This is a genomic window from Micromonospora sp. DT43 (genome assembly GCF_049841645.1).
GTDB lineage: Bacteria > Actinomycetota > Actinomycetes > Mycobacteriales > Micromonosporaceae > Micromonospora.
Map to the genome: position 1 here is coordinate 1 of NZ_JBNCKR010000019.1, position 107,943 is coordinate 107,943.

A 107,943-nucleotide genomic window follows, 5' to 3' on the forward strand; every position below is an offset into this window, starting at 1 on the left:
CACCTGCCGATGCCCGAACGTCACCACACCAGGCCTCGCCACCAGCACCTCCACCACAACCAAGATCAGTTGCACTGCAGCCTAGAAACCACCCCGATGCGAGTGGCAATAACTTCATGATCAACGGGGCGGGATCGGGCCGGCCGGGCCGGGCCGGGCGGGTCGGGGGCGGGGGTGGGGTTTAGGTCAGGGTGGTTAGGGCCTTTGCGTAGGTTTCGGGGATGTGGTTGGGGCCGCCGGGGGTGAAGACGTCCGATGTCGCCACCGCGGACCAGGCCGTTTCCGGTACGGCTTCGACAAGTGCCTTGATCACCGGGGCGTCGCGCCACTGGTCCTGTTCGGCGAGCAGGCCGAGAGCCACCACCGACTCCTCGACCTCGCCCACGCACTCGAACGGCTTGTGCCCGTCCACGCCCAGCAGTTCCCGGTAGCCGGGGATCTGCTCCGGGTCGGCCAGCAGGTCGCCGCCGAAGATGTGGGTGACCCGCTCGCGGGGCATGAACGGCGCCATCGCGAGGAAGACGAACCGGCACTTCGGGCAGTCCCGGCACCAGCGCTCGGACGCGTCGCGCAGCTTGAACGCCTGGTTGCAGCTCGTCACCACGTCGTCGTACCGGGTGAACTCGGCGAACAGCCGGGCGATGTGCAGCTCGGACAGCGACCGCAGCAGCGAGAAGTACGGTTCGGTCAGGCCGGCGTGCTCGGCCAACGCCCCCCGCAACAGGCCCTCGGCCTCGACGCCCTTGGACCACTGGTGGTTGATCTCGTGGCCGTTCCAGACCAGGTTCGGGTCGGACGCGGAGCGCTCGTTGGACATCACCACCGGGCCGAGCCCGTGCAGCACCGCCGTCGCCACCGCGATCAGCGAGTTGATGGCGGTGACCGGGATGTGCCCGTTCAGCGCGCCCGCCGCGTTCAGGTCGAACAGCACCGGGTCGATGCGCCGCCGGGCCGCGAGTGGGGTGAGCCCGGACGCCTCGTTTACCGAGACGATCACGTGGTTCGGGTTGACCGAGAACGGCACCGGGTCCAGCTCGGCGCGGCGCAGCGCCTCCAGGCTGACGATCGAGTCCTTGCCGCCGCCGACAGCGGAGAGGGGGCGACGGTCCGAGTCGTCGTACACCCGCGGCGGCTCCGGTGCGCCGACCGGCACCTCCGGGCGCAACTCGAGCACGTGCGGCAACTGGTTGCGGTACGCGTACTCCGCGAGGCCCCTGGTGTAGACGGCCGTGACGTAGTCGACGGTGGCCGCGCCCAGCGGCGCCGGCAGCACGAGCCGGGGCGGCGCGGCGACCTTGTAGTAGCTGACCCCGGCGACGAGGTGCAGCACCTCCAGCACCCGGCTCAGGGTGGCCACGGTTTCGTCCGACGGCGGCTGCGCCGGCAGCGGAAGGGTGATCACCTCGGTGAACCGTTGCTCACCGGCCGGACCGGTGAGCGCGTAGTCGAACAACACCTCGCCCGTGGCGAAGTCGATCGAGTAGGACGGGAAGGTGAAGGCGTCCATCCGCCGGAGCTGCTCGTTGGGCACACGCCATACTAGGCCCTGGTTCGTCCGGCCGTGTCCGGACCGGGCCCCCGCCCTGCCGCCGCCGCGACCCCGAGGAGAGCCCAGTGCGCCTGTCTGACCTGCGCGGACGTACCGTCGCCGTCTGGGGGACCGGCCGGGAGGGCCGGGCCGCTGTGACGGCGATCGCCGCGCACGGCCCCGCCGAGCTGGTCGCCGTCGACGACAGCGCCAACTTCCTGTCCCTGCCCTGGGACGGCCCGCTGGCCGAGGCGGCCCCGCTGGTCACCGGCGAGGCCGGCTTCGCCCGGCTGGCCGCCGCCGACGTGGTGGTCCGCTCGCCCGGCGTGCCGCAGACCCACCCCTGGCTGGTCGAGCTGCGCCGACGCGGCGTGCCCGTCACCCAGGGCACCGCGCTGTGGATGGCCGACCACGCCGCGCGCACCGTCGGGGTCACCGGCAGCAAGGGCAAGAGCACCACCTCCAGCCTGATCAGCCACCTGCTCACCGCGATGGGCCGCCCGAACGTCTTCGGCGGCAACATCGGCGTGCCGACCCTCGACCTGCCGGACGCGGAGCTGTACGTGCTGGAGCTGTCCAGCTACCAGTGCAGCGACCTCACCGACTCACCCCGGGTGGCAGTGGTCACCGCCCTCTTCCCCGAGCACCTGGACGCGCACGGCGGGGAACGGGAGTACTACCGCGACAAGCTCAACCTGCTCGCCCACGATCCGCAGACGATAGTGGTCAACGGCGCCGACCCCCGGCTCGCCGCCGAACTGGGGGAGCTGCCGGCCGTCCGCGCCGGCCGCCCCGACACCACCCACGTCGCCACCGGCGCGGACGGCACGCAGTGGTTCCACCTCGGTGACCAGCCGCTCTTCCCGCGTGCCGTGCTCCCGCTTGTCGGCCGGCACAACGAGGGCAACCTGTGCGTGGCCCTCGCCGTGCTCGACGCGCTCGGCGTGGACGTGGTGGCCGGCAAGGACCACCTCGCCGTCGCGGTCGCCGAGTTCCAGGGGCTGGCCCACCGGCTCACCGAGATCACCGACCCGTCCGGGTTGACCTTCGTCGACGACACCCTGGCCACCAGCCCGTACGCGGCCATGCACGCCATCGACGCGTACGAGGGGCGGCCGTTGACGGTGATCGTCGGCGGGACCGACCGGGGACTGGACTACACGCCCCTGGCCGAGCACCTCGCCGAGCGGGAGCTGACCGTGATCGGCATCCCGGACAGCGGCGCCCGCATCGTCGCGGCCCTCGACGGCCTGCCCAAGGTGCGGACCGAACTGGTCGACGACCTGGTGGAGGCGGTCCGACTGTCCCGGGAGGTGACCCCTGCCGGTGGGGTGGTGCTGCTGTCCCCGGCCGCGCCCAGCTACGGTCGGTTCCGCAACTTCGAGCACCGCTCCGAGGTCTTCGCCCAGGCCGTCGCCGACACCGCCACGCCCTAGCGTCCTTCGACCCGCCGGCCGTCTCCGTCGACGCACGCCGGGAGACCGCAAAGCGCGAAGAGGCTCCGGTCGTGGAAGGAGACGATCCGGGAGACGCCCGCTCGGGTGAGGGTGAGCACCTGGAGGCTGTGGGGGTGGTAGAGCCCGTCGGCGCCGCGGGTGTAGGTGGCGAGCGCCGGCTGGCCGTTGGCCGTCGCCGAAATGGCGCGGATCGCCTCGGCGCGGCCGAACACGGTGGTGGTGAGGAAGCGGAGGACGGCGTCGCGTCCGGCGAACCACGTCAGGTGTGGAGGCATCTCCATCGTGACGTCCTCGCGCAGCACCTGTAGCAGCGCTGCCGTGTCCGCGTTCTGGAAGGCCCGCGCGTACCGGTCGAGCAGCATCCGGTCGGCCGGATCGGCCGGTTCGGCGAACATGTCCTCGGTGAGGCCGGTGCGAGCCAGGTGCGCGCGGGCCCGGGCGAGCGCGCTGTTTACCGCGTCGGTGGTGGTGTCGAGCAGGTCGGCGACCTCGGAGGCGTGCCAGGCGAGCACGTCGCGCAGGATCAGCACGGCCCGCTGTCGGGCCGGAAGGTATTGCAGGGCTGCCACCAGGGCGAGCCGGACGCTGCTGCGGGTGCTGACGATCGTGGCCGGGTCGGTGCCGGGCATCTCCGCGTCCGGCAGCGGGTGGACCCAGGCGACGTCGGGGCCGGCGACCGTCAGTGGCTGGTCCGGGTCGCCGGACGGGCCCAGCCCAGAGGGCAGGACCCGTCGACTGCGGTGCTTGAGTGTGGTGAGGCAGGCGCTGGTGGCGATGCGGTACAGCCACACCCGCAGCGACGATCGGCCCTCGAAACCGGAGAAGCCGCGCCAGGCCCGCAGGTAGGTCTCCTGGACGACGTCCTGGGCGTCGTGCGTCGAGCCCAGCATGCGGTAGCAGTGCGCCAGGAGTTCGCGGCGGAACGGCTCGGTGAGCCGGGAGAACTCCTCGTCGTCCGTCCCCCGCACCGGAGCCTGCGCTGCCTGGGTCATGTCGTCACTCCACCCGTCCGCGGCCTGACCTGTCCTGGTACAGACCTTCGGTCCGTCGGAAAGTGATCGGTCCGGGCTTCGGTGTGGCGAAGGCCACGTCGCTGTCGGTGGCCGACCAGTCCGATCCATCCGGTGAGTCTGCACTCGTGACCGGTGAGCTGCCGGGTCGCCTGATCCCCAGGCCACCCAGGGCACCTCCCAGATCGAGAAGAGGCGACCATGAGTTCCACGAGCCAGGACACCGCCGAGCGGGCGGTGCAAGCGGTGATCGACAGCGTCTCGGCCGCATGGGTGGACAACGACGTGGACGCGTTCGTCGCGCATTACGCCGACGACGCGACCGCGGTACTGCCCGGGGTCGCCCTGTTGAGCAGGGCGGTGATCCGTACCGCGATGGCGGCCGCGTTCGCCGACCAGCTCAGGGGCACCAGGCGCGTCCACCGCGTGCAGGGCGTGCGGTTCCTCGACGACGTCACCGCGATCGTGATCAGCCGCAGCGTGACAGTCGACGCCGGCGAGGACGAGCCGGGCGCCGATGGCTGGTCGATCGCCACGTGGATCCTGTCCAACCGCTCCGGGCGCTGGCTCGTCGAGGCCTACCACGACTGCCCCGCCGCCTGACCGTTCCGCCTCGTCCACCCCTGGAGAAGAACGTGAAAACGACAGGAACAACAACGCCGGCACAGCGGTGGGTTCTGGCCCTCAGCTCCCTGGCATCGTTCGTCGTGGTGCTGGACATGCTGGTGGTGGCGACAGCGCTGCCCGCCGTCCAGCGGGACCTTGCCGCGTCGCTCGAAGACCTTGAGTGGACCGTCAACGCCTACACGCTCAGCTTCGCGGTCCTGCTGATGACCGGGTCGGCGCTGGGCGACCGCTACGGGCGGCGTCGCCTGTTCGCGATCGGGCTGGGCCTGTTCGCCGTGGCATCGGCCGCCTGCGCGCTGTCCACCCAGGCGGGCTCGCTGATCGCGGCGCGGGTCGCGCAGGGCGCCGGCGCGGCGATGATCATGCCGGTCGCGCTGGGCCTGCTCAACGGCGCGTTCCCGCCCGAGCGGCGTGGCTGGGCGACAGGCATCTACGGCAGCGTGACCGGGCTCGCCGCGGTCGCCGGGCCGGTGCTGGGTGGCGTCGTCACCCAGCACCTCGCCTGGCAGTGGATCTTCTGGCTGAACGTTCCGATCACGCTTGTCGCGATTCCGCTGGTGCTCGGCCGGGTAGCCGAGACCCGCGGGCCCGGTGGCACGCTCGACCTTCCGGGCCTGGCCCTGGCCGCCGGGTCGGCGCTGGGCGTCACGTGGGCCCTGGTACGCGGCAACGCGGCCGGGTGGAGCAGCGCCGAGACCGTGTCGACACTTGTCGGCGGGATCCTGCTCGGCGGCCTGTTCATCGTCCGCGAGCTGAGGACCCCCGCTCCGATGCTGCCGATGCGGCTGTTCCGCGCACCGGCCTTCTCCGCCGGCAACGCTGCGGTGTTCTTCATCAACGCGTCGCTGACCAGCGCGATCTTCTTCACCGCCCAGTTCCAGCAGGTCGCACTCGGCCACGGTGCGGTACAGGCCGGCTTGCGGCTCCTGCCGTGGGGAATCGCACCGTTCCTCATCGCGCCACGGGCGGGCGCGCTCACCGATCGGATCGGCGAACGGGCGTTGGTCATCGTCGGTACGCTCCTGCTCGGCGTGGGCATGGGATGGATCGCGCTGATCTCCGAGCCCGGCATCGGCTACGCCACGACCGCCGTGGCGATGACCGTCGGCGGCCTCGGGTTCTCGCTGGCCCTTCCCGCCGTCACCAGATCGGTGGTCAGCCGCGTCGCGCCGCAGGACATCGGCCGGGCATCGGGCACGTTCAGCACCCTCCGGCAGTTCGGTGGCGCGTTCGGGGTCGCCCTCACCGGCGCCGTCTTCGCCACGGCCGGCGGTTACGCCACCGCTGGTCTGTTCAGCGACGGCTACGTTCCGGCGATGGGCGTCTCGGCCGTGCTCGCCTTCGCGGCGACCGCTGCCGGCCTCGTGCTACCGCGACACCACCGCCTCGCGTCGGTCACGACCACCGGGCGTGCCGCTCCCGCCGAGTCCACGGCAGGATGACCAGCCGTCCGGGTCACCGCCGGGTGACCTGGTCGTGCAGGGCGCGCATCGAGCGGATGGCCGAGCGGATCTCCTGGAGGTAGCGCCCCGGCGTGAGCGTCTGCTCGGGCAGCACCGCGAGGTCGGCAAGCGTCGGATCCACCCCGACGGTCTCGATGCCGCACCCGTACGGCACGGCCAGCGTGCGCAGCGCGTCGCAGTGCTGGAACGGCACGTAGATCGGCGCGGTGACCATCAGCACCTCGTCGTCCGGCGCGAGCCGGACGTGCTCGGCCCAGAACCGTTGCGTGTCCGCCGTGTGGGCGCGCCGCCGGTGCGGTTCGCTGGACGGCGCGGCCAGTACCCGTACCGCGGGCAGGCCCCGCGGCCGGTAGGTCCGCGACGACCAGGAGTGGTGGGGGTGACCGGCGTCGACGCCTGCCTGCTCGGTCGGGGCGGTCACCCCGAACACCCGGCGGACCGCCGTGTCCAGCACGTCCACCTCGGTCTCGTCCGGTGGCAGGCCCGCGTCGGCAAGGGTGGCCCGTTCCCACTCGGACAGCGGTCGGAAGCTGCCCAGCACGGCGACCTCGCCGGCCACCCGCAGGCCGGTCCGCAGCAGATGCGCGGCGTACGCGACGCGACGCACGCAGGCGTGCGCCAGGCCGCCCAGCACGACCAGGTGGGCGTACGCCGGGCGGGCCGGCGGTGTCGCACGCACCATGCCGAGCGTGGCGGCCGCGTCGAGGACCAGCCTCGACGTGGGCGCGTCGAAGGTCGGCTCCCGAGCGTCCGGGCGTTCCCGCCCCTGCCGGAAGTCCCAGTGCCGGGCGGAGAAGTCGTCGAGGAACCGGAGTACGTCGACGAGGTCGCCGGCCGGCCAGTCTCCGCCGAAGTGCCGGACCAGGCCGCGGAGCGGGGTGGAGTCGACCCAGGCCCGGACGTCCGCCGTGATCTGCTCGGCGACCGTCCCGGTGGACGGGCCCGCGTCCGCGCTCTGCACCTGCCGGATGCTACCGCCCCGGCTCGGCGGGGCCGGCGATTGTGGCAGGCGTCTACCCTGACGGCACCGGCGGAGGGGAGACGTGCGTTGGCCCGTGACATGCCCCGGAACGTGCCCCGTCGTCAGTGGCGGGGGCGCGGCGGCGCCTCCGACGGCTTCGCGCGCCTGGTGGCGCACACCGACCCGGTGGCGCTTGTCGGCATCACGCTGTCGATCAGCCTCAGCGTCATTCTCGACCTCACCAACGCCGCCTCCGGGGTGGAGTCGCTGCTGGCCGGCCTGATGGGCATCACCATCTCGCTGCTGGTGGACTCGCTGGCCCGCGCGGAACGCCGATTCCACCTGCGGACGTTGCTGGACGGCCCGCCGTGGCTCGTGCACACCACCACGGAGTTGGCCGGCGCCATGCGGGAGGCGGCCGAGCAGCACGCGGGTACGCGGGTCGCGGCGGAGGCGCAGCGGCGCTACGAGCAGTTCCGACTGGAGGCCGAGCAGCTCGCGCAGGGGCGGATCATCCGGCGCGGCGACGAGGACGAGGACCTGGTCGGCGCGACCCGCGGCTGCGTGCACCGGCTGGACGCGTTGACAAACGTGATGCCCCGGGTGAGCGGGGAGCTGAGCTGGTGGCGCAGCGAGATCGGCCGGCGTTACTGGGAGGCGAACATCGCCGCCCTGCAACGGGGTGTCCGGATCACCCGGGTCTTCGTCTACGCCACGCTCACCGACGAGCTGTCCGCTCTGGTGCAGCGACAGCGCGCGGCCGGGGCGCGGGTGGGTCTGCTGCCCTTCGGTGTGGTCAGTCCACAGCTCCTGGTCAATCTGACACTCTGGGACGGGTCGAGCTGTTGGGAGGCCCGGATGACAGCACACGGCGAGATCGGCGAGAACCAGTTCTCGGTCAACCGGGCGGACGTCGAGCGTCTCGGTCGCGTGTTCGACGTCTGCGTGAACGCCGCTACCTTCCAGGACTGACGGCGGAGACGGGGACGCCATGACGTGGAGCGCGGTCCTGCTGGTGACGGTAGTGGTCTGGGCGGTAAGTGTGATCCGCTCGGTCCGGCTCCGGGCGCTTGTCTACAGCCTGCCGTTGCCGATGACGCTCGCCCTGGTCAGCACCCCGTACGGGGTGGGCGGCGCGCAGGTGCTCGGCGTGCTCGGGCTCAACCTCTTCTTCGTCACCGTGGCGGTCACCCACCAGCGGCTGCGCTGGCCGATCCTGCTGGCCGACGGCGCGGGGATCGGTGTGTACGTGGCGCTGAGCGCCGGTCTGCTGGCCGTCGACATCCCGTTCGAGGTCGCCCTCGCCGGCACTCTCGTGCTCTGGCTTGCGGCCATGCTGCTGCTGCGCCGTCGCGCCCGCCGGAGCGCCAACCTGCGCACCGCAGCCGCTGACGACCAGGTCGCCGTCGCCGAGACGCGTACGGACGGCCTGCCCGCGCTGCTCAAGCTGGTAGTGATCTTCGTCGGAGCGATCCTCACCGCGTTGCTCGGCACGGTGCTGCGCGGCATGGTGGTGACGTTCCCGTACTCGGGAGTCCTGGTCGCCGTCGAGGCTCGCCGTCAGTTGTTCGAGTTCAGCGGGCACTTCGTCCGCAACAGCCTCGCGCTTGTCGGTTTCCTCACCGCGTACCACTACGTTCAGGACGTCTCGCCGGCCGTCGCGCTGGGTGCCGGCTGGGTGGCCTTCGCGGTGGTCGCCGCCGCCCTGCACCTGCCGCTGCGCCCCCGCGCAGTCGCCGGGGCCAGCCCGCCGAGACGCGTGTCGAGACCTCTGCGGCCGGCGGCCGAGCCACCCACCCCTACCGGCCGGCCCTGACGAGGTCGGCGATCTCGGTGAGTGGTGCGGCGTACGCCTGCCAGTCGAGGCCGTCGACGCTGAGCGTGGGGCGGCGGCGTACCCCGTCCACCGCGCCCGCGCGCACGATCGCGGTCAGCAGGTCGTACGACCACGGGGGCTCCAGGAGCGTCCGGAGCTCGGGCACGTCGGGGCGCAGCAACGACAGCGCGCCGACGAGGGCGGCGGCGGCCCAGTTGGAGGTGCCGCCGACGAGCAGCGCGTCCGCGCCCACCACGCAGCGGATCCGCTCGCCCGAGGCGACCACCCGTCCGATCAGGTCCGCCGGCAGGAGGCCCATGCCGAGTTCGTTGCCGCCGTCGCCGATGCCGATCCGAAAGGCCGACCCGGCGCGGTAGAGCCGGTCCAGGGGCGCGGTGTGCGCGCCGATGTCCTCGCCACGCATGTTGCGGGGTCGCCCGTCGACTCCGGGTCCGGCCCGTTCGCAGGCGATGAGGTGCGTCAGCCGGCCGTAGCGGGGCAGGAGGGCCGCGGCCCACTCCTCGTACCCCCGCAGTGGCGCGACGTCGACGGGCAGGCCCGGCGCGGCGGCGGCGACGGCGGCCTCGACCACCGGCGCGCAGGGCTCGTCGGTGACGAGCCGGCACCGGCCGCCGAGCAGGCGCAGCGCGGCGGCGATCTGCACCGCGCCGAGCGGGCCGTCGGTCTCCGCCGCCGGCGGTTCGGCGCCAGGGATGAAGAACCCGGTGAACACCGCGGCGTCCGGCGCTCCGTCGGCGGCGAGCGACCGGGCGGCGGCCAACAGGCCGCCGGCCGCAGGCGCGGCCAGTGCCTCGCTGCCTCGGCCCACCTCGCGGGCGGCAACGCGTTCCAGCGCGGCGATGGTCTCGTCGATACGCATCGCGTGCCTCCCCGGCGAGAGTGGACGGACCCAGGGTAGGAGGCCCCGGCCAGCGAGGTTCCCCACCCCGACCTGAGCGGTCGCGGCAGGCGGTGGTGATAACGGTTCGACAGTCAGGACTTGAAGTCGGAGCCCCGCTGTCGTAGAAATTCTTCAGCAACAACGCGTTAACTGAAGAGAATCGACGTGCCTCGCGCGGCGGACACCTTCCCCCACTACCGGCGATCCGCCCGACCCGACCCGAGGAGACCTGATGAACAGGCGTGACATCCTGCGGCGCAGTGCCGCTGCCGGCCTGCTGGCCACCCCCGCCGCCGGCCTGCTGACCGGTTGCGCGACCGGCGGCGGTGACAAGGGCGATGCCGAGACCTACCAGGGCACCAAGAGCGCCGAGAACCCGCTCGGCGTGAAGGAGGACGCCCCGCTCGAGGTGGTGATCTTCGGCGGCGGCTTCGGTGAGGAGTACGCCAAGGCCCACGAGGCCATGTACACCGAGAAGTACCCGAAGGCGAAGATCAAGCACTCCGCCACCCAGGAGATCAGCAAGACCCTCCAGCCGCGCTTCGTCGACGGCACCCCGCCGGACGTGGTCAACAACTCCGGCGCCGGCCAGATCGACTTCAACGGCCTGGTCAGCCAGAACGCCATCGCCGATCTGGGCGACCTGCTCGCCGCGCCGAGCCTCGACGTGCCCGGCAAGACGGTCCGCGACACCCTGCTGCCCGGCGCGGTCGAGGTCGGCTCGTACGACGGCAAGTTCCTGGTGCTCAACTACACCTACACGGCGTACGGCATCTGGTATTCCAGCAAGCTCTTCGCCGACCGCGGCTGGTCGTACGCCAAGAACTGGGACGAGCACATCGCGCTCTGCCGGCAGATCAAGGCCGCCGGCATCGCCCCCTGGACGTACGCGGGGCTGCACCCGCGCTACATGAGCTGGCCGCTGATCGCCACCGCGATCAAGCTGGGTGGGCCGTCGGTGGCGACAGCCATCGACAACCTGGAGCCGAACGCCTGGAAGTCCGACTCGATGCGGACGGCCGCCGACGCGTGGCACCAGATCGTCAAGGACAAGTTCATCCTGGAGGGCTCGCCCGGCCTGGACCACAAGCAGTCGCAGACCGCCTGGTGCCAGGGCAAGGCCGCCTTCATCTCCTGCGGCTCCTGGCTGGAGAGTGAGCAGAAGGACGTCACGCCGGCCGGGTTCAACATGACCATTGCGCCCACCCCGAGCCTGGGCAGCGGCGACAAGCTGCCGTTCGAGGCGATCCGGGGCACCGCCGGTGAGCCGTTCATGGTGCCCGCGAAGGCCCGCAACCTCGCCGGTGGCCTGGAGTACTTCCGGACGATGCTGTCGCGCAAGGGCGCCCAGGACTTCACGAAGAAGGTCGCCAGCCTCACAGTGGTCGCCGGCGCGAGCGAGGGCGTCGAGCTGCCGTACGGGCTCAACACCGTGGTCAAGGCGCTCGACGCGTCCGGCGCCAACGGCTTCAACTGGGTCTACAACAACTACTACCGCAAGCTGGAGCGCAACCTCGTCGACGCGGCGTGCGGCGAGTTCTTCAGCGGCCGGATCGGCCCGGCGGAGTTCCTTGAGCAGTGCCAGAAGGGCGCCGACTCGATCGCCCAGGACAGCTCGATCAAGAAGTACAAGCGAGCGGCCTGACCGCCCGGCCGGTGGGGGAGAGATCCACCCCCACCGGCCGTACCCAACGGAAGGGGTCCTCTCGTGAGACATGGCAAGTGGCCGCTGATCGTCACGTTCCTGGTGCCGCCGGTGCTGCTGTACGTCTTCTTCGTCGTCTCGCCGTACCTGCAGGCGTTCCAGATCTCCACCACCGACTGGCTCGGCTACTCCGCCGACGCCAATCCGGTCGGCCTGGCGAACTTCAAGGCCCTGTGGCACGACGACTACGTCTGGAACGCGCTGACGAACAACGCGATCCTGCTGGTGCTGGTGCCCGTGCTGACCATCGGGGTCGGGCTCTTCTTCGCCACCATGCTCGCCCTGGGCGGGCGCCGGGGCCGCGCCGGAGTCACGGGCGTACGCGGCGGCGCGTTCTACCGCACCGTGTACTTCTTTCCCCAGGTGCTCTCCGTGGTGATCATCGCGCTGCTGTTCAAGGAGGTCTACCACCCCAACAAGGGGCTGCTGACAAGCGCGCTGCACGCCGTCGGCCTGCCCGCTCCGACCTGGCTCGGCGACCCCGCGACCGCCTTCTGGTGTGTGTTGGCGGTGATGGTGTGGAGCAACGTCGGCTTCTACGTCGTCCTGTTCGGCGCCGCGATGTCAGCCGTGCCGAAGGAGATCTACGAGGCGGTGCTGCTCGACGGCGCGTCCCGGTTCACCACACTGCGGCGGATCACCCTGCCGCTGCTCTGGGACACCGTGCAGGTCGCCTGGGTCTACCTGGCGATCTTCGCCCTGGACGGCTTCATCCTCGTCCAGTTGATGACCAACGGCGGGCCGAACTTCTCCACCGACGTGATCGGCGTCCGCATGTACGACACCGCCTTCGGCAGCGAGACCAAGTTCGGCTACGCCTCGGCGATCGGCGTGGTGATGTTCTTCCTGACCCTCTCGGTGGCGGTGCTGTCGCTGCGGGTCGGCCGGCGCGATCGGATCGAGTACTCGTGACCACACTGGACCAGCCCACAGTCACCGCGCCGACGCCGGCCGCCGGCCGGGACCGCCCGGTCCGCCGGGAACTCGGCGTCGCCAACGCTCTCTCGCACGGCTTCCTGCTGCTCTGGGGCCTGCTCACCGTCCTGCCGCTGCTGTGGATGTTCCTCAGCTCGTTCAAGACCAACGGCGAGATCCTGGCCGACCCCTGGGGGCTGCCCGAGGCCCTGCGCTGGGACAACTGGGCGCGGGCGTGGACCGGGGCGCACATCGGCAGGTACTTCCTCAACAGCCTCGTGGTGGTCACCGGCTCGGTGAGCCTCACCATGCTGATGGGCGCCGCCGCCGCGTACGTCTTCGCCCGCTACGAGTTCCGTGGCCGGCAGATCTTCTACTACCTGTTCGTGGGCGGCCTGATGTTCCCGGTGTTCCTCGCACTGGTGCCGCTGTTCTTCGTGGTCCGCAACGCCGGCCTCTTCGGCACCTGGACCGGCCTGATCCTGGTGTACGCGGCGTACTCGCTGCCGTTCACGGTGTTCTTCCTGACCGCGTTCTTCCGGACCCTGCCGACCTCGGTGGCCGAGGCGGCAATGGTCGACGGCTGCGGCCACTTCCGGCTGTTCTTCCGGGTGATGCTTCCGATGGCACGTCCGGGACTGATCAGTGTGGGGATCTTCAACTTCCTCAGCCACTGGAACCAGTTCCTGCTGCCGCAGGTGCTGATGCAGGGCGACGAGTCCAAGTGGATGCTCGCCCAGGGGCTGTTCGCGTTGTCGGTCAGCCAGGGATATGCGGGCGACTACGCCCGACTCTTCGCCGGGCTGAGCATCGCGGTGCTGCCGGTGCTGGCGATCTACGTCGCCTTCCAGCGGCAGGTCCAGGCCGGCCTCACCGCCGGCCAACTGAAGTAGGACGCGCTCGCTGCTGACCGATCCCGATCACCGTTCCAGCCGCCCGACCGAGCCTTCGGCGGGTGGGTGGGTCAGGGGTTGGGGAAGAGTCGGGCGTGTAGGGCCGCCGGGTCGGTGACCTCGGGTAGGTCGCGGGCGGCGAGCCAGGCCGCGGCGGCGGCCCCGTCGCCGGCGGTGCGCAGGGGCGCGGACGGCCAGCGTCGGCCGACCTCGGCGCGGACGGCTGTGGCCAGCGGGGTGTCCGCGGTGAGCAGCCCGCCACCGAGGACCACAGGTGTCGTCGCCCCCGCGGGGCGGATCCGGCCGACGCTCTCGGCGAGGTGGGTGGCGGCCTCCGCGATCAGGGCGGTGGCGACCGGTTCGCCGTCGGTCGCGGCGGTGACGACGAGTGGCGTCAGCCGGGCCAGCTCGATCGGCGGCCGGCGGGTGACCGCCTGGATCGTGGCGTCCACCGTGTCGCGGGGGCGGGGAGCGACGTCGGCGCTGCCCAGCAGGTCGGTGAGTACCGCCGCGCCCAGCGTGCCGGGCGCGTGGCCGGCGTCCAGGTCGGCGAGGAGCCGGCGGACCGCCTCGCGGCCGAGCCAGAAGCCCGACCCGGTGTCGCCGAGCAGCCAGCCGTGGCCGTCGGCGATCCGGTCGAGTCGCAGGTCGGTGACCTGCGCGGTGATCGCGCCCGTGCCGGCGATGAGCACCGTTCCGTCGGGCTCGGCGGTGCCGGAGGCGTAGGCCACCAGGGCGTCGCCGTGCACGGCGTACGGGCAGCGCAGGCCGGCGTCGTGCCAGGCCCGGTCGAAGGCGGCCCGTCCGTCGGGGTCGGCGAGCAGCCGGGGGGCGCCGGCCAGCCCGATGGTGCCGGCGGCCACCCGGGTCGGGTCGACGTCGGCGAGCGCGGCGCGCAGCGCGGTCAGCAGCTCGGCGGCGGCTCGTTCGGCGCCGTGGCTGGTGGGGTTGCCACCGCCGGCCCGACCGGTGCCGAGGCGTTCGCCGGTGAGGGTCAGGGCTGTCGCCCGGGTGGACGTACCCCCGACGTCGAGACCGACCACGACGGTGTCGGACATCGGCACGGGCCTCCTTGCGCTGCGCGGTGCTGGGCCTGTTCATGCTGGTCGGCGCGGCCGCGTAGGGCAACTTCGGGCGGCCGCGAGGGCCTGTGCGCCAGGTAACAGTTTGAAAACTTCGCCCACAGTCTTGACACGGAGGGCCGTTCAGTAAGAACTTTTACCACTAACAGTTAACAGTCTTTTCGGAAAGGTGAGGCGTCCCATGGTTGATCACGAGGTGGACACCGTCGCGGGGACCGCGATGGTCGACGCCCACGTGACCGACCGACGAAACTCGCCCTCCAGCGGCGTGCTGGCCCGGGTGCGCAACGGTCTCGGCGAGCTGACCGGCGCGCTGCGCCGGGTCGCCGAGCACGTGCTCAGCGACCCGGAGGCCGCCGCGCGCTCGACGATCGTGGAGCTGGCCGAGCGCAGCGGCACCTCGCCGGCCACCATCACCCGCTTCTGCCGGGCGATGGGCTTCGAGGGGTACGCCGACCTGCGGCTGGGCATCGCCGCCGAGACCGGTCGGGCCCGCTTGGCCGGCTGGACCGTCGACATCGGCCGCGAGATCCAGCCGAACGACCCCCTCGCGCGGGTCCTCGACCAGATCATGGCCGCCGACACCCGGGCCATGCACGACACCGCGGCGCTGCTCGACCTCGGTGAGGTGGAACGCGCAGCCGTGGCGATCGCCGGCGCCAACCGGGTGAACATCTTCGGCGCCAGCGGCAGCGCCCTCGTCGGCGAGGAGATGCAGTTCAGCCTGCACCGCATCGGCGTGGCGGCCTGGGCCTGGAGCGACGTGCACGAGGGGCTGGCCAGCGCCGCGCTGCTCGGTGTCGGCGACGTGGCGCTCGGCATCTCGCACACCGGTCAGACCCGGGAGACCATCGAGATGCTCGCCGAGGCGGGCAGCCGGGGCGCCACCACTCTCGCCCTCACCGGCTTTCCCCGCTCACCGCTGGCCGAGCTGGCCGACATCGTGCTGCTCACCGCGAGCCAGGCCACCACCTTCCGGCCGGACGCGCTCTCCGCCCGCCACCCGCAACTGGTGGTGCTCGATCTGCTCTACATCGCCGTCGCCCAGCGCACCCACGACCGCGCCCACGCGGCCTTCCGCCGTACCGCGCAGGCCGTCGACGGGCACAAGGCCGCGAAGGGAACCCTCTCATGATCAGTGCCCAGGGGTACGCGGACGCCGTCCGCCCGGTGCTCGACCGGCTGCTCGACTCGGAGGCCGACGGGATCACCCGGGCCGCCGACCTGATCGCCGACAGCCTGCGCGCCGGCGGGGTGCTCCAGGCGTTCGGCGCGGGGCACTCCGAGGCGTTCGCCGCCGAGCTTGTCGCCCGCGCCGGTGGGCTGGTCCCCACCAACCGGCTCTCGGTACGGGATCTGGTGGTGCACGGTGACGCTCCGCGCGACGTGCTCGCCGATCCCAAGCTGGAACGCGATCCCTCCATCGCCCACCAGATCTACGCGCTCGCGGCGCCCCAGCCGCGCGACGTGTTCGTGGTGGCGTCCCAGTCCGGCATCAACGGCTCGGTGGTCGAGCTGGCGGCGCTGGTCACCGAGCGCGGTCACCCGTTGATCGCGGTCACCTCGGTCGAGCACACCGCACGGGTGGCGCCACGGCACCCGTCCGGTCAACGGCTCGCCGACCTCGCCGACGTCGTGCTGGACAACGGCGCGCCGTACGGTGACGCACTGCTGCCGCTCGAGGGCGGCGGCGCGGTCTGTGCGGTCTCCTCGGTCACCACCGCGCTGCTGGCGCAGTTGCTGACCGCCGAGGTCGTACGACGGTTCCACCAGGCCGGGGAGGTACCCCCTATCTACCTCTCCGCCAACGTCCCCGGCGGGGACGAGCACAACAACGCCCTCGAGTCGCGGTACGCCGGGCGTCTCCGGCGCACCGCCTGACCCGAATTCCACAAGGAGAGACGACGATGTCGATTACCCCCGAGCACCCGGCCGCACTCGACCGTCGCACGGTGCTGCGTCGCGCCGCCGCCGTGGGCATGCTCGCCACCCCGGCCATCGGCCTGCTCAGCGCCTGCGCCACGAGCAGCGGTGACAAGGAGAACGAGCAGGTCGCCGGCGGCACCAAGAGCGAGAAGAACCCGCTGGGTGTCAAGGAGGACGCCCCCATCGAGGTGATCATCTTCAACGGCGGCTACGGCGAGAAGTACGCCACCGACGTGCACGAGCCGCTGTACAAGACCGCGTTCCCCAAGGCGGAGATCAAGCACCAGTCCACGCAGGCGGTCTCCACCGTCCTGCAGCCGCGGTTCGCGTCCGGCAACCCGCCGGAGTTCGTGAACAACTCGGGCGAGAAGCTGATGGACTTCGGCGCGCTTGTCGCCGACGGTCAGCTCCAGGACCTCACCGAGCTGTGGGACGCCCCGTCGGTCGACGACCCGGCCAAGAAGGTCCGCGACACCGTCGTGCCGGGCACCGTCGAGGCGGGCTCGTTCAACGGCAAGCCGTACGTGCTGTACTACGTCTCCACGGTCTTCGGCATCTGGTACTCGGCCAAGCTGTTCAAGGACAACGGCTGGGCGCCGGCGAAGACCTGGGACGAGTTCATCGCCCTGCTCACCAAGATCAAGGCCAAGGGCATCACCCCGTACGGCTACGCCGGGGCGAACGCGGCCTACTACCAGTGGAACGTGATCCTCACCCAGGCCGCCAAGATCGGTGGCGTGGAGGTGCTGAAGAACATCGACAACCTGGAGGACGGCGCCTGGAAGCAGGACGCGGTCAAGCAGGCGGCCACGGCGTGGGCCGAGGTCGGGGCGAAGTTCAGCGACAAGAGCTTCGAAGGGCTCAAGCACACCGACGTGCAGCTGCGGCAGAACCAGTACAAGGTGGCCCTGTACCCGAGCGGTGACTGGCTGGAGGGCGAGCAGAAGAAGGACACCCCGGCCGGCTTCGACTACCAGCTCATGCCGGTGCCGAGCCTCACCGCGTCGGACAAGCTGCCGGCGACGGCTCTGCGGGCCACCGCGGGCGAGGGGTACTTCGTCTCGGCGAAGAGCAAGAACCCCAAGGGCGGCCTGGAGTACATGCGCCAGATGCTGTCCAAGGCGGGCGCGAAGGGCTTCACCGAGGTGGTCAAGGCCCCGACCGTGGTCACCGCCGGCTCGGAGGGCTTCGCCTTCCCGCCCGGTGTGGCCAGCTCGCAGGCCGCGCTCAAGGCGGCCGGGCAGGACGTGTTCAACCTGTACTTCGACGGCTGGTACAAGGAGCTCGACACGGAGGCGCGCAGCGCCACCAACGAGCTGATGTTCGGCCGGATCAACGCGGACGCCTTCGTGGAGCGGATCCAGAAGCGCGCCGACGCGATCAAGAAGGACAGCTCGGTCGCCAAGTTCAAGCGCTGATCGATCGGAGCTAGGGTCATGCGGCACGGCAAGTATCCATTCGTGGTCGGGTTCCTGTTCGCCCCGGTCGCGCTGTACGTGACATTCGTGATCTGGCCGTACGCGCAGGCGTTCCAGATCTCGATGACCAACTGGCGAGGGCTCTCCGCCCCGCAGTGGGTGGGCTTCGACAACTACCGGAGGCTGCTCGACGACGGCGCCTTCTGGAAGGCGGTCCAGCACCACGGCGTACTGCTGCTTGCCCTGCCGCTGATCACGATCGCCATCGCGTTGTTCTTCGCCTTCCTGCTCAACGTGGGCGGCAAGAGCAGCGGCGGTCAACGCCAGGGGGTCTGGGGGGCGAAGTTCTACCGGGTGGTGTTCTTCTTCCCCCAGGTCCTGGCGGTGGCGATCATCGCGGTGCTGTTCCAGATGGTCTACCGGCCGAACGAGTCGGGTCTGATCAACGGCGTGTTGATGAAGCTCGGCCTGGATCCGATCCTCTTCCTGGTCAAGCCGAACCTGGCCCTCTGGTCGATCCTCGCGGTGCTGGTCTGGCAGGCCGTCGGCTTCTACGTGGTGCTCTTCTCGGCCGGGATGGCCTCCATCCCGGGCGAGATCTACGAGGCCGCGGAGATGGACGGGGCGAGCAGGGTGACGCTGTTCTTCCGGGTCACCCTGCCGCTGCTCTGGGACACCCTCCAGGTCGCGTGGGTGTATCTGGGCATCGCGGCGTTCGACGCGTTCGCCATCGTGGCGGTGCTCTCGGTGGACGGGGGTGGCCCGGACGGCGCCACCACAGTCCTGGCCATGGAGATCTACCGCAACGCGTTCGTCTACTCGAAGTACGGCTACGCCTCGGCGATGGGCGTGGCGCTGTTCTTCCTCACCCTCACGTTCGCGGCGCTGACGCTGCGGCTCACCAAGCGGGAAAGCGTGGAGTACTGATGAACCCGCAGTCGACGCTGCCGCCGACGCCGGCGGCCCTACCGCCGAAGACCGGCGGCCCGTCCGCGCCCGGCGGCCGGCGCGGCAAGGACCCCCGCTCGGAGGTACGGCTCTTCGCCGGCCTGGGGCACGTCGCGCTCGCCGTGTGGGCGGTGATCGTGATCGTGCCGATCCTCTGGACCTTCCTCGCCGCGTTCAAGAACACCAGCGAGATCTTCAGCAGCCCGTGGACGCTCCCGGCGGAGCTGCGGTGGGAGAACTTCGGCCGGGCGTGGACCAAGGCGCACGTCGGCCGGTACTTCCTCAACAGCGTCCTCGTGGTCTCGTGCAGCACGTTCCTCACCATGCTGCTCGGCTCGATGGCGGCGTACGTGCTGGCGCGGTACCGGTTCTGGGGCAACCGGGCGGTCTACTACCTGTTCGTCTCGGGGCTGGCGTTCCCGGTCTTCCTGGCCCTGGTGCCGCTCTTCTTCGTGGTGAAGCAGTTGGGCATGCTGGACACCTACCAGGGCGTGATCCTGGTCTACACCGCGTACTCGCTGCCGTTCACGATCTTCTTCCTGGCCGCGTTCTTCAAGACGCTGCCGACGTCGGTGGCCGAGGCCGGGATGATCGACGGGTGTGGGCACAGCCGGCTGTTCTTCCAGGTCATGATGCCGATGGCGAAGCCGGGTCTGATCAGCGTGGCGATCTTCAACATCATCGGGCAGTGGGCGCAGTACCAGCTCCCGTTGGTGCTGCTCTCGAACGCCAAGGACAAGTGGGTGCTCACCCAGGGCATCGCCGACATCTCGGTGAACGCCGGCTACGAGGCGGACTGGTCCGGGCTGTTCGCCGCGCTGACGATCGCCATCCTCCCGATGATCATCGTGTACGCGGTCTTCCAGCGTCAGATCCAGGCGGGCCTCACGTCCGGCGCGGTGAAGTAGGCGCTCACCTCGGGCGCTCGTCGGCGTGGGCGTGCCACGAGCGCCAGAGCGCGGCGTACGCCCCGCCGGCCGCCACCAGGTCGTCGTGGCTGCCGATCTCGGTGATCCGGCCGTCGGCCAGGACCGCCACCCGGTCGGCGTCGTGCGCGGTGTTGAGCCGGTGCGCGATGGCGATGACGGTCCGCCCGACGAGCACGGCCGCCAGGGCCCGCTCGGTCCGCCGGGCGGTGCTCGGGTCGAGCGCCGCGGTCGCCTCGTCCAGGATCAGCGTGTGCGGGTCGGCGAGCACCAACCGGGCCAGCGCCAGTTGCTGGGCCTCGGCCGCGCCGAGCTGCCGGGCGCCGTCGCCGAGCGCCGTGTCCAGACCCTCGGGCAGCCCGTCGTACCAGTCGGCGCCCACGGTGGCCAGCGCGGCGCGCATCTGCTCGTCCGAGGCATCCGGCGCGGCGAACGCGAGATTGTCGCGTACCGAGCCGATGAAGACGTGGTGCTCCTGGGTGACCAGGGCGATCCGCCGTCGACGTTCGGCCGGGTCCAGGTCGGTGACCGGGCAGCCGCCGATGCTGACGACGCCACGGCGGGGCGCGTCGATGCCGGCCAGCAGCCGGGCCAGGGTCGACTTGCCGGCGCCCGACGGGCCGACGACTGCCAGCCGTTCGCCGGGCTGCACCTCCAGGTCGATGCCGTGCAGCACGTCGTGCCCGTCGGCGTAGGAGAACCGCGCCTCGCGGACGACGAGCCGCTCGCCCCGCGACGGGGCAGTGGTGCCGGGCGGCTCCGGTGGGACCAGCCCGACGCCGAGCACCCGGGCGAACGACGCGAAGCCGCGCTGCGCCTGCTCCGTCCAGAGCAACAGCCGGTCCAGCGGGTCGATGGCCTGCTGGAGGTAGAGAGCGGCGGCGACCACCGCGCCGAGCGAGACCCGGTCGGCGGCGAACAGGTAGCCCCCGACGAGCAGGACCATGGCGACGGGAAGCGGGTAGCTGGCCTCCACGACCGAGAAGAACACCGTACGCAGCGCGAGGGTCGCCCGCCGGGCCTGCCACAGCCGGGTGACGCGGATGGTCCCGTGCCGGATCCGGTCGTCGGCCAGCCGCAGCGCCTCCACCGTGCGGGCGCCCTCGGCGGTGGTGGTCAACGCCTCGGTCACCTCGGCCGCCGCGGCGCCCTCGGCGAGGTACGCGGAGCTGGCCCGACGCAGATACCACCGCGTCACCGCCACGATCGACGGCAGCCCGGCCAGCCCCGCGAGCCCGAGCAGCGGATGCAGCACGAACACCGCCCCGAACAGCAACGTCAACTGCACCGAGGCGATGACGATGACTGGCGCCACGTCCCGGACCGTGGTGCCGACCGTCGCCACGTCGACCGAGCTGCGGGTCGCCAGGTCACCGGAGCCCGCGCGCTCGACAACCGAGACGGGCAACCCGAGCGTGCGGCTGACGAACTGCTCGCGCAGCTCGGCGACGGCCCGTTCACCGAAGCGGTGGCCGGCGTACTGGGCGTAGCGGGAGAGCAGGGCGCTGACCAGAACACAGCCGGCGATCGCCAGTGCCAGCCGGTCCACGGTGGCCACGCCGGCGCCGGCGGTGACCCGGTCGATGATGACGCCCAGCAGCCAGGGCGGGGCCAGTCCGGCGAGGGCGGCGGCGCTGTGCAACGCCAGTACGACGCCGACCGCCCGGCGGTGCCGGCTCATCATGTCCCGCAGGGCACGGCGTACGGTGCGGCGGTCGGCCACCGGCAGCCGGGTCACCGGTAGACCTCCTCGGTGTCGGCGTCGGCCGCCTGGTCGAGGTCCGCGCTGCCCCGGGCCACCAGGTGCCGGTAGGCCGGCACGTATTCGAGCAGGCCATCGTGGGTGCCGGTGGCGGTGATTCCACCCTTGCTCAGGAGCGCGACCGTGTCGGCGTGCCCGAGCAGCAGCGGCGACGTGGCGAGCACCACTGTGGTCCGTCCGGCCCGAGCGGTCGACAGCCGCTCGGCGATCCGTGCCTCGGTGTGCGCGTCCACGGCCGACGTCGGGTCCACGAGGATCAGCACCTCCGGCTCGGCCAGCAGCGCCCGCGCCAGGCGTATCCGTTGGCGTTGACCGCCGGAGAGCGTCCGGGCCCGCGCGTCCAGCTGTGTGTCCAGCCCGGCCGGGAGGGCGTCGACGATGTCGTCGGCCGAGGCGGTCCGCAGGGCGTCGCCGAGCCGTTCGTCGTCGGCCCCGGGGCGCAGGACGTCGCGCAGCGTCCCGGCGAAGAGGTACGAGTCGTGGTCGGCGACCAGGATCCGGGCACGCACCTCGTCCAGGGCGACCTGGGCCAGCGGTACGCCGCCCCAGGTGGTGTCGCTGACGACGTACCGGCCCAGCCGGTCGGCAAGCGCCACGGCCGCCGCCGGGTCGTCGGCCGCCACAGCGGTCAGCTGGCCGGCGCGTACGGTCAGCCCGGTCACCGGGTCGTGCAGGTTGGCGGGGCCGGTCGGCGCGGCCGCGGCGTGCGGGTGACGCGCCTCGGGGACGGCGGACGGCCACCGGCGACCCGGGCCACCGACGTCGTCCGGGGTCACGTTGAGCAGGTCGGCGATGCGTCGGGCGGCGACCCGACCCCGGATCAACTGGTGGCTGCCCTCCAGCAGGAACCAGACCGGCACGATCAGGGTCGCCACATAGCCGTAGACGGCGACCAGCTCGCCGATGGTGACGGCGCCGGTCACCGCCATCCGCGCCGTCAGCCAGACCACCGCGGCCAGGAACAACCCGGGGATGGCGACAGTCGCCGCGTCGATCCAGCTGTTGACCGCGCCGACCCGGTAGCCCTCGGCGCGCAGCTCCTGGGAGCGGGCCGCGTACCGTCGGGCGAACAGATCCCGGCCACCCACCCCGGCGAGCACGCGCAGCCCCGCCACGATGTCACCGGACCGGGCGGTGAGCGCGCCCTGCTGCCGGCGGTAGACGGACTCGGCGCGTTCCAGCCGGCGCAGCAGCGGCCCCACGACCAGACCGACCGCCGGCATCCCCACCAGCACGCAGAGCGCGAGCGGCGGGGAGATCGACCAGAGCACCACGGCGATGACCCCGTACGCGACTATCGCGCCGACGCCCGGCCCGGTCAGTGTCAGCACCTGGGCCGACCAGTCGATGTCGGAACCGCCCACGGTGGCCACCTCACCGGCTGCGCTACGGCGCGGCAGCGCCGCGCCGACGCGGGACAGCTGACGCAGCAGCACCTCCGCGGAGCGGGCCTTGGCGTCCTCCCGGATGAAGGTCATCGTGCGGTGTCGCATGATGCCCAGGTACGACAACGCCACTCCCGCCACGATGATCGTCACGACCCACAGGGCCAGGGCACGGCTGTCGCGGGCGCGCAGGCCGTCGTCGACGGCACGGTAGATCAGGTAGGGCCGGGCCGAGAGCCCGACCATCCAGGCCGTGCCGATCAGGCTGGCGCGCAGCACTCGCCACGGCTGGCAGCGGACCAGCCACCACAGGTACCGCATCGGACCGCGCGTGTCGGGGGTGCCGGGGTCGGCGTGCGGGATCTGGGGAGGCACCCGACCACGCTATCGAGCACCGGGCCGACCTACCGACCCGTTTTCCTGTCGGAGGGGGAGGGCAGAATCATATTCGTGCTGGTGGCGGTGGTGGCGGGCGAACGCGGTGGGGGAGAGCTGCGTCCGCTCGACGCCGCCGGCCGACCCGTCGGCCCGACCGAGACCGTCAGCGACCTCGCGGCCGCGATGGCCGCCCGGGAGGCGGCCGAGCACCCGCGGTGGGTCTGGGCCGCCGCGGGTGCGATCTACCCGGCGCTGCTGCGCGCCGGCGTCCGTGTCGAGCGTTGCCACGACGTGGAGCTGACCGAGGCCCTGTTGCTCGGGCACGCCGGCCGCTGGGGCGAGCCCCGCTCGCTGGCCGCCGCCTGGGCCCGCCTGACCGGCGGACCGGTGCCGGCAGACCCACCGCCGCGCGCCGCCGCGCCACCCGGGCACGGCCAGGGCGCGCTCTTCGACACGCTGCCCGGCCCGCCGGGGCCGGGCATCGAGGCACTGACCCGGGTGTACGCCGACCAGGTCGCCCGGGTCGCCACCACCGAGCACCCGGGTCGGTTCCGGCTGCTGGTGGCCGCCGAGTCCGCTGGCGCGTTGATCGCGGTGGAGATGGGCGTCGCCGGGCTGCCCTGGCGGGCGGAGGTGCACGACGCGATCCTCGCCGAGCTGCTGGGGGAGCCGTCCCCGGTCGGCGGGCCGCCGCGCCGGTTGGCCGAGTTGGCGGCCCGGATCGCCGACGCGTTCGGCGTCCGCCAGCTGCACGCCGACTCCCCGGCCGAGCTGTTGCGGGCGTTCGCCCGGGCCGGGGTGGAGCTGCCCAACACCCGGGCCTGGGTGTTGCGCGGGGTGGATCATCCGGCGGTGCCCCTGGTGCTGGAATACAAGGAGCTGTACCGGATCTGGACGGCGCACGGCTGGTCCTGGCGTGAGCAGTGGGTGCGCGACGGACGGTTCCAGCCGGAGTACGTGCCGGGCGGGGTGGTCTCCGGCCGCTGGGCGACCCGGGGCGGTGGCGCGTTGCAGATCCCCAAGGTGATCCGCCGGGCGGTGGTGGCCGACCCGGGCTGGCGGCTGGTGGTAGCCGACGCCGGCCAGTTGGAGCCCCGCGTCCTGGCGGCGGTCTCCGGGGACGAGCGGCTGGCGGCGGCGGGTGGCGCCGGCGACCTGTACGCGGCGCTCGCCCGGGACTCGTTCGGTGGTGACCGTCCCCGGGCCAAGGTGGCCCTGCTCGGCGCCATGTACGGGCAGACCGGGGGCGCGGCGGTGCCGGCGCTGGCGGTGCTGAAGCGCAGCTACCCGACGGCGTTCGGCTACGTCGAGGCGGCCGCGCGCACCGGCGAGGCGGGCGGGTTGGTCCGTTCGTGGCTGGGGCGCACCTGCCCACCCGGCTCGGTCGGGCTCGGTGATCCCGACGAGGGGCCGACCGATCCGGACGCCGCGGCCGATCGGCAGAGCCCCCGGGCTCGGGCCGCCCGCTCGCGGGGGCGCTTCACCCGCAACTTCGTCATCCAGGCCACCGCCGCGGAGTGGGCCTCGACGCTGCTGGCCACGCTGCGCACCGAGCTGGCCGACAGCGACGCCGAGCTGGTCTTCTTTCAGCACGACGAGGTGCTGGCGCACTGTCCGGCGGAGCAGGCCGAGACCGTGGCGGCGGCGGTGCGCCGGGCGGGTGAGCGGGCCACCGCCCTGCTGTTCGGCGACACCCCGGTGCGCTTTCCTCTGGATCTGTCCATCGTCGACTGCTACGCCGACGCGGCCTGACCCGGTCCGGTGCGTAACGATTGCACTATTTCCCCTTTTCGCCCCGCCACCCGTGAACGGCCGTCCTCGTTGCAGTGTCCGTAGGAAGGGGCGGATCGGTCACGGTCGGTCCCACGCTTGAGGGGGCGCAGCTGAACCGGATCGCAGGAATGATCATCGCCGCAGGTGGGGGACGCCGCATCGGAGGTCCCGAGGCGTTGCTGCACCAGGGTGAGAAGCCCCTGGTCAACCAGATGATCGACACGATGACCGAGGCGGGCTGCGAGCAGATCGTGGTCGTGCTGGGGGCCGCCGCCGACCAGGTCCGGGAAACCGCCGACCTGGGCAGGGCGACCGTTGTGATCAACAAGGCGTGGGGCACCGGCGTCGGCTCGTCCATCCGAGCCGGTCTGGCCGCCATGGACGACGAGGGGATCGAGGCGGTGGTGGTGGTCCCGGTCGACATGCCGGGCCTGACCGCCGTCGCGGTCCGCCGGGTGGCGGCGCTGCCGTACCCGGATGTGCTGGTCTGCGCCACCTACGACGGGCTGCGCGGTTACCCGATGCTGTTCGGCCGGCGCCACTGGCCCGGCATCGCGACGCTGGCCAGCGCCGACGTGGGCGCCCGGCCGTACCTGCTGGCACACAAGGACCAGATCGTCGACATCGCCTGCGACACGGTGGCCGACGGCAGCCGGGTCGACACCCCGGAGTTGATGGCGCTCTACGGGCTCACCGTCCCGCCCCAGCGGGTGGGCGTCTAGGTGCCGCCGCGGCGCGGGACAACCGCGCAGACCAGATTCCACTAGCCTGTGGCTGCGCGGTATCGCTTCCACGGGGGTTGATGTGGCATCGCCGTTGTCGCTTGCCTATGCGCGCCCGACTGCCCACTCGGGGAGCCGGACATTGATCGTGCCAGCGGGCATAGCGGAGGTCATGCATGAGATTAGTCAGAGTCGGTTGGCGGGCGGGCTTGGCGCTCGTCCTGGTGGCGGCGGGGTTGACGTCGTCCGGGCTGCCGGCGCAGTCAGCTGTCGGCGTCTCAGCCGCTGACGGCACCTACCGGTTCGTTACCAAACTGGCAATCGGGGATCCAGGTCAGGCTGGAAGCACCTCCTGTTCGGGCGCTCTCGTCGCACCGCAATGGGTGATCACCGCCAAGAGTTGTTTCGGGTCGTCTGACCTGGCTTCAGGTCCGCCGCCGCGTCCGACGACGGCAACCGTCGGGCGCACGAGCCTGAGCTCCTCCACGGGTTCGGTCGTCGCGGTCGACAGACTGGTGCCGCATCCAGGGCGGAACGTGGTCCTTGCCCGGCTGGTCAGTCCGGTCAGCGACGACATCATGCCGATCAGAATCGCCTCCACCCCTCCGCGATACGGGCAGGTGCTCCGGGCCGCGGGCTATGGTCGCACCGCAACCGAGTGGGTGCCCGACCGAATGCACACCGCACAGTTCACGGTGGGCTGGTGGGACAACCAGACCGCGACGACCTTCGAGGTCAAGGGTCGTGTTCCCGCTAACGCGACTATCTGCAAGGGCGACGCTGGTGGGCCGGCCTTCCGGGAGCATGGTGGCGGCCTCGAGCTGGTGGCGATCAACAGTTCGTCATGGCAGGCCGGATGCATTGGCGAGACCGAGACCCGGCCGGGTGCCATCCAGCACCGTGTCGACGACCTCGCGGCCTGGGTACGTGACACCATCATCGACTTCCCTCTCGCCGAAGGTTCGGTGTACCGCGAGCCGTGGGGGACGATCTCGGTCGTGGCAGGTGGAGCGCCCATCTGGTTCGACAGTGTTGACGAGATCGGCGCCACGGGATATCCGACCTCCTGGACTGCCGTTCCGAATGGCACGTTCGGGCTGCTGCCGACTGCCCCGCGTGACGGCACTGTGGTAGCGAGTCCGCAGGGCGGCGTCTTTGTGTTCGCCGGTGGTGCGAAGGTGTGGTTCGCCTATCCGCAGGAGGTCACCGAAACCGGGTACGGCCCGCAGCGTGTTGTTCTGCCCGCCCGGTACCTCGACGGTGTTTCCGACGTTCCCCGCGACGGCACCGTGGTGGCGAACCCGCAGGGTGGTGTCTGGGTGTTCGCCGGTGGTGCGAAGGTCTGGTTCGCCTATCCGCAGGAGATCACCGACACCGGGTACGGCCCGCAGCGTGTTGTTCTGCCCGCCCGGTACCTCGACGGTGTTTCCGACGTTCCCCGCGACGGCACGATGGTGATGAACCCGCAGGGTGGCGTCTACCTGATCATCGGTGGCGCCAAGAAACCCTTCCACACGTGGGATGAAATCATCGCGAGTGGATACGCGGACGCGTCGCTCACGGTTCTGCCGGCCCGCTACATCGACAGTCTGCCGACGGTGGCCTCTGACTGATGACCGGGCGCTGCCCCGTTCGGCTGGATGGGCAGTGCTGGACGACCACTGAGCGAGTGGCCGACCACCGCCTGGATGCGCTCGGCCGTGGCCGAGCGCATCCAGGCACGCCGGTGCTGATCAGGTTCAGCGATGCCACCAGCCTCACCGGGGTGAAGGCGGCCCCGCTTGCGCCACCCTGGCTGCGCTGTCGTACGCGGCCACTCGGGCGAGCACCTCGGGGGTCGCGCGGGATGGGTGGCCGCTGTCGAATGGCGGTTGGGGGTCGTACTCCATCCACAGCTGGATGGACTCCGCGGTCGTCCGGTCGGTGAGGAGTTCGACAAGCCTCAGTCCCATGTCGATACCGCTCGACACACCGGCTGCCGTGATGACGCGGGCGTCCGTTTCTTCGACGACCCGCTGGTCCGTCGGCTCGGCGCCGAAGCGGACCAACTCCTGCGCTGCGAGGTAGTGGCTGGTGCCCCGTCGACCCCGAAGCAGCCCGGCGGCCCCCAGCAGGATCGAACCGGAGCACACGGAGGTCGTGAACGTCGTCGTCGCGTGGATCCGTCTGATCCAGCCCGGCAGCGGCCCGGTGAGAGCCTGAACGGTTCCTGGTCCTCCCGGGACGACGAGAACGTCTGTCGCTTCCACGTCTTCGAGCGCGGCCTCGGCTACCAGGGAGACCATCCCGCAGTCGTCCCGAACGGGACCGGGGCGTTCGGCGACCAGGACCACGTCGATGCCCGGAGTGAGGGCCAGTGGCTGGTATACGCCAATGACGTCCAGAGCGGTGAATCGCTCGTACAGAGGTATGACGACGTGGGTCATCAGGCATCCCTTCAGTTCAGCGCGATGGGGGTCGAATAGGGTCAGAGCATCGAGAAGCGTTCGCGAAACGCGCCCGGGGTCGTGCCGAGTCGTTCGCCGAAGACACGTCGAAGTGACTCGGCGGACCCGAATCCCGACCTGGCCGCCACCGCGTCGAGGGCGAGGTCGGACTGCACCAGCAGGCGTTTCGCGGTCTCCAGGCGGAGTTCGGCGAGGTAGCGCCCGACGGTGAGTCCCGTCTCGCGTGCGAAGAGACGCTGGAAGTGTCGAGGCGACAAAGCGAACTGCGCGGCAAGGTCGTCGACGCGGTGGGTCGCCGTCGGGTCGGCCTCGATGGCGCGCTGAACGGCGGCTACCCGCTTCTCGGTGGCGCGTTCCAACCACACCGGGCCGGAGAACTGGGTCTGCTGTCCGGGCCGATGCAGGAACATCACGAGCCAGCGGGCGATCTCCTGGGCGACTCGGGCTCCGTGGTCGGCCGCCACGACAGCCAGCGCCAGGTCGATTCCTGCCGTGACACCACCCGACGTCCAGACCGGTCCGTCGTGCACGTAGAGAGCGTCGTGGTCGACGGTGAGATCGGAGAATCGCCGACCGAGGTCCCTGGACACGGACCAGTGGGTGGCAACCCGGCGACCGCTGAGCAACCCAGCGCGTGCGCAGAGGAACGCTCCGGAGCAGATCGACAACAACCGCGTGGGACGGCACTCCCGCAACCAGGCGACGAGGTCGGCGTGCTCGTCCCCGGCGACCGCCGTACGGCCGCCGGGGACGACGAGGGTACCGGCCCGGACCGGCTCTCCGAGCGCTTCGGCCACCATGATGAGGCCGCTCTCGGACGCCACCTCGGGTTCCGCGCCTGCCAGCGTCAGGTCATACGCGGGTTGCTCACCACGTGTTGCCCGGTGCCGGTTCGCCCCGGTCAGGACCTCCCACGGCCCGGCGATGTCGAGGGACTGCACGCCCGGGAAGGCGACAACGGTGACGCGCTCAACCATGACCTGAGTCTGCGGGCCGAGCAGTCATGGCGCAATGACGCCGAACCCACGGAAAATGACACGGCAGGGGGACCCTCGGTCGAGACGGCTTGGTGGTGGCGGGCCAACGCAACGCCATGCCAGGCACCTGAGGCCGGTCAGCCCCGCGCCTGGTCCAGTTCGCCGGTGGCGGCGAGCCGCCGGTACCAGTGCGCGCTGTCCTTCCAGGTGCGTACCTGGGTGTCGTAGTCGACGCGGATGATCCCGAACCGGCGCTCGTAGCCGTAGCCCCACTCGAAGTTGTCGAGCAGCGACCAGACGAAGTAGCCCCGGACGTCCACGCCCTGCTCGCGGGCGTCGGCCACGGCGGCGATGTGCCGACGCAGGTAGTCGATCCGCCGGTCGTCGTGGATCCGGCCGTCGGCCGACACGGCGTCGTCGAAGGCCGCGCCGTTCTCGGTGATCATCAACGGCTGGCCCGGGTACTCCCGGCCCAGCCGCAGCAGCAGCTCGGTCAGGGCCGGCGGGTCGATGTTCCACCCCATCGCCGTGTAGGGGCCGGGCTGCGGCAGGAAGTCGACGTCGTCGGCGCCGACCCACGGCGAGTGCGCCGACGCGCCGTGCCCGTCGGCGTCCGAACGGGCCGAGTGCCCGTCCCAGGCGCGTACCAGCGTGCTCGAGTAGTAGTTGACGCCGAGCACGTCCAGCGGAACGGCCGCCACCTTCTCGTCGCCCTGGCGCACGAACGACCAGTCGGTGACCCCTGCCGTGTCGGCCAGCAGGTCGGCCGGGTACGCCCCGGTGAGCATCGGGCCGAGGAACGCCCGGTTCGCCAGCGCGTCGATGCGGCGGGCCGCGTCGACGTCCGCCGCCGAGTCCGACGCCGGGCGGATCACGTGCAGGTTCAGCGTCACCGACAGCTCGGCGGTCGGGGCCAGCTCCCGGACCACCCGGCCGGCCAGGCCGTGCGCCAGGTTCAGGTGGTGCACCGCCGCCAGCGCCGCCGCCGGCTCGGTCCGCCCCGGCGCGTGCACGCCGGAGCCGTAGCCCAGGTACGCCGAGCACCACGGCTCGTTGAGCGTCGTCCAGGTGTGCACCCGGTCACCGAGTGCGCCGACGATCCCCGACGCGTACTCCTCGAAGCGCAGCGCCGTGTCCCGCACCGGCCACCCGCCGGCGTCCTCCAGCTCCTGCGGCAGGTCCCAGTGGTACATGGTGGCCACCGGGCGGACGCCACGCTCCAGCAGCCCGTCGACCAGCCGCGAGTAGAAGTCCAGGCCGGCCTGGTTGAACCGGCCGGACCCGCCCGGCTGCACCCGCGGCCAGGAGATCGAGAAGCGGTACGCCCCCAGGCCCAGCTCCGCGATGTGGTCGAGGTCCTGCGGCCAGCGGTGGTAGTGGTCGGCGGCCACGTCACCGGTGTCGCCGTTCAGCGTCCGCCCCGGGGTGTGGCTGTAGGTGTCCCAGATGGACGGCCCCCGCCCATCCTCGCTGGCCGCGCCCTCGATCTGGTACGCCGCCGTGGCCGAACCCCAGAGGAAACTCTCCGGGAAGGTACGTGCCGTCATCGTCCTGCCACCTCCGTGCCGGCGACCACGCAGTGGTACGCCGACGAGTCGCCCGTCACCAGCTCCGCGGTGGCCACGCCACCGCGGAAACTCACCTCGAACTCCGCGCCCGGCCCGTCACCGGGCGACGGGATCCGTACCCGTTGCCGCTGTCCCTCCGCCGGGGCGTAGAGACGCAGTTGCACGCCGTCCGCCCAGTCGTAGTCGGGCCGGTCGGAGCGCGCCCCGAACGGGATGACCGCGCCCGGCCGGGCGAGCACCGGAAGGCTGTCGAACTCGTGCTTCTCGGTCACCCAGGCCGGGCCGGTGAGCTGAGCGCCGGTCACCAGGTGTGTCCACGTGCCGGCGGGCACATAGTAGGTGACCTGGCCGTCGGCGCTGAGCACCGGTGCGACAAGTACGTCGGAGCCGAGCATGTACTGACGGTCCAGGTGCGCCGCGGCCGGGTCGTCCGGGAACTCGACGATCATCGGGCGCATCATCGGGATGCCGTCGCGGTGCGCCTCCTGCGCGGCGGCGGCCAGGTACGGCATCAGGCTGAGCTTGAGCCGGGTGAAGTGCCGCAGCACGTCGACGGCCTCCTCGTCGTACGCCCACGGCACCCGGTACGAGCCGGAGCCGTGCAGCCGGGAGTGCGAGGAGAGCAGGCCGAACGCGATCCACCGCTTGAAGACGGCCGGGTCCGGGGTGCCCTCGAAGCCGCCGATGTCGTGGCTCCAGTAGCCGAAACCGGACGACGCCAGGGACAGCCCGCCGCGCAGCGACTCGGCCATCGCGACGAACGTCGACTCGCAGTCACCGCCCCAGTGCACCGGAAACTGCTGCCCGCCGGTGGTGGCCGAGCGGGCGAACAGCACCGCCTCGCCCTCGCCCCGCTCGGCCTCCAGCAGCTCGAAGACGGCCTTGTTGTAGAGGTACGAGTAGTAGTTGTGCATCCGCTTCGGGTCCGAGCCGTCGTGCCACACCACGTCGGTGGGGATGCGCTCGCCGAAATCGGTCTTGAAGCAGTCGACGCCCATGTCCAGCAGAACCTTGAGCTTGCCGGTGAACCAGCGGACGGCGTCCGGGTTGGTGAAGTCGACGAGCGCCATGCCGGCCTGCCACATGTCCCACTGCCAGACCGACCCGTCCGGGTTGCGGACCAGGTATCCGGCCTGGCGGCCCTCCTCGAACAGGTACGAGCGCTGCGCGATGTACGGGTTGATCCAGACGCACACCTTCAGGTCGCGCTCGTGCAGTCGGCGCAGCATCCCCTCGGGGTCGGGGAAGGTCGCCGGGTCCCAGACGAAGTCGACCCAGTGGAACTGGCGCATCCAGAAGCAGTCGAAGTGGAACACCGACAGCGGCAGGTCCCGCTCTGCCATCCCGTCGACGAACTCGGTGACCGTCTTCTCGTCGTACGACGTGGTGAACGACGTGGACAGCCACAGCCCGTACGACCAGGCGGGCACCCGGGCCGGACGGCCGGTCAGCGCCGTGTAGCGGCGCAGCACGTCCTTCGGAGTGGGCCCGTCGATGACGTGGTAGGTCAGGGACTGACCCTCGACGCTGAACTGGTTCTGCGTCACGACCTCCGAGCCGACCTCGAACGAGACGTGCTCCGGATGGTCCACGAAGACCCCGTAGCCGGCGCTGCTCAGATAGAACGGCACGTTCTTGTACGCCTGCTCGCTGGCGGTGCCGCCGTCGGCGTTCCAGATGTCGACGGTCTGGCCGTTCTTCACGAACGGGCCGAATCGCTCGCCCAGCCCGTACACCGTCTCGCCGACGCCGAGGGCGAGCCGCTCGTGCACGTGCCGGCGGCCCTCGCCGTCGGTGACGATGCCGACGCTGCGCGCGGTGGACGCGGTGATCAGCCGGTCGCCGTGCAGGAACTCCACCCGCCAGCCGTCGATGAGCGCGACCCGGACGGTCAGCTCACCGGTGGTGAGCGACGCGGTGATGCCTGTGATGTCGACGGTGACCTGGTGCTCCTCGTCGGTGCTCAGCCCGAAGTGCGGCTCGCGGGGCAGCCCGCCGCTGTGGTGACCGATGGTCACCCCGACGACGCCGGGGGCGGGGGAGAAGAACCGGGCGGTGACGACGGGCCGGTTCAGGGTGTCGCGCCGCCCGGTGATCTGACCGGCCGGCGCGAAGACGGTGAAGCCGCGGTCGTCCGGCTCGACCGATTCCACCGTGCCGGGGCGCAGCACGCTGACCCCCGGGCGCAGTTGCCAGTACCCGTCGGTGAACTTCACTTCTCGGCTCCTGCCGTGATGCCGCGCGCCAGAGTGCGCTGGAAGATGAGGAAGAAGAGGATGGCCGGCACCAGGCTGATCAACGCGCCGGCGTTCGTCGTCGGGGCGTCCATCAGTCGGTCGCCCTGCAGGGACGCCAGCGCTACCGGGATCGTCTGCGTCTGGTTGTCGATGAGCATGACCAGCGGGATGAGGAACTCGTTCCAGGTCCAGATGAAGAAGAAGATGAGCAGCACGGCGAGGGTGGGCCGCAGGTTGGGAAAGACGACCCGCCACAGCACCGTCCACTTGCCGGCGCCGTCGAGCGCGGCGGCCTCCAGCAGCGAGCGGGGGAACGTGCCCAGCACGGAGGCCAGCAGGTACGTGCCGAACGCGCTCTGGATCACCGTGAAGATGATGATCACCGCGAGTCGGGTGTTGTAGAGGCCGACCTCCTTGGCCACGTAGTAGAGCGGGTAGATCAGCGCCTCCTGCGGCAGCATGTTGGCCAGCAGGAACAATCCGACGATCCACAGCCGGCCGCGGACCCGGCCGATGCCCAGGGCGTACGCGTTGAGCAGGGACACGACGACGCCGAGCACCGCCACCGAGCCGGCGATGAGCGCCGAGTTCCACAGCTTGAGGGGGAAGTTGACAGCGGTCCAGTACGTCCGCAGACCCTTGCTGTAGAACTCCGTCGGCCAGCTCAGCGGCCCGCCCGACGAGTAGTCGCCTGGCGACTTGAACGCGTTGAGCAGCATGAACGCGAACGGCACCAGCATGACGAGCGCACCGAGGGTGACCAGGACGAGCACGACCCAGCGGCTGACGCCGCGGTGGTGCCTGTCGGGTACCGGCCGGTGCACCGGCGCCGGCACCGGCGCCGGCGTGAGCGTGACGGCCATGTCAGAACCCCCGGTCCCGGCGCTCGCTGCGCGCCTGCATCCAGATGAAGACCCCGGCCACCACGACGATGATCAGCGTGAGCACCGTGGAGATCGCCGAGCCGTAGCCGACCTGGAGTTTCTTGAAGAACGTGTAGTACGCGAAGTACGACGGCACGTTCGTGGCGTTCTCCGGGCCGCCCCGGGTGAGCGCGAAGATCGGGCCGAACACCTTCAGCGCCGCGATGGTGCAGGTCAGGGCCACCACGAACGTCTCCGGCCGGATCTGCGGGAGGGTGATCGCCCGGAACCGGTGCAACCAGTTCGCGCCGTCGACCTCGGCCGCCTCGTACAGTTCCGGGTCGACGCGCTGCAACGCCGCCATGAACACCACCACCGGGTAGCCGATCTGCACCCAGATCATCACCGCCATGACGGCCGGCAGGGCCGTGCCCGGGTCGCCGAGCCAGTCGTGACGCAGCGCGCCGAGGCCTACCGCGTCGAGCAGGCTGTTGAACGCGCCGTCGGGGCGCAGGATCCAACCCCAGACGATGCCGGCCACCACCACGGGCAGCACCTGCGGAAGGTAGAACGCGGCCCGCAGCGCGGCGGCGGTACGCGGCTTGAACCGACGCCCGATGACGTCGAACAGGACCGAGGCGAGCAGCAGCCCGAGCACTGTGGGCACCACCACCATCGCGACGATCATCGCCACGGTGTTGCGGAACGACGCCCAGAACACGTCGTCGTCCAGCAGGCGCTGGTAGTTGTCGAACCCCACGAAGGTGGGGTCGCCGATCCCGGACCACTTCGTCAGCGACAGGTAGACGGTGCCGACCAGCGGAGCGCCGATGACCAGGACGAACAGCACCGCTCCGGGGAGCAGGTAGAGCCAGTACGCCGCGCTGCGGCCGCGAGGTGCGCGGCGGGTGTCGCGCGGGGTGGGTGTCGTCGCCGTCGGGGATGTGGCGGCGACGGTCTCGGAGACAGCCATGGAGGATCCTTCCCGGTGGAGCGGGCGGGCACGCCCGTCGTTCCTGTCGTGCCCGCCGCTCGCCGTGTCACTTGCCGGTGATCTCCTTGACGCCGTCGGCGTACGGCTTGGCGATCGTGTCGAGCACCTGGTCGGGGGACTTCGACCCGTTGATCAGGCCCTGGAAGCCGCCGACCAGCACGTCGTAGTAGCCGGGCACCGGCCAGTCCGGGTAGAAGGCCAGGCCGTCGGACTTGCTGACCGTGTTGAAGTCCTCGATCAGCTTGCGGTCCTTCGGATCGCTGATCTTCGACGCGTCGGCGGCGACCGGGACGCCACCGTTGTTGCCGATCAGGTCCTGGATCTCCGGACGCAGGGTGATGTCGATGAAGTCGTACGCCAGGCTCTTGGCCTTGCTGTTCTCCGGGACCACCCAGATGTTGCCCGACGAGCCGGCGTTGAGGGTGTTGCCGGGGAAGAGGAAGGTGTCCCAGTTGGCCTTCATCTCGGTCTTGAACCGGCCGTACCACCAGCTGCCCGAGACGATCATCGGGGTCTTGCCGGCGATGAACGCCGTCCCCATGTCCTCGGCCTTGAGGCTCGCCGAGTTCTTGGCCACGTAGCCCTTGCGCACCCACTCGGCGAAGGTGTCCGCGCCGTACTTCAGCGGGTCCGCCTTGAAGTCGACAGGGTTCTTGTAGAGCTGGTAGTTGTCGACGAACTGCCGATCGGCCTTGGACAGCGCCAACTGGTAGAAGAGCTGCCCGGCCGGGTACTCGGCGCCGGCCATGCCCAGCGGCGTGACACCCTTGCCGACGAACGTGTCCATCGCGGCTGTCATCTCGGCCATGCTTGTCGGCACCTTGACGCCGTTGCGCTCGAAGAGGTCCTTGTTGTAGTAGACCGTGACGTACTCGCCGTAGTTCGGCACGCCGAACCACTTGCCCGACCCCATCACGCCCTTGTCGCTGTACCGGGCGGTGGTCTGCAGGCTGGGGCTGAGCTTGCCGGCCCAGCCGCGCTTGTCGGCCTCGGCGCTCAGGTCGCTGAGCAGACCCTGCGACGACAGCAGGCCGGCCGTCGCATTGCCCTTGTTGTACTCCATGATGTCCGGGCCCTCGGCCGAGTTGATGATCATGCCGGCGTTCTGTTGGATCTGCTCGAACGCCTTGCGCTCGAAGCGCACCTCGACGCCCGGGTGTTCGGCCTTGAAGATCTCGATCGCCCGGTTCCAGCCGACCCCCATCGCGCTGTTCTCGCTCTCGTAGTGCCAGAGCTTGAGGGTCTTGGCCCCGCTGTCGTCCTCGCTCTCGCCGCCGCCGCAAGCGGCCACGGTGGTCGTCGCGGTCGCCGCCAGGGCGATCGCCGCGACGATCCGGCGGAATCGCTGCATTGCTATCCTCCTCGTGAGTATCGAGCCCGGTACTTCACTGGGTCCGTCGTCGCGTTGCCGCGCGGCGGCGGGCCGTTTTGGCTGGTCAGCCCCCGCTCGTCGGAGACGGTTCGGCGCTGACCAGGGCCGGCCGTCGTGGCTCGGCGGTCGATCCCCGGATCTCCAGCGCGCACGGCAGCAGTTGCTGGTGGCGCTCGTTACCGGGCCCGTTCAGGTGGCGCACCAGCGCCTCGATCGCGATCCGGCCCAGGGCCGACCCGGGCGACGTCATCGCGGTCAGCGCCGGGGTGGCCAGCTCGGCGACCTGTGGTGAGGTGACCATCGAGACGACCGAGACGTCGTCGGGCACCGACAGCCCTCGGCCGGTCAGCTCGCCGAGGATGCCGAAGATCGCGGTCTCGTTCATCGCCAGCACGGCGGTCAGCTCCGGCGTCCGCGCGAACGCGGCGGCCAGGGCGGCCCGCCCGCCGGCGGCGCTGTCCTCGGCCGGGATCATGACCGGCTCCAGGCCGTGCCCGCTCATCGCCGTGACGAACGCGTCCCGGGTGCGCAGCGCGGGGCCGTAGCCGCTGGCAAGTGTGGCGGCCGAGTGGTTGACGTAGACGATCCGACGGTGCCCCAGCCCGACCAGGTGCGCGACGGCCTCCCGCACGGTCTGCTCGAAGTCGATGTCGACGTAGGAGAGCCCGGTGGTGTCGCCGGTGCGCCCGATCAGCACCAGCGGCACGCCCGCCTCCTGGAGCACGGTGACCCGCTCGTCGGCGAGCTGCACCTCCATCAGCACGACGCCGTCGAGCATCCGCTGGCTGGCCAGCCGCCGCAGGTCGCCGAGGTTGCCGCCGCCGACCGGCGAGAGCACCAGGTGGTAGCCGACGGCGCTGGCCGCCGCGGCGGCGCCGGTGACGAACGCGGTCTCGGTCGCGCCCAGGCCGCGCTCGTCCATCGGCATCAGCAGGCCCAGGATGCGGCTGCGGCGGCTGGCCAGCCCACGGGCCATCGCGTTGGGCTGGTAGTCGAGCTGTTTCATCGCGGCGAGCACCTTGTCCCGGGTGCCCTGGGAGATCGGCCGGGTGCCGGTGAGCACGTACGACACCGTGCTGACCGAGACCCCCGCGAGGCGGGCGACGTCGTGCATGGTGGCCACCGCGCACCTCCTCCGGCCGGGGAGCACGGGATCGCCCCCGAATGATCGTCGAAGCGTTTCGACGAAGCGGTTCGACAGACGCTAGGACACCTGTTACGGAGACGTCAATAGCCGATGTCGAGAACGAGTCCAACCGCGACCCCACGCCAAGATCGGCGCAACATCAGCGATGGTGCTGTCTCCCGCGCCTCGGAGGCAGCAACATCCGGGATGTTGCGACGATCCGGGGTGCGGGGCGCGGCGCGTCAGGGCAGGTCGAACAGGGTGGCTGCGTTGTTCCAGCACACCGCGCGGAGCCAGCGGATCGGCCACTCGGTGCCCACCAGCGGCCCGGCGGCGTCGAAGTACTCCCAGACGCGGCGCAGCAGTCTCGGCGGCAGGAAGTGCACGTGCACGTCCGCCAGCCCGGGGAGCCCGAGCGCCCCCCAGAACTCCGGCACCCGCGCGTCCTCGACCGGAGGTGACGGCTGCGCGGGGTCGGTCATATGTCGATGTTGAACCGTTGCAGCACCGACGGGGCGATCAGGCCGGCGGTGGCGAGTGCCGACACGACGGTCAGGACGGCACGCAGGACGACCACCTCGGTCTTGCTGCCGGTACGCAGCGCGATGCTGTTGGGCAGGCCGATCATCGTCCACATCCGGCGGCGGATCGGGATCGGCCAGAGGATCGGCACCCCCGCTCTGGTGATCATGTCACCGAGAATGTGCACGAAGCAGCCCACCCCGACGGCCGTGCCGATCAGCGGATAGCCCCGCCCGCCCGGCAGGTTGGCGAAGGTGAACCAGGCCGCCCCGGCTGACGCGAGCGTCACGATCACCCAGCCGGCCCGCTCGGCCCACTCGTCGAAGAGCCCGCGCAGGGCCAGACCGAACATGAAGAACAGGATCGTGATCACCGCCCACTTGCCGTACGCGGCGCAGAGCGCGGTGGTGCCCCAGCCGACCAGCAGCGTGAACGGAAGCGTGTGGGTGAGCGTGCGGTGCCCGTTGTTGCGGCGCGGATCCTTGCTGAGCTTCGTCGCGTAGTAGACACCGAGGGAGATCTTCTCCATCACCTCGGCGACGAAGAGCGAGAAGACCCCGAACGTGCGGGCGACGGTCGCGCCACCCTGGTTGCGGGTCACCTTGCCGGACAGGTCCAGGTCGGGAAAGAGCGCCCCACCCGCGCACACAGCCGTGCCCACCGCCAGCGCCAGAGGCGACTGGTGATAGTCGGCGAACTGGTCCAGCGCCCAGGACCCGGCCAGCCATACCGCCGCGCCGGACAGCGCGTGCGACGGTCCCATCATCTCGGCTCACCCTCCCCAGGGATCTTGAGCGCCAAAACTACGCCACTGTAGCCAGCGCCGGTGTCACAGGGGCGTCAGTAGCGTCATCCACAGTGGACAGCATCAGAGGGTGGGCGTGAAGCTCTGCCGGATCATCACGAAGTATGCCGCGTTGACCTGCCAGTCGAACTCTTTTGTCAACCACGAGACGGTGTAGGCGCGCCCGGCCGAGGTGTTGGCGAGCAGCCGGATGCTGTGCACCTGCTCACCGGCGGCGTTCTCCCAACTGCACTCCCAGAGGGCCCCGCCGTCGAAGATGTCCAGTGCCGAGATGTCCACCTTGCGGTAGCCCGGCAGCGCGTCACCGCCGACGAGCCGCTTCTCCTCGGCCTTCCAGTGCGCCACCGGATCGACCTGCGGCGGCCCCGCCTCGACGCTGAGCACCCGGGTCCCGTTCGGCTCCCGGAAGCAGGTCACCGCGCCCTCGGTCCAGCGTGCCCAGGCCACCGGCGCCGCGATACGGAAGCCGGTCGGATCCACGTGCCAGGTCCAACCCTCCAGCAGCCCGTACCGCGCGTCGCCGGGCGGTGACACCGACGGCACCGGGGTGGCGGTCGACGGTGGAGGCGCCGCGCAGGCGAACGCGGCCGGTCGGGAGGCGGTCGCGCCACCTCCGGCGCCGGACGGCGGCGTCCGTTCGTCGTGACGGGTGAGCAGCACCGCCGTGACACCCCCGGCGACGAGCAGGGCGGCGGCGGTCGCCGCGCCACCCAGCGCGATCAGCCGGCCGCGTCGGCCGGCCGGGCGGGCGACCTGTGCACGGGCCGTTGGCGGCGCGCCGGCCGGTGGGCGGGTCACCGGCGGGCGCGCCGCCGGTGGGCGGGCCGGTGGCGGCGCGTCGTCCGGCGAACCGCCCTGGGCCGCCAGCGCGGAACGGCCCGCGCTGCGGACCGCCGCCACCGCCGAGGAGGGAGCCGGGCCGGCCGGCCGGTCGTGGTCGGCGGCCGCGGCGCGCAGCAGCGGCTCGGCCTCGATGGCTGTCAACCGGCGCCGGGGATCGCGCTGCAACAAACCGGTGATCACCGGCCGCATCGGGCCGGCCCGGCGCATCGGATCCGGCGGCTCCGTGGCCAGCGCGCTGAGCGTCGCCATCGCGCTGGACCGGGCGTACGGGGACTGCCCCTCGACAGTCGCGTAGAGCGTCGCGCCCAGCGACCACAGGTCGGTACGCGGATCCGACACGCCGTCGCGGGCACGCTCCGGCGCGACGAACTGCGGCGAGCCGAGCACCAGGCCCGGGCCGGTCATCGTCCCGTCGCCGCCGTCGAAGGTCGCCAGCCCGAAGTCGGTGAGCACCACCCGCCCGTCATCGGCGACCAGCACGTTGTGCGGCTTCACGTCGCGGTGCAGCACGCCTGCGGAATGTGCCGCCCGCAACGCGGCGAGCACCGCCAGCCCGATCCGGGCCGTACGTTGTGGACTCACCGGGCCCTCGGCGCTGATGATCTGCTGCACCGACCGGGACGCCACGTACTCCATCACGATCCACGGGTTCTCCCGGTCGTGCACCACGTCGTAGAGGCGTACGACATTGGGGTGGTTGAGCCGCGCGGCCGTGCGCGCCTCGCGCAGCGTCCGCAGTCGTAGCTCGGCGCGGTCGGCCTCGGCCAGCCAGGCCGGTGGCACGACCTCCTTCACCGCCACGTCCCGGTGCAGCATCTCGTCACGGGCCAGCCACACCCGGCCCATCCCGCCGGTGCCGACCAGGTCGAGCAGCCGGTACCGACCCGCGATCAGCAACTGCTGCACGGTCGCTTCCCCCTCGGTCACCCCGAGTTACACGATAACCACCAACGCTGTATTTCTCATCCGCTGAGCGGCCTCGATCCACGCCGGACGGAGGGCCGATCAGGGCCATACGGCGCAGGTCAGCGGGTTGGTCGGAAACTGTCTCGCACTGCCGTCCAGTCCGCGCCGGCAGCCGTCCAGTCCCTGTCGTCGGTGATCCAGCCCAGTGTCCAGCGCTGGTCCGCGAGGATCTGCTGCCGGGCGCGCAGCACGGGGCCGTACGGGGCCGTCCACCGGCACTCCCACTCCGCGCCGCCGCCGCCCGCGGCGAGCCGGATCTCGTCGTAGCCCGGCAGCGCCCCGGCACCGGTCGCCTCGTCGCGGGCCGACCGCAGTCGGGTCAGCGGGTCGGCCGCGCCACCCTGCGCGACGCTCAACGCCCGTCCGGTGGCCGGGTCCTGGAAGCACACCACCGCGCCCTCGCGCGAGTAGTGCCAGGTCGCCGGCACGGAAACGCGGAAGCCGGTGCTGTCGGCGTGCCAGACCCAACCCGTGGGTGGCCGGAACCGCTCGCCCGGCGCGGGTGATCCGGCCGAGACCGGCGGGCCCGCGACGTCCGGATGGACGCAGGGGAACGGTGGCGGAGGCACGTCGCGGCCATTCGGCGGCGGGCCGGGCCGGCCGGGACCGCCACCGCCGTACGGGCCGCCCCGGTCATCGCCGTAGCCCCCGTTCGGGCCGCCGCCGTCGTTCGGACGGCCCGCCGATGGCGTGGTGGACCGCCCGGCGGTGTCGGTCGGGGCGTCACCCGCGACGGCCAGCGCGGTGCCCACGCCGGCCGCGGCGGCCACGAGCAGCGCGGTGACGACAAGCGCCGCCCGCCGCGCCCTGGGCCGCCGACCCAGTAGTCCGCCCGGTCGCTCGGGTGCCGCTGGGGCGACAGCTGTCGCATCTCCCGAGGCCGGGGCACCCGGTTCGGCGCTCGGGCGAGCGCCGGTCGGAGCGTTCCCAGGTGGAACGGCCTCGCTGCCGTCGGCGGCGGTGAGCAGCCGGCGGGCCCCGTCGTGGTCGAGGCGGTCACCCGGGTCGCGGCGCAGCAGCCCGGCGAGCACCGGCGCGAGCGGTCCCGCGTGCGGGGCCGGGTCCGGTGGGCCCGCGGCCAGCGCGCTGAGCGTGGCCATCGCGTTGCTGCGGGCGTACGGGGAGCGGCCCTCGACGGCGGCGTGCAGGGTGGCCCCGAGCGACCACAGGTCGGCCGCGACAGTGGACACCCCCTCGGCAGCCCGCTCCGGTGCGACGTACTGCGGGGAGCCGAGCACCATCCCGGGGCGGGTCATCGCGCCGTCCCCGCCGTCGAAGGTGGCCAGCCCGAAGTCGGCGAGCATCACCCGGCCGTCGTGGGCGACGAGCACGTTCTGCGGTTTGACGTCGCGGTGCAGCACTCCCGCCGTGTGCGCGGCCTCCAGCGCGCCGAGCAGGGCCAGGCCGATCCGCGCGGCGCGGACCGGCGCCAGCGGCCCCTCGGCGTCGATGACGTCCTGCAGGGTGCGCGACGGGACGTACTCCATCACGATCCACGGGCTGCCCTCGACCGGGACGACGTCGTAGAGCCGGACCACGGCGGGATGGTTGAGCCGGGCCGCGGCGCGCGCCTCGCGCAGCGTGCGCGAGCGCAGCTCGGCCCGCTCGTGGTCGGCCAACCAACTCGGCGGTACGACCTCCTTGACCGCGACCTCGCGATGAAGCATCTCGTCGCGGGCTCGCCACACCCGACCCATGCCCCCCCGACCCACCAGGTCGAGCAGCCGGTACCGACCGGCGATCAGCACCTGCGCACGCTCCTCCTCAGCCGCTGTCCGGGGTACACCCTAACCAGCGGATCGGAAGTCACCTATCGGTCGTCCGATCTGGCTCAGCAGGCGGCGTGGTCGGCGGCGGCGAGCAGGTTGCCCTCGGGGATGGCGATCCGGTCGCGTCCGCCGGCCAGTCGGGCGGCGGCCCGGCGGGCCTGGAGCGGGCCGTACTCACGACGGGCGGTGGCGTAGCTGGCGGCGGTGCGGGCCGCGATGGTGGCCCAGCCGTACCGCTCGCCGACCATGGTGCGGGCGCGTCGGGCCACCCGTCGGGCGAAGACCTCGTCGCCGAGCAGTTGGTCGACCGCGCCCGCGAGGGCCGCCGGATCGCTGTGCGGGAACGTCACGCCTGTCACGCCGGGTTCGACGATCTCGGCGAGGCCGCCGGTGCGAGCCACGGCCAGCGGCGCCCCGGCCGCGGCCGCTTCCAGAGCCACCATGCCGAACGGCTCGTAGAGACTGGGGACCACTGTCGCGTCGGTGGCGCCGAGCACCGCCGGCAGTTGGGTGGCGTCGAGGAAGCCTGTGAAGCGGACTGTCGAGCCGAGCGCCAGGCGGCGGGCCTGCGCCTCCAACTCGGGGCGGTACGGGCCGTCGCCGGCGATCACCACGCGCAGCCCGGGGTGCCGCTCGCGCAGCCGGGGCACCGCGTGCACGAGGTGCTGCACACCCTTCTCGTAGACCAGGCGTCCCGCGTACCCGACGAGGGGGCCGTCCGCGGCGAACCGCGCGCGGGCCGAGGCGACCGCGCGCGGGCGGGCCCGCCAGGCGCGGTCGTCGACCCCGTTGGGGACCACGTCGACAAGCCCTGGCGGTACGTCGAACAGTGCGCTGACCTGGTCGCGCATGTAACCCGAACAGGTGATCACCCGGGTGGAGGAGCCGCTGAGCCAGTGCTCGACGCCGTGGATGGTGCGGTTCATCTCCTCGGGCAGCCAGCCCTGGTGCCGGCCCGCCTCGGTCGCGTGGATGGTGGTGACCAGCGGCAGGTCGAGGTGTTCGGCGACTGTGGTCGCGGTGTGGGCGACGAGCCAGTCGTGGGCGTGGATGACGTCGTAGCTGCCGGCCTGGGTGGCGCGCAGGGCGGTGCGGGTGAGGGTGTGGTTGAAGGCCATCGTCCACGCGAGGAGGGAGCCGGTGGCGAGGGGGAAGGCGACCGGGTCCTCGGGTGCGCGCAGGATGCGGACGCCGTCGGCGTACTCCTCCAGGGGTGCGCCCTCGGCGTGGCGGGTGACGACCGTGACGTCGTGGCCGGCGGCGGCGAGGGCGACGGAGAGGGCGTGCACGTGTCGACCGAGGCCGCCGACGAGCACCGGCGGATATTCCCAGGACAGCATCAGCACCCGCAGCTGACGAGCGGGGTGGATGTCGATCACGTGGGCGTCGGGTGACATGCGGCCCCCTTTGAGTTGTCCCCGGGCGCGCGCCGACCGGCACCGGAGTCGATGTCGCCGTCGCGTCTGGATCGGGGCCAATCCTGCCGGGGCCGAGATAACCAGCGGAGACACCGCCGTTGCGGTCGTGTAAAGCGCTACTGGCCTTTTCGGCGCACCCGCAGCAACTCGGCCACCGACCACGCCTGGAACGGGCAGCCGGTCGCGGAGTGCGGCGCGACGCCGTCGGCCGTCTCACTTACCGATCCTAGCCCATATTCGGTCAGATGGGACTCTATGCCGATCAATGCGTCATCGACCGACATCTTGCCCCGCCGGGCGGCGTCCACGTACGGCCCGAGCAGCCACGGCCACACCGTGCCCTGGTGGTAGCCGCCATCCCGCTCGGCCGGGCCACCCCGATGCCGGGCCACGAACTCGGGAGAATCCGGCGCGAGACTGCGCGGCCCGAGCGGGGTGAGCAGCCCGGTCGCGATGCGGCGCAGCGTCGGCTCGTCCGGCTCCAGCGGCGCGAACGGCAGCGACCAGGCCACCAGCTGGTTGGGGCGCAGCGCGTCGTCGTCGTGCAGGGCCGCCCCACCCAGCGGGTACGCCGGCGCGGGAGCGTCCAGCACGTCGTGCAGCCAGCCGGTCGGGGACGGGTAGCGGTCCCGGAACGACGCGGTCGCCTGTGCGTGCCGTCGCCACAGCTCGGCCGCGTCCTGCCCGGCCAGCTCGGTCAGCTCGGCCAGACCGGCCAGCCCGTTGATCCACAGCGCGTTGACCTCGACCGGCTTGCCCGTGCGCGGGGTGACCGGCACCCCGTACACGCGGGCGTCCATCCAGGTGAGCGCGCTGCCGGGGGCGCCCTGGGTGAGCAGGCCGTCGGCCGGGTCGACGACGATCCCGTACCGGGTGCCGGCGACGTGCGCGTCCACGACAGCGCGCAGCGCGGGCAGCAGCTCGTCACCGAGGTCGGTGTCGCCGGTGACCGTCACGTGCCGGCTCACCGCGTGCAGGAACCACAGCGTGCCGTCGACGGTGTTGTACTCCACCCGGCCCGTGTCGGCCGTGTTGGCGAGCATCCCCTCGGACAGCGTCGCCGCGTACGCCCGCAGCAGCTCGCGCCCCTCGGCGGCCCGACCGGTGCAGAGGAACAACCCCTCGTACGAGATCATCGTGTCCCGCGACCAGGCGCCGAACCACGGGTACCCGGCCACCACGTCGACGGCCGCGCCGCCACCACCGGGACGGACCACGAACGCGTCGGCGGCCAGCGCCAGCGTCGCGTCCACCCCATCGGCCGGCTTCGCCGCGGCCACCACCTGCCGGTTGCGTCGCCGGGCCGTCGCCACGATCTCGGCGGCCGGCGGCGGCTCCTCGTCCAGCCGACCCGCCCAGGCCCGCACCGACACCGTGTCGCCGGGGCGTTCCAGCTCGCCGGCGAAACGGCCCGCGTACCAGACGTCCTCGTTCGGTTGCAGACCCCGGACGGCCTCCTCACGGTGGTGCACGCCCAGCCACCACTGCCCCTCCGGCGTCCAGCCGGGCCCGGCGAGCCGGTACGCGCCCTCGACCACCGCGCCGTCGGCGACCGCCTCGACCTGCGGCGTCGGGCCGTCGGCCCGGCGCTCGCCGTGCGCGTCGCGCCAGGTGCACGCGGCGGAGAGCTCCAGCCGGACCGGACCGCCGGCGACCAGCCGGTGGACGACCGCCACGCAGGAGCGGCCGGGCAGCATTGCCAGCTCCCGCTCGATCACTACCGCGCCGATCCGCCACCGCCACCGGGGCAGCCCGTCGACCAGGTCGAAGCGCTCCAGCAGCTCGAAGCCGCGCGGGTCGACGTCGCCGGAGGACCACTCGTGGGCGCCGAGCCGGATCCGCGCGCCGGACGGCAGGGTGACAGTCGGGTCGAGGCTCACGAGTCCCACCTGGCGGGACGCGGGAGTTTCGCCCGGCACCACCAGCAGACCGTGGTAGCGGCGGGTCCGCAGCCCACCGACGGTGCCCATCGCGTACCCGCCGAGGCCATCGGGCACCAGCCACTCCCGGCTGGACGCGCTGGTCAGATCGCCGCAGACCTGCGGACCGAAGTTAATGTCGATCAACTTTCCTCCACCGCCGCCGAGGTGTAACACACCACGACGAGAATGGCCGCTGTGGTCAAGCACCGCGGCGGCGTCAAAGATGTGCACGTGATCAATGACCGCTCGTCCTCCGACGCCTCGCCACCCGACGCTGAGCGGCTCCGGCTCGCCCAGGCCGACTCGGGGGAGCAGGACTGGCGCGCATGGGGTCCCTATCTGTCCGAGCGGGCGTGGGGGACGGTACGGGAGGACTACAGCGAGCACGGTACGGCGTGGGACTACTTCCCGCACGACCATGCGCGGTCCAGAGCCTACCGTTGGAACGAAGACGGGATGGCGGGCGTCTGCGACGACCGTCAGACCTTCGCCTTCGCCCTGGCGCTGTGGAACGGCAGGGACCCGATCCTCAAGGAGCGGATGTTCGGCCTCGGCGGCGACAGCGGCAACCACGGGGAGGACGCCAAGGAGTACTGGTGGTACGAGGACTCCACGCCCACCCACTCCTGGATGCGCTGGCGCTACCACTATCCGCAGGCCGCCTTCCCGTACGACGAACTCGTCGCGGTCAACGCGCTGCGCGGCCGGGACGACACCGAGTACGAGCTGGTCGACACCGGGATCTTCGACGACGACAGGTACTGGGCGGTGACCGTCGACTACGCCAAGGCGTCACCGACCGACCTGTGCATCGTGGTGACAGTGGCCAACCGGGGCGATCGGGCGGCGACCCTGCACGTGCTGCCCACCCTGTGGTTCCGCAACACGTGGGCCTGGGGGCTGCCCGGCGGCGACCGGATTCCCCGGCTGACCGGGGAGGGCACCCGGCTGGTGGGTGAGCACCGGGTGCTCGGCCAACTGCTGTTGGAGGGCGACGGCGGCCCGGTGCCGCTGCTCTGCGACAACGACACGAACGCCGAACGGCTGTGGGGGCTGCCCGGCCGATCCCCGTACCCGAAGGACGGCATCAACGACCACGTGGTCAACGGCGCCCCCACTGTCAACCCGGCCCGCGAGGGCACCAAGGGCGCGCTGCACTACGTGCTCGACGTGCCGGCCGGCGGGCAGCGTCAGATCCGGTTGCGGCTGACCCGTACCGCCTCCCCGCCGGCCGCCGCCCCGCCACCCCCGGCCGACCTCCGCGACGGCTTCGAGGCCGTGGTGTGGGCCCGGCGGGCCGAGGCGAACCGCTTCTTCGCCGGCGTGATCCCGGAGGCCGCGACAGCCGACGAGGCGCTTGTCGCGCGGCAGGCCATCGCCGGGCTGATGTGGGGCAAGCAGTTCTACCACTTCGACGTCAAGCGCTGGCTGGACGGCGATCCGGGCTCGTCGCCCCCGCCGGCCGGGCGTCGGCACGGGCGCAACAGCGCCTGGTGGCACATGACAAGCTTCGACGTCATCTCCATGCCCGACCCCTGGGAGTACCCCTGGTACGCGGCCTGGGACCTGGCCTTCCACTGCGTGAGCATCGCCCGGGTCGACCCGGGCTTCGCCAAGGAGCAGATCCTGCTCCTGCTGCGCGAGTGGTACCTGCACCCCAACGGGCAGATCCCGGCGTACGAGTGGGCGTTCGGCGACGTGAACCCGCCGGTGCACGCCTGGGCGGCGCTCAAGGTGTTCGAGATCGACGGCGGCCGGGACTTCGAGTTCCTGGGCCGGGTGATGCACAAGCTGCTGCTCAACTTCACCTGGTGGGTCAACCGCAAGGACACCGGCGGCAACAACGTCTTCGAGGGCGGCTTCCTCGGGCTGGACAACGTCGGGCCGTTCGACCGCTCGGCGGCGCTGCCCGTGGCCGGTGTGCTGGAGCAGTCCGACGGCACCGGCTGGATGGCCATGTACGCCCTCAACCTGCTCGACATGGCCATCGTGCTGGCCGAGCACGACCGGACGTGGGTGGACACGGCCACCAAGTTCTTCGAGCACTTCCTCTACATCGCGGCAGCCGCGTACGAGCAGGGGCTGTGGGACGACGAGGACGCCTTCTTCTACGACGTGCTGCGCCTCGCCGACGGCACGAAGGTGCCGCTGAAGGTCCGCTCGGTGGTCGGGCTGCTGCCGCTGGCCGCCACCACCCGCCTCACCGCCAAGACCCTGCACCGGCTGCCGGAGTTGGGCGCCCGGCTGCGCTGGTTCCTCACCAACCGCCCCGAGTACGCCCAGGTGATCGGCACCCGCCGACTCGGCCCGGACGGCCGCCAGCAGCGGCTGCTGTCCATGGTCGGCCAGGAGCAGGTGGTCCGGCTGCTCGCCCGGATGCTCGACCCCGACGAGTTCCTCTCCGACTTCGGCCTGCGGACGCTGTCCCGCGCGCACCTGGACAAGCCGTTCTCGGTGACGCTCGGCGGGCAGGAGTTCTCCGTCGGCTACGAACCGGCCGAGTCGACGAGCGGCCTGTTCGGTGGCAACTCGAACTGGCGCGGGCCGATCTGGATGCCGACGAACTTCCTGCTGATCAGCGCGCTGCGCGACTACGCGGCGTTCTTCGGCGACGACCTGCAGGTGGAGTATCCGACCCGGTCCGGGGTGAAACTGTCGTTGGACGAGATCGCCGACGACCTGTCCGCCCGGCTGATCTCGCTGTTCACCCAGGACGACTGGGGTCGTCGACCGATCTACGGGGCTGCGCAGTTGTTCCAGACCCACCCGGACTGGCGCGACCTGATCTCGTTCCCGGAGTACTTCCACGGCGACAACGGCGCCGGCCTGGGCGCCTGGCACCAGACCGGCTGGACCGCCCTGATCGCCGACCTGATCCTCACCCTGCGCCGCTGACGGTCAGGCGGTGATCAGGCCGAGTTTGATCAGGCTGTCGGCGGTGTCGGTGATGGTCGTCCGCACCGGACGTGGCTGCCAGCCGAGGACGCTGCGCGCCTTGTCGTTGCTGATCACCGGCACCTGACCCCGCAGGGCGGCCGCGTCGCGTAGCGCCGGCTCGGTCTTCGCAGCCTCGCGGACCTCGTCGTCGGTGAGTTCCCGAGCCGGCACCCTGTCCGCCAGGCTGGGCAGGTGCCGGGCCAGCATTCCCGCCATGTCGAGGAAGCTGATCGTGGGTCCGCCGACGCCGATGAACCGTCCGCCGGCGGCGGCCGGGTGCAGCATCGCGCGTAGGTGCAGGTCGACGACGTCCCGGACGTCGACGACCCCGAAGTACATCCGGGGTACGACAGGCATCGAGCCCTGGAGGAACGCCTGCACCAGCCCGATCGACGCGGACATCCGGGTGCCCAGCAGCGGCCCGAAGATGCCTGTCGGGTTGACCACGCTCAGCTCGACACCGACGTTGTCCCGGACGTAGTCCCAGGCGGCCCGCTCGGCGAGCGTCTTCGACCGGTGGTACGCCGGGATGTCGTCGTCCACGTTCGTCCAGTCCGCCTCGCTGTACCGGCCGTCGGGCTTCACCGTGTAGCCCACCGCGGCGTACGACGAGGTGAGCACGACACGCCGTACCCCCGCCTCGCGGGCGGCCCGCAGGACCCGCAGCGCTCCGTCGCGGGCTGGGCGGATCACCTCGTCGTCGTTCGCGGGCGGGGTGAACGGGAAGGGCGATGCGTGGTGCAGCACGTACCGCGCCCCCTCGGCCGCCTCGGCCCAGCCCTCGTCGGCGGCGAGGGCCGCGGTCCGGAACTCGACCCGGTCGTCCGGGTTGGTGCCGGTCTGCCGGACCCGGTCGAGCACCTCGTCCTGCTGGCCCGGCGCGCGGACTGTCACCCGTACCCGGTAGCCCTCGTCGAGCAGTCTGGCCACGGAGTACCCGCCGACGTGCCCGGTGGCACCGGTCACCAGCACGAGCGCGTCGTCGGTGGCGCGGAGTTGAACGTCGTTCGACATTGTTTGTGTCCTCGTTTCTCAGAAATCCTGAAGAGCGCGCTCGACCTGCTCGATCGCGCGGGTCTCGGCGGCGGCGTCACTTCGGTGTCGGGCGTCCCACATGTCCGCTTTGCCACGCATGTACGCCTGGCGTACCCGTAGGCGCTCGATCTCGGCGGACAGCCGTTCGGCGTGTCGCGCGAACAGGTCGCGCTGCGCGGCGGCAGCCTCGCGGTCGCCCTCGGCGAGCAACGTCAGGTACCGGCGCATATCCGCCACGCTCATCCCGGACGAGCGCAGGCAGGCCAGGGCGTCGATTCGCTCGGCGAGCCGGGTGCCGTAGCGGCGGTGCCCGCTGCTGTCGTCGCGTGGCACCACGCCGAGCAGGCCGATCTTCTCGTAGTACCGCAGCGTGGGCTCGCTGAAGCCCGACCGCTGGGCCATCTCCTGAACGGTCAGGGGAAATTCGGTTCGCCTCGCCGCCGTCGCTGCCATGACTGAAGCGTCCCCAACTTCAAGCGCTTCAAGTCAAACGATGTGACGCGACGTACGCGTCAGCGACCCGCCAGCTCGGGGACGAGAATGTGTGACCCATTCACTATCGTGAACGGCTATGGGGGAGTCGGTGCGGCCGGTGGGTGAGGTGCATGTCCTCGGCGAGTCGCGGGCCTGGCCCGCGATCGCGATACCCGTCGCGGTCCTGGTCGTGGTGATCGTTGTCGGGGTGGTCTTCGACCTGTTCGGCTGGAACATCCTGGCGGCTGCCGCCGCTTCGATCATCGTGGCCGTCATCGTCCGGCGAAACGCGGTGCTCGCCGATGACGTGGGGCTGCTGGTCCGCGGTCGCGGTGGTCTGCGACGCTCGTACGCCTGGACCGAGATCGTGCGCCTGGGCTGGGTGGATGCGGGGCTGTGGGGGAGCGCCCTGACGGTCTACCCCCAGGGCGGTCCATACGACATGCCGGGACCGAACTCGCCGACCACAGTGGGACGCATCTGGCGGCCCCGTCGTCGGCGCCTCGCGGACCCGCTGCCCGCGTTGCTCGAGAAACACGACGTCAAGACGCTCACCGACCTCTGAGCGCGCTCCGAGAGTCGGGCTCTCACTCGTAGCCGAGGTGCACGATCAGCCTGCCCTCGGCGACGCGGGCCCCCACGTAGACGGACCCGGGGTCGAACAACGTCGGCGGCAGGCTCTGCTCCTCGGTGAGGCCCATCTCGCGTGCCAGGTCCTCCGGTGTCTGCCCCGCCGCGGGCGCCAGGGTGAGCTGCCGCCAGCATCCACCGGAGGCGCATTCCGTGCTTTCGTCGACGACGCTCGCCCCGGCCGGCACCTCGGGTAGCCGCGACTTCGGGGGTAGGGCTCCCTCATCGCCGAACACGCGCAACGACAGGAACCACAGGACCCACAGGCACGACAGCAGGCCCACCGTGACGGACACGGCCACGAGGACGCGCTTCGTCCGTCGTCTCCTCGGCACGGTCTCCGACGTCATGGCGGCAGGGTAGTTGGTCAGCCTTTGAAGGGCTCGGTCCGAGTCGGCTGGGCGCAGCCGGCGGCCGGCGGTGACCGTCGGTCACCTCCGCGGGGGCGGACGCGGCCGTGAGCGGTATACCTCAGAGTCATATTCATACCTCCGAGGTATACCGCTCACCAGCACATCGGCACGGCGGCCAGCCACAGGCGATGGCCAGCGCCCTTCGCGGCAGCCGTAGCCCCAGCCGCAGCGTCTAGAACGGGGGCCGGGGTGTCTCTGCCGGCCGCTGGCGGGAGCGTCGCGAGTCCCCGACGGCGACGGCGGCGAGCACAACGGCGGCGGCGGCTCCGGCCGTGAGAGGTTCGAGGTGGATCGTCACCGGCACCAGCAGGCCGAGGGCCAGCAGGCCCGCCAGCCGGGATCGGGAGACCCGGGCGAAGACCTGGTATTCGAGGGCCGACCGTCCGGCGAGGAAGAGCACGGGGCCGCCGAGGATGGCGATGAGCCAGGCCGCCGGGAGGTGCCCGCGCGGCTCGGTGATGAACAGTTCGAAGCCGACGCCGGTCAGCACGATCCCCGCGATCATGACCAGGTGGGCGAACGCCATCTCGGTGGCGAGTCGGGGAGCGTTGTGGGAGTGGCTGACTGCGGTGTCCTGCACCCTGCCCGCGACGTGGAAGTAGATCCGCCACAGCAGCACTGTGGTCGTCAGCGCCAGGACGTAGCCGCCCGTCTGGTCGGCGTGGAACCCGCTGCCGCTGAACGCCAGCCCGAGCACGAAGATCGCCTCCCCGATCGCGATGAGGAGGAACTGCTGGTACCGCTCTGCCAGGTGCTCGGCCGCGATCATCCGGCCGCCGATCCGTTGTGCGCCGATGCGGGGGGTCGGCCATCCGAGGTAGAGCCCGGTGTAGTCGACCAGGACGGCGACGGTCCACAGTGGCCCGCGGACCGTGCCGTCGTCGACCAGCCCACCGATGATCCAGAGCGGCGCGTTCACACCGAACCACAGCAGGACCCGGAGGGTCTGGCGCGGATCCGGTCGGCCGTGCCCGGCGACGTGGAAGTAGACCACCCGGCCGATCTGGAGGCTCACGTACGTGATGGCGAAGAGGGCGGCCCGCGCGCCGAAGGCGTCGGGCACCGCGACGGCCATCGTCATGGCGCCGATCATCGTCAGGACGATCACGGTCTGGACTATCGGCGCCTCCGGGTCCAGCCAACTGGTCGACCAGACGGTCAGCGACCAGACCGCCCACAGGGCCAGGAACAGCAGGAGTGCCTGCCCGAGACCGGCGAGCACCCCGCGCTGGCCGTCGGTGAAGTCGGCGATCACCCGTGCCGAGATCCGGGTGAGGGCGAAGACGAAGACCAGGTCGAGGAAGAGTTCCAGGAAGGTGGCCCGCTGGAGGCTGGCCTCGCCGCGCACCAGCGGTACGCCAGGCTTCCCGCTCATCGGCCTGCCAAGGGCCGGTGCCGCCCAACGGCCACGTGCCCTCCCGTCGTGGTGGTCTGCTCGCCTAACGAGCGAGGGATCGGCTGTGGCACGCAGAGGTGGGGACCGGCGCACGCTTCGGCGGCGACGTCCGTCAGGGGAGCGGCGTCAGGCGCTTGCCCATGCTGATGTCGTCGACGTAGGCGCCGTTGATCAGGAACTCGTCGACGTGTCGGCCTTCGACGGCGTAACCGTGCCGTTCGTAGAGGCGTACGGCGCCGGTGTTTGTCGCCAGGACGCGCAGTCCTACCTTCTTCGCGCCCTGCGCGGCGGCACGACGTTCGGCGGCCGAGAGCAGGGCCGAGGCGATGTTCCTGCGGCGGGCCTGCTCGGCCACCACCAGGTTCCACAGGCCGAAGACGTGCGCCCCTTCCGGGAAGGGGGTCGTCCGGTGGGTGCTCACGGCGCCGACGATCTGGTCGCCGAGGGCGGCGACCAGGTGGGTCTCGGGCCTGCGCCGTTCGGAGAAGTACGCCGTTCGCTCCTCGCCCTCGGCGGATGCGAGCCCCGACCCGGCGGTCCACGCCGCACGGTCGAGCGCGAGGAGAGCGGCGTCGTCGTCGCTCGTGGCCTGTCGCACCAGGGGCCGCCAGTTGACGGTGCGCTCGTCCCCGGTCGCGAATCGCAGCAGGTGGTGGGTGATGGTGTCCTCCACCGCCGCGACGCCGTCCGCGTCGTCGGCTCTGACGATCATGTCGAGGTGGGTCGTCGACGCCACGAGCAGGCAGTTGCCGCCATTGCACGTGATGGACCGGCGCTCCTCGTCGAGTTCGGTGGCCGCATCGTGCCCCAGGTGGGAGACGAGGTGCGTGATGTGGCGGCGGGGGCGGTCGGTGCTGACGCGTACGGTCGAGTAGAACATCTGGTGCCTTTCCGGCAGTCGTGACGTCGGAGCGGGTGGGTGCGTCGATCAGGCGGAGATCAGTGCGTCGGTGGGGATGTCCTCCGCGCGATCCTCCCGGTCGGCAGTCCTACGGAGGGCCGCCTCGACCCGGCGGTTGCTGGTCATGGTCGCCGTGACGGCGGTCATGGCGAGGAGGAGACCCGCGGCGGCGTACAGCGGCGTGCGTACGTCGTAGGCGGTGGCCAGCCAACCGCCGAGGAAGGCGCCGAGCGGGGCGGCGCACATGGCGAGCATGCGGGACGTGGAGGCGACCCGGCCCATCAGGTGTGCGGGGACGATCGTCTGCCGGAGGGAGGGGCCGAGCACCATCGTGGCGCCCATGCCCGCTCCGCAGACGGCGAGCGCGAAACCGGCGACGTACGGGTTCGGGGCGGCGGCCAGACCGAGGATGGCGAGCCCTTCGAGGGCGGCCGTGCAGGTCAGTGCGGTGCCGGTGCCGAGTCGCCGGCCGAGCTGCGAGGCGATGCCCGCGCCGAGCAGACCGCCGGTGGCCTCCGCGGTGAGGAGCAGGCCGAAGCCGTAGGTGTCGATGCCGAGGCGGTCGTGTGCGAACAGGGCGAGGACGGTCTCCACAGCGAGGAAGGCGACGTTCCCGACCGCCGGACGCAGCGCGAGGCCGAGTAGCAGACGATCCCGGAAGACGTACGAGGCGCCGGCCCGCGCCTGCCGCAGCAGCGACTCGCGTACCTGCGGCACGGGCCGGGGCACGGCGGGCAGCGACCGTACGAGAAGTGCGGAGAGCGCGAACGACACCGCGTCGGCGAGCAGCGGCACCGCCCGTCCGAGCGCGAGCAGGGCACTGCCCGCGGGCGGCCCCGCGAAGCCGGACATGGCGGTCTGGGCGCCGCGCAGGCGGGAGTTGGCGCGCTCCAGGAGTGCGGGGTGACGGCCGAGCAGGTCCGGCAGGTAGGCCGTGGCGGCCGTGTCGAAGAAGAGCCCGCCGACGCCGAGCAGGAAGGCCACTGTCGCGAGCAGCGGAATGCTCAGCACGTCGAGCACGGCCGCCGCCGCGGGTATCCCGAGCAGCACGGCACGCGCGGCGTCCGTGATCCACATCGTGTGCCGGCGGTCCCAGCGGTCCACCAGCGCGCCGCCGAGCACTCCGAAGAGCAGCCACGGCAGCGTCCCCGCGGCCGCGACGACGGCGAGCGCCATCGGGTCCCGCGTCAACGTCAACGCGAGCAGCGGCAGCGCGGCACGCGACACCCCGTCGCCGAGCGAGGAGACCGTCTGCGCGGTCCACAGTCGTCCGAATCCGGTTGGCAACTTCTGCGCGTCTGAGGTCATTTGGCATCCCCTTCGGCCTGCTGGCGGCGTGCCGGGTGGAACAGCGCGAAGACGAGTGACGCGTCCGGCAGCGACGGATCCGACAGTTCCCGGTACTCGTCCGCAAGTGCCTGCAGTCGCGCCCCCAGCTCCGCGAACTGCTCCTCGGTGAGCCGCAGGTGCGCCATCCGTACGTGCCGCTCGCTCTGCGCCGGCGCCGCCTCCAGGTCGGCCACCGCATGCCGCATGAGCATGTCCGGCCCTCCCTCGCCCGGATCCGGCAGCACGATCGACCGCGCGGCCATGGCGTAGTACCGCTCGGTGACCCCCCGGACCTTCCGCGTCCGCACCACGGTGATGAGGCCGGCCCGCTCCAGCAGGCGTACGTGGTAGCTGGAACTCCCCTTCGCCAGGCCCACCCGCTCGGCGATCTGGGTGATCGTCGCGGGCTCGAAGCGGAGCATGGCCATGATCCGGTGCCGGGTGAGGTTGGAGACGGCACGGAGTTGGTCGTCGGTGGTGACGTGGAACGTCTCGGGAAGATCGTCGGTAGGCATGGGAGCAATGGTCAACGTTTCTTGACCATTGCGCAAGGGGTATCCGAAGTCTCGCGACCCCAGTCACCAATCCGTCAGCCGGTGACCACGCGCCGTGTTCGCCTCTACGCTCGTGGACGTGCCCGGACCCGCCGAGAAGGCCACCGACCAGGACCGGCGCGACCTGATCGTCACGGTCGCCCGAGAGCTGGCCGAGGCGGAGGGCTGGGCCGGGATGACCACCCGACGGTTGGCCGAGCGGGCCGAGGTCGACGTCGGCGACCTCTACCGGCACTTCGCGGATCTGGAAGCGTTGCTCGCCGCAGTCGCGGTGTGCGCCTTCGCCGACCTGGCCGCCGCTCTCGCGCTGGCGCACAGTCAGGCCGTCGGCAACCCCGAGGCCGTGTGGCCGGCGGTCGCGACCGCGTACCTCGACTTCGCGTACACGAATCCCGAGGTCTATGACGCGATGCTCGCGCTGACCCCCGACCTGGCCCTCGGCGTCGATGGCGTGCCCGCCGCGCCGCGGGCGGTCTTCGCCGAGCTGCGCGCGGCGCTGACCCCGCTGGCGGAGGGCCGGGACCCGGACACCCTCGCCGAGGTGGGCTGGAGCCTGCTGCACGGCGTGGTGATGCTCACCCGGGGTGGTCGACTGCGACCCGAGGGGCAGGAGGACCGGGAGGCGTTGATCGCACGACGGCTACTGCGGTGGCCGTGAGCGCATTGCTCAGTTAAGGGGCTCGCGGTTGGCCGGTCCCTTGTCGACGAACCGGAACGTGGTCAGCGGGGAGGCGCCCGACTCCCTGAGGATCAGGCCGTTGCCCGCCTTGTGCTGGAGGACCCGGGTCTCGCTGCCGATCGCGTACGTCCCGTTGCCCTTGGTGGTGATCGTGAACCGTTGGATCGGGTTGTCCTCGTCGCAGACGGCGGCCTCGATGGTCAGCTCCGGCTCGATGTCCAGGCCGTTGACCTGCCAGCAGGACGGATCGTCGTTTGCGGGGTGGTCGTCCTTGGTGCCGAACGCCTTGATCACGTACTGGTCGTTGCCGATCGGCGTCGGTACGAACAGGACACGCCCGCCGGTGTCGCCGCCCTCCTCAAGGCGACCGCTGAGTTCCAGCGTGCTCCCGGAACCCCGCACCCGCGTGATCGTGACCTCACGCTTGCCGGACAACAGCGGATCGGTCGCCGGTGCCGCCGCGGACGGCGTCACCGCCACGGCCGTCGTGCCCGACGACGAGGCCGTGCCGGCCGCGGCACCCGGCGCCTTGTCGGGACTGCTACCGCACGCCACAAGTGCGCCGACGCACGCCAGCATCGCCGCGCCGGCAACCCGATTCACCGTGAACATGGCGTACTCCTCGAAAAGGTCCCGGATTCTCGCCCGCCTATTCTGGGCCCTCGGCCTTCGGGCACCGTCGGCGCGGGGGAGGAAGAGATGACGGCCAGCGGGACGGCACGGCGGCAGGCGAGGGTGCTGATCTTCGATGCGGACGACACCCTGTGGGAGAACAACGTCGTCTTCGAGCGGGTGATCGACGACTTCCTGGCCTGGCTCGACCACCCCACCCTGGACCGGGCCGAGACCCGGGCGATCCTCGACGACATCGAGCGGGCCAACGCGGTGGCGCACGGGTACGGCAGCAAGGTCTTCCTCCGCAGCCTCGCCGAGTGCCTGGAGCGGCTGCGCGAACGGCCGGTCACCGACGCCGAGCGCCAGGAGATCCACCGGCTGGCCCTGGCGCTGGTGGAGCACCGGGTGGAGCTGATGCCCGGTGTCGCCGAGGCGCTCGACGAGTTGGCAGGCCGGCACGAACTGCTGCTGCTGACCAAGGGCGATCGGGACGAGCAGCAGCGCAAGCTGGATGCCAGCGGGCTGCTGCATCACTTCGGTGCCGCGCACATCGTCGCCGAGAAGAACGTCGACACCTACCGGTGGCTGATTCGCGAGCACGGGTTCGCGCCTGCCGACGCGTGGATGATCGGCAACTCCCCGAAGTCCGACATCCTTCCGGCGCGGGCGGCCGGTCTGAACGCGGTGTTCATTCCGAACGAGAACACCTGGGTGTTGGAGAACGACGAGTTGGACCCGACCGACGGTGGCGTGCTGCGCCTGGCCGCCTTCCGGGACCTGCTCCGACACTTCTGACCGTCGAACCCGAACAGCGTCGACGATCATGGTCTCGTTACGCGTACATGCCGCTTTTCGCCCTTGAGATCAGTCACGTCGCGGATGGCCCGGCAACGCTTGTCCGGCGCTCGGCGGTCCGCCTAACCTGGGCCGGCGCTCGCGGCCTTCGGGGTGTGCCGGGGGCGCACCGGCGTCCGGCAGGTGGGCACCGTGGAGCTGAGTGCAGGGCGGCCGGGCCTCCCCACCGAGCCGCGTGGCGTCGTGCCGCGCTCACGTGCGGTGGGCTGCCCGACCTGTCCGCTCCCCGTCGGACGGCCGGGGGTCAGGACCGGGTAGTTGCGGACCCGGTCCTGACCCGGCCACTGCGATCGGTGCTGCTCCGTTACGCGCGGTGCCGGCCGTCGCCTGTGTGGTGGACGTCCGACTCGTCGGACCCGCCGCGGACGATCGAGATCGCCACCCGGCAGAACTCGTCCATGTCCGGGTTGAACCCTGCCGCGATGTCGGGATGCAACCCGGAGCGGGTCTCGTCCAACAGCCGCTGGCACACCGACTCGACCGGCTCACCGGCGTAGCCGGCCCGAATCCGGTCGGTGGCTGCCTGGAGAGCCGAGGTCAGCTGCTCCTCCAGCGGCCCACGCAGCTTCTGCTGCACGGGATCGAGCCCGCGTGGGTCGAGCGTGACATGTGGCTCCGACATCGGTGCTCCCTTCGTCGGCGTCCGCGATACCCCACCGCGGCCGTCGGTCAAACGCCTGTCGGCACGGCGGCGACCCGCACCTGGTACGAGAAGTCCTCCGCCGGCTCCTCGTGGTACGACAAGCGGCGGATCTGCCGGTCGTCGTCGTAGAGCGCGACGTCCACCAGGACGCCGAGGTGCGTCAGGCCGATGGTGGAGACCCGCTTCTTGTCCTGTAACACCGCGCAGACGCCGCCGAGCAGGGTGCTGGCGTCGGACGTACGGTGCCCGGGCGGGCAGCGCAGAACCAGGTCCACCTCGATCGGCCCGGGCAACGGCGTCCAGCCGGTGCGCTGGGCCGCGCCCAGGGCGGCCTGGAGCAGGGTGCGGACCCTCGTCGCCTGCCGATGCCCGGCGGCGAAGATGGACAACGCTTCGGTCTTGACCGGTGGCAGGCCGCTCACCTCGAACGTCAGGGCGAGAGCGCGGGTGTCCTGCACGACGGCACCTCCCTCATTGGGACGATCCTGCCGAACCGGTGCAGCGGCGGTGGGACGTTCCCGCGATAACCAACCGATCGGGCAGGCTGGGCCGGCCGGAGGCGTTTCGACGTCGGCGGCGAACGCGCTGGCTGCGGCGCTACGGAAACGCTAGCCGACGCCGCCCGCGCTGGGTAGTCGGCCGTTCACCCGGTGGGGCGCGGCGCGAAGGCGCAGAACTCGTTGCCCTCCCGGTCGGCAAGCACCCACCAGGGCGCCTCGTCGATCGGTTCGCGTACCAGCGTCGCGCCCGCGTCGAGCAGCGCGGTCGGCTCCGAGCTGAGCATCTCGACGTCCCAGTGCATGCGGTTCTTGACCGTCCTGGGCTCGGGAACCGCGTGGAAGACCCAGTGTTCCCAGGGGAACCCGGCCGCGCCGACCACCGACGCCGTGGACGACCCGTACTCGACCACGCCACCGACCACACCGGCCCACCAGGTGGCCTGCGCGGCCGGTTCGACCGAGTCGACGACCAGGTCGAACGGGCCCGGCCCGGTGCCCTCGCCAGCCGGGTAGGCGCAGAACTCGTTGCCCTCCGGGTCGGCAAGCACCCACCAGGTGGCCGCACCGGCCGGCTCGCGGAGCAGCCGTGCGCCGGCTGCGAGCAGCGCAGCCGGGTCCGCGCCGGCCAACCGCAGATCCAGGTGTACGCGAGTCTTGCCGACCCGCGGCTCGGGCACCCGGTTCACCCAGATGGACTCGGCGTCGGAACGCGCGGAGCGGGGGTCGACGCGGGTGTCGTCGCCGCCGGCGTCGGCCACCTCCCCGTCGAGGATCCGGGCCCAGAAGCCACCCAGCGCGAGCGGGTCGGCGGCGTCCAGGCAGAGGTCCTTGAAGCGCGCGATCATCGTTCCAGCATGCCTGGTCCGGGCGAACATGTCCGGGCAGAAGGTAGGGGGCCGGAGCGATTCCAAATAGAATCCTTGCCGATATATAACGCCGCACGTACTATGCGCTCATGCATGAATCTACCTTCCTCATCCTCACCGCTCTGGCCGCGCGGCCGTTGCATGGCTATGGGGTCGTACAGGCGGTGGAGGAGCTGTCGGCGGGTGACGTCAAGCTGCGGCCTGGCACCCTCTACGGCGCACTCGACCGCCTTGTCGAGCAAGACCTGATCGAGGTCGACAGGGAGGAGGCGGTCGACGGGAGGCTGCGTCGCTACTACCGGCTCAACGAGGCGGGAGCGGCCGCCCTGCAAACCCAGACCGAGCGGTTGCGTCGGCATGCGGCGGCGGCCGACACCCAGCTGAGCAAGCGCCTCGGTGGTGTCCCGGGCCTCGGGACGGTGATCGCATGACCGCCGCCACCTGGTCGACCGACGACAACAGTCTCGAACGCCACTACCGCAAGCTGCTGCTGGCGTACCCGGACCGCCACCGGCAGCGGTACGGCACCGAGATGATCACGACGCTCCTTGAGATGGCGGCCCCCGGGCAGCGCCGCCCTCGGCCCGGGGAGGCCCTGCACCTGCTCGCCAGCGGCGTGCGCCACCGGCTCCGGCTCCCCGCACGCCGGCCGCTCGCGGTGGTCGCGGCGATCCTCCTCGCCCTGACGATGGGCGCGTTCGGTGGGGCCGCCGGGTCGTGGGCAGGTGCCCAGACGTTCGCGGACCTGCCCGACGACGCCACGATCGCCAGTCTGACCCAGCGGGCCAGCGGTGCCACCGGCGATTCCGTCCAGCTGCGTGTCGGGTCACCGTGGCTGGAGGAGTCGATCTCGACGACTACCGAAGTCGATGGCGCCTGGGACGTCGAGCAGGCCCGGCAGCGGTTCGCCGCTGAGGGCTGGTCGGTCACCGGCATCACGCCGCTCGGCGGCAAAGCGGTCGCGTTCAATCCCGACACCAAGTCCTTCGTCGACCTGCCGATGCGCAACTCGACGTTCAGCGCCACGTCGAACGGGCTGACACTTCAGGTGCGGGGCTACCTCACCGCCGACCACGGCTCTGTCCACCTCGCCGGCTGGGCGCAGAGCAGGCCCATGTTCCTACCTCTGATCGTGACGGGAATCCTGATCGGACTTCTCCTCGGGTGGCTGTTCGCAGCGGCCCTCGCCTACCGGATCGTGGAGGCGTCGGCCGAACGGCGGCGCGCCTCCGCCGGGCTCTGGGCCGTCGCGCTGGTCGCGCTCGCTCTGCCGGCAGCAGCCCTGTACGGCAACGTGCTGCGGGCGTTCCGAGATCACGGCGACATCGGTCCGGTCTTCACAGTGCACAGCGCATTCACACCCGGCCCCTATTACCCGTTGGGGCCGGCCTGGCAGGTTCTCTCCCTGACCATCGCCGGTGCCGTGCTCGCGGGTGCCGCGATCCGGCTCGCCCGTCCGGGCGCGCAGCCGGAGACGCAGGGAGCCGCGATAGCAGGCTGAGGCTTTCGACCGCTGCTGTCGACGGTAGTTCCCGGCGGTCGCGGGACCTTGCAGGGTGGACCTTGGACAGTTTCCGTTCTCTCATAACGGAAACTGTCCAAGATCTCCAGCTTCGCCGGAGAATGCCTCTAGGCAGAGGGATCTTCTCCGAGCTTACGTTCAGTGTTGCTTGGCGTACGCGACGAACGCCTTCCAGGCCGTGGGGTCGACGTGCAGGGTGCCGCCCTCGCGGTCCTTGGTGTCGCGCACCAGCACGACGTGCGGCATGTTGTCGGCGACCTCGACGCAGGACCCGCCGTTGCCGCCGGACCTGGTCGACTTCCGCCACCGAGGGGTCATCATGTCCATGACTTCGCCACTCTCTCGATCAGCTCGATGCTCTGCCGGCGGGGGAGCGCCTCGTTGCGCACGATCTCCCACGTCTTCGCCAGCTTAGCCACGTCGGTCGGGGCATCGACGAACTGCGCGATGAGCTGGTTGTCCGCGTGGGCCACCCGCGCGCCGTCCGGCATCTCGGCGATGATGAACTGACCGGCCAGCCCCAGATACATCCCCGCATCCACCGGCACGATGTGCACCTGGACATGCTCCGCCGTCGCCAACTGCGCCAGGTGCTCGCACTGCTCGACCATGAGACCCGGCTGGTCGAGCACCGGCCGGCGCAGCACCGCCTCGTCCAGAACGGCGATGAGCTGCGGCGGGCGCGGGCGCTGGAGAATCGCCTGGCGCTCCAGCCGGGAGGCGACGATCCGGTCGACGTCCTCGGCGTCGAACCGGCCACCGGCCAACGTGGCGCGGGCGTACCGCTCGGTCTGGAGCAGGCCCGGCACGTACGCCAACTCGAACCAGCGCAGCGAAACGCGGTGGCGGTGATGGTGGTGCGTCCGCCCGTCCCGCATGTCGCGATGCGCCCGCTGTGGCGGTGCCGGAGCTGTGGCAGGGAGTGGCCGTGCCAGCCGGCCAAGCTGGCCCTGCTGACGGAGTACCGGACCAACCGGATCGGGCTGCTGATCTATCTCGGCACGCTCATGAACGAGGCGACGGCCCAGCTCACCCAGCTCCACCCCAACCACCCGCCGGCGAAGATGACCGAGCGCTTCCTCTCCTGGGCGAGGGCCCGGGGCTGAGGTAGCCGTTCAGCCAGCGGTGGGTCAGCCGGGAAAGTGGATCAGCGGGATCCCGTCGGAATAGCCGGGCCCCTCGCCGGTGAGCACCGCGGCGTCGTGGTTCAGGCCCGCCACGGCTGCGGCGGCCAGGTCGAAGCGGCGCGTCCTGCGCTGCCAGAAGGTCAACTCCGGCAGGTCCTGCGCCCGTTCGGGCAGCAGCGCGCAGGAGGGCATTGCCAACAGTCTGTGCAACAGGGCCAGGTCCTTGCCGGTCGCCAGGTTCAGGGCTTCCGCGGCAGCCACCACCGGCACCCCGAACCGCACCCCATCCTCGATCACCTCGTGGACGGGCTCGCCCACGTGCACCGTCCGCAGCACGGCATAGCCGAGCAGAGCGGACCGGTCCAGGATCAGCCGGACCGACGGTTGTGTCTCGGCCGTCATGCGGCGTCAGCGTGAGGAGCAGCGTCGTCGTCGCCGTTCATCTCGGCCTCCATGGCGGCGCGGATCTTGGCGCGCTCGGCCGCGAAGCGCTCCGAGGGCCAATCTGCCTCCGTGCCCAGGCGTCGGGCCCGAGCCTCGGCGACGCCCTGCTCGGTGACGTGGATGCCGGCGGCGAGCAGCAACTCCTTGTGCTGGTCGACTCGTCGGCGACGGCGTACCGACTCGGTGACGTAGGCGCTGGCCATGCGGTTGCCCTGGCTCTCCAGGGTCTGCGCCACGTCCGGGGGGACGGAGATCGTGAAGCGGCGCTGCGGTTCTGTCATACGCGCAGCTTACCCCTGTCATACGCAGTCGTGCGGTGACTCTCTGTCGGCCCCCGAGCGTGTCCCGCTGTGACGGGCAGGTTTCGTGACGTGGCAGGTGGGGCAGTGTAGCCGCCAGGAGCATCCGGGCCGGGGCATTTCCGCAGCTCACCGGCTCGGAAACGTCTCGCCGTGCACCGGGGCACGGATGCCCCTCCCCGGTTTCTCGCCGAAGAGAGGGGGAGGGCGATGACGGACCCCGAAACGGCTCGACACCGGCGTCGACCGGTTGCCCGGCTCGGCGCCGCAGCCGCCGTGCTGGCGCTTGTCGCGCCGCTGGCCGCGTGCGGCGCCGACGACGGTGCCGGCGGTACGCCGACGATCAACCTGTACTACCCGCCGGAGCAGAACCTGCAGAAGGTGGTCGACGACTGCAACGCGCAGGCCCAGGGGCGATACAAGATCGTCTACCGGGTGCTGCCCCGACAGGCCGACGACCAGCGCGTACAGATGGTGCGCCGGCTGGCCGCCGAGGACAGCGGGATGGACGTCCTCGGTCTGGACGTCACCTGGACCCAGGAGTTCGCCAGCGCCGACTGGATCCGCGAGTGGACCGGTCAGGACCGCTCCGACGTCGAGCAGGGCACCCTCGCCGGGCCGCTGGACACCGCCCGCTACGAGGACAAGCTCTACGCCGCGCCGAAGAACACGAACGTCCAGCTGCTCTGGTACCGCAAGGACCTGGTGCCGCAGCCGCCGACCACCTGGGACCAGATGATCTCTGCCGCCCAGCAGCTCAAGGACCAGGGCAAGCCGTACCAGGTGCTCACCATGGGCGCCCAGTACGAGGGCCTCGTCGTCCTCTACAACACGCTTGCCGAGAGCGCCGGCGGAAAGGTCCTCTCCGACGACGGCAAGAAGGCCGTGATGGACGAGGGCACGGTCCGGGCGCTGGAGCAACTGAAGACGTTCGCCACGTCGGGCGTGACCTCACCGTCGTTCAGCAACGCCACCGAGGACCCGGTCCGGCTGGAGTTCCAGTCCGGCGCGGGCGCGTTCCAGGTGAACTGGCCGTTCGTCTACCCGGCATTGCAGGAGGCGAACCCGGAGCTGGCCAAGCAGGTCGGCTGGGCCCGGGTGCCCGGCATCGACGGGAACACCCCGAGCAAGGTCACCATCGGCGGCGTGAACCTGGCGGTCAGCTCCTATTCCAGGCATCCGGAGCAGTCGTTCGAGGCGGCCCGCTGTCTGCGCAGCCCCGAGCACCAGAAGTTCTCCGCCATCAACGACGGTGTGCCACCGACCATCGAGGCCGTCTTCGACGAGCCGGAGATGGCCGAGGCGTACCCCATGAAGGACACCATCCTGGAAGAGCTGAAGGACCCGGCGACCCGTCCGCTGACCCCTGCCTACCAGAGCATCTCCACAGTCATGTCGGCGATCCTGTCGCCGCCGTCGGCGATCCGTCCGCAGCAGACGGCCGACGAGCTGCGCGGCGCCATCTCCGACGCCCTCCAGTCGAAGGGGGTGCTGCCATGAGCATCAGTGCCACGCCAACCGGCGCCAACACCGCCGTCGAGGAGACGAAGCGACGCACCGCCGTGCCCACCCAGCGGGGCGGCCGTCGCAAGGCGCCGCTGAGTGAGAACAAGAAGGCCGAACGCCGGCTCGGCTGGCTGCTCTGCGCGCCCGCCGCGCTGGTGATGGTCGCGGTGACCGCGTACCCGATCATCTACTCGGTCTGGCTGTCGTTGCAGCGCTACGACCTGCGCTTTCCTGACCAGCGTGAGTTCATCGGGCTGGAGAACTACGTCACCGTGCTCACCAACGAGTTCTGGTGGACCGCGTTCGGGGTGACCGCGCTGATCACGGTGGTCACCGTGGCCGTCGAGCTGGCGCTCGGCATGGGGCTGGCGCTGATCATGCACCGCACGCTTGTCGGCCGCGGCCTGGTCCGCACCTCGGCGCTCATCCCGTACGGGATCGTCACCGTGGTCGCCGCGTTCTCCTGGCGGTACGCCTGGACGCCCGGCACCGGCTACCTGGCCGACCTGTTCAGCGACGGCGCGCCGCTCACCGAGCGGGCCAGCTCACTGGCGATCATCATGCTCGCCGAGATCTGGAAGACCACCCCGTTCATGGCGCTGCTGCTGATGGCCGGTCTGGCGCTGGTGCCGGAGGACCTGCTCAAGGCCGCCTCCACCGACGGGGCGACCGGCTGGCAGAAGTTCACCAAGGTGATGCTGCCGGTGATGAAGCCGGCGATCCTGGTCGCGCTGCTGTTCCGCACCCTTGACGCGTTCCGCGTCTTCGACAACATCTTCGTGTTGACCGCCGGCGGCAACGAGACCTCGTCGGTGTCGATGCTGGCCTACAACAACCTGATCCGGGGTCTCAACCTCGGCATCGGCTCGACGATGTCGGTGCTCATCTTCATCACCGTGGCGATCATCGCCTTCGTCTTCGTGAAGCTGTTCGGCACCGCTGCCCCCGGCAGCGACGACGGGGAGAGGCGCTGACATGGCTGTCGAAACCACCACCCGGGCGAAGCTGCGCTGGGGTCTGCTCGACGTCCTCGTGATCGTCTTCGCGATGGTCCCGGTGCTGTGGATCGCCTCGCTGTCGTTCAAGACGCCGGCCACGCTCACCGACGGGAAGTTCTTTCCGCGGGAGTGGACGCTCGACAACTACCGCACGATCTTCGACACGGACCAGTTCGTCCGCGCGCTGATCAACTCGATAGGCATCGCCCTCATCGCCACGCTCATCGCGGTGGTGCTCGGCGCGATGGCCGCGTACGCGATCAGCCGGCTGGACTTTCCCGGCAAGGGGTTGCTGGTCGGCGTCTCCCTGCTGATCGCGATGTTCCCGCAGGTGTCACTCGTGTCGCCGCTCTTCGAGATCGAGCGTCAGCTCAAGATCTTCGACACCTGGCCGGGGCTGATCCTGCCGTACATCACCTTCGCGCTGCCGCTGGCGATCTACACGCTGTCGGCGTTCTTCAAGCAGATCCCGTGGGACCTGGAGAAGGCGGCGAAGATGGACGGCGCCACCCAGGCACAGGCGTTCCGGCGGGTGATCGCACCGCTGGCCGCGCCCGGCCTGTTCACCACGGCGATCCTGGTCTTCATCTTCTGCTGGAACGACTTCCTGTTCGCCATCTCGCTGACCTCCACCGAGCGGTCCCGCACGGTGCCGGCCGCGCTCTCGTTCTTCACCGGCGCGTCGCAGTTCGAGGACCCGACCGGGGCGATCTGCGCCGCCGCCGTGGTGATCACCGTACCGATCATCCTGTTCGTCCTCTTCTTCCAGCGCCGCATCGTGTCCGGCCTGACCTCCGGCGCAGTCAAGGGATAGGTGAGTAGTCATGGCTGGCATCGTGCTCGACAAGGTGAGCAAGAGTTTCCCGGACGGGACCGTCGCCGTGCAGGACGTCGACCTGGAGATCGCCGACGGCGAGTTCGTCATCCTGGTCGGCCCGTCGGGCTGCGGGAAGTCCACCACCCTCAACATGATCGCGGGCCTGGAGGACATCACCTCCGGCGAGCTGCGCATCGGAGGTCAGCGGGTCAACGACAAGGCCCCCCGGGACCGGGACATCGCCATGGTGTTCCAGTCGTACGCGCTGTACCCGAACATGACAGTGCGGGAGAACATGGCGTTCCCGCTGCGGCTGGCGAAGCTCGACAAGGAGACCATCGACGCCAAGGTCGACGAGGCGGCCAAGGTGCTGGAGCTGGGGCCACTGCTGGACCGCAAACCGGCCAACCTCTCCGGCGGCCAGCGTCAGCGGGTGGCGATGGGCCGGGCGATCGTCCGCCAGCCCAAGGCGTTCCTCATGGACGAGCCGCTGTCCAACCTGGACGCGAAGCTGCGGGTGCAGATGCGGACCGTGGTGTCCCGGTTGCAGAAACAGCTCGGCACCACCACCGTCTACGTCACCCACGACCAGACCGAGGCGATGACCCTCGGCGACCGGGTGGTCATCATGCGGGGTGGCGCGATCCAGCAGGTCGGGCCCCCGCAGGAGCTGTACGACCACCCCCGCAACCTCTTCGTGGCCGGCTTCATCGGCTCGCCGTCGATGAACTTCCTGCACGCCGCCGTGCAGGACGGCAGCCTGCGCACCGCGCTGGGCGAGGTGCCGCTCGGCGACCGGGTCCGCCGCGAGCTGGAGGCGGCCGACGCGCCCCGCGAGCTGATCCTCGGCGTACGCCCCGAGCACTTCGAGGACGCCGAGCTGGTCGACGAGGACACCCGCCGTCGAGGGCTGGAGTTCGAGGCCCCGGTGGAGATCGTCGAGTCGATGGGCTCGGACAAGTACGTCTACTTCACTGTGGAGGGGGAGCGGGCCAGCGCGGCGGAGCTGGAGGAGTTGGCCGCCGACGCGGGCGCGGGTGACTTTGCCGGCGCGGGCGGCAACCTGGTCACCCGGTTGTCGGCCGAGTCGCCGGTCGTCGAAGGCCAGTCCCGCCGGGTCTGGTTCAACCTGGAGAAGATCCACCTGTTCGACCCCACCAATGGCCGCAACCTGACCCTGCACGAGGGCCGCGCAGCCGGCGCGCTCGCCGAGTGAGGGCGTTCACCGCTCGGGGCCGGCGGTCGCCCGCCGGCCCCGTCCGTGCCCTGCGCCGTGCCGCCCGTCGTGGCAAGGTGGTCGAAGGGTCGCATCGTGAGGTGGGGGGCGGGATGGACCGACGACTGACCGCGCTGGCCAGGGCGCACGGCGTGTCCACCTGGTACGAGGACTGGCGACGCCGTCGCGTCGAGGTCGCGCCGGAGACCGTCGTGGGCGTGCTCGGCCTGCTCGGCGTGGACGCCACAAGCCCGGCCGCCGTGGCCGACGCGCTCGCCGCCGCCCGCGCTGTCGACCGGGCCGCGTTGCCGGCGACTGTGGTGCTCACCCACGGCACGACACGGGCGCTGCCCGGCCCCGGTGTGGTGACCCTGGAGGACGGCGGCCGTCGCGACGTCGACGGCGAGCTGCCGGGGGACCTGCCGCTGGGCTGGCACCGGTTGGGCTGCGCCGGGCGCGAGGTGACGCTCGTGGTGGTGCCCCGTCGGCTGCCCGCGCCGCCGCGCACCTGGGGGTGGATGCTCCAGCTCTACGCTCTCACCTCGGAGCACTCCTGGGGCATGGGCGACCTCGGGGACCTCGCCGAGTTCACCGGCTGGGCCGGTGCCACGGGTGCGGGGCTCGTGCTGCTCAACCCGCTGCACGCGGTGGGGCCCGCCCATCCGGTGGCCGCCTCACCGTACTCGCCGGCCAGCCGGCGCTTCGTCAACCCGCTCTACCTGCGCGTGAGCGACACGGCCGCGTACGCCGCGGCGGACCCGGCGACCCGGGCGGTGGTGGACGCGCTTCGCCCCGACCGCGGCGACCTGATCGACTACGACCAGGTGTGGACCGCCAAGCGGCGCGCCCTGGAGCTGCTGCACCCGTACGCCCAGCCGGTCGACCTGGATGCGGACCCGGCGCTTACCAGCTTCGCCACCTGGTGCGCGTTGGCGGAGCGGCACGGCAACGACTGGCGTGCCTGGCCGGCGGAGCTGCACCACCCGGACGCCCCGGCGGTCGCCGAGCAGCGTCGGCAGCTCGCCGACCGGGTGGCCTTCCACGCCTGGCTGCAACACCTGTGCGACGAGCAGCTCGACGCCGTCACGGCGGCGGCCCGGTCGGCCGGGATGCCGGTCGGCGTGGTGCACGACCTTGCCGTCGGCATCGACCCTGGTGGGGCGGACGGTTGGCAACTCGCCGATGTCCTGGCCCAGGGAGTCCGCGTCGGTGCTCCACCTGACGACTTCAACCAGCTCGGGCAGGACTGGGGCCTCGCCGCGTGGCGGCCGGACCGGCTCGCCGAGACCGGGTACGCGGCGTACCGGGACATGCTGCGGCGGACCCTGCGGCACGCGGGCGGCCTCCGGGTCGACCACGTCGCGGGGCTGTGGCGCCTGTGGTGGGTGCCGCCGGGCGCCGGCGCGGCCGAGGGCACCTACGTCCGGTACGACGCCGAGGCGATGCTCGGCATCCTCGCGCTGGAGGCCCACCGGGCCGGCGCGGTGGTGGTGGGCGAGGATCTTGGCACGGTCCAACCCGCCGTGACCCGGGGTCTGCGGGGGCGCAACATGCTCGGCTCGACAGTGCTGTGGTTCGCCAGGGACAACGAGGGCGACTTCGTGCCGCCGGCCCGCTGGCCGCGTAACGCGCTGGCCACCATCTCCACCCACGACCTGCCCACCGCGCCGGGCTTCCTGAGCGGCGAGCACGTCCGCGTCCGCGACGAGTTGAAGTTGCTCGGCACCGACGTGGCGGTCGAGCGCGCCCGGGCCGCCGACGATCGCGAGCGGCTGCTGACGATGCTGCGCGACGAGGCTCTGCTGCCCGAGCCGGCCGCTGCGGGGTCGCCGCCGGCAGGCGGGTCGGCGTCACCCGACGACGACGTGGTGGTGGCGATGCACGCCGCCCTCGCGGCCAGCCCCACCCGGCTGCTCGGTGTCTCCCTCTACGACGTGCTCGGTGAGGTGCGTCAGCCCAACATGCCGGGCACGGTCGACGAGTACCCGAACTGGCGGCTGCCGCTGCCGGCGACGGTCGCGGAGATCCGCGCCGACGGGCGGGTGAGGCGGATCGTCGACCTGCTCACCGCCGCGCGTCCCCGATCGGCCACGCCGCCGGCGGGTGGCACGCGTCGGCCGGCGTCGAGCGGCGGTCAGGCCGACCAGTCGTAGCGGGCCGGCAGCCCGACGAAATCGGCGTACCGGCCCAGGGCCCGCTCCACCCGACTCCGTTGCCTGACGCCGAGCGCCGTCAGCGGGCGGATCGTCACGGTGACGGCGGTCCGGCCGAGCGTGCGCTTCCAGACACCCACCACCCGGCCGGCCCGGACCACAGTCGCCTGGAAGATGCCGTTGTTGCCCGGCACCACGGCCGCCTGGTGCGCGGGATCGAGCATCAGCGTGCGATCCCGGTAGCCGAGCAGGTACTCGTCGAAGCCGGGCAGCGCCAGCACGTCATCGAGCGGAGTGCGTGGCGCACCGGCCAGTGCCGCGTCGACGTGCATCGGCTCGCCCTCGACCCGTACCGTGCCCAGCAGGTCGCCGGCGGCGGCCAGCCCGCGCCGCGCGTCGGTCAGGGTGAGGCCGCTCCAGCCGGCGAACTCGCGGGCGGTGACCGGCCCGTGCCCCCGGACGTAGCGGTGGGCGAGCACTGCCAACGCCTCGTCCCGCTCCAGCCGACGCTGCTCCGGCGCCCACTCGTCGAGCAGCGCGAAGGTCTGCTCCGTGCCGACGTTCGGCGCCACGCAGGTCACCCCGCGCACACTCGCGTACCAGAGCAGGTGGTAGCCACGCTGGTCGTCCGTCGACAGGCCCGCCGCGCGAAGGGCCGCCAGGCACTGCGCCCGGGTCAGCCGGCCCCCGCCGGCCAGCGCGGCGCCGAGCACGTCCAGCGCCCGGTCCGCGTCGGCCTCGGTGAGCCCGAGCTGCGCTCGGCGGGTCGCCGCGCCGGCCAGCGAGCGGACGCCTGTCAGCTCCAGCATCCAGCGGGTGTCGGCGGGGGGTACGAGGTGCACGGTGCCCCGCATCGGCCACGTGCGTAGAGCCTCGCGCCGCTCCAGCGCCGCCTGCACGTCGGACCTGGTCCACCCCTGCAGTCGGGCACCCAGCGACCACAGGCCGCTCGCCAGGTCCTGCGCCTGCATCGCGCCGAACCACCCGACCACGTCGGCCACACCACCCGGCTGGATGGTCGGGTGCGGGCGCAGCAGCAGGCTCGTCATCCGCAGGTCGAGCGCCTCGGATGCGGTGAGCTCCCCGGTCATCGGGTCAGGGTAGGCCACCCGGCCGACAGCGGGCCCCACAGCGGGACGTAGATGTGGCACGATCTTTGCTGTCACCAACTGGCACCGCGGCGGTGCCGCTGCGTCGATCCGCGCACCAGCAGGCAGACGACGTGGTCATCAGATGACTTCACACGGGGTGAACGATCAGTGCAGATTCTCTCTTTGCGAACGGCTATCGCGGGCGGTGCCGCTGTCGTGCTCGCCAGCGCCTCGGCGGTAGCCATCAGCCAACTTCCCTCCGCAGCCGAGGACGCGCCACCGTCCATCGTGGAGGACTACTCCTACCCTGGCGCCGCGCAGGTGCTGGCCCAGAAGGGCATCAAGCTGATCAAGGGTGACGGGCACATCACCATGGTCGACTGCGGATCCAACCCGAAGAACCCGCCAGTGGATTTGATCCTGGTGCAGAGCAACGACCTCACGTTGCCCGGGGGCGTCAACTTCTGCTTCAAGGCCACGGGGAGCGCAGGCTGGCTCAGCATGGAGATCCCCAAGGTCTACTTCGTCCGCGGCAACAGCACGAACACGATCGCGGCCAAGGTCGAAGTCAAGGACGACCCCACAGTGGTCGAGGTCGAAAAGGTCGAACCCGGGGAGTGGCAGCCGGTCGGCCCCGGCCAGGCTCGCGGCGAGGCCACGGTCCTCGAGCTGCAATACCCCTTCACCTCCTGAAGGTCTGACACGCAGGCAGTCAGAGGGCGCGCTACTGCGCGCCCTCTGACGCTCCTTGGCCGGTCGAGGCCGCCGACGGCCGCCGGCGCTGCCCACCAGCAGCGCCAGCTCGGGTGGCATAACGGCCCGATCCCGGGGAAGGCGGGCGACCGGAAGTACGCGCGCCGCGCGTACGGAAGGGAGTCCCATGACTGCCGCAAGCGAGCCGGCCCGGGGTGCCGGAGTACCTGCCGATTCCCGGGCCCATCGGGCGTCCACCGGTGCCAAGACCAGCGCGGCCGCCACCTTCGCCCTGGTCTTCGGGGTGGCCGGCCTGTTCAGTGTGTTGACCGCGATCCTCGCCTGGCTGGGGCTGGTGCTCGGCATCATCGGGATCATCCTCGGCATCGTCGGGCTCAAGATGGCCCGCCGACCGGGGGTGACCGGCCGGGGCGTGTCGATCGGCGGCCTGGTGCTGAGCATCCTGGCGGTGCTGATCGGCCTCGGCCTCGCGGCGGGCATCACCACCTTCGTCAACAACGAGAACGCGGTGGACCGCCTCCAGACCCAGGTCGACAAGCTGCGCGACAAGCTCGACTGACGCGGCGCGTCCGGCCGGCGGGGTGGTGACGGAGCGTGCAACCGACGCGGGGACGTCGGCGCCTGTCGTGGCCGGGAGCCCAGTAGGGTGGGCGGCGTGCTCCGCCAGGTCACCGCGATCCGTTACGTCACCCCGCTGCGCGAGGGCGGCTCACTCCCCGGCGTGGTGGAGGCCGACGACCTCGGCACGTACGTGGCGAAGTTCTCCGGCGCCGGGCAGGGGCCCAAGGCGCTGGTCGCCGAGGTGATCTGCGGTGAACTGGCCCGCCGGCTGGAGCTGCGGGTGCCGCCGCTGGTGGTCCTCGACATCGACCCGGTCATCGGACGGGCCGAACCCGACCAGGAAGTGCAGGAGCTGCTGCGCAACAGCGGCGGCGCCAACCTGGGGATGGATTTCCTCCCGGGAGCGCTCGGCTTCGACCCGGTCGCGCACCCCGTCGACCCGACGCTGGCCTCCCGGGTGCTCTGGTTCGACGCGTACGTGGAGAACGTCGACCGGAGCTGGCGCAATCCGAACCTGCTGGTGTGGCACCGGGAGCTGTGGCTCATCGACCACGGCGCGGCGCTGTACTTCCACCACAACTGGCCGCGCGCCGACGCCGCCGTGCACCGGGCCTATCGCGCGGACGATCACGTGCTGGAGCCGTACGCGTCGCGGCTGGCCGAGGCCGACGCCGAGTTGGCGCCCCGGGTCACCCCGGATCTCCTGCGGGAGGTGCTGGCGCTGGTGCCGGCCCAGTGGCTGACCGCCGCCGACTTCGACTCGGCCGACGCCGCGCGGGAGGCGTACGTGGCGCACCTGTCGCGGCGGGTCGACAGCCGGGCGGACTGGCTGCCGGCGGGGAGCGTGGCGTGAGGCATCCGTTCGAGTACGCAGTCATCCGGCTGGTACCCCGCATCGAGCGCGGCGAGCAGATCAACGTCGGGGTGCTTCTCTACTGCCAGCAGCGTGACTTCCTGGCCGCGCGGACGCACCTGGACGCCGATCGGGTCCGGGCGCTCGCGCCCGATGTCGATCTGCCGGAGGTGGCCGCGGTGCTCGACTCCCTGGACCGGACCTGCTCCGGCGACGGGCCGGCGACCCGGATGCGGCTCGGTGAGCGGTTCCACTGGCTGGTCGCGCCCCGCAGCACGATGATTCAGGCCAGCCCGGTGCACACCGGCCTCACGGCTGACCCGGCGGCCGAGCTGGATCGGCTGATGGCAGCGCTGGTGCGCTGAGCGGGCCGGCGGCCAGCGACCCCTGATCGCGCTACGCCAGCGCCGTTGCCGGCGGAGCGCGATCCCCCGTTCAGGCGGCCGGCGTCAGGGGGGCGCGGGAGCGCGCCGACACCGGATGGCATCAGGATCGCCGCCCGCGCGGGCGGTAGGGCCGGAACGACCGGGAACTTGCGGAAAACTTGAGCCCGGACTACCGGAAGCCGGCCGTCCGTCGTTTGTCACCGTGTCCCAGGGGTAGTCGCGGGAGCTGACCCGAGACGAGAAGGGGACACATCTGATGGCTGCCCAGACCAAGGTAGCGGTGATCTACTACAGCGCCACCGGCGTCACGTACCAGATGGCGCAGGCCGTGTGCGAGGCCGCCGGTGAAGCCGGCGCCGAGGTGCGCCTGCGCAAGGTGCGGGAGCTGGCGCCGGACGAGGCGATCCGCTCCAACTCCGGTTGGCAGGCACACCACCTGGAGACCCAGGACGTGCCCGAGGCGATGATCGACGACCTGGCCTGGGCCGACGTCGTGATCTTCGGCTCGCCCACCCGGTACGGCATGATCGCCGCCCAGCTGAAGCAGTTCATCGACACCACCGGGCCGCTGTGGGCGCAGGGCGCGTTGGCCAACAAGGTCTACGCGGGTTTCACCTCGACGGCGACCTCCCACGGCGGGCAGGAGACGACCCTGACCTCGCTCTTCAACGTCTTCTACCACTGGGGTGGTGTCGTGGTGCCCCCCGGCTACACCGACTCCAGCCAGTTCATCGCCGGCAACCCGTACGGCGCCTCGCACACGAGCAACAACGGGGAGATCGCCCCGGACGCGGTGGCGCTTGGCGCGTGCGCCCTCACCGCCCGCCGGGCGGTGTTGATCGGCGCCGCGCTCAAGCAGGGCATGGGCGGCTGACCGGTGGGGCGACCGGTGGCGCGGGCGGGGGCTCTCGGCCCGCTCGCGCCACCGGTCGCACCAGCCCTACCCCGTGATGGCGGTGACCATGCCGGGCGGGCTCGGCCGCTCGGCTACGCCTGCCGGGCCGGGCGCGACGCCGGCAGCAGGTCGGCGAGCAACTCGGCCAGCACTGTCACGCCGTCCGGGCTGAGCACCGACTCCGGGTGGAACTGCACCCCCGCGAAGCCCTGCCCGCGCAGGGCGTGCACGGACCCGTCGCGGACGTCCCGGGCCAGCTCCACCGTCCCGTACGCGGTGTCCAGCCGGTCCATGTCGGCCCGCGCGGTGAACGAGGAGTAGAAGCCGACCCGGCGGGCCCTGCCGAACAGGTCGACCTCCCGTTGCAACCCCTGATAGGGCGCGTCCCGGCGGTGCAGGGGCAGCCCCAGCAGCCCGGCCAGCACCTGATGCCCGAGGCAGACCGCGAGGGTGGGTCGGCCGGTCGCCAGCAGGCCGTCCAGCAGCTCCCGCAACGCGGCCATCTTCGGGTCGTTCGGGCTGCCCGGGTCGCCCGGCCCGGGACCGGCCACCACCAGGTCGTACTCGTCGACCGGGCCGCCGGCGTGCCAGGGCCGAAGCGTGACCGCGAGACCCAACGCGCCTAGTTGGTGCGCCAACATGCCGGTGAAGGTGTCCTCGGCATCCACGATCAGTGCCCGCAGACCGCCCAGGCCGGGCAGCCCCGGCGCGTCCGGCGCCCGCTGGTCGAGCCAGAACCGGGCCAGCGGCGTGTTCCGCGCGGCGAGCGCGTCGCGTACCGCCGGGTCGTCGGCCAGCCGCACGACCGGCCCGCGGTCGCCGGCGGGCGCCGCCGGGCCGAGACCCAACGCGGCCAGCACCCCGGCCGCCTTGGCGTGCGTCTCGGCCACCTCGCCGGCCGCCGTCGAATGCCGGACCAGTGTGGCGCCGACCGGCACCCGCAGCCGGCCGGTGGGGGAGATCTCGGCGGTACGGATCAGGATCGGCGCGTCGAGCGTCTGGCGACCGGCGTCGTCGTGACCGAGCAGCGCCAGCACACCCGCGTAGTAGCCCCGGCCCCGGCGCTCGTGCCGGGCGATCACCCGGCAGGCGTTCTCCATCGGGCTGCCCGTCACGGTGGGCGCGAACATCGTCTCCCGCAGCACGTCCCGCACGTCACGGGTGCCCCGCCCGGCGAGCAGGTACTCGGTGTGCGCCAGGTGCGACATCTCCTTCAGGTACGGGCCGATGACCTGGCCGCCGTGCTCGGCGACGGTGGCCATCATCTTCAGCTCCTCGTCGAGCACCATGTACAGCTCTTCGATCTCCTTCGGGTCGGCGAGGAACCGCAGCAGCGCCTCCCGGGTCGGGGTGTCGCCGCCGGGCCGGAAGGTGCCGCTGATCGGGTTCATCATCACGAGGCCGTCGTCGACGCTTACGTGTCGTTCCGGGCTGGCACCGACCAGGGTTCGGGTGTCGGTGTGCACCACGAACGTCCAGTAGGCGCCGCGCTCGGCGACCAGCAGCCGGCGCAGCGCGGCCATCGCGGCCACCAGCGGGGCGCCCTGCACGGTGGCGTGCAGGGTGCGGTGGATGACGAAGTTCGCGCCCTCGCCGCGGCCGATCTCCTCGGTGAGCACCCGCTGCACGATCCGCGCGTACTCCTCGTCGCTGACGTCGAACCCGGCGTCGCGGGTGCGGACGGGCTGGTCGGGCAGCGCGGCCAGGGCGTCGGCCAGCGGGATCCGCAGGTGCTCGCGGACCTGGAGACACTCCAGCGGGGCGTCGTCGTCGACGCAGGCGAAGCCGCGTTCGGCGATCTGCCGGTACGGCACCAGGGCCAACGTGCGAGCCCCGGGCGCACCCGGCGAGAGCGGGATGTCCGCCAGCCGGTCGACGGTGGTGACGAGGCCGGTGAACAGTTCCAGCTCGTCGGCGCCCTCGCGGCGCAGCAGCGCGAACGGGCCGGGATCCTCGCCACGGGCGATGGCGGCGAGCAGGTCGGTCAGGTGGGTCAGGCTGGTCATCGTGGTCTCCGTGGGCCGGGCGCCGCCAGCGGTGGCGGCCATCCGGGCCGGAGATCCGGCGGCCGCCTCGGTGGCGGCCGCGTGGATGGAGCTACGCGCGGGGGGTGGCCGCCGGGTCGACGGGCCACCAGGAGGTTGGGTGCGCGAGCATGCGGTCCACCTTACGCGGCCCCGGCCCGGCTCGGGACCCCTTCGGGCGTACCGGTGTGCCCGGCCGGACCTCCGTTCCCGCGCGGCCGGCAACGGGTAACTTGACCGGCGATGAACATTCTCGCGCTCGACCTGGGCACCTCGTCCGTACGCGGCCTGGTGCTGGACGGGGAGACCCAGCCGCTGCCCGGCGCCCTCGCCCGGCGGAAGGTCAACCTCGCCATCGGTGACGACGGCACCGGCACGCTGTCCGGCCCCGACTACCTCGCCTGCCTCATCGAGTGTCTGGACGAGCTGGCCGAGGCGGGGCACCTGCACGACGTCGGCCTGGTGGCGACCTCCGCGCAGTGGCACTCGGTGCTTCCGCTGGACCGCGACGGCAGCCCGCTGGGCCCGGTCGTCACCTGGCTGGACACCCGGCCGACGCCGGTCGGTGACCCGCCCGGCCCGACCGACCCGGACGGCTTCCACCAGCGCACCGGCTGCTGGTGGCACCGCTCCTACTGGTCGATGCGCCTGCCCTGGCTACGGGAACAGTCCGGCACGCCGATCGCCCGGTTCGTCGGCCTGCCGGAGTACGTGCTGGGCGAGCTGCTGCAGGCGGCGCCCATGTCGGTCTCCCAGGCCTCCGGCACCGGCCTGCTGGACCTCAGCAGCCTGCGCTGGGACGAGGAGGCGCTGACGCTTGCCGGCGCGCGACCGCGCGACCTGCCGTCGCTGGGCGAGCTGGACTGGCACGGCCGGCTCCGGCCCGACCGCGCCCGCCGCTGGCCGCAGCTGGCCGAGGCCCGGTGGGCACCCCCGGTGGGTGACGGCGGGGCGTCGAACGTCGGTTCGGGCTGCGCCGACCCGAGTCGGGCCGCGGTCACGGTGGGCACCTCCGCGGCCGTACGCCTGATGCAGCGGATCCCGGCCGGAGAGCCGCTGCCGCGGCTGCCGGAACGACTCTGGCGCTACCGGGTCGACCACGACCACGTGGTGACCGGCGCGGCGTACTCCAGCGGTGGCAACCTGTTCGCCTGGGCCGACCGGGAGCTGCGGCTGCCTCGCGGTGACGAGTTGGACGCGGCGCTGGCGTTGGTGCCGGCGGGCGGCGGGCGGCCGGCCGATCCCCGTTTCGGTGGCGACCGGGCGCCCGGGTTGGCGCCGGCCGGCACGGGTGAGCTGCGCGGCCTGAGCTTCAGCACGACGGCGGTGGACATCCTGGCCGGGCTGATGCAGGGGCTGTGCGAGCTGGTCGCCGACGATCTCGCCGTGTTGGAGTCCACCGTCGACAAACCGGTGGGGGTGGTGCTGGGCGGCGGCGCGGTGGCCGCCTCGGTGTGGTGGCGGCAGGCGTTCGCCGCCGCGCTCGCACCGCGACCGGTGTCGCACCAACGCAACCCGGAGATCGGCGCCACCGGCGCCGCGTTGGTCGCGCTGGGCCGCTTCGGTGCGGCGGCCGAGCTCGCCGACATCGGCCGGACGGATGAGCTGGTCTTACCGACCACGACAGGACGTTCCCACCCGCAGTATCCTTCCTGAACTTTCGCCCTGCCCGGGCCGTTGACAGCGCTACCCAGCCTGGTTGGATGGACTGCGCTCCCCGGGTCGCGGTGGACGCGGCAGGAGGAGGAGGCAGGGTGGCGGCAGGTCCCGACCCGGCGACCGGTGGGGTGTCGAACCACCGCCGGCGACGCTTCGACGTCCGCGTCGTTCCGCATCGCCGCCGCTCGCCGTTCCGCCTGCGGGACTGGCGGATGAGCACCAAGCTGGCCACCGTGCTGGTGGTGCCGTCGTTGGCGTTCCTGGTGCTCGCGGGTGTGCAGACAAGCGCCCTGGTCGGACGGACGACAGCGCTCAACGACTTCTCCCGGCAGGTAGACATCGGTCGACAGATCACCGCCGTGGTGGACCAGCTCCAGCAGGAGCGGGATCGTTCGGCGGGTGAGCTGGGCGAACTGCGCCGCGGTGGCGACCGGCAGGCCGCCGCGAGTGTCCTGCGGCCGCTGCAGACGGCCTCCGATCGGGCGATGGCCGACCTGAGTCGGGCGGCCCGGCCGCTGGCCGACGCCGACGCGTCCTGGCGGGTGGCCTTCTCGGAGGCGCAGGAGGCGTACGACCAGGTGATCGACATCCGTCCGGCGATCCCGCCGGCGGTGCTCAGCAACGACACCATCCTGAGCAACTACCACCGGGTCGTGGGCGCGCTGTTGGATCTGCTCGCCGAGCCGACGCCGGGTCAGGACCGGGCGGAGCTGAGCGACTCGGTGCTGCGCTACGTGCAGCTGGCCCGGGTCAAGGAGCTGTCCTCCCGCGTCCGCGCCCAGCTCTACGCCGCCGCCCGCGCCGGCCGGTACGGCACGGAGGACCGGGTGGTCCTCAGCGATCTGCGCGCCCAGCAGTTGACAGCCCTCGGCGCGTTCCGGGTGGCCGCCACCACGGACCAGATCCGCAGGTACGACGAGACGTCGGTGAACCCGCTGTTCCTGGTCGCCACCGAGCTGGAGGAGCGCAGCCTGCCGGTCGGGAACGCCCCGCCCGAGGTGCTGCCGTCGGAGCAGTGGTGGTCGGCCAGCCAACAGCGCCAGGAGTTGCTGCGGCAGGTCGAGGCGGGGGTGCTTGACGACGCGGTGCGCCAGGCCGACGACGCGAGCAGCGGCCAGTTGCGGACCACTCTGCTGGTCGTCGGTGGCGTCGTGGCGGTGCTGCTGGTCGCGCTGCTCATCTCACTGCTTGTCGGGCGGTCGGTCGCCCGGTCGATGCGGCTGCTGCGCAGCCAGGCGCTGCGCATCGCGCAGGTCGAGCTTCCGGACGCGCTGGATCGGCTGCGAACCGTCACCGGCGGGGTGCCGGGCATCGAGGTGGCACCGGCGGTGGTCCGTTCGCTCGACGAGATCGGTGAGCTGGCGGAGGCGTTCGTCGCGGTGCACCGCAGCGCCGTGACCGTCGCCGTCGAGCAGGCGTTGATGCGTCGCAACGTCAACGCGATGTTCGTCAACCTCGCCCGCCGCAGCCAGGTGCTTGTGGAGCGCCAGTTGGAGCTGCTCGACGACCTGGAGCGGGAGGAGAGCGACCCGGACCAGCTCGACAACCTGTTCAAGCTCGACCATCTGGCCGCCCGGATGCGCCGTAACGACGAGAGTCTGCTGGTGCTTGCCGGCACGGACTCCACCCGGCGGTGGAACCGTCCGGTGGGTCTCGGCACGGTGCTGCTGGCCGCCGCCGCCGAGATCGAGCAGTACCAGCGGGTCCGGCTGGATGCGGTGGGCGAGGTCAACGTGGTGGGTCACGCCGTCGGGGAACTGGTGCACATGCTTGCCGAGTTGCTGGAGAACGCGACCGCGTTCTCCCGCCCGGACACAGTGGTGCTGGTGACCGCCCGGGCCGAGGCGTCAGCCGCGTTGATCGAGATCGTGGACGACGGCCTGGGCATGAGTTCGGCCGCGCTGGCCGAGGCGAACGCCGTGCTGGCCAGCCCACCGGCCGCGGACGTCGCGGCGGTCGAGCGGATGGGCCTGTTCGTGGTCAGCCACCTGGCGAGCCGGCTGGGCGTGCGGGTGCAGCTCGACGCGGGCCAGAGCGGCCTGGTCGCGCGACTGGTGCTGCCGGCGGCCCTGCTGGCCCCGGCCGGTGCGGTGGAGCTGGATCCGCCGGCGCCGGCCCGGATGCTGGCGGCCAGTGCCGCGCGGAGTGCCGCAGCCCAGCGGATGCCGGGCGCGTCCCGCTCGGCCGGCGCACGTGGGCCGGCCGCCGCGCCGCTGGACCTGCCGGTGGCCGGTCGCCCCCCGGCAGCCGCCGTGCCGCACCAGAACCGCCCCGTGCCGGTGCGCGCCGAGGACGTGTTGGCCCCGGCTGGTGTGGGATCCGCCGTCGACGGCGGAGGCGGCTGGTGGTCCCGGCAGGGACCGACCGCGCCGGCGGCCCCCGGCCCGGCCGTGCCGCCCGCAACGCCCGTGACGGCCGGCACGAACGAACGGGGCCTGCCGGTACGCGTGCCGATGGCGCAACTATCCGCAGTCACCCGCCCGGCCCAGCCGGCGTCGGCGCAAACACGCGCCGAGCTGGACCCGGAGGCGGTCGGCGGCATGCTCTCCCGGCTCTACAGCGGGGTACGGCGGGCCGAGGCCGAGGACACCACCGAGATACCGGTGCCACCCTCGTGGGGGCACGATGAAGGAGGACGACGACAGTGACGACGTTGAGCCAGGAGGCACGTGACCTGAGCTGGCTGGTGAGCGCGTTCGCCGAGCGGGTGCCCGGCGTGGCGCACGCGGTGGTGGTCTCGTCCGACGGGCTGCTGGTGGCGATCTCCGACCATCTGCCCCGCGACCACGCGGACAAGCTCGCCGCGGTGACGTCCGGGCTGATGAGCATCACGGCGGGCGCGGCGCAGATGTTCGACGGCGACATCGTCAAGCAGACGGTGGTCGAGATGGGCCGTGGCTACTTCCTGGTCATGCAGGTACGCGACGGGTCGATTCTGGCCACGCTCGCGGCCGGGGACGCGGACATCGGCGTGGTGGGTTACGAGATGGCCCGGCTGGCGAAGCAGGCGGGAGAGATGCTCACCCCCGCGCTGCGGGCGGAGTTGCAACAGGCGCTTCCCCGCTGAGCGTTCCGGCCGTGACCCGGACGGTCATCGACTCACCCGCAGCCGAGCCGTCCGGGCCCGGCCGTCCGGGCGGCCCGTTCAGAAACCGCCCTCGGCGATGACGGAGCGGTACCAGTGGGCGCTGCGCTTGAGCACCCGACGCTGGGTGGCGTAGTCCACGTAGACCAGGCCCCAGCGCTGTTCGTACCCCTCGTCCCACTCGAAGTTGTCGAGCATCGACCACACGTGGAAGCTTTCCAGCGGCACTCCGGCGCTGATGGCGCGGTGCGCTGCGGCCAGGTGGTCGCGGAGGAAGGTGATCCGGCCGCTGTCGTCGACGGTGTCGTCCGCGGTCAGGGTGTCGGGGGTGGGCAGGCCGTTCTCGGTGACGGTGAGCGGGATCGGGCCGTAGTCACGGGTGACCCGGGTCAGGATGTCGTACATCCCGTCGGGGTAGATCTGCTGCCAATCGGCCTCGGAGGTCGGCCAGCGGTGTTCGGTGCTGCCGTCGGCGTTCACGTAGATGGGCGTGTAGTACTGCACGGCCAGCAGGTCGACCGGGGACGAGATCACCGCCAGGTCGCCGTCGCGGATGCCGCGAACCATCCGGCTCTGCGGGCCCAGGTCGGCCAGCACGTCCTGCGGGTAGCTGCCCTTGAGCAGCGAGTCGAGGTAGAGGCGGTTCTCGTAGCCGTCGTAGAGATGAGCGGCGGCGGCGGCCTCGGGAGAGTTGTCGGTGGGGTAGCAGGGGTGCAGGTTGAACGCCGGGCCGATCCGGCCGGTGCCGTTGCCGGCGCGCAGCGCGCGGACCGCGAGGCCGTGGGCCAGTTGCAGGTGGTGGGCGACGAGGTAGGCGGCGTCCGGGTCCTGCCGGCCGGGCGCGTGGTGGCCGTTGAGGTAGCCGTTCTGCACGACGGTCTTGGGTTCGTTGATGGTGAGCCAGACCGGCACCGAGTCGCCGAGGGCGGTGAAGACCGCGTCGGCGTAGTCGGCGAAGCGGTGGGCGGTGTCGCGCGACTCCCAGCCACCGGTGTCCTGCAACGCCTGCGGCAGGTCCCAGTGGAACAGGGTGGCCATCGGGGCGATGCCCCGCTCGTGCAGGCCGTCCACGAGCCGGCGGTAGAAGTCGAGCCCGCGCTGGTTGGGCGCGCCGGCGCCGTCGGGCTGGACGCGGGGCCAGGAGATGGAGAAGCGGTAGCTGCGCAGACCCAGCTCGCGCATCAGGTCAAGGTCTTCGGCGTACCTGTGGTAGTGGTCGGCGGCCACGTCGCCGGTGTCGCCGTTGCGGGTGCGCCCGGGGACACGGCTGAAGGTGTCCCAGACCGACTCGCCGCGGCCGTCCTCCTTGGCGGCGCCCTCGATCTGGTAGGCGGAGGTGGCCGCGCCCCAGCCGAAGTCGCGGGGAAAGCGCAGCGGGCCGGCGGGCCCGGTAGGTATCGACATGGATTCTCCTCGTGGATACGGGGCCGCCGCCGAGATTCGGGAGCGCTCCCAGGATAGGTCAGGAGCGGCCGGCCCCGTGAGCCGGCCGTCACGGCGGCCGGACATGGCGGGTCGAGGCGGGTGAGGGCCCCGGACAGCGAACGAGGCCGACCGGGCGGCGCTTGGCGCCTGTCCCGTCGGCCTCTTTTCCCATCGTGTACGGGGGTTTAGTGTGGGGACGGGGGAGGGCAACCCCCGTCCCCACCGTAACTGCACACACACGGGCGGAATTTGGGTCCTGCCGTGCGTGTCGCGCGGGAGCCGGGCCACGCGAGTGGCTCTGGTTCCACCTCCCTCCCTGTGGCGGGATGATGGCTGACGGCGGCGTCCGGGCTGGCCCGCCGTCGGCCTTCGGGTTGGTTCCCCGGGCCCGCCACGAGGACGGTCCCGGTGATCTTCCATTTGGAACCTTTGTCGATGGAAGCGCTCCCATCGACCGATGTTGCGACTGTAACGCCCGTCACGCCTTTGTGAAAGACCCAAAACGAGATCGAAACAACTGGGTGATCCTGCCCCCTGTGCGCTTGTTGTGGGAGCGCTTCCATGGCACACTGTCGATTCAACGCGACAGGAGCCAGTTCGCGTGGGCACGGGTCCGCCGAGGGCAGCCGGCAGCACGACTTCCGGTCACGGCACCCAAGCGCAGCCGGCGGGACCCCCTCCCGCGCGGGCCGCACCGCCGCACCCCGGCCGGGCCCGGGGCGACCACCTTCCCGGCGCCTCGAATCCCCCGCGTACCACCACACCCCGCGGGCAGGCGCCACGCCGGGGACCACCCCGGCCTGGTCCGAGGAGACACCGCGCACATGAGACAACTGGCACGACGCCGCCGAGTGGCGATCATCGCCGCCGCCGCGCTCGTCATCGGCGGGGTGACCCTGCCCGCCGGCGCCGCGCAGGCCGCACCCGCCTGCGACGTGGTCTACGCGACCAACGACTGGAACAACGGCTTCACCGCCAACGTGACCATCAAGAACCTGGGCGACGCGGTCAGCAACTGGACGCTCAAGTGGACCTTCCCGAACAGCAGCCAGCGGGTCACCCAGGGCTGGTCGGCCAGGTTCAGCCAGACCGGCAGTGAGGTCACCGCGACAAACGAGTCGTACAACGGCAACCTCGGCACCGGGGCCTCCACCACCATCGGCTTCAACGGCTCCTACTCGGGCAGCAACCCGAAGCCCACCTCGTTCACCCTGAACGGCACCTCCTGCAACGGAACCCCGGCCAACCAGCCGCCGACGGTCTCCCTCGGCCTGCCGACCGGGCCGTTCACCGCGCCCGCCGACGTGCCGCTGACCGCCACCGCCAGCGACCCGGACGGCACGATCAGCAAGGTCGAGTTCTACCGCAACGGCCTGCTGATCAACACCGACACCACCGCGCCGTACGCGTACACGCAGGAGGACCTGCCGGCCGGCAACTACACCGTGCAGGCCAAGGCGTACGACAACGCCAACGGCATCGGTGTCGCTGAGAAGGCGTTCACCGTCGGCGCCGCCAGCGGCCCGACGCTTATCGCCACGCCGTCCGCGGTGAGCGTCAACGAGGGTGGCACGACCACCTTCAACCTCAAGCTCAGCGCCGCGCCGAGCGCCAGCGTGCCGGTCACCCTCACCCCCAGCGGGGACACCGACGTCACGGTCTCGCCGACCAGCGCCACGCTGACGCCCACCAACTGGAACACCGGGGTCACCGTCACGGTCGCCGCGGCGGAGGACACCGACACCGTCGGCGGCGCCGCCACCGTCACCGCGTCCGCGACAGGTCTCGCGTCCCTGGCGGTCACCGCCACCGAGATCGACAACGACACTCCAGGCGGCGACAACGCCTACATCAAGAAGTTCCTCGACCAGTACGGCAAGATCAAGAACTCGGGCTACTTCAGCCCGGAGGGTGTGCCGTACCACTCGGTCGAGACGCTCATCGTCGAGGCGCCCGACCACGGCCACGAGACCACCTCGGAGGCGTTCAGCTTCTGGATCTGGCTGGAGGCCCAGTACGGCCGCGTCACCCAGAACTGGGCGCCGTTCAACAACGCCTGGACGGTGATGGAGAAGTACATCATCCCGTCGCACGCCGACCAGCCCACCGCGGGCTCCGCCGGCACGCCGCAGTACGCGGCGGAGTACAACCTGCCCAGCCAGTACCCGTCGGCGCTGAACCCGAACATCTCCGTCGGGCAGGACCCGCTGCGCTCGGAGCTGCAGTCCACCTACGGCACCGGCGACATCTACGGCATGCACTGGCTGATGGACGTCGACAACACCTACGGCTTCGGCCACTGCGGTGACGGCACCACCAAGCCGGCGTACATCAACACCTTCCAGCGGGGCACCCAGGAGTCGGTGTGGGAGACCATCCCGCAGCCGTCCTGCGACACCTTCAAGCACGGCGGTCAGTACGGCTACCTCGACCTGTTCGTCAAGGACACCGGCGCTCCCGCCAAGCAGTGGAAGTACACGAACGCCCCGGACGCCGACGCCCGCGCCGTGCAGGCCGCGTACTGGGCGCTGACCTGGGCCAAGGCGCAGGGCAAGCAGGCCGACGTCGCCGCCACCGTGGCCAAGGCCGCCAAGATGGGCGACTACCTGCGGTACGCGATGTTCGACAAGTACTTCAAGAAGATCGGCAACTGCGTCGGGGCCAGCACCTGCCCCGCCGGCAGCGGCAGGGACTCCGCGCACTACCTGCTGTCCTGGTACTACGCCTGGGGCGGCGCGTACGACGCCAGCCAGAACTGGTCCTGGCGGATCGGCTCCAGCCACAACCACTTCGGCTACCAGAACCCGTTCGCGGCCTGGGCGCTGACCAACACCCCGGAGCTCAAGCCGCAGTCGTCGACCGCGGTCGCCGACTGGACCAAGAGCTTCGACCGGCAGCTGGAGTTCTACACCTGGCTGCAGTCCGCCGAGGGCGGCATCGCCGGCGGCGCGACCAACAGCTGGGACGGCAGCTACGCCCAGCCGCCGGCCGGCACCAGCACCTTCTACGGCATGTTCTACGACGTCGACCCGGTCTACAACGACCCGCCGTCGAACCAGTGGTTCGGCATGCAGGCGTGGTCGATGCAGCGGATCGCCGAGCTGTACCTGCAGACCGGCAACGCGAAGGCCAAGGCGCTGCTGGACAAGTGGGTGCCGTGGGCGATCGCCAACACGACCGTCGGCACCAACTGGTCGATCCCGTCGGACATGAAGTGGACCGGTCAGCCGACCACCTGGAACCCGTCCAGCCCGCAGCCCAACTCGAACCTGCACGTCGAGGTGATCAGCAAGGGCCAGGACGTCGGCGTCGCCGCCTCCTACGCCCGGATCCTGATCGCGTACGCGGCCAAGTCGGGCAACGCGGCGGCGAAGACCACCGCCAAGGGGCTCCTCGACGCGCTCGACGCCGCCAGTGACGCGAAGGGCGTCTCCACGACCGAGACGCGTGGCGACTACAAGCGCTTCGACGACACCTACGACGCGTCCACCGGGCAGGGCCTCTACGTCCCGCCGGGCTGGACCGGGAAGATGCCCAACGGCGACGCCATCGCCGCGGGCAAGAGCTTCCTCGACATCCGGTCGTTCTACAAGAACGACCCGGACTGGCCCAAGGTGCAGGCGTACCTGAACGGTGGCCCCGAGCCCACGTTCAACTACCACCGCTTCTGGGCGCAGGCCGACGTGGCAATGGCGTACGCCGACTACGGGAGCTTGTTCCCGAACGGCTGAGAGCGACCCGGGGTGGGTGGAGTGCCCCACCCACCCCGGGGTTCGGCCGGGTCCGGGGGAACGATGGGACCCGGCCGGCGGACGGCCTGACACCCACGGTCAGGCCGGGGTGGGCCGGTCATCTGGCCAACGCAGCGGGTCGACCGGCCCACCCCACCGCCCGGACTGGAGACTGCCGCGAAAAAGCCCAGAAATTCGGGCTGGCACGGGATCACACCAATGAGGATGACGGAGTAACGTACGTCACCGGAGAGGCCGCTCCCCCCGTGGCGGCCTCTCCACTTTTATGCCCGTCGGGGCCTCTTCCCGGCCGGCTCGTCGGGCCGGCCGTCCGGGCCGCCAAGGACCGGGTGACGCAGCCCCGGATGCCCGGCCGGCAGCGACCGGCGCAGCACCACCCAACTCACGGCCAGCGCCGCCGCGACCAGCGGCCAGGTCAACACGACCCGGGCCACCACGAGCGCGAGCACCTGCCCACTCAGGTAGAGCGGGACGAACACCGCCAACCGCACCAGGTAGGTCGCCGTCCACACCCAACTGCCCCGGCCGTACCCCCGCAGCAGCGCCGGATCCCGTCGCCAGCGCGTCCGCTGGCCCAGCGCCGCACCGACAAGCACCCCGAGCAGCGGCCAGCGCACCACGATGCTGACGGCCCAGGCCAGCGCGCTCGCGGCGTTCGACAGCAACTGGATGAGAAAGAAGTTCTCCGCCCGGCCGGTCCGTACCGCGATCAGCGCCGCGACGCAGACGGCGAGCAGCCCGATCAGCACCGAGCGCGGCCGGTCACCACGCCGCAGCCGTACGCCGGCCACGGCGACGCCCACGGCGAGCGCCGCGCCCACCCCGGCCCACAGCGACTCGCCGCCGAGCAGCCACCCCAGGGCGAACGCCACAGGCGGCAGGGTGGCGTCCAGCGCGCCACGCCGCCCGCCCAGGAGGTCCGCCAGGGACTCGGTCCGGGCCGCCCCGTCGACGTCCGGACCGGCAGTCGTCGCGCCGTCCGGGCCGGGCTCGACCTGGCCGGACTCCCGCTCCGGTGTCCCGCCCACCTCCACCTCCTCGCCTCCGCCCCAACCTAACCGCCGGGAGCCGGTGGGCCACCGGCCGACCGGCCGGCACCTGCCGCTACGGTGTGCGGATGCGCGCGACGGCACGGGGTTGGACCGCGGTCTGGTTGGTCGTACTGGCCCTCGTCCAGGCGGCAGCCTTCCTCGCCGTCTGGCGGGTCGCCGTGCACACCGAGATCGGCCAGTGGGTCGACACGGTCGCCCTGACCGGCAACCAGATCGGCCACGATCGCATCGACGGACCGGTGGACCGGATCCTCAACGCGATGTCTGTCGTCTCCCTGCTCGCCGCCACCGCGATGATCGGCTTCATCGCGCTCATCCGGGGGCGGATCGCCCTGGCCGTCACCGCGACCCTGCTCATCGCCGGGGCGAACGTCTCCACCCAACTGCTCAAGTACGGTCTGAGCCGGCCCGACCTCGGCCTCGACCCGGAGCGTGTCGCGGTGGGTAACAGCCTCCCCAGTGGGCACACCGCGGTGGCCGCGTCGGTGGCGGTCGCGCTGATGCTCGTCCTGCCGCCCAAGGTGCGGGCCGTCGGCGCCTTCGTCGGCGCGAGTTACGCAGCCATCGCCGGGGTGGCGACCCTCTCCGCCGGTTGGCACCGACCCAGCGACGCGGTCGCCGCCTACCTGGTGGTGGGCGTCTGGGCGGCACTGGCCGGCCTGGTCCTGCTGATCACCCAGCGCGAGCAGGCCCAGATCGCGCCCGGTGACGCGCACCGCCTCGCCGCGATCCTGCTCGGCGTGGCCGGTGTGCTCGCCCTGATCGCCTCCGGCCTGGCCCTCACCTGGCTGGTGGACCTGCGAGGGACGGGCCCGGAGGCGTTGAGCCGCCGCGCTCTCTTCGTCGGGTACGCGGGCAGCGCCGCGGGCATCGCCGGCACGATGGCGCTGGTGATGGCGCTGGTGCTGACCGTCGTGCACCGGCTGGTGCCCCGGGTCAAGGGCTGAGGCGGCGGATGGACCCGGTCCGTGCGGCGTTTCGTGCCGAGTGTGGACGGCTCACCGAGGTCCTGTCCGAGCTGGACGACGCCGACCTCGACCGGCCGACCCCCTGCCCGCCCTGGACCGTGCGGGAATTGATCGCGCACGTCCGCACCGGCGCCGGACGGTTGACCGACATGCTGGCCGCACCCGCCCCGCCGCGCGCCGAGGTGGACGCCGCCGGCTACTTCGGCGCGGCGAAGTTCACCCCGCAGGTGGACGCCGACCGGATCGAAGCCGCGCGCTCCGACGCCGCGCGGTCCGACGCCGTGCGGTCCGAGGCCGCGCGGATCGGTGCTGGCGGGCGGGGGGCGGGGCAGGTCCGACGGGCGGCGCTGTCGGTCGAGTTCGAGCGTGCCTGGCGGACCGCCGACGAGGCGGTCGCCGCCGCCGGGCCCGAGCGGGTCCTCCGGACCCGGCACGGCGACGCGATGAGTCTTACCGAGTTCCTGGGGACGCGCGTGGTCGAGGTGGGGGTGCACGGCCTGGACCTGGCCGCCGCGCTGGGTCGACCACCGTGGCTCACCCCGCAGGCGGAGGCGGTGATCGCGGACCTGCTCACCGGTGGGCGGCCGGCGCCGGCAGAGTTGCGCTGGGATCGGTTGACAGTGATCCGCAAGACCACCGGGCGGGCGCCGCTGACCGTCCCGGAGCAGACCGAAATCGATGCCGCCGGCTTCCGCTGGCTCGTCTTCGGTCGCTGACCCACCGGCCAGGCCGGCCATCACCACCGCCGACGGGCGGCGTGAGCCCGGCCCATGCGGCCCAAGATTCGCGCAACTTCGGGGAAACTGCTGCTTCGCCGGCCCTGGATGCAGCAGTTTCCCGGAAATTGTGCGGATCTTGACCGGCGTCGCACGGGCGTCGCACCGGCGCTGCCCGGGATAGCCAGCCAGCCTGGCTGCTCAGCTTGCCGTGCGGGGGGCGGGCACGTGGGGGGCGACGCCTCGCAGGTGCGTGAGCACCACCGGGTCGATCCGTCCCGGCACCAGCCGCTCCTCCAGGTTCTCCAGCCCCGCCCAGGAGATCAGCGCCGCCTCCGTCCCGGAGTGGCCCACCGGGTGGCCCAGCGCGGTCAGCAACGCCGCTACCTCGTCGGCGACCGGGCCGCTCAGGTCGAGCAGGGTCGCCGGGTCGGGTCGGCTGAACAGCATCGTGTGCACGGCCAGCAGTCGACCCAGCTCGGTGACCGGGTCGGGGTGGTCGTCCACCCGCAGGTCGATCAGCACGTCGCTGGTGCCGCCGTACCCTCCGCCGCGCTCGACCACCAGCAGGCCGGCGCTCTGCCGGCCGCGTCGGTCCCCGCCGGCCTCGTCACCGGCGCGCAGCGCGGCGACCAGCCGCTGCGCGAACGGCAGCGTCGCGGAGGCCAGCCACGCGTCGCCCAGCGCGTCGACGACCTCCGGGCCGGTGAGGACGTTGCCCTGCGCGGCCCAGCCGTCGCCCGTGCGTCCACCGGCCCACGGGTGACAGGCCGGGCCGGTCCAGCTCGCGCCCGTGCCATCGGCCCCCACCACACCGAGCTGCCGGTGCTCGCGCTCGGTGTCGGCGGCGACCAGGCCGGCCACCACGTCGGCGGCGGCCACCCCGGTGCGGAGCAGCGTCAGCCCCTGCGGGCGGTAGGCGAGGTTGACGTGCGCCTGGGTGGCCAGCGCGCCGACCTCGGCCTCCGCCGCCGGCACCAGCGCCCCGGCGGCGAGGAACTTGCTGGCCACGACGACGCCGTGCCGGCGGCCGTCGGCGGAACGCGCGACGAGGGAGAAGGTCACCCGCCGAGACTAACCGGCCTCGGGGCGTACGCCGACGGGTCAGAACGGCGTCGCGGCGGCCTCCGGCGGCGCGCCGTGCGCCCGGCGGGCGTCGGCGACCGCGACGCCGCCCAGCACGAGCACGCCGGTGGCCGACGCGAACAGCCCCGGCAGGAACAGCAGCGGTACGGCGGCGACCGCCAGCACCAGGATGGCGATCCACCGCGACGGCGAGACCCGCCCGAACACCTCGTACTCGAAACGGGCCCGGCCGGCCAGGAACAGCGCGGGTCCGCCGAGCACCATGACCAGCCACGACGCCGGGGGGTGACCCAACGGATGCTCGATGATCAGCTCGTAGCCGATCGCCGTGGCGGCCAGGCCGACCACCATGACCAGGTGTGTGTCGGCCGCCGAGCGGCCGATGTTGGCCGGGTGCCGGGCCTCCATGACGGCCTCGCCCAGGATCTGACCGGCGCGCTGGACGTAGATCCGCCACAGCATGATCGACGTGGCCACCGCCAACGTGATCGCCCACACCTGCCCCGGCTCGTCCGTCCCCCTGGTGTACGCGAAGCCGGCAACCAGGATCGTCTCGCCAAGCGCGACGAGGAAGAACTGCTGGTACCGCTCGGCCAGGTGCTCCCCGGCGATCTCCCACTTCGAGACAGTCGACCGGCCCAGCCCCGGCACCGGCCAGCCGCAGCGGGCCTCCAGGTACTCGATGAGCAGGGCCGCCGTCCAGAGGACCACCTGGGCGTTGGTGGGCAGCAGCGCCCCGACGATCCACAACACCCCGGTGGCGGCGAACACCGCCGTCATGCGCAGCTTCAACCGGCGGTACGGGTGCGGACCCAGCGCGACCGCCAGGAGCAGCGGCCGGGACACCTGCGCGACCACGTACGCCACCGCGAACATCAACCCCGTCTGGCTGAACGCACGCGGGACCGCCACCCCCATCACCATGCTGCACACCAGCGCGATCAGCACCACGGCCTGCAGACTCAACCGGAACGGGTCGTACCGGCTGGTCGTCCACGCGGTGCCCTGCCAGACCGCCCAGAGCGCGAGCAGCAACAGCAACGTCTTGCCGCCGCCGGTGACCGCCGCCCAGCCGTGCTCGGCCCCCGGGGGGTTGGTCAGGTCCTCGAATGCCCGCGTGGAGATCCGGGTGAGGGCGAAGACGTACACCAGGTCGAAGAAGAGCTCCAGGAACGTCGCCCGGCCGGGCGCGGCCGCCGAGGCGACGGGCTCCAGGCGTCCCGCTCCCCTGAAACCCATGGTCAGCGGCCTACGCCGGTGCTCCGGTCCACCTCGAAGTCGTAACACCTCGGCCGGCGTGGGCGGCCGGAAACCGGCGATTCTGCCCACTTCGGGGATCTTGCTCACGGGCCCCGTCAACGGGCACGATCGACCGGTGACGAATCGATGGGGCATGACCGTGCCGCTGGGCGGGATCCCGCTGGCCGAGCACGAGGGGGTGTACGCGACCCTCGATCGCGCCGGGTTCACCGACGTCTGGTCGTCCGAGGTCGCCGGGACCGACGCGTTCACCCCGCTGGCCCTCGCCGCGGCGTGGCAGCCACGGCTGCGCCTGGGCACCGCGATCACCCCGGTCTTCACCCGTGGCCCCGGGCTGCTGGCGATGAGCGCGGCGGCGCTCGCCGAGGCGGCCCCGGGCCGGTTCGCGCTCGGGATCGGCGCGTCCTCGCCGGTGCTCGTCCGCGACTGGAACGCCGTGCGGTTCGACGAGCCGTTCCGGCGTACCCGTGACGTCCTGCGGTTCCTGCGCGCCGCGCTGCGCGGTGAGACGGTGGACGAGGTCTACGACACCTTCACCGTGCGCCGGTTCACCCTCGAACGGCCACCGGCCGTGCCGCCGCCGATCCTGCTCGCCGCGCTGCGCCCGGGGATGCTGCGGCTGGCCGGCGCGGAGGCCGACGGGGTCATCCTCAACTGGCTCAGCGCCGACGACGTGCCGCGGGCCCTCGCCGAGCTGGGCGAGCGCCGGGCGGGCTTCGAGGTCGCCGCGCGGATCTTCGTCTGCCCCACCGAGGACGCCGCGTACGCCCGAGCGCTGGGCCGCCGGCTGATCACCAGCTACCTCACCGTCCCGGCGTACGCCGAGTTCCACCGCTGGCTCGGCCGCGACGAGGTCCTCGCGCCCATGTGGCAGGCGTGGGCAGCCGGTGACCGGCGCGGCGCCGGCGCGGCCGTCCCCGACGAGGTGGTCGACGCGCTGGTGCTGCACGGCTCACCGGAGCGGTGCCGGGCCCAGGTCCGCCGCTACGCCGACGCCGGCATCGGCGTGCCGGTCCTCGCGCTGCTGCCCACCCCGGAGGTGACCGCCGGCAGCGCCGCCGCGCTGATGACCCTCATCGCGCAATTGGGCACCGAGCCCTTGGGAGCGTCCGCGTGAACCTCACCGACCGGATCGCGGTGGTCACCGGCGGCGCCGGCGGCATCGGGGCGGCACTGTCGCGGCGCTTCGCCGCCGAGGGCGCGGCCGCGGTGGTCGTCGCCGACCTGGACGCCGAGGCGGCCCACGCGGTGGCCGAGGGCATCGGCCCGGTGGCCCACGCCGCCGCCCTCGACGTCACCGACGAGGCCCAGGTCCGCGCGCTCGTCGACGACATCGAACGACGCTTCGGCCGCATCGACCTGTTCTGCGCCAACGCGGGGGTGACTACCGGCGGGGGAGTGGAGGTCGACGACGGGGCCTGGGACCGCGCGTGGCGGGTCAACGTGCTCGCCCACGTCTACTCGACCCGGGCGGTGCTGCCCGGCATGCTCGCGCGCGGTGGCGGTCACCTGCTGCACACCTGCTCCGCGGCGGGGGTGCTGACCGCGGTGGGCGACGCCGCCTACACCGCGACGAAGCACGCCTCGGTGGGCTTCGCCGAGTGGCTCGCCGTCACCTACCGCGACCGGGGCATCCGGGTCAGCGCCCTCTGCCCGCAGGGAGTGGACACTCCGATGCTCGCCGACGGCCTCGCCGAGGGGCATCTGGGCGCACGAGTGATCGCCGCCTCCGGAGCGGTGCTCACCCCCGACCAGGTCGCCGAGGCGACAATCGCCGGGCTGGCCGAGGAGCGGTTCCTGATTCTGCCGCACCCGGAGGTCGCCGACTACGCGCGCCGCCGCGCCGAGGACCCGGACGGCTGGCAGGCCGGTCTCCGCAAGCTGGTCCGCCGGCTGACCGCCTGACCGCCGCTACCGTGCGGGCACGCGCCCGATGGCGAGAAGGTGCGCGCTCGACGCGACAAGCGCCGGCTCGCTGGAGTACGTCCGGGCGAGGTCCAGCGCGCCATCGAAGACGGCCCCCTCCGCCGCACCGCCGATCGCTGCCTCCGCTGCCGTCCACGCCGGACCCTCGACCCCGTGCACGACCACCTCGGTCAACCCAGCGGCCCGGCACTCGTCGGTGATCTCCTCGACGCGGTGGAAGTAGGCGTGGGTGAAACCGATCCGCGGGTCGTTGGTGCCGTCGGTGAGCAGCGCCCGTGCCTCCGCGAGAGTCCGCTCGTCCAGTCGGCCGGTGGCCGCGAAGTCCAGCGCCCCCGCGAACCGCGAGATGACCGCCGCCACGACCCGGCCACCGGGGCGTGTGACGCGGACGGCCTCCCGCAGGGCCCGTAGCCGATCCGCGCGTCGCACCAGGTGGTAGAGGGGGCCCAGCAGCAGCGCGACGTCGAACGTGTCGTCGGCGTACGGGAGGGCACGCGCGTCGGCGACCTGCGCTTCGATGGAAGGCTGGCCGGCACGGGCGTGCGCGACGTGACCCGGCACCAGGTCCACGAGGCGCACCTGGTGACCGGCGGAGACGAGCGCGCGGGCGTACGCGCCGGTGCCGCCGCCGACATCCAGGATGCGGGCGTCGGACTCCGGCAGGAGGTCCCGCAGGAGTTCCAGCGTCCGGATCCACTCCAGACGCGCCTGAGGTCGGCCGGTCAGTCGCTGGTCCTCACGGTAGTGCTGCGTGTAGTAGTCGACGATGTCGCTCGAATGCTGATCCACACGTTGATGGTCATCGCCGTGCCGCGGGCACGCCAACGCATTTCACCCCTTTGCAGGAGCCGGGCGGGTGGCGGTGGGATCGGGGAATCCCCCAGCGATGGGAGCGGCTTCCCTTCCGCCGGGGAGGACCAGCGCGTCCGTCGGCGCAGATCATCGGTGCATGACTGTCGCCGCCCGTCGTCACCCATCCGCAGCTTCCGGCCCGACCAGAGGGTGGGCGGTGGCGTGCGTCGTCTTCCTCGTCGGTGAGGTGGCGCTGCGTCTGTACTGGATCACGGGTGGCCGATGGGGGTACACCGCGTGCGACCGCACCGAGCTGGTCGACCCCGGGGGCGGGTGCGGCGCGGACCGCGTCGAGTCGCTGCCCTTCTGGGCGGGATGGGGTGCGGTGGGAGTCGGCATCGTCCTCGCGGCGGTGGTTCTCCACGCCGTCCGGTCCCCCGGCCGCCTCGCGTCCGCGGGTAGTTGGGCCGCGGCGGCCCTGCTGACGGTCCTCGCCTTCCCGCTGCACCTGCTCTTCGAGCTGCCGGCCGCGTTGTCCGGGCGTCCCTCGGACTGGCGTGACCTGGTCGCCCGGCTCGCGCTTGTGGCCGGTGGCGTCCTGTTCGCCGGGCTCGCGAACGCCTCCGGTCCCGGCCGTGCGCCGGTGGCCGCCGGCTATCGTCCGGTGCCACTGTGGGCACGCCGTTGGGCGTACGCGGCAGTCGCGCTACCGGTCGTGGGCTGGGCCGTGCCGCACGGGCTCTGGGCGCTCGGCGTTCCGTTCGGCATTCCCGAGCGGGAGTTGGACGACATCCGCCGGGGCCTCTCGACCTGGACAGGCGTGGCGATCACGCTCGTTCCGCCGCTCGCCGGCCTGCTCGTACTCGGGTTGGTGCAGCGGTGGGGGCAGCAGTTTCCGGGCTGGGTGCCGGGGCTGCGCGGTCGACCGGTTCCCCGGCTGCTGGCGCTGATCCCGGCCGGGGCGGTGGCCCTCACGCTTGTCACCTACGGCGTGTTGAGCGCCGGGATCGTCCTCGGTCGACTGGTGACGGGTGAACTGCCCTGGTCCGACGTGGTGCGGGAGTGGGCGGTGGCCGCCACGCTGCTGGTGTTCCTCGGCTGGGGAATCGCGCTGGGCGTCGCGACCACCGGCTACGCCCGCACCACCCGAGCAAGCCAGGAGCGGACGACCGCCACCAGCGTGTCGTCGTGAGTTTTCAGGTCCGTCCACAATCGCCGTCGCCTGCGCGGCGCCGGCCCGCACAGACAGGAGCATCCGTGAGCCCTGCCGACGCCGACCGTGCCTGGGCGGCCGACCCGAGACCGTGGGCCGTCTGGGCCGCCTACGCCGTCCCGCTCTGCGTCCTGCCGTCCGCGCTGTGGCGACTGTCGCTCGTGTTCGCCGACAGCGCCGTCACGATCTGGTACATGGTCTTTCTGTCCGTCCTGTCGATGGGACTGGCGCTGCTGACGCTCGGGCTGGTGCAGCGCTGGGGACAACGGGTGCCGGGCTGGTTGCCGGTGCTCGGCGGTCGTCGGATCCCGGCGCGCGCGGTGGTGCTCGTCGCACTCATCGGTGGATCGTTGCTCGTGGCCATCTGCGCGTACTTCGTCCTGAACCACAGGTTTCATTTCGTGCAGCGCACCTGGGTCGGAATCGGAGAAGACGAACCGGTGCATCCGCTTCCCGGCTGGGAGGTGCTCCGGTACTACGCCCCGATGCTGGCCTGGGGGCCGCTCGTCATAGCCGTGGCCGTCGACTACGGTCGTCGGGCGGCCCTGGTTCGATCGCCGGCACGATGACGTCCCTCAGCCGGGCTCCTGATCACCGCGGGGAGCGGCGGGCTCGGCGCAGGGGAGCGGGGTGCAGCGACCAGAGCAGGCGGCGCCACCGGGGGCGCGCGGAGCGCAGGGTGGCCACGTAGGCGGTGGCCACCTCGGCGGCGCGGGCCGCCTGATCCGGCGTTGCGGCGCCCGGGGCGAAGCCCACCTGATTGAGCAGGGCCGCCAACTCGTCGACGGTTGGTCCGTCGCCGATTGTGCCCTCGCCGGTCGTGCCCTCGCCGGTCGTGTCCTGGCCGCTGCTGCCCGCTCGGGCCTCGACGAGGGCCTGCCGGGCCTGTCCGGCCACCTCGGTCGCCGCCAGGTCGTCGCCGACCGGTCGACCGGCGAGCCGCAGCGCGTCGGTGACCTCCCGCCAGGCGCCGGCGATGCGCTGGCCGGGATCACCCCGCACCAGCCGGTTGCGGGTGAGGGAACGGCGCATCGCCAGCAGGGTCAGCAGCAACGCCCCCACCACCAGCAGCAGACCACCGCTGCCACCCGCGACCAGCACCGGCGTGGACACGCCACCTCGTGCGGGCGGGCCGTCGGGGGCGGCCACCGGCTCCGGTGACGCCGTCGGCTCCACTGTGGGTGCCGGCGCCTCCGACGGCGGCGGGTCCTCCGGGGTCGGGCGGAAGTCCTCCTCCACAGGCCTCGGCTCGTTCTCCGGGCGGGGCAGCGGGTTGAACGCCACCCAGCCCAACCCGTCGAAGAGCACCTCCGGCCAGGCGTACGCGTCACCGGCCCGCACCGGCCCCTGCCCGCCGGATTCGAACCCGACCACCACCCGCGTCGGCAACCCGGAGAGCCGGCCCAGCACTGCGAACGCCGCCGCGAACTGCTCCGACGTGCCCCGCTGCCCGCCCCCGTTGCGCGGGCCGAAGAGGAAGAAGGCCAGGTTCGGGTACGCGTGCCCGCTCGGCGCGTCGGCCACCACCCGGTAGTGCTCGGCGAGGAACTGCTCGATCGCCGCCGCCCGCGCGTACGGGGCGCCGTTCTCCTCGGCGAGCTGTGCCGCCAACCGGCGCAGCGGGTCGGGCACCCCGTCGGCGACCCGTAGCACCCGGGCCACCTCCTCGCCGGCCGGCACGTTCGCGGTGGCCAGCAGGTTGTTGTCCGGTCGCTCCCGGGCCGACGTCACCGTGTACCGCAGCCCTGGAGTCAACCCCTCCGGCCGGATCAGCGTCCCCGTCGCCGGGTCGTACGCCACCCGAGCCCCGCTGACCTCGCGGGGCGTCGCCATGGCCGGGAGCAGCCGACCGCTCAGCTCCGCCACCGTGATGTCCTGCCGAACGGTCTCCACAGTGCTGTCCCGGGCCGGCGCGGTGGCCGGCAGGATCCGCCCCGCGTTGCGGTACGTCGCACCGACCCGCCAGGTGATCCCGTCGTAGTCGCTGAGCACCGCCAACCGGATCCGAACGCCGCCGGCAGCCTTCGGGTCGTCCGTTCCGCCGGCCGCCTCCGGCTTCTCCGCTCCGCCCGTGGGCGGGGTGGCCCCGACCGTGCTCACGTCGAGGAGCTTCTGCTCGGGGTGCAGCGCCCATCCGGAGATCCGGATCAGCGGGTTCTCGTCGAGCGTCTGCACCTGCGGTGGCTCCACGTACCGGCGCGGGTCCACCGGCCGCCCGTCGACCTGACCGGCGACCACCGGGCCGAGCAGCGCGACCAGGCCGATCACCAGGGCGACGCCGAGCGCCGCCGACGCCGCCAGCCGAAGCCGCACCGCCGCGCGCGTCCCCGGGGCGAGACCCGCCGTCGGGTCACCGCCGGCCGGCGACGCACCCGAGGGCGCGGCCAGCCCGACCGCCGCGACCGCCACGAAGGCCACAGTCGTCCCGATCGCCGGTCCGGCGTTCGGGCCGACCACGTAGAGGGCCGCGACGTAGAGCCCCGCGGCCGGCAGGTAGCCGAGCAGCACCCGGCCGGCGCGCAGCGCCACCTCCGCCCCGGCCAGACCGGCCAGCCACGCCGCCACCACCGGGACCAGCACCGTGTCCGGTGTGGGCTCCACCGGAATCATCGCCGTGAGCAGCCGGGGAATGCCGTTGCGCGCCGCGTCCGCGCTCACCTCCAGCAGGCTGCCCGGCAGGTCGGCGCGGGCAGCGGCCAGTCGCAGCGACCACAGCGTCCACCCGGCCAACGCCGCCATCGACAGCGGGGCGACCAGCCAGGACGGCAGCCGTCGGGCCGCCACGCTTACCAGCACCGAGCCCACCGCCGCGCCGAGCACCAGCCGGATCAGCAGATCGCCCGCGTACACCCGGCCGAGCACCACCCCGGCGAGCCCGGTGAGCGCGATCAACGCCAGCGGCACGACGGCCGCCCGCAGCAGGCTTACCACCCGCCCGGTCGCGTGGCCGGCTGTCGACGGCACCCGCCGCGGGTCCGCCGCCACGTCAGGTTCGACGCCCGTCACCACCGGCGCACCCCGTCCCACTCGGCGGCGAACTGCGCGCCGTCCACCGCGTCGACCACCACCAGGCCGGCCGTGCCCGCGGGCGTCGGCTCGGCCGCGCCGAAAACCCCGACCACCACCGACGGGTACGCGCCGCGCAGCGCACCGACATGCCCCAACCCGTCCCGCCCACCGGGGCCGGTCAGGAAGATCAGCGTGTCGCCGAGCCGGTCCTGGCGCAGCCGGCTGGTGACCGCGCGCAACGCGTCGGCCTCGTCGGACAGTTCGGCGGCGGCAAGCCGGTCCAGTGGCGGCATCTCGGCGTCCCCCGCCGGCCCGCGCTCGACCAGCTCCGTGCCTACCAGCAGCATCAGCACCGGCAGGTCCGCGCGGTGCGCGGCGGTGACGACCGACGCCGCCGCCTCGCACGCCGACTCGAACGACTCGGCCACCCCGTCCACCCGATCCGGGTGCGCGGCGGCGCGGTTGTCCAGGAGGACGACCAGCCGGGGCAGGCTGGTGTCCACGTTCTCGCGCACCATCAGCTCGCCGACCCGGGCGCTGGTGCGCCAGTGCACCCGACGCAGGTCGTCACCCACCACGTACTCTCGCAACGAATTGAACGTGATCGACCCGTTCGGCACCCCGTCCACCCGACCGTCGAGGCTGCGGCCCGCGCCGGTGGGCACCGCCGTCAGCGGATGGATCCGAGGGTGCACCCAGACCGGCGTCGTCTGCCCGTACGGGCGGGCCAGCGCCACCAGGCCCAACGGATCGCGCCGGGTCACCCGCAGCGGACCGACCGGCACCACCCCCCGACGGACGGTCGGCACGTCGTAGCGGACCTCGGTCTCCCGCCCCGGCCGTAGGCGCAGCAGCGGCACCGGCACCGCACGGCTCCCACACCGGTCCTCGGCCAGCAGGTTCGCCGACCGCAGCCGGCCGCCGTTGCGGACGGTGAGCGTCATGCTCGCCGGCTCTCCCCGCGCCACCCGGTCCGGGTCCGCCCGGCGGCCGACCAGCAGTCGGGGCCGCCAGGCAGCGGTCAGCGCCGCGTAGCCGACGGCCGCCCCGGCAGCCGCCCCGAGCAACGTCAACTCGGGGTACGCGAAGCGGAACCCCAGGCCGAGCAGGACGACAGCGGCGACGAGCAGCCCGACTCCGCGGGCGGTGATCCCCATGGCGCTGCTGCCGGTCAGCCCTGCACCGGGGCCGGTTGCCCCGACGGCAGCGGCACCGGCACCGAGGCGATCGCCTGGCGCAGCACCTCCGCGGCGGTAACCCCGCGCACCTGCGCGTCCGGGGTGAGCAGCAGCCGGTGCGCGAACACCGGTTCGGCGAGCGTCTTCAGGTCCTCCGGCATGATCCAGCCCCGACCGTCGATAAGCGCGTACGAGCACGCCGCCCGGGTCAACGCGATCACACCCCGGGGGCTGACCCCGACGCGTACCTGCGGATGGGTGCGGGTGGCGGCGGCCAGCCGGACCGCGTACGCGTAGAGCGGCTCGGCGATGTGCACCCGGCGGGCCATCCGGACCATCTCCCCGACGGTCGCGGTGTCGGTGACCGGGGCGAGCGCCTCGGGGGAGCGGACCGTCGCGCCGCGCAGCACCTCCACCTCGACAGCCTCGTCCGGGTAGCCGACGGACAGCTTCACCAGGAAACGGTCGAGCTGCGCCTCGGGCAGACGGTAGGTGCCGTCCATCTCGACCGGGTTCTGCGTGGCGACCACCAGGAACGGCGCGGGCACCGGGTGCCGCACCCCGTCCACGGTGACCGTGTGCTCCTCCATCACCTCCAGCAGCGCCGACTGGGTCTTCGGCGACGCCCGGTTGATCTCGTCGGCGATCACGATGTTGGCGAACACCGGCCCCGGATGGAACTCGAAGTCCCTGCTCGCCTGGTTGAAGATGGTCACACCGGACACGTCCGACGGAAGCAGGTCGGGAGTGAACTGGATGCGCCGCCACTGACCCTTCACCGTCGCGGCGATGGCCCGCGCCAGGGTCGTCTTACCGACCCCCGGCACGTCCTCCAGCAACACGTGACCCTGGGCGAAGAGCGCGGTCAGCGCCAGCCGGACCACCTGCGGCTTGCCGAGCACCACCGCGTTGACGTTCTCGGCCAGCCGGGCGGCCAGGGCGGCGAAGCCCTGCACCTCCGGCTGGGTGAGCGGCTCGTGGATGTTCACGGTCGGCGGTGCTCCTCGGCTGGTGGTTCAGCAGGTCGGCAGGACGTTGATGTTGTCGCCGCCCTCCAGGTTGAGCCAGGCCCAGGGGATGTAGTTCTTCCCGTTGAATTCGACCTGCACCCACCAGGTGCTGCGCTTCTGGTTGTTGTAAATCCACGAGTCGACGTCCTCGCCGGACTTCTTGCAGTACGCCTTCAACCGCCGGCCGGGCTTCGCCCAGCCGGCCTGCTGGTCGTTGTCCTGCCGGGTGACCTTGAAGATCTCGTTGCCGTTGCGACCGTCGACTTCCTTGTCGCAGTATGTCCGCTGGTCGCCGTCCGGCCCGTTGTTGCAGGTAGCGATGCCGTAGAGCGCCAGCGTGGCCTGCGCCCTCGTCGCCGTCTTGTTGCCGGCCGCGTTGCTGGCGGTCACCGTGAACGTGTACGACGTGCCCGGCGTCAGCCCCGTCATCGTGATGCTGGAGCACGCCCCGGCCTTGGCCGGCTCACCCGACGTGCTCAGCGAGCAGGTGGCCTTGCCGCCGCCCGCGTCCACCGTGAACGTGACAGTCGCCGACGTGGCCGTCGACGACGAGCCGGTGACCGTGACCTGCGGCGCGGCGACCGTACGCGCCGTGGCTGTCGCCTCCGGCCCAGGCCCGGCCTCGTTTACCGCCTTCACCTTCACCGTGACGTTCTGACCGTTGCCCAGGCCGGTGACGGTGGTGCGGGTCTCGGTCACCTCGCTGGTCCTGCCACCGACGTCCACCTGGTACTTCGTCACCGGCCGACCGTTCGCCTCGGCCGGCGACCACTGCACCGTGACCGCGCCCGGCTGGTCGGCGACAGTCCCGGCCCGCAGGTCGAGCGGCCGGCCGGGCGCCGCGAACGGCACCACCGTGTTGCTGACCGGCGACGCCGCCGACCCGGCTCCCTTGTCGTTGACCGCCACGACCGTGAACGCGTACTGGGTGCCGAACTCCAGCTCACCGGCCGGCACCACCAGCTCCGTCTTCGTCGACTCGCCGGCCGGCGCGTTCGTCCCCGCCGACGTGGCCGTCACCGCGTACTTGGCGATCTTGTTGCCCTGCCCGTTCGCGGCCGGCCACTTCACCACCACCGTGCCGTCCGGCCGTTCCTGCGCCGTGACGCTGATCGGCGCGTCGGGCACCGCGGCGGTCGGGGTAACCGGGTTGCTGCTGCGCGGCGGGCCGTCACCCTTGGCGTTGACGGCGTGCACCGCGAAACGGTACGTCTCGCCGTTGGTCAGCCCCTTGACCTCCACCGAACGCTGGTTGGCGCCCACCTCCAGGCGTTGGTCGGCGCCCTGCACGACGTACTTGGTGATCTCGGCGCCGTTCGCGGCGGCCGGCCGCCAGCTCACCCGGGCCTGGGCGTTGCCGGCGGCGGCGGTGACGCTGCGCGGCGCGCTCGGCTTGCCCACCCGGGGCTTCTTCGGCGGGGGCGGCGGCGGGGGAGCAGGCGGCGGGTCACCGCCCAGCACGTCGTTGGCGTACTTGTCGACCTCGCGCACCTGGTGCTTGTCGTCCACCACGCGGGCCGTCGCCGAGTCGGGCGAGTTGATGAAGAGGTGGTTCTCCCGCACCTCCATCTCCAGTGGCCCGTTCGCCCGGCCCTTGATGGTGTCGACCAACTGGCCGCCCGCGTCGAAGGAATAGATGGTGCCGGTCGCCTCGTCGGCGCAGTAGAACCTGTCGGCCCAGGCCACCGCCGGGCTCAGCCGGTCACCGCTGCCCGGCACCGTGAACGCCCGCTCCTCGCCGGCGTCACCCACCACCAACACCCGCCGCTCCGCCGGCACCGTCACCGGCACCCGCGGTCCGGAGGTGCGGGTCGGCATCGCCGCACGGCCGGGCAGCGTCAACGGCGTCGGACGGACCTCACCGCGCTGCACCCGCACCAGCCGGGCGGCCGTGCGATCGAGCACCGCCACCCCGTCGTCCAGGGTGGAGACCACCAGCTCGTGGCTGGCGTCGGCCACGTCGTACGTCTCGACCCGCTCCGGGCTGAGCCCGCCCCCGACCGGCGCGGCCGAGGCCGGCGCGGAAGGCAGCTTCGCGGCGGTGACCGCCGAGACGGTGCCCTCGCTGGGCACCGCGATCCAGAGCCGGCCCTCGCCGTCGAAGGTGCCGCCGGTGATGCCCGGGGGATAGCGCACCGGCTCACCGATCGGGCTCAACGACCGCGGATCGAGCTGCCGCACGATGCCCTGCACGGCGTCGACGACGAACGCCGCGTCCTCGTGCAGGGCGACGCTCACACCCAGGCCGGGGGTGGTCGGCGTGGTCGCGGTGAGCTGCAGGGTGGCCAGGTCCAGCGAGCTGATCTGCCCGGTCTGCAGATCACGCAGGATCAGCAGCCGATCGGTCTGGGCGACCTGCATCGGGTGTCGGCGGGCGCCGGGAACCTCGGTGCGGGTGTCCACCCGGGCGGTGACCCCGTTGACCCGGGCCAGCTCGCTGCGCGCCGCGCTCCACAGCCAGGAACTCGCGTCGTAGTTGGCCACCGCGTTGTCCGCCGCGCCCAGCCCCAGGACGGTCAGCCCCATGGCGGCCAGCAGCGCGGTGACCGTGCCGACCGTCACCAGCCCGCCGCGCAGTCGGGACCGGGAACGGGGGGCGTCGGTCCGCTCGGCGTCGTCGATGCTGGCCACAGCCGGCTGCCTTCCCTGAGTCGTGGCAGGTGGCGTACGCCTCGCGGCGACCCCTCCCCTGAGCCGGGTGCCATCATATGGCCCGACCGGGAACGGGGGAACCCGCACCGTCACCCCTGTGGATACCGAGCGTGCGCAGTGGACGCCCAGCTCAACTCGAGGATCGCGAACCCGACTCTGTCGCCTGGCGACGGCACCGATCGGGGTTCAGCTCGGCGGCGTGGACCGTTCGCGGTTCGTGCAGACCTGGCCGGAGGTGGCGAAACTGTCCGTGGAGTAGACCGCCAGCACCGTGAAGCAGTAGTCCACCCGGGAGCTGAGACCGTTGACCGTGTGGCTGGTCCGCCCCGGCTCCACGGTTGCCATCACGCCGAGCGCGAGACCGGCCCGCCCGCCGGCGACCATGAACGGCACCGCGCCCCCGGACGGGTCCGTCCAGGTCAGGGTGATCGTCGCGACGTCGTCACGGAGCTTCAGGTCACCGGGAGGGGGGCCGGCAGCCGACGGCGTGGCCGTCACGGCGGCGCCGGGCGGCGGTGGCGCGTCGTCCCGGTTCAGCACCACCACACCCAGGCCGGCGACCGCGACCAGGGCAACCCCGGCCGCCACCGCCGCACCGATGAGCGTCGCCCGGTTGCGGCCCGTCGAACCACCCTCATCGGTGTACGGGTCGGAGTAGGCGGCCTGCTGGTAGTGCTGCCCCGGGTACACCTCGTGGCTGTGCTGATAGGGCTGTCCCGGGTACTGCTGACTGCCCGGGTACTGCGCGGCGGGCGGATGCGTGGGGGTGGCCGGCGGGTAGGTCACAGGCGCTACGGACCCCGCCGTCGCGTCCCGCGGCGGGGCCGGCGCCGGTCCGACGGCCGGGAACACCTCCGTCGACGCGGACGCGAGCCCCGACGGCTCGCCCTGCACGGTCGACAGTGTCGAGTTGACGATTGGCAGGCTCTCACCGCCCGCAGCGGACCGGTCGCCCACGATGGCCGCGCTGGCCGCTGTGGTCTCCCCGTCCGGTGTGGTCTCACCGCCCGGTGTGGGCTCCCCGATGTCCGTCCGGCCCGGATCCGTGGGGTCGACGTCAGCCGGCGGCAGCGGATGCGGGGGCGCGCTGCTGCTCCAGGGCGGGGCGGTCAGTCCCCAGGGCGGCGCGCTCACCGGCGGCGCGGAGACGGGCTGGCTGTAACCGGGTGGTCCGGACACGGGGTAGTGGTGGCCGGGTGGTCCGGACACCGGGTACGTCGGTGCTGGTGGTCCGGAGACGGGGTAGGGGTGGCCGGGTGGTCCGGAGACGGGCTGGCTGTGGCCGGGTGGTCCGGACACCGGGAACGTCGGTGCCGGTGGCCCCGACACGGGATACGTGTGGAGGGGTGGCGCGGATACTGGCGGGCCATAGCCGGGCGGTCCGGCTACCGGCGGGGTGGGGACCGCCGGTGGCTCCGAAGCAGAGTGGGACCGGTCGGGTGGTCCGGAGACAGGTTGGCCGTGATCGGGAGGGGCCGACACCGGACGGGAAGGATCCCCGGCCGGTGCGGAGGTTGGTCCGGCTTGCATCGGCGACGCGGAGACCGGCTGCGGCGCGACGGGCGGCGCGCCGACCGCATGACGCAGGGGTGGCCCGCTCACCGGGCGGGAGGGCGCCGCGCTCGGAGTCGTCGGGATGGCCCCGGAGGGCGCCGGCCGGTCCGTCGTGCGGGTTGGCCCGCCCGGTCCGGCCGCTGCGATCCGGGCGGCCTCCTCGGCCAGCAGGGGCTCGATCTGCCGTACCTGAATGGTCGGGTCTGCCCATCGCGGCGCCGGAACCGACGGTGGGGGTGCCGACGGCGCGGCGGAGGGCTGCGTGGCGGCCGGCGGGGCGGCCGGCGAGGCCGGGTTCGCGGCCGCCGGCGCCGGGGGCTGCGCCTTGACGACCGGCCGGATCGGTTGATCACCCGTGCGCTGACGCGGCGGTACGGGTGGCGGCTGCTGCCGGACGGGCGGTGGCGCGACCGGTGGCCGGGGCGACGCCGCCGCCTGCTGCTCGGCCCGCTGGCGCGGCGGCGCCGAACGATCGAGGGTGGCTGGCCCCGGCGACATGGCGGACGCGGTCGATGCCGGATGGGCGGGGGTGGCTGGCCCCGGTGGCATGGCGGACGCGGACGGCGCCGGACGAGCGGGGGCGACCGGCCCCGGTGACGTGGCGGACGCGGTCGGTGCCGAATGGGCGCGGGCTGAGGGAGGCGGCGGGGCCCAGGGCGAGGCGGGTGCCGGAGAGTCGCCCGCCACCGGCCGCATCGCGGCAAGGGTTGCGAGGGACAACGTGGGGCCGGTCAACGCACCGGAGTTCTCCGTCGGGGCAGCCGAGGTCGACGTCGACGACCCGACGTCCGGCCGGTTCAGGCCAGGGCTGGCCTCGCCGAGGTAGTCACGAGCGGCGCGTACCGCCGGGTGGTGCTCACCGAGCGCGGCGGGCCCGGCGCTGGCGACGCGCGTGTAGTTGCGGCGGGCCTCGTGCCTGTTGCCCAACTCCTCGGCGACCTCCGCCAGTTCGAAGGCGAGCGCGAGCATCATCGGCTCGGAGTGGTCCCAGCGCCGCTCGCCCGCCGCGAAGGCCTCCTCCAGCACACGGCGGGCGGCAAGCGGGTCGTCCGCCTCGCGATGCAGGCGGGCCAGCAGGTGCGCGGTGTGCAGCATCTCGGGATGGTCCTCGCCGTACGGCGGACGGGCGGATCCGACAGCGTCCGCGAGCAGCTGCCGGGCACCGCCGAGGTCGCCCGCGGCGCGCAGTGCGAGGGCCTGTTGCTGGACGGCGGCCAGAGGAGAGGGATGGGACACAGGGCAATGCTGCCGTCACCGGGGCCGCCGACGCTACCCGGGCCCACGCCCGATCCTGCTTTGGTGACCTTCGGTGATGGGTGAGCAGCGGCGGGAGGGCGGGTCGGCGGGGGTCGGTAGGCGATGTGCATGATCCACGAGTGCCGTGTACAGTAACTCCCCGTGCGGCTCGCCGTGCCGACCTCGGATGGAAAGATCATCTGGGCGGCAGGGTAGGCTGAACGAGCAAGTCCGGGTGGCGGAATGGCAGACGCGCTAGCTTGAGGTGCTAGTGCCCGTATAGGGCGTGGGGGTTCAAGTCCCCCCTCGGACACCACTTCTCGTGGATATCCACGCGAGATCAACTCCCCTCGCGTGGGGACGAGAACCGGTACGTTGCATCTGTGCACCCAGCCGCCGGGAGTGGCTTCTCCCTGCGCTGACACCGCTGTGTCCGCCCTGGCGGGGTCCTAGGTGAGTCCCGGCCGCCCGCGTCCCCGCCAGCCCGACGAGCAGCTCGTCGAGGCCCTCGTGCCAACCCCGCTGCCCGTCGCGGTACCGGATCCGGCACCGCTGCCGACATTGCCCACGTCCGCCGCCCCCAGTGGCGATGGCCGCCTGCTGTTCGACGTGGCGCGCCCCGACGCCGCCGGCCGCGTCACCGCTCGTGCGCTGCTGCGGGCGTTGGGCTGGACACCGGGCCTCACCCTGCACGTCGACGTCGTGACCGGCGCAATCCTGATCACCCCGGCCGCCGAAGGCGCGCACGCCGTGGGCACCCGCGAGGAACTGCCCCTACCGGCCGCCGCCCGACACCTGTGCGGCATCGCCACCGGCGAACCCGTCCTCCTGGCCGCCCTGCCCCGCCAGAACCGTGTTGTCGCGCACCCCTCAAACACCATCGCGGCGGTCCTGGCCGACCTGCACGCCCGCATCCTCGGAGAGCCCTCATGACCACGGATACCGATCGTGTCGCCACCGCCAGGGCGCTGCTCGAGCACCTGGGCGTTACTGCCGCCGACCTCACCGACAGTAACCGGCCGGCCGTGCCGACGGTCGCCGAGTACCTTCCTGCGGTTGTCGCGGCGGCGAGCCCGGCCACCCGACGCACCTACGGCAACTCTTGGCGACGAATGGCCGCCGCCTACGGCGATCGGCGTATCGACGCGGTGCGGGCCAGCGACATCGAAGCCCTCATGCGGCAGGCTGCCGCAGGCGCCCGCCCTCGCCGTAACTCCAGAAACGGCCGGCACGCCGGCGAGCACCTCATCGCCGCCGCCCGCGCCTTTTACAACCGCGCCATTGCCGACGGTTATCTGACCATCGTGGACAGCCCTGCCCATCGGGTCCGCAAACCTCGCCGGCTGCCCAACACTCGCCGTGCTCTCACCCCTGACGAACTGTCCGACATCAACGCCGCCGCCCGCAGCGGCGGCCACGACATCGTGCTCGACGCTTTGCTACTGCGCCTGCACACCGAAACGGCCTGCCGACGCGCCGGCGCGCTCGCGCTGCGCCTGACCGACCTGGACACCGACCACGCGCTCATCAGGCTGCGCGAGAAGGGCGGCACGCAACGCTGGCAGCCCATCACACCGATGCTCGCCAGCCGACTGGACGATCACGCCCGAGCCCGCGGGGCCGTCGCACCGACCGATGCGGTGCTGCGCTACCGCAACGGCCAACCTGCCACCTATCGGCGCTACGACCTGATGTGGAAACGCATCGGCCGGCAGTTGCCGTGGGTCGCCGTCCAAGGCATCTCCATCCATTGGCTGCGCCACACCACCCTCACCTGGGTCGAGCGGCACTTCGGCTACGCCGTCGCCCGCGCCTACGCCGGGCACACCGACAGCAGCGGACCCGCTACCACCACCTACATCAAAGCCGACCTGCACGCCGTCGCCGCCGCGCTGGCTGCCCTCACCGGCCAACCCCACCCGCTGGCCGCCACCCCACCGTTACGTGGCTGACATGCTCGACAGGCCGCAGGTTGGCCGGTCAGCTCTGCGTCCATGTGCTCCAAGACACGCCCAATCCCTCACTCGGATGGCCCGTCCGGGCGGGGCCTGTGCACCACAGTCAACGCTGTGGCGGCAATTGCCTACTGCGACAACGGTCGGTGCCTGTGAGTCCGCCGCCGACCGTTCAATCCGGACCCTCCCCATGGCCGACGGGTTCGTGTCGATCTTGACGGCTTCTCGCGACTGCAGACAGAGACCACGTCGTACAGCTCTCTGCGGCTAGTGGCGCCAGGGCCATCCGTGGTGGCCACCGTCAGCGCCGGCCGGGCCTGAACCTGGTTCGCCAACTCGGACGCGGTACCCCTCCTCACCACGTCCGACGCTTGATCGGGGCCGGATACCTCCTTAGATCCCCAGACCTTCTAGCGAGTGAAGACGTGCGCTTCCTGAGCGGAGGCGTAAGCGGTTTGGTGGGCAATGGCATGATGCGGCCTAGCCCGTGTTTCATAAGGCTCGGAGGTACTGGTTGATGGCGGCGATGGTCAGGGTGGCTTCGTAGCGGACGGCCA

92 protein-coding genes, 1 tRNA gene and 2 pseudogenes are annotated in these 107,943 nt (G+C 71.9%); 46 read left to right on the top strand and 49 right to left on the bottom strand.

Annotated features, from left to right (window positions below; translation table 11 throughout):
* Nucleotides 1-181: 181 nt before the first annotated feature.
* A complete protein-coding gene (locus tag ACLQ26_RS30140) occupies nucleotides 182-1,531 on the bottom strand; it encodes a hypothetical protein (RefSeq protein WP_425747736.1) in 1,350 nt (449 codons plus the stop codon).
* An 83-nt stretch (nucleotides 1,532-1,614) separates the two neighbouring features.
* Here ACLQ26_RS30140 and murD point away from each other — a divergent pair, with 83 nt between their 5' ends.
* A complete protein-coding gene (murD, locus tag ACLQ26_RS30145; protein WP_425747737.1) occupies nucleotides 1,615-2,964 on the top strand; it encodes a UDP-N-acetylmuramoyl-L-alanine--D-glutamate ligase in 1,350 nt (449 codons plus the stop codon).
* On the opposite strand, the gene ACLQ26_RS30150 is transcribed toward murD, so the two are convergent.
* A complete protein-coding gene (locus tag ACLQ26_RS30150; protein WP_425747738.1) occupies nucleotides 2,961-3,977 on the bottom strand; it encodes a sigma-70 family RNA polymerase sigma factor in 1,017 nt (338 codons plus the stop codon). The two genes, murD and ACLQ26_RS30150, sit on opposite strands and share 4 nt — an antisense overlap.
* Before the next feature lie 219 nt (nucleotides 3,978-4,196).
* Here ACLQ26_RS30150 and ACLQ26_RS30155 point away from each other — a divergent pair, with 219 nt between their 5' ends.
* Nucleotides 4,197-4,598: an SgcJ/EcaC family oxidoreductase gene (locus tag ACLQ26_RS30155; RefSeq protein ID WP_425747739.1), complete on the top strand. Its 402-nt coding sequence runs from the start codon at nucleotides 4,197-4,199 to the stop codon at nucleotides 4,596-4,598.
* Between the two features lie 32 nt (nucleotides 4,599-4,630).
* Complete coding sequence (locus ACLQ26_RS30160; RefSeq protein WP_425747740.1) at nucleotides 4,631-6,064, top strand: MFS transporter; 1,434 nt, start codon at nucleotides 4,631-4,633, stop codon at nucleotides 6,062-6,064.
* A gap of 13 nt (nucleotides 6,065-6,077) precedes the next feature.
* On the opposite strand, the gene ACLQ26_RS30165 is transcribed toward ACLQ26_RS30160, so the two are convergent.
* Nucleotides 6,078-7,046 (bottom strand): hypothetical protein, encoded by a 969-nt coding sequence (locus tag ACLQ26_RS30165; protein ID WP_425747741.1) that lies wholly within the window; start codon nucleotides 7,044-7,046, stop codon nucleotides 6,078-6,080.
* A 111-nt stretch (nucleotides 7,047-7,157) separates the two neighbouring features.
* On the opposite strand from ACLQ26_RS30165, the gene ACLQ26_RS30170 reads away from it, so the two are divergent.
* Entirely contained in the window at nucleotides 7,158-8,018 is an 861-nt protein-coding gene (locus ACLQ26_RS30170) for a hypothetical protein (protein ID WP_425747742.1), read from the top strand.
* Between the two features lie 19 nt (nucleotides 8,019-8,037).
* On the top strand, nucleotides 8,038-8,862 hold the full coding sequence (locus ACLQ26_RS30175) for a hypothetical protein (RefSeq protein ID WP_425747743.1): 825 nt from the start codon (nucleotides 8,038-8,040) through the stop codon (nucleotides 8,860-8,862).
* Here ACLQ26_RS30175 and ACLQ26_RS30180 read toward each other — a convergent pair.
* The gene (locus ACLQ26_RS30180; protein WP_425747744.1) at nucleotides 8,846-9,742 is read right to left on the bottom strand and encodes a glutamate cyclase domain-containing protein; all 897 of its coding nucleotides are present in this window, start codon (nucleotides 9,740-9,742) and stop codon (nucleotides 8,846-8,848) included. The genes ACLQ26_RS30175 and ACLQ26_RS30180 overlap by 17 nt on opposite strands.
* 253 nt (nucleotides 9,743-9,995) lie before the next feature.
* On the opposite strand from ACLQ26_RS30180, the gene ngcE (ACLQ26_RS30185) reads away from it, so the two are divergent.
* From ngcE (ACLQ26_RS30185) to ACLQ26_RS30195, 3 genes are all read left to right on the top strand, one after another.
* Complete coding sequence (ngcE, locus tag ACLQ26_RS30185) at nucleotides 9,996-11,408, top strand: N-acetylglucosamine/diacetylchitobiose ABC transporter substrate-binding protein (protein WP_425747745.1); 1,413 nt, start codon at nucleotides 9,996-9,998, stop codon at nucleotides 11,406-11,408.
* A 63-nt stretch (nucleotides 11,409-11,471) separates the two neighbouring features.
* The gene (locus ACLQ26_RS30190) at nucleotides 11,472-12,380 is read left to right on the top strand and encodes a carbohydrate ABC transporter permease (protein ID WP_425747746.1); all 909 of its coding nucleotides are present in this window, start codon (nucleotides 11,472-11,474) and stop codon (nucleotides 12,378-12,380) included.
* A complete protein-coding gene (locus tag ACLQ26_RS30195) occupies nucleotides 12,377-13,276 on the top strand; it encodes a carbohydrate ABC transporter permease (RefSeq protein ID WP_425747747.1) in 900 nt (299 codons plus the stop codon). Before ACLQ26_RS30190 ends, ACLQ26_RS30195 begins: the two co-directional genes overlap by 4 nt.
* Nucleotides 13,277-13,347: 71 nt before the next feature.
* On the opposite strand, the gene ACLQ26_RS30200 is transcribed toward ACLQ26_RS30195, so the two are convergent.
* Nucleotides 13,348-14,334 (bottom strand): N-acetylglucosamine kinase, encoded by a 987-nt coding sequence (locus ACLQ26_RS30200; RefSeq protein ID WP_425747748.1) that lies wholly within the window; start codon nucleotides 14,332-14,334, stop codon nucleotides 13,348-13,350.
* Between the two features lie 205 nt (nucleotides 14,335-14,539).
* Between ACLQ26_RS30200 and ACLQ26_RS30205 the strand changes: the two genes are divergently transcribed.
* The 5 genes from ACLQ26_RS30205 to ACLQ26_RS30225 are packed head-to-tail and all read left to right on the top strand — an operon-like array spanning nucleotide 14,540 to nucleotide 19,558.
* A complete protein-coding gene (locus ACLQ26_RS30205; protein WP_425747749.1) occupies nucleotides 14,540-15,493 on the top strand; it encodes a MurR/RpiR family transcriptional regulator in 954 nt (317 codons plus the stop codon).
* Nucleotides 15,490-16,239 carry an SIS domain-containing protein gene (locus ACLQ26_RS30210; protein WP_354858387.1) on the top strand — a complete coding sequence of 250 codons (750 nt, stop codon included), beginning with the start codon at nucleotides 15,490-15,492 and terminating at the stop codon, nucleotides 16,237-16,239. Before ACLQ26_RS30205 ends, ACLQ26_RS30210 begins: the two co-directional genes overlap by 4 nt.
* Nucleotides 16,240-16,265: 26 nt before the next feature.
* Nucleotides 16,266-17,702, top strand: coding sequence for an N-acetylglucosamine/diacetylchitobiose ABC transporter substrate-binding protein (ngcE, locus tag ACLQ26_RS30215; protein WP_425747750.1), 1,437 nt, complete (start codon nucleotides 16,266-16,268; stop codon nucleotides 17,700-17,702).
* Nucleotides 17,703-17,720: 18 nt separating this feature from the next.
* Nucleotides 17,721-18,629 (top strand): carbohydrate ABC transporter permease, encoded by a 909-nt coding sequence (locus ACLQ26_RS30220; RefSeq protein ID WP_425747751.1) that lies wholly within the window; start codon nucleotides 17,721-17,723, stop codon nucleotides 18,627-18,629.
* Nucleotides 18,629-19,558: a carbohydrate ABC transporter permease gene (locus ACLQ26_RS30225; protein ID WP_425747752.1), complete on the top strand. Its 930-nt coding sequence runs from the start codon at nucleotides 18,629-18,631 to the stop codon at nucleotides 19,556-19,558. The genes ACLQ26_RS30220 and ACLQ26_RS30225 overlap by 1 nt, the downstream gene beginning before the upstream one ends.
* Nucleotides 19,559-19,562: 4 nt before the next feature.
* On the opposite strand, the gene ACLQ26_RS30230 is transcribed toward ACLQ26_RS30225, so the two are convergent.
* Together ACLQ26_RS30230 and ACLQ26_RS30235 are read right to left on the bottom strand one after the other, a co-directional pair.
* Nucleotides 19,563-21,260, bottom strand: coding sequence for an ABC transporter ATP-binding protein (locus ACLQ26_RS30230; RefSeq protein WP_425747819.1), 1,698 nt, complete (start codon nucleotides 21,258-21,260; stop codon nucleotides 19,563-19,565).
* 50 nt (nucleotides 21,261-21,310) lie between these two features.
* Nucleotides 21,311-23,044, bottom strand: a complete 1,734-nt coding sequence (locus tag ACLQ26_RS30235) for an ABC transporter ATP-binding protein (protein ID WP_425747820.1) — start codon at nucleotides 23,042-23,044, stop codon at nucleotides 21,311-21,313.
* Between the two features lie 99 nt (nucleotides 23,045-23,143).
* Between ACLQ26_RS30235 and ACLQ26_RS30240 the strand changes: the two genes are divergently transcribed.
* From ACLQ26_RS30240 to ACLQ26_RS30250, 3 genes are all read left to right on the top strand, one after another.
* Nucleotides 23,144-24,853 (top strand): bifunctional 3'-5' exonuclease/DNA polymerase, encoded by a 1,710-nt coding sequence (locus tag ACLQ26_RS30240; protein WP_425747821.1) that lies wholly within the window; start codon nucleotides 23,144-23,146, stop codon nucleotides 24,851-24,853.
* Nucleotides 24,854-25,002: 149 nt separating this feature from the next.
* Nucleotides 25,003-25,596, top strand: a complete 594-nt coding sequence (locus tag ACLQ26_RS30245) for a nucleotidyltransferase family protein (RefSeq protein ID WP_425747753.1) — start codon at nucleotides 25,003-25,005, stop codon at nucleotides 25,594-25,596.
* Between the two features lie 209 nt (nucleotides 25,597-25,805).
* Entirely contained in the window at nucleotides 25,806-27,209 is a 1,404-nt protein-coding gene (locus ACLQ26_RS30250; RefSeq protein WP_425747754.1) for a S1 family peptidase, read from the top strand.
* Nucleotides 27,210-27,353: 144 nt separating this feature from the next.
* On the opposite strand, the gene ACLQ26_RS30255 is transcribed toward ACLQ26_RS30250, so the two are convergent.
* The 14 genes and pseudogenes from ACLQ26_RS30255 to ACLQ26_RS30320 form a co-directional block, all read right to left on the bottom strand.
* Complete coding sequence (locus ACLQ26_RS30255) at nucleotides 27,354-28,022, bottom strand: DJ-1/PfpI family protein (protein ID WP_425747756.1); 669 nt, start codon at nucleotides 28,020-28,022, stop codon at nucleotides 27,354-27,356.
* A gap of 41 nt (nucleotides 28,023-28,063) precedes the next feature.
* The gene (locus ACLQ26_RS30260; protein ID WP_425747757.1) at nucleotides 28,064-29,020 is read right to left on the bottom strand and encodes a GlxA family transcriptional regulator; all 957 of its coding nucleotides are present in this window, start codon (nucleotides 29,018-29,020) and stop codon (nucleotides 28,064-28,066) included.
* Nucleotides 29,021-29,157: 137 nt separating this feature from the next.
* On the bottom strand, nucleotides 29,158-30,567 hold the full coding sequence (locus ACLQ26_RS30265) for a GH1 family beta-glucosidase (protein ID WP_425747758.1): 1,410 nt from the start codon (nucleotides 30,565-30,567) through the stop codon (nucleotides 29,158-29,160).
* Nucleotides 30,564-32,804 (bottom strand): alpha-xylosidase, encoded by a 2,241-nt coding sequence (gene yicI, locus ACLQ26_RS30270; RefSeq protein WP_425747759.1) that lies wholly within the window; start codon nucleotides 32,802-32,804, stop codon nucleotides 30,564-30,566. The genes ACLQ26_RS30265 and yicI overlap by 4 nt, the downstream gene beginning before the upstream one ends.
* Nucleotides 32,801-33,688, bottom strand: coding sequence for a carbohydrate ABC transporter permease (locus ACLQ26_RS30275; RefSeq protein WP_425747760.1), 888 nt, complete (start codon nucleotides 33,686-33,688; stop codon nucleotides 32,801-32,803). Before ACLQ26_RS30275 ends, yicI begins: the two co-directional genes overlap by 4 nt.
* Before the next feature lies 1 nt (nucleotide 33,689).
* Nucleotides 33,690-34,661, bottom strand: a complete 972-nt coding sequence (locus tag ACLQ26_RS30280) for a carbohydrate ABC transporter permease (protein ID WP_425747761.1) — start codon at nucleotides 34,659-34,661, stop codon at nucleotides 33,690-33,692.
* Nucleotides 34,662-34,728: 67 nt separating this feature from the next.
* Entirely contained in the window at nucleotides 34,729-36,033 is a 1,305-nt protein-coding gene (locus ACLQ26_RS30285) for an ABC transporter substrate-binding protein (protein ID WP_425747762.1), read from the bottom strand.
* Between the two features lie 85 nt (nucleotides 36,034-36,118).
* A complete protein-coding gene (locus ACLQ26_RS30290; RefSeq protein WP_425747822.1) occupies nucleotides 36,119-37,168 on the bottom strand; it encodes a LacI family DNA-binding transcriptional regulator in 1,050 nt (349 codons plus the stop codon).
* A gap of 260 nt (nucleotides 37,169-37,428) precedes the next feature.
* Nucleotides 37,429-37,662 (bottom strand): annotated as a pseudogene (locus ACLQ26_RS30295) (hypothetical protein); the annotation flags it as partial.
* Nucleotides 37,659-38,468, bottom strand: a complete 810-nt coding sequence (locus ACLQ26_RS30300) for a metal-dependent hydrolase (protein ID WP_425747763.1) — start codon at nucleotides 38,466-38,468, stop codon at nucleotides 37,659-37,661. The pseudogene ACLQ26_RS30295 and the gene ACLQ26_RS30300, both read right to left, overlap by 4 nt.
* A 102-nt stretch (nucleotides 38,469-38,570) precedes the next feature.
* Nucleotides 38,571-40,277 carry a protein kinase domain-containing protein gene (locus tag ACLQ26_RS30305; RefSeq protein ID WP_425747764.1) on the bottom strand — a complete coding sequence of 569 codons (1,707 nt, stop codon included), beginning with the start codon at nucleotides 40,275-40,277 and terminating at the stop codon, nucleotides 38,571-38,573.
* Between the two features lie 98 nt (nucleotides 40,278-40,375).
* Nucleotides 40,376-42,064, bottom strand: coding sequence for a serine/threonine-protein kinase (locus tag ACLQ26_RS30310; protein WP_425747766.1), 1,689 nt, complete (start codon nucleotides 42,062-42,064; stop codon nucleotides 40,376-40,378).
* Nucleotides 42,065-42,147: 83 nt separating this feature from the next.
* Nucleotides 42,148-43,482, bottom strand: coding sequence for a glycosyltransferase family 4 protein (locus tag ACLQ26_RS30315; RefSeq protein WP_425747767.1), 1,335 nt, complete (start codon nucleotides 43,480-43,482; stop codon nucleotides 42,148-42,150).
* Between the two features lie 137 nt (nucleotides 43,483-43,619).
* Nucleotides 43,620-45,569 carry an amylo-alpha-1,6-glucosidase gene (locus ACLQ26_RS30320; RefSeq protein WP_425747769.1) on the bottom strand — a complete coding sequence of 650 codons (1,950 nt, stop codon included), beginning with the start codon at nucleotides 45,567-45,569 and terminating at the stop codon, nucleotides 43,620-43,622.
* Nucleotides 45,570-45,611: 42 nt separating this feature from the next.
* Here ACLQ26_RS30320 and ACLQ26_RS30325 point away from each other — a divergent pair, with 42 nt between their 5' ends.
* Nucleotides 45,612-48,320 (top strand): MGH1-like glycoside hydrolase domain-containing protein, encoded by a 2,709-nt coding sequence (locus tag ACLQ26_RS30325; protein ID WP_425747770.1) that lies wholly within the window; start codon nucleotides 45,612-45,614, stop codon nucleotides 48,318-48,320.
* 3 nt (nucleotides 48,321-48,323) lie between these two features.
* Here ACLQ26_RS30325 and ACLQ26_RS30330 read toward each other — a convergent pair whose 3' ends face one another.
* Nucleotides 48,324-49,376, bottom strand: coding sequence for an NAD-dependent epimerase/dehydratase family protein (locus tag ACLQ26_RS30330; RefSeq protein WP_425747772.1), 1,053 nt, complete (start codon nucleotides 49,374-49,376; stop codon nucleotides 48,324-48,326).
* Nucleotides 49,377-49,394: 18 nt separating this feature from the next.
* Nucleotides 49,395-49,799 carry a MerR family transcriptional regulator gene (locus ACLQ26_RS30335; protein WP_425747773.1) on the bottom strand — a complete coding sequence of 135 codons (405 nt, stop codon included), beginning with the start codon at nucleotides 49,797-49,799 and terminating at the stop codon, nucleotides 49,395-49,397.
* A 169-nt stretch (nucleotides 49,800-49,968) separates the two neighbouring features.
* Between ACLQ26_RS30335 and ACLQ26_RS30340 the strand changes: the two genes are divergently transcribed.
* Nucleotides 49,969-50,436, top strand: coding sequence for a hypothetical protein (locus ACLQ26_RS30340; RefSeq protein WP_425747774.1), 468 nt, complete (start codon nucleotides 49,969-49,971; stop codon nucleotides 50,434-50,436).
* Between the two features lie 22 nt (nucleotides 50,437-50,458).
* Here the strand turns inward: ACLQ26_RS30340 and ACLQ26_RS30345 are convergent, their stop codons facing one another.
* The 5 genes from ACLQ26_RS30345 to ACLQ26_RS30365 all read right to left on the bottom strand — a co-directional run bounded on the left by ACLQ26_RS30345 (nucleotide 50,459) and on the right by ACLQ26_RS30365 (nucleotide 55,055).
* On the bottom strand, nucleotides 50,459-50,851 hold the full coding sequence (locus ACLQ26_RS30345) for a hypothetical protein (RefSeq protein WP_425747775.1): 393 nt from the start codon (nucleotides 50,849-50,851) through the stop codon (nucleotides 50,459-50,461).
* 235 nt (nucleotides 50,852-51,086) lie between these two features.
* Nucleotides 51,087-52,289: a low temperature requirement protein A gene (locus tag ACLQ26_RS30350; RefSeq protein WP_425747776.1), complete on the bottom strand. Its 1,203-nt coding sequence runs from the start codon at nucleotides 52,287-52,289 to the stop codon at nucleotides 51,087-51,089.
* A 133-nt stretch (nucleotides 52,290-52,422) separates the two neighbouring features.
* Complete coding sequence (locus ACLQ26_RS30355; protein WP_425747777.1) at nucleotides 52,423-53,190, bottom strand: GNAT family N-acetyltransferase; 768 nt, start codon at nucleotides 53,188-53,190, stop codon at nucleotides 52,423-52,425.
* Nucleotides 53,191-53,238: 48 nt separating this feature from the next.
* The gene (locus tag ACLQ26_RS30360) at nucleotides 53,239-54,519 is read right to left on the bottom strand and encodes an MFS transporter (protein ID WP_425747778.1); all 1,281 of its coding nucleotides are present in this window, start codon (nucleotides 54,517-54,519) and stop codon (nucleotides 53,239-53,241) included.
* The gene (locus ACLQ26_RS30365; RefSeq protein ID WP_425747779.1) at nucleotides 54,516-55,055 is read right to left on the bottom strand and encodes an ArsR/SmtB family transcription factor; all 540 of its coding nucleotides are present in this window, start codon (nucleotides 55,053-55,055) and stop codon (nucleotides 54,516-54,518) included. The genes ACLQ26_RS30360 and ACLQ26_RS30365 overlap by 4 nt, the downstream gene beginning before the upstream one ends.
* 118 nt (nucleotides 55,056-55,173) lie before the next feature.
* Here ACLQ26_RS30365 and ACLQ26_RS30370 point away from each other — a divergent pair, with 118 nt between their 5' ends.
* Nucleotides 55,174-55,752, top strand: a complete 579-nt coding sequence (locus ACLQ26_RS30370) for a TetR/AcrR family transcriptional regulator (protein ID WP_425747780.1) — start codon at nucleotides 55,174-55,176, stop codon at nucleotides 55,750-55,752.
* 9 nt (nucleotides 55,753-55,761) lie between these two features.
* Here the strand turns inward: ACLQ26_RS30370 and ACLQ26_RS30375 are convergent, their stop codons facing one another.
* Nucleotides 55,762-56,385, bottom strand: coding sequence for a hypothetical protein (locus ACLQ26_RS30375; protein WP_425747781.1), 624 nt, complete (start codon nucleotides 56,383-56,385; stop codon nucleotides 55,762-55,764).
* 87 nt (nucleotides 56,386-56,472) lie between these two features.
* On the opposite strand from ACLQ26_RS30375, the gene ACLQ26_RS30380 reads away from it, so the two are divergent.
* The gene (locus tag ACLQ26_RS30380; RefSeq protein ID WP_425747782.1) at nucleotides 56,473-57,183 is read left to right on the top strand and encodes an HAD family hydrolase; all 711 of its coding nucleotides are present in this window, start codon (nucleotides 56,473-56,475) and stop codon (nucleotides 57,181-57,183) included.
* Nucleotides 57,184-57,547: 364 nt separating this feature from the next.
* On the opposite strand, the gene ACLQ26_RS30385 is transcribed toward ACLQ26_RS30380, so the two are convergent.
* From ACLQ26_RS30385 to ACLQ26_RS30395, 3 genes are all read right to left on the bottom strand, one after another.
* A complete protein-coding gene (locus ACLQ26_RS30385) occupies nucleotides 57,548-57,865 on the bottom strand; it encodes a hypothetical protein (RefSeq protein ID WP_425747783.1) in 318 nt (105 codons plus the stop codon).
* Nucleotides 57,866-57,912: 47 nt separating this feature from the next.
* The gene (locus ACLQ26_RS30390) at nucleotides 57,913-58,344 is read right to left on the bottom strand and encodes a hypothetical protein (RefSeq protein WP_363688302.1); all 432 of its coding nucleotides are present in this window, start codon (nucleotides 58,342-58,344) and stop codon (nucleotides 57,913-57,915) included.
* 185 nt (nucleotides 58,345-58,529) lie between these two features.
* A complete protein-coding gene (locus ACLQ26_RS30395; RefSeq protein WP_425747784.1) occupies nucleotides 58,530-59,231 on the bottom strand; it encodes a VOC family protein in 702 nt (233 codons plus the stop codon).
* Between the two features lie 110 nt (nucleotides 59,232-59,341).
* On the opposite strand from ACLQ26_RS30395, the gene ACLQ26_RS30400 reads away from it, so the two are divergent.
* Both ACLQ26_RS30400 and ACLQ26_RS30405 read left to right on the top strand, forming a co-directional pair.
* Complete coding sequence (locus tag ACLQ26_RS30400; protein WP_425747785.1) at nucleotides 59,342-59,683, top strand: PadR family transcriptional regulator; 342 nt, start codon at nucleotides 59,342-59,344, stop codon at nucleotides 59,681-59,683.
* Nucleotides 59,680-60,753, top strand: a complete 1,074-nt coding sequence (locus tag ACLQ26_RS30405; RefSeq protein WP_425747786.1) for a hypothetical protein — start codon at nucleotides 59,680-59,682, stop codon at nucleotides 60,751-60,753. The genes ACLQ26_RS30400 and ACLQ26_RS30405 overlap by 4 nt, the downstream gene beginning before the upstream one ends.
* A 159-nt stretch (nucleotides 60,754-60,912) precedes the next feature.
* Here ACLQ26_RS30405 and ACLQ26_RS30410 read toward each other — a convergent pair whose 3' ends face one another.
* A complete protein-coding gene (locus ACLQ26_RS30410; protein ID WP_425747824.1) occupies nucleotides 60,913-61,095 on the bottom strand; it encodes a DUF397 domain-containing protein in 183 nt (60 codons plus the stop codon).
* Entirely contained in the window at nucleotides 61,092-61,652 is a 561-nt protein-coding gene (locus ACLQ26_RS30415) for a DUF5753 domain-containing protein (RefSeq protein ID WP_425747787.1), read from the bottom strand. The genes ACLQ26_RS30410 and ACLQ26_RS30415 overlap by 4 nt, the downstream gene beginning before the upstream one ends.
* A 6-nt stretch (nucleotides 61,653-61,658) precedes the next feature.
* Here ACLQ26_RS30415 and ACLQ26_RS30420 point away from each other — a divergent pair, with 6 nt between their 5' ends.
* On the top strand, nucleotides 61,659-61,880 hold the full coding sequence (locus ACLQ26_RS30420; RefSeq protein WP_425747788.1) for a flavin reductase: 222 nt from the start codon (nucleotides 61,659-61,661) through the stop codon (nucleotides 61,878-61,880).
* 24 nt (nucleotides 61,881-61,904) lie between these two features.
* On the opposite strand, the gene ACLQ26_RS30425 is transcribed toward ACLQ26_RS30420, so the two are convergent.
* Together ACLQ26_RS30425 and ACLQ26_RS30430 are read right to left on the bottom strand one after the other, a co-directional pair.
* Nucleotides 61,905-62,303: a hypothetical protein gene (locus tag ACLQ26_RS30425; RefSeq protein WP_425747789.1), complete on the bottom strand. Its 399-nt coding sequence runs from the start codon at nucleotides 62,301-62,303 to the stop codon at nucleotides 61,905-61,907.
* A complete protein-coding gene (locus tag ACLQ26_RS30430; protein ID WP_425747790.1) occupies nucleotides 62,300-62,626 on the bottom strand; it encodes a hypothetical protein in 327 nt (108 codons plus the stop codon). The genes ACLQ26_RS30425 and ACLQ26_RS30430 overlap by 4 nt, the downstream gene beginning before the upstream one ends.
* A 228-nt stretch (nucleotides 62,627-62,854) precedes the next feature.
* On the opposite strand from ACLQ26_RS30430, the gene ACLQ26_RS30435 reads away from it, so the two are divergent.
* The 5 genes from ACLQ26_RS30435 to malQ all read left to right on the top strand — a co-directional run bounded on the left by ACLQ26_RS30435 (nucleotide 62,855) and on the right by malQ (nucleotide 69,334).
* The gene (locus ACLQ26_RS30435) at nucleotides 62,855-64,144 is read left to right on the top strand and encodes an ABC transporter substrate-binding protein (protein WP_425747791.1); all 1,290 of its coding nucleotides are present in this window, start codon (nucleotides 62,855-62,857) and stop codon (nucleotides 64,142-64,144) included.
* Complete coding sequence (locus ACLQ26_RS30440) at nucleotides 64,141-65,124, top strand: carbohydrate ABC transporter permease (protein WP_425747792.1); 984 nt, start codon at nucleotides 64,141-64,143, stop codon at nucleotides 65,122-65,124. The genes ACLQ26_RS30435 and ACLQ26_RS30440 overlap by 4 nt, the downstream gene beginning before the upstream one ends.
* Nucleotide 65,125: 1 nt before the next feature.
* Nucleotides 65,126-65,962, top strand: a complete 837-nt coding sequence (locus tag ACLQ26_RS30445; RefSeq protein WP_363688314.1) for a carbohydrate ABC transporter permease — start codon at nucleotides 65,126-65,128, stop codon at nucleotides 65,960-65,962.
* 10 nt (nucleotides 65,963-65,972) lie between these two features.
* Nucleotides 65,973-67,181: an ABC transporter ATP-binding protein gene (locus ACLQ26_RS30450; RefSeq protein WP_425747793.1), complete on the top strand. Its 1,209-nt coding sequence runs from the start codon at nucleotides 65,973-65,975 to the stop codon at nucleotides 67,179-67,181.
* Nucleotides 67,182-67,294: 113 nt separating this feature from the next.
* Nucleotides 67,295-69,334: a 4-alpha-glucanotransferase gene (malQ, locus tag ACLQ26_RS30455; protein WP_425747794.1), complete on the top strand. Its 2,040-nt coding sequence runs from the start codon at nucleotides 67,295-67,297 to the stop codon at nucleotides 69,332-69,334.
* On the opposite strand, the gene ACLQ26_RS30460 is transcribed toward malQ, so the two are convergent.
* Nucleotides 69,316-70,425: a winged helix DNA-binding domain-containing protein gene (locus ACLQ26_RS30460; RefSeq protein WP_425747796.1), complete on the bottom strand. Its 1,110-nt coding sequence runs from the start codon at nucleotides 70,423-70,425 to the stop codon at nucleotides 69,316-69,318. The two genes, malQ and ACLQ26_RS30460, sit on opposite strands and share 19 nt — an antisense overlap.
* Nucleotides 70,426-70,608: 183 nt before the next feature.
* Between ACLQ26_RS30460 and ACLQ26_RS30465 the strand changes: the two genes are divergently transcribed.
* From ACLQ26_RS30465 to wrbA, 5 genes are all read left to right on the top strand, one after another.
* Nucleotides 70,609-71,118, top strand: a complete 510-nt coding sequence (locus ACLQ26_RS30465; RefSeq protein ID WP_425747797.1) for a hypothetical protein — start codon at nucleotides 70,609-70,611, stop codon at nucleotides 71,116-71,118.
* A gap of 187 nt (nucleotides 71,119-71,305) precedes the next feature.
* Complete coding sequence (locus ACLQ26_RS30470; RefSeq protein ID WP_363688322.1) at nucleotides 71,306-71,698, top strand: hypothetical protein; 393 nt, start codon at nucleotides 71,306-71,308, stop codon at nucleotides 71,696-71,698.
* A gap of 96 nt (nucleotides 71,699-71,794) precedes the next feature.
* Entirely contained in the window at nucleotides 71,795-72,553 is a 759-nt protein-coding gene (locus ACLQ26_RS30475; protein WP_425747798.1) for a HipA family kinase, read from the top strand.
* Nucleotides 72,550-72,918 (top strand): DUF3037 domain-containing protein, encoded by a 369-nt coding sequence (locus ACLQ26_RS30480; RefSeq protein ID WP_425747799.1) that lies wholly within the window; start codon nucleotides 72,550-72,552, stop codon nucleotides 72,916-72,918. Before ACLQ26_RS30475 ends, ACLQ26_RS30480 begins: the two co-directional genes overlap by 4 nt.
* A gap of 277 nt (nucleotides 72,919-73,195) precedes the next feature.
* A complete protein-coding gene (gene wrbA, locus ACLQ26_RS30485) occupies nucleotides 73,196-73,813 on the top strand; it encodes an NAD(P)H:quinone oxidoreductase (protein ID WP_425747800.1) in 618 nt (205 codons plus the stop codon).
* Nucleotides 73,814-73,926: 113 nt separating this feature from the next.
* On the opposite strand, the gene ACLQ26_RS30490 is transcribed toward wrbA, so the two are convergent.
* Nucleotides 73,927-75,831 carry an anthranilate synthase family protein gene (locus ACLQ26_RS30490; protein WP_425747825.1) on the bottom strand — a complete coding sequence of 635 codons (1,905 nt, stop codon included), beginning with the start codon at nucleotides 75,829-75,831 and terminating at the stop codon, nucleotides 73,927-73,929.
* Nucleotides 75,832-76,101: 270 nt separating this feature from the next.
* Between ACLQ26_RS30490 and ACLQ26_RS30495 the strand changes: the two genes are divergently transcribed.
* The 3 genes from ACLQ26_RS30495 (at nucleotide 76,102) to ACLQ26_RS30505 (ending at nucleotide 80,584) form a co-directional block, all read left to right on the top strand.
* A complete protein-coding gene (locus ACLQ26_RS30495; protein WP_425747801.1) occupies nucleotides 76,102-77,514 on the top strand; it encodes an FGGY family carbohydrate kinase in 1,413 nt (470 codons plus the stop codon).
* Between the two features lie 98 nt (nucleotides 77,515-77,612).
* Nucleotides 77,613-80,165: a sensor histidine kinase gene (locus ACLQ26_RS30500; protein ID WP_425747802.1), complete on the top strand. Its 2,553-nt coding sequence runs from the start codon at nucleotides 77,613-77,615 to the stop codon at nucleotides 80,163-80,165.
* Nucleotides 80,162-80,584 (top strand): roadblock/LC7 domain-containing protein, encoded by a 423-nt coding sequence (locus tag ACLQ26_RS30505; RefSeq protein ID WP_053652618.1) that lies wholly within the window; start codon nucleotides 80,162-80,164, stop codon nucleotides 80,582-80,584. The genes ACLQ26_RS30500 and ACLQ26_RS30505 overlap by 4 nt, the downstream gene beginning before the upstream one ends.
* 78 nt (nucleotides 80,585-80,662) lie before the next feature.
* Here ACLQ26_RS30505 and ACLQ26_RS30510 read toward each other — a convergent pair whose 3' ends face one another.
* Nucleotides 80,663-82,006 carry a GH1 family beta-glucosidase gene (locus tag ACLQ26_RS30510; protein WP_425747803.1) on the bottom strand — a complete coding sequence of 448 codons (1,344 nt, stop codon included), beginning with the start codon at nucleotides 82,004-82,006 and terminating at the stop codon, nucleotides 80,663-80,665.
* Nucleotides 82,007-82,851: 845 nt separating this feature from the next.
* On the opposite strand from ACLQ26_RS30510, the gene ACLQ26_RS30515 reads away from it, so the two are divergent.
* Nucleotides 82,852-85,758 carry a glycoside hydrolase family 48 protein gene (locus tag ACLQ26_RS30515; RefSeq protein ID WP_425747804.1) on the top strand — a complete coding sequence of 969 codons (2,907 nt, stop codon included), beginning with the start codon at nucleotides 82,852-82,854 and terminating at the stop codon, nucleotides 85,756-85,758.
* A 284-nt stretch (nucleotides 85,759-86,042) separates the two neighbouring features.
* Here ACLQ26_RS30515 and ACLQ26_RS30520 read toward each other — a convergent pair whose 3' ends face one another.
* On the bottom strand, nucleotides 86,043-86,705 hold the full coding sequence (locus ACLQ26_RS30520; RefSeq protein WP_425747826.1) for a DUF3159 domain-containing protein: 663 nt from the start codon (nucleotides 86,703-86,705) through the stop codon (nucleotides 86,043-86,045).
* Nucleotides 86,706-86,890: 185 nt separating this feature from the next.
* On the opposite strand from ACLQ26_RS30520, the gene ACLQ26_RS30525 reads away from it, so the two are divergent.
* The gene (locus ACLQ26_RS30525) at nucleotides 86,891-87,778 is read left to right on the top strand and encodes a phosphatase PAP2 family protein (protein WP_363688337.1); all 888 of its coding nucleotides are present in this window, start codon (nucleotides 86,891-86,893) and stop codon (nucleotides 87,776-87,778) included.
* Between the two features lie 8 nt (nucleotides 87,779-87,786).
* Nucleotides 87,787-88,515: a maleylpyruvate isomerase N-terminal domain-containing protein gene (locus ACLQ26_RS30530; RefSeq protein WP_425747805.1), complete on the top strand. Its 729-nt coding sequence runs from the start codon at nucleotides 87,787-87,789 to the stop codon at nucleotides 88,513-88,515.
* 201 nt (nucleotides 88,516-88,716) lie between these two features.
* Here the strand turns inward: ACLQ26_RS30530 and ACLQ26_RS30535 are convergent, their stop codons facing one another.
* Together ACLQ26_RS30535 and ACLQ26_RS30540 are read right to left on the bottom strand one after the other, a co-directional pair.
* A complete protein-coding gene (locus tag ACLQ26_RS30535; RefSeq protein ID WP_425747806.1) occupies nucleotides 88,717-89,580 on the bottom strand; it encodes a DUF1028 domain-containing protein in 864 nt (287 codons plus the stop codon).
* Between the two features lie 39 nt (nucleotides 89,581-89,619).
* Nucleotides 89,620-90,840 carry a low temperature requirement protein A gene (locus ACLQ26_RS30540; RefSeq protein ID WP_425747807.1) on the bottom strand — a complete coding sequence of 407 codons (1,221 nt, stop codon included), beginning with the start codon at nucleotides 90,838-90,840 and terminating at the stop codon, nucleotides 89,620-89,622.
* Nucleotides 90,841-90,994: 154 nt separating this feature from the next.
* Here ACLQ26_RS30540 and ACLQ26_RS30545 point away from each other — a divergent pair, with 154 nt between their 5' ends.
* Both ACLQ26_RS30545 and ACLQ26_RS30550 read left to right on the top strand, forming a co-directional pair.
* A complete protein-coding gene (locus ACLQ26_RS30545) occupies nucleotides 90,995-91,978 on the top strand; it encodes an LLM class F420-dependent oxidoreductase (RefSeq protein ID WP_425747827.1) in 984 nt (327 codons plus the stop codon).
* A complete protein-coding gene (locus ACLQ26_RS30550; RefSeq protein ID WP_425747808.1) occupies nucleotides 91,975-92,766 on the top strand; it encodes an SDR family oxidoreductase in 792 nt (263 codons plus the stop codon). The genes ACLQ26_RS30545 and ACLQ26_RS30550 overlap by 4 nt, the downstream gene beginning before the upstream one ends.
* Before the next feature lie 6 nt (nucleotides 92,767-92,772).
* On the opposite strand, the gene ACLQ26_RS30555 is transcribed toward ACLQ26_RS30550, so the two are convergent.
* Nucleotides 92,773-93,576 (bottom strand): class I SAM-dependent methyltransferase, encoded by an 804-nt coding sequence (locus tag ACLQ26_RS30555; protein ID WP_425747809.1) that lies wholly within the window; start codon nucleotides 93,574-93,576, stop codon nucleotides 92,773-92,775.
* A 220-nt stretch (nucleotides 93,577-93,796) separates the two neighbouring features.
* On the opposite strand from ACLQ26_RS30555, the gene ACLQ26_RS30560 reads away from it, so the two are divergent.
* Nucleotides 93,797-94,771 carry a hypothetical protein gene (locus ACLQ26_RS30560; RefSeq protein ID WP_425747810.1) on the top strand — a complete coding sequence of 325 codons (975 nt, stop codon included), beginning with the start codon at nucleotides 93,797-93,799 and terminating at the stop codon, nucleotides 94,769-94,771.
* A 65-nt stretch (nucleotides 94,772-94,836) separates the two neighbouring features.
* Nucleotides 94,837-95,361, top strand: a complete 525-nt coding sequence (locus ACLQ26_RS30565; RefSeq protein ID WP_425747811.1) for a hypothetical protein — start codon at nucleotides 94,837-94,839, stop codon at nucleotides 95,359-95,361.
* Nucleotides 95,362-95,383: 22 nt separating this feature from the next.
* On the opposite strand, the gene ACLQ26_RS30570 is transcribed toward ACLQ26_RS30565, so the two are convergent.
* From ACLQ26_RS30570 to ACLQ26_RS30595, 6 genes and pseudogenes are all read right to left on the bottom strand, one after another.
* A complete protein-coding gene (locus tag ACLQ26_RS30570) occupies nucleotides 95,384-97,819 on the bottom strand; it encodes a transglutaminaseTgpA domain-containing protein (protein WP_425747812.1) in 2,436 nt (811 codons plus the stop codon).
* Nucleotides 97,795-98,958, bottom strand: coding sequence for a DUF58 domain-containing protein (locus tag ACLQ26_RS30575; RefSeq protein ID WP_425747813.1), 1,164 nt, complete (start codon nucleotides 98,956-98,958; stop codon nucleotides 97,795-97,797). The genes ACLQ26_RS30570 and ACLQ26_RS30575 overlap by 25 nt, the downstream gene beginning before the upstream one ends.
* 14 nt (nucleotides 98,959-98,972) lie before the next feature.
* Nucleotides 98,973-99,968, bottom strand: coding sequence for an AAA family ATPase (locus tag ACLQ26_RS30580; RefSeq protein ID WP_425747815.1), 996 nt, complete (start codon nucleotides 99,966-99,968; stop codon nucleotides 98,973-98,975).
* Nucleotides 99,969-99,995: 27 nt separating this feature from the next.
* Nucleotides 99,996-102,620 carry a fibronectin type III domain-containing protein gene (locus ACLQ26_RS30585; protein ID WP_425747816.1) on the bottom strand — a complete coding sequence of 875 codons (2,625 nt, stop codon included), beginning with the start codon at nucleotides 102,618-102,620 and terminating at the stop codon, nucleotides 99,996-99,998.
* Nucleotides 102,621-102,827: 207 nt separating this feature from the next.
* Nucleotides 102,828-103,820, bottom strand: coding sequence for a fibronectin type III domain-containing protein (locus tag ACLQ26_RS30590; RefSeq protein ID WP_425747828.1), 993 nt, complete (start codon nucleotides 103,818-103,820; stop codon nucleotides 102,828-102,830).
* Between the two features lie 1,437 nt (nucleotides 103,821-105,257).
* A pseudogene (locus ACLQ26_RS30595) lies at nucleotides 105,258-105,431 on the bottom strand (hypothetical protein); the annotation flags it as partial.
* A gap of 229 nt (nucleotides 105,432-105,660) precedes the next feature.
* Between ACLQ26_RS30595 and ACLQ26_RS30600 the strand changes: the two are divergent.
* The 3 genes from ACLQ26_RS30600 (at nucleotide 105,661) to ACLQ26_RS30610 (ending at nucleotide 107,383) form a co-directional block, all read left to right on the top strand.
* Nucleotides 105,661-105,747 (top strand) — tRNA-Leu (locus ACLQ26_RS30600).
* 137 nt (nucleotides 105,748-105,884) lie between these two features.
* The gene (locus tag ACLQ26_RS30605; protein ID WP_425747817.1) at nucleotides 105,885-106,364 is read left to right on the top strand and encodes a hypothetical protein; all 480 of its coding nucleotides are present in this window, start codon (nucleotides 105,885-105,887) and stop codon (nucleotides 106,362-106,364) included.
* 92 nt (nucleotides 106,365-106,456) lie between these two features.
* Nucleotides 106,457-107,383, top strand: a complete 927-nt coding sequence (locus ACLQ26_RS30610) for a tyrosine-type recombinase/integrase (RefSeq protein ID WP_425747818.1) — start codon at nucleotides 106,457-106,459, stop codon at nucleotides 107,381-107,383.
* Nucleotides 107,384-107,943 lie beyond the last annotated feature (560 nt).

What these genes read in the sequence shown, in the direction of transcription:
- ACLQ26_RS30150 (WP_425747738.1), bottom strand. Translation starts at nt 3,977, where the DNA reads ATGACCCAGGCAGCGCAGGCTCCGGTGCGGGGGACGGACGACGAGGAG.
- ACLQ26_RS30155 (WP_425747739.1), top strand. Translation starts at nt 4,197, where the DNA reads ATGAGTTCCACGAGCCAGGACACCGCCGAGCGGGCGGTGCAAGCGGTG.
- ACLQ26_RS30175 (WP_425747743.1), top strand. Translation starts at nt 8,038, where the DNA reads ATGACGTGGAGCGCGGTCCTGCTGGTGACGGTAGTGGTCTGGGCGGTA.
- ACLQ26_RS30180 (WP_425747744.1), bottom strand. Translation starts at nt 9,742, where the DNA reads ATGCGTATCGACGAGACCATCGCCGCGCTGGAACGCGTTGCCGCCCGC.
- ngcE (WP_425747745.1), top strand. Translation starts at nt 9,996, where the DNA reads ATGAACAGGCGTGACATCCTGCGGCGCAGTGCCGCTGCCGGCCTGCTG.
- ACLQ26_RS30200 (WP_425747748.1), bottom strand. Translation starts at nt 14,334, where the DNA reads ATGTCCGACACCGTCGTGGTCGGTCTCGACGTCGGGGGTACGTCCACC.
- ACLQ26_RS30205 (WP_425747749.1), top strand. Translation starts at nt 14,540, where the DNA reads ATGGTTGATCACGAGGTGGACACCGTCGCGGGGACCGCGATGGTCGAC.
- ACLQ26_RS30210 (WP_354858387.1), top strand. Translation starts at nt 15,490, where the DNA reads ATGATCAGTGCCCAGGGGTACGCGGACGCCGTCCGCCCGGTGCTCGAC.
- ngcE (WP_425747750.1), top strand. Translation starts at nt 16,266, where the DNA reads ATGTCGATTACCCCCGAGCACCCGGCCGCACTCGACCGTCGCACGGTG.
- ACLQ26_RS30220 (WP_425747751.1), top strand. Translation starts at nt 17,721, where the DNA reads ATGCGGCACGGCAAGTATCCATTCGTGGTCGGGTTCCTGTTCGCCCCG.
- ACLQ26_RS30225 (WP_425747752.1), top strand. Translation starts at nt 18,629, where the DNA reads ATGAACCCGCAGTCGACGCTGCCGCCGACGCCGGCGGCCCTACCGCCG.
- ACLQ26_RS30230 (WP_425747819.1), bottom strand. Translation starts at nt 21,260, where the DNA reads ATGATGAGCCGGCACCGCCGGGCGGTCGGCGTCGTACTGGCGTTGCAC.
- ACLQ26_RS30235 (WP_425747820.1), bottom strand. Translation starts at nt 23,044, where the DNA reads ATGCGGTACCTGTGGTGGCTGGTCCGCTGCCAGCCGTGGCGAGTGCTG.
- ACLQ26_RS30245 (WP_425747753.1), top strand. Translation starts at nt 25,003, where the DNA reads ATGATCATCGCCGCAGGTGGGGGACGCCGCATCGGAGGTCCCGAGGCG.
- ACLQ26_RS30255 (WP_425747756.1), bottom strand. Translation starts at nt 28,022, where the DNA reads ATGACCCACGTCGTCATACCTCTGTACGAGCGATTCACCGCTCTGGAC.
- ACLQ26_RS30260 (WP_425747757.1), bottom strand. Translation starts at nt 29,020, where the DNA reads ATGGTTGAGCGCGTCACCGTTGTCGCCTTCCCGGGCGTGCAGTCCCTC.
- ACLQ26_RS30265 (WP_425747758.1), bottom strand. Translation starts at nt 30,567, where the DNA reads ATGACGGCACGTACCTTCCCGGAGAGTTTCCTCTGGGGTTCGGCCACG.
- ACLQ26_RS30275 (WP_425747760.1), bottom strand. Translation starts at nt 33,688, where the DNA reads ATGGCCGTCACGCTCACGCCGGCGCCGGTGCCGGCGCCGGTGCACCGG.
- ACLQ26_RS30280 (WP_425747761.1), bottom strand. Translation starts at nt 34,661, where the DNA reads ATGGCTGTCTCCGAGACCGTCGCCGCCACATCCCCGACGGCGACGACA.
- ACLQ26_RS30285 (WP_425747762.1), bottom strand. Translation starts at nt 36,033, where the DNA reads ATGCAGCGATTCCGCCGGATCGTCGCGGCGATCGCCCTGGCGGCGACC.
- ACLQ26_RS30290 (WP_425747822.1), bottom strand. Translation starts at nt 37,168, where the DNA reads ATGCACGACGTCGCCCGCCTCGCGGGGGTCTCGGTCAGCACGGTGTCG.
- ACLQ26_RS30300 (WP_425747763.1), bottom strand. Translation starts at nt 38,468, where the DNA reads ATGATGGGACCGTCGCACGCGCTGTCCGGCGCGGCGGTATGGCTGGCC.
- ACLQ26_RS30315 (WP_425747767.1), bottom strand. Translation starts at nt 43,482, where the DNA reads ATGTCACCCGACGCCCACGTGATCGACATCCACCCCGCTCGTCAGCTG.
- ACLQ26_RS30325 (WP_425747770.1), top strand. Translation starts at nt 45,612, where the DNA reads ATGGCCGCTGTGGTCAAGCACCGCGGCGGCGTCAAAGATGTGCACGTG.
- ACLQ26_RS30330 (WP_425747772.1), bottom strand. Translation starts at nt 49,376, where the DNA reads ATGTCGAACGACGTTCAACTCCGCGCCACCGACGACGCGCTCGTGCTG.
- ACLQ26_RS30335 (WP_425747773.1), bottom strand. Translation starts at nt 49,799, where the DNA reads ATGGCCCAGCGGTCGGGCTTCAGCGAGCCCACGCTGCGGTACTACGAG.
- ACLQ26_RS30340 (WP_425747774.1), top strand. Translation starts at nt 49,969, where the DNA reads ATGGGGGAGTCGGTGCGGCCGGTGGGTGAGGTGCATGTCCTCGGCGAG.
- ACLQ26_RS30345 (WP_425747775.1), bottom strand. Translation starts at nt 50,851, where the DNA reads ATGACGTCGGAGACCGTGCCGAGGAGACGACGGACGAAGCGCGTCCTC.
- ACLQ26_RS30350 (WP_425747776.1), bottom strand. Translation starts at nt 52,289, where the DNA reads ATGAGCGGGAAGCCTGGCGTACCGCTGGTGCGCGGCGAGGCCAGCCTC.
- ACLQ26_RS30355 (WP_425747777.1), bottom strand. Translation starts at nt 53,190, where the DNA reads ATGTTCTACTCGACCGTACGCGTCAGCACCGACCGCCCCCGCCGCCAC.
- ACLQ26_RS30360 (WP_425747778.1), bottom strand. Translation starts at nt 54,519, where the DNA reads ATGACCTCAGACGCGCAGAAGTTGCCAACCGGATTCGGACGACTGTGG.
- ACLQ26_RS30365 (WP_425747779.1), bottom strand. Translation starts at nt 55,055, where the DNA reads ATGCCTACCGACGATCTTCCCGAGACGTTCCACGTCACCACCGACGAC.
- ACLQ26_RS30375 (WP_425747781.1), bottom strand. Translation starts at nt 56,385, where the DNA reads ATGTTCACGGTGAATCGGGTTGCCGGCGCGGCGATGCTGGCGTGCGTC.
- ACLQ26_RS30380 (WP_425747782.1), top strand. Translation starts at nt 56,473, where the DNA reads ATGACGGCCAGCGGGACGGCACGGCGGCAGGCGAGGGTGCTGATCTTC.
- ACLQ26_RS30385 (WP_425747783.1), bottom strand. Translation starts at nt 57,865, where the DNA reads ATGTCGGAGCCACATGTCACGCTCGACCCACGCGGGCTCGATCCCGTG.
- ACLQ26_RS30395 (WP_425747784.1), bottom strand. Translation starts at nt 59,231, where the DNA reads ATGATCGCGCGCTTCAAGGACCTCTGCCTGGACGCCGCCGACCCGCTC.
- ACLQ26_RS30400 (WP_425747785.1), top strand. Translation starts at nt 59,342, where the DNA reads ATGCATGAATCTACCTTCCTCATCCTCACCGCTCTGGCCGCGCGGCCG.
- ACLQ26_RS30405 (WP_425747786.1), top strand. Translation starts at nt 59,680, where the DNA reads ATGACCGCCGCCACCTGGTCGACCGACGACAACAGTCTCGAACGCCAC.
- ACLQ26_RS30410 (WP_425747824.1), bottom strand. Translation starts at nt 61,095, where the DNA reads ATGATGACCCCTCGGTGGCGGAAGTCGACCAGGTCCGGCGGCAACGGC.
- ACLQ26_RS30415 (WP_425747787.1), bottom strand. Translation starts at nt 61,652, where the DNA reads ATGCGGGACGGGCGGACGCACCACCATCACCGCCACCGCGTTTCGCTG.
- ACLQ26_RS30420 (WP_425747788.1), top strand. Translation starts at nt 61,659, where the DNA reads ATGCGCCCGCTGTGGCGGTGCCGGAGCTGTGGCAGGGAGTGGCCGTGC.
- ACLQ26_RS30425 (WP_425747789.1), bottom strand. Translation starts at nt 62,303, where the DNA reads ATGACGGCCGAGACACAACCGTCGGTCCGGCTGATCCTGGACCGGTCC.
- ACLQ26_RS30430 (WP_425747790.1), bottom strand. Translation starts at nt 62,626, where the DNA reads ATGACAGAACCGCAGCGCCGCTTCACGATCTCCGTCCCCCCGGACGTG.
- ACLQ26_RS30435 (WP_425747791.1), top strand. Translation starts at nt 62,855, where the DNA reads ATGACGGACCCCGAAACGGCTCGACACCGGCGTCGACCGGTTGCCCGG.
- ACLQ26_RS30440 (WP_425747792.1), top strand. Translation starts at nt 64,141, where the DNA reads ATGAGCATCAGTGCCACGCCAACCGGCGCCAACACCGCCGTCGAGGAG.
- ACLQ26_RS30445 (WP_363688314.1), top strand. Translation starts at nt 65,126, where the DNA reads ATGGCTGTCGAAACCACCACCCGGGCGAAGCTGCGCTGGGGTCTGCTC.
- ACLQ26_RS30450 (WP_425747793.1), top strand. Translation starts at nt 65,973, where the DNA reads ATGGCTGGCATCGTGCTCGACAAGGTGAGCAAGAGTTTCCCGGACGGG.
- malQ (WP_425747794.1), top strand. Translation starts at nt 67,295, where the DNA reads ATGGACCGACGACTGACCGCGCTGGCCAGGGCGCACGGCGTGTCCACC.
- ACLQ26_RS30460 (WP_425747796.1), bottom strand. Translation starts at nt 70,425, where the DNA reads ATGACCGGGGAGCTCACCGCATCCGAGGCGCTCGACCTGCGGATGACG.
- ACLQ26_RS30470 (WP_363688322.1), top strand. Translation starts at nt 71,306, where the DNA reads ATGACTGCCGCAAGCGAGCCGGCCCGGGGTGCCGGAGTACCTGCCGAT.
- wrbA (WP_425747800.1), top strand. Translation starts at nt 73,196, where the DNA reads ATGGCTGCCCAGACCAAGGTAGCGGTGATCTACTACAGCGCCACCGGC.
- ACLQ26_RS30495 (WP_425747801.1), top strand. Translation starts at nt 76,102, where the DNA reads ATGAACATTCTCGCGCTCGACCTGGGCACCTCGTCCGTACGCGGCCTG.
- ACLQ26_RS30510 (WP_425747803.1), bottom strand. Translation starts at nt 82,006, where the DNA reads ATGTCGATACCTACCGGGCCCGCCGGCCCGCTGCGCTTTCCCCGCGAC.
- ACLQ26_RS30515 (WP_425747804.1), top strand. Translation starts at nt 82,852, where the DNA reads ATGAGACAACTGGCACGACGCCGCCGAGTGGCGATCATCGCCGCCGCC.
- ACLQ26_RS30530 (WP_425747805.1), top strand. Translation starts at nt 87,787, where the DNA reads ATGGACCCGGTCCGTGCGGCGTTTCGTGCCGAGTGTGGACGGCTCACC.
- ACLQ26_RS30540 (WP_425747807.1), bottom strand. Translation starts at nt 90,840, where the DNA reads ATGGGTTTCAGGGGAGCGGGACGCCTGGAGCCCGTCGCCTCGGCGGCC.
- ACLQ26_RS30545 (WP_425747827.1), top strand. Translation starts at nt 90,995, where the DNA reads ATGACCGTGCCGCTGGGCGGGATCCCGCTGGCCGAGCACGAGGGGGTG.
- ACLQ26_RS30575 (WP_425747813.1), bottom strand. Translation starts at nt 98,958, where the DNA reads ATGGGGATCACCGCCCGCGGAGTCGGGCTGCTCGTCGCCGCTGTCGTC.